The 113,174-nt window shown below is 35.1% G+C and carries 96 protein-coding genes and 6 tRNA genes; 42 read left to right on the top strand and 60 right to left on the bottom strand.

Going from position 1 to position 113,174, the window contains the following annotated elements:
• From YW9_RS0112260 to YW9_RS0112225, 8 genes are all read right to left on the bottom strand, one after another.
• Positions 1-6,629: Ig-like domain-containing protein (locus YW9_RS0112260; protein ID WP_018280463.1), on the bottom strand; the 6,629-nt coding region annotated here is incomplete at its 3' end.
• 249 nt (positions 6,630-6,878) lie between these two features.
• The gene (gene ccoG / locus YW9_RS0112255) at positions 6,879-8,303 is read right to left on the bottom strand and encodes a cytochrome c oxidase accessory protein CcoG (RefSeq protein WP_018280462.1); all 1,425 of its coding nucleotides are present in this window, start codon (positions 8,301-8,303) and stop codon (positions 6,879-6,881) included.
• A 112-nt stretch (positions 8,304-8,415) separates the two neighbouring features.
• The gene (locus YW9_RS0112250; protein ID WP_018280461.1) at positions 8,416-9,267 is read right to left on the bottom strand and encodes a cbb3-type cytochrome c oxidase N-terminal domain-containing protein; all 852 of its coding nucleotides are present in this window, start codon (positions 9,265-9,267) and stop codon (positions 8,416-8,418) included.
• Positions 9,264-9,461, bottom strand: a complete 198-nt coding sequence (locus YW9_RS0112245; RefSeq protein WP_018280460.1) for a hypothetical protein — start codon at positions 9,459-9,461, stop codon at positions 9,264-9,266. Before YW9_RS0112245 ends, YW9_RS0112250 begins: the two co-directional genes overlap by 4 nt.
• Before the next feature lie 5 nt (positions 9,462-9,466).
• Positions 9,467-11,653, bottom strand: a complete 2,187-nt coding sequence (ccoN, locus tag YW9_RS0112240) for a cytochrome-c oxidase, cbb3-type subunit I (protein WP_026194029.1) — start codon at positions 11,651-11,653, stop codon at positions 9,467-9,469.
• 16 nt (positions 11,654-11,669) lie between these two features.
• Positions 11,670-11,861 carry a cbb3-type cytochrome oxidase assembly protein CcoS gene (gene ccoS, locus YW9_RS0112235; RefSeq protein WP_018280458.1) on the bottom strand — a complete coding sequence of 64 codons (192 nt, stop codon included), beginning with the start codon at positions 11,859-11,861 and terminating at the stop codon, positions 11,670-11,672.
• A gap of 392 nt (positions 11,862-12,253) precedes the next feature.
• Entirely contained in the window at positions 12,254-13,336 is a 1,083-nt protein-coding gene (gene gcvT / locus YW9_RS0112230) for a glycine cleavage system aminomethyltransferase GcvT (RefSeq protein WP_018280457.1), read from the bottom strand.
• A 78-nt stretch (positions 13,337-13,414) separates the two neighbouring features.
• On the bottom strand, positions 13,415-13,933 hold the full coding sequence (locus YW9_RS0112225) for an inorganic diphosphatase (protein ID WP_018280456.1): 519 nt from the start codon (positions 13,931-13,933) through the stop codon (positions 13,415-13,417).
• A 288-nt stretch (positions 13,934-14,221) separates the two neighbouring features.
• On the opposite strand from YW9_RS0112225, the gene YW9_RS0112215 reads away from it, so the two are divergent.
• Positions 14,222-15,010, top strand: coding sequence for a tetratricopeptide repeat protein (locus YW9_RS0112215; protein WP_018280454.1), 789 nt, complete (start codon positions 14,222-14,224; stop codon positions 15,008-15,010).
• A 90-nt stretch (positions 15,011-15,100) separates the two neighbouring features.
• Positions 15,101-15,577 (top strand): 6,7-dimethyl-8-ribityllumazine synthase, encoded by a 477-nt coding sequence (gene ribH / locus YW9_RS0112210; protein ID WP_018280453.1) that lies wholly within the window; start codon positions 15,101-15,103, stop codon positions 15,575-15,577.
• Positions 15,578-15,633: 56 nt separating this feature from the next.
• On the opposite strand, the gene creD is transcribed toward ribH, so the two are convergent.
• The 3 genes from creD to YW9_RS0112195 form a co-directional block, all read right to left on the bottom strand.
• A complete protein-coding gene (gene creD / locus YW9_RS0112205; RefSeq protein ID WP_018280452.1) occupies positions 15,634-17,004 on the bottom strand; it encodes a cell envelope integrity protein CreD in 1,371 nt (456 codons plus the stop codon).
• A gap of 80 nt (positions 17,005-17,084) precedes the next feature.
• Positions 17,085-17,393 (bottom strand): winged helix-turn-helix domain-containing protein, encoded by a 309-nt coding sequence (locus YW9_RS0112200; protein WP_026194028.1) that lies wholly within the window; start codon positions 17,391-17,393, stop codon positions 17,085-17,087.
• Between the two features lie 93 nt (positions 17,394-17,486).
• Positions 17,487-18,110, bottom strand: a complete 624-nt coding sequence (locus tag YW9_RS0112195; RefSeq protein ID WP_018280450.1) for a hypothetical protein — start codon at positions 18,108-18,110, stop codon at positions 17,487-17,489.
• A 105-nt stretch (positions 18,111-18,215) separates the two neighbouring features.
• Here YW9_RS0112195 and YW9_RS0112190 point away from each other — a divergent pair, with 105 nt between their 5' ends.
• The 7 genes from YW9_RS0112190 to YW9_RS0112160 all read left to right on the top strand — a co-directional run bounded on the left by YW9_RS0112190 (position 18,216) and on the right by YW9_RS0112160 (position 25,029).
• Positions 18,216-18,620, top strand: a complete 405-nt coding sequence (locus YW9_RS0112190; RefSeq protein WP_018280449.1) for a hypothetical protein — start codon at positions 18,216-18,218, stop codon at positions 18,618-18,620.
• A 13-nt stretch (positions 18,621-18,633) separates the two neighbouring features.
• A complete protein-coding gene (locus YW9_RS0112185; protein ID WP_018280448.1) occupies positions 18,634-18,924 on the top strand; it encodes a DUF721 domain-containing protein in 291 nt (96 codons plus the stop codon).
• A 20-nt stretch (positions 18,925-18,944) separates the two neighbouring features.
• On the top strand, positions 18,945-19,505 hold the full coding sequence (locus YW9_RS0112180) for a GNAT family N-acetyltransferase (protein WP_018280447.1): 561 nt from the start codon (positions 18,945-18,947) through the stop codon (positions 19,503-19,505).
• An 11-nt stretch (positions 19,506-19,516) separates the two neighbouring features.
• The gene (uvrB, locus tag YW9_RS0112175; RefSeq protein ID WP_018280446.1) at positions 19,517-21,508 is read left to right on the top strand and encodes an excinuclease ABC subunit UvrB; all 1,992 of its coding nucleotides are present in this window, start codon (positions 19,517-19,519) and stop codon (positions 21,506-21,508) included.
• Between the two features lie 121 nt (positions 21,509-21,629).
• The gene (locus tag YW9_RS0112170; RefSeq protein ID WP_018280445.1) at positions 21,630-22,988 is read left to right on the top strand and encodes a DUF5723 family protein; all 1,359 of its coding nucleotides are present in this window, start codon (positions 21,630-21,632) and stop codon (positions 22,986-22,988) included.
• A gap of 181 nt (positions 22,989-23,169) precedes the next feature.
• Entirely contained in the window at positions 23,170-23,856 is a 687-nt protein-coding gene (locus YW9_RS0112165) for an outer membrane beta-barrel protein (protein WP_018280444.1), read from the top strand.
• An 18-nt stretch (positions 23,857-23,874) separates the two neighbouring features.
• Positions 23,875-25,029 carry a VWA domain-containing protein gene (locus YW9_RS0112160; RefSeq protein WP_018280443.1) on the top strand — a complete coding sequence of 385 codons (1,155 nt, stop codon included), beginning with the start codon at positions 23,875-23,877 and terminating at the stop codon, positions 25,027-25,029.
• Positions 25,030-25,082: 53 nt separating this feature from the next.
• On the opposite strand, the gene YW9_RS0112155 is transcribed toward YW9_RS0112160, so the two are convergent.
• The 17 genes from YW9_RS0112155 to YW9_RS0112075 form a co-directional block, all read right to left on the bottom strand.
• Positions 25,083-26,255 carry a porin gene (locus YW9_RS0112155; RefSeq protein ID WP_018280442.1) on the bottom strand — a complete coding sequence of 391 codons (1,173 nt, stop codon included), beginning with the start codon at positions 26,253-26,255 and terminating at the stop codon, positions 25,083-25,085.
• Positions 26,256-26,688: 433 nt separating this feature from the next.
• A complete protein-coding gene (locus YW9_RS0112150) occupies positions 26,689-26,997 on the bottom strand; it encodes a DUF3467 domain-containing protein (RefSeq protein ID WP_018280441.1) in 309 nt (102 codons plus the stop codon).
• A 3-nt stretch (positions 26,998-27,000) separates the two neighbouring features.
• Positions 27,001-31,287, bottom strand: coding sequence for a DNA-directed RNA polymerase subunit beta' (gene rpoC, locus YW9_RS0112145; RefSeq protein ID WP_018280440.1), 4,287 nt, complete (start codon positions 31,285-31,287; stop codon positions 27,001-27,003).
• 95 nt (positions 31,288-31,382) lie between these two features.
• Positions 31,383-31,730 carry an MmcQ/YjbR family DNA-binding protein gene (locus YW9_RS0112140; protein WP_018280439.1) on the bottom strand — a complete coding sequence of 116 codons (348 nt, stop codon included), beginning with the start codon at positions 31,728-31,730 and terminating at the stop codon, positions 31,383-31,385.
• A gap of 85 nt (positions 31,731-31,815) precedes the next feature.
• Positions 31,816-35,625, bottom strand: coding sequence for a DNA-directed RNA polymerase subunit beta (gene rpoB, locus YW9_RS0112135; RefSeq protein WP_018280438.1), 3,810 nt, complete (start codon positions 35,623-35,625; stop codon positions 31,816-31,818).
• Positions 35,626-36,134: 509 nt separating this feature from the next.
• Positions 36,135-36,509 (bottom strand): 50S ribosomal protein L7/L12, encoded by a 375-nt coding sequence (gene rplL / locus YW9_RS0112130; protein ID WP_018280437.1) that lies wholly within the window; start codon positions 36,507-36,509, stop codon positions 36,135-36,137.
• Positions 36,510-36,559: 50 nt separating this feature from the next.
• A complete protein-coding gene (rplJ, locus tag YW9_RS0112125; RefSeq protein ID WP_018280436.1) occupies positions 36,560-37,075 on the bottom strand; it encodes a 50S ribosomal protein L10 in 516 nt (171 codons plus the stop codon).
• A 22-nt stretch (positions 37,076-37,097) separates the two neighbouring features.
• Positions 37,098-37,787: a 50S ribosomal protein L1 gene (gene rplA, locus YW9_RS0112120; protein ID WP_018280435.1), complete on the bottom strand. Its 690-nt coding sequence runs from the start codon at positions 37,785-37,787 to the stop codon at positions 37,098-37,100.
• Positions 37,788-37,798: 11 nt separating this feature from the next.
• Positions 37,799-38,236 (bottom strand): 50S ribosomal protein L11, encoded by a 438-nt coding sequence (rplK, locus tag YW9_RS0112115; protein ID WP_018280434.1) that lies wholly within the window; start codon positions 38,234-38,236, stop codon positions 37,799-37,801.
• A 101-nt stretch (positions 38,237-38,337) separates the two neighbouring features.
• Positions 38,338-38,889, bottom strand: a complete 552-nt coding sequence (gene nusG, locus YW9_RS0112110; protein ID WP_018280433.1) for a transcription termination/antitermination protein NusG — start codon at positions 38,887-38,889, stop codon at positions 38,338-38,340.
• Between the two features lie 13 nt (positions 38,890-38,902).
• Positions 38,903-39,088: a preprotein translocase subunit SecE gene (gene secE, locus YW9_RS0112105; protein ID WP_018280432.1), complete on the bottom strand. Its 186-nt coding sequence runs from the start codon at positions 39,086-39,088 to the stop codon at positions 38,903-38,905.
• Positions 39,089-39,104: 16 nt separating this feature from the next.
• Positions 39,105-39,175: transfer RNA gene (locus YW9_RS0112100), tRNA-Trp, on the bottom strand.
• A gap of 69 nt (positions 39,176-39,244) precedes the next feature.
• Positions 39,245-40,432, bottom strand: a complete 1,188-nt coding sequence (tuf, locus tag YW9_RS0112095; protein WP_018280431.1) for an elongation factor Tu — start codon at positions 40,430-40,432, stop codon at positions 39,245-39,247.
• Positions 40,433-40,491: 59 nt separating this feature from the next.
• A tRNA-Thr gene (locus YW9_RS0112090) sits at positions 40,492-40,563 on the bottom strand.
• A 24-nt stretch (positions 40,564-40,587) separates the two neighbouring features.
• A tRNA-Gly gene (locus YW9_RS0112085) sits at positions 40,588-40,660 on the bottom strand.
• A 7-nt stretch (positions 40,661-40,667) separates the two neighbouring features.
• Positions 40,668-40,752 (bottom strand) — tRNA-Tyr (locus tag YW9_RS0112080).
• Positions 40,753-40,783: 31 nt separating this feature from the next.
• Positions 40,784-40,857, bottom strand: a tRNA-Thr gene (locus tag YW9_RS0112075).
• A 422-nt stretch (positions 40,858-41,279) separates the two neighbouring features.
• Here YW9_RS0112075 and YW9_RS0112070 point away from each other — a divergent pair.
• The 15 genes from YW9_RS0112070 to YW9_RS0111985 all read left to right on the top strand — a co-directional run bounded on the left by YW9_RS0112070 (position 41,280) and on the right by YW9_RS0111985 (position 59,554).
• Positions 41,280-43,061, top strand: a complete 1,782-nt coding sequence (locus YW9_RS0112070) for a glycoside hydrolase family 13 protein (RefSeq protein WP_018280430.1) — start codon at positions 41,280-41,282, stop codon at positions 43,059-43,061.
• 452 nt (positions 43,062-43,513) lie between these two features.
• Complete coding sequence (locus YW9_RS0112065; RefSeq protein WP_018280429.1) at positions 43,514-44,173, top strand: hypothetical protein; 660 nt, start codon at positions 43,514-43,516, stop codon at positions 44,171-44,173.
• Positions 44,174-44,315: 142 nt separating this feature from the next.
• Positions 44,316-45,479, top strand: a complete 1,164-nt coding sequence (locus YW9_RS0112055) for a hypothetical protein (RefSeq protein ID WP_018280427.1) — start codon at positions 44,316-44,318, stop codon at positions 45,477-45,479.
• An 84-nt stretch (positions 45,480-45,563) separates the two neighbouring features.
• Positions 45,564-47,906 (top strand): oligopeptide:H+ symporter, encoded by a 2,343-nt coding sequence (locus YW9_RS0112050; RefSeq protein ID WP_018280426.1) that lies wholly within the window; start codon positions 45,564-45,566, stop codon positions 47,904-47,906.
• 205 nt (positions 47,907-48,111) lie between these two features.
• Positions 48,112-49,020: a hypothetical protein gene (locus YW9_RS0112045; RefSeq protein ID WP_018280425.1), complete on the top strand. Its 909-nt coding sequence runs from the start codon at positions 48,112-48,114 to the stop codon at positions 49,018-49,020.
• Between the two features lie 79 nt (positions 49,021-49,099).
• Positions 49,100-50,158 carry an acyl-CoA reductase gene (locus YW9_RS0112040; RefSeq protein ID WP_018280424.1) on the top strand — a complete coding sequence of 353 codons (1,059 nt, stop codon included), beginning with the start codon at positions 49,100-49,102 and terminating at the stop codon, positions 50,156-50,158.
• 114 nt (positions 50,159-50,272) lie between these two features.
• The gene (gene serC / locus YW9_RS0112035; RefSeq protein WP_018280423.1) at positions 50,273-51,334 is read left to right on the top strand and encodes a 3-phosphoserine/phosphohydroxythreonine transaminase; all 1,062 of its coding nucleotides are present in this window, start codon (positions 50,273-50,275) and stop codon (positions 51,332-51,334) included.
• Between the two features lie 26 nt (positions 51,335-51,360).
• On the top strand, positions 51,361-53,625 hold the full coding sequence (locus YW9_RS0112030; RefSeq protein ID WP_394356364.1) for a GH92 family glycosyl hydrolase: 2,265 nt from the start codon (positions 51,361-51,363) through the stop codon (positions 53,623-53,625).
• Complete coding sequence (locus YW9_RS13205) at positions 53,564-54,340, top strand: DUF3784 domain-containing protein (protein ID WP_081615913.1); 777 nt, start codon at positions 53,564-53,566, stop codon at positions 54,338-54,340. Before YW9_RS0112030 ends, YW9_RS13205 begins: the two co-directional genes overlap by 62 nt.
• Before the next feature lie 123 nt (positions 54,341-54,463).
• Complete coding sequence (ubiE, locus tag YW9_RS0112020) at positions 54,464-55,210, top strand: bifunctional demethylmenaquinone methyltransferase/2-methoxy-6-polyprenyl-1,4-benzoquinol methylase UbiE (protein WP_018280420.1); 747 nt, start codon at positions 54,464-54,466, stop codon at positions 55,208-55,210.
• A 1-nt stretch (position 55,211) separates the two neighbouring features.
• Positions 55,212-55,928 (top strand): type IX secretion/gliding motility protein PorT/SprT, encoded by a 717-nt coding sequence (gene porT, locus YW9_RS0112015; protein ID WP_026194023.1) that lies wholly within the window; start codon positions 55,212-55,214, stop codon positions 55,926-55,928.
• A gap of 26 nt (positions 55,929-55,954) precedes the next feature.
• A complete protein-coding gene (locus YW9_RS0112010) occupies positions 55,955-56,551 on the top strand; it encodes a DUF2911 domain-containing protein (protein WP_018280418.1) in 597 nt (198 codons plus the stop codon).
• 352 nt (positions 56,552-56,903) lie between these two features.
• Positions 56,904-58,412 (top strand): T9SS type B sorting domain-containing protein, encoded by a 1,509-nt coding sequence (locus YW9_RS12930; RefSeq protein WP_018280417.1) that lies wholly within the window; start codon positions 56,904-56,906, stop codon positions 58,410-58,412.
• 527 nt (positions 58,413-58,939) lie between these two features.
• A complete protein-coding gene (locus tag YW9_RS13530; protein WP_018280414.1) occupies positions 58,940-59,110 on the top strand; it encodes a hypothetical protein in 171 nt (56 codons plus the stop codon).
• A 36-nt stretch (positions 59,111-59,146) separates the two neighbouring features.
• The gene (locus YW9_RS0111985; protein WP_155848782.1) at positions 59,147-59,554 is read left to right on the top strand and encodes a hypothetical protein; all 408 of its coding nucleotides are present in this window, start codon (positions 59,147-59,149) and stop codon (positions 59,552-59,554) included.
• 1,168 nt (positions 59,555-60,722) lie between these two features.
• Here the strand turns inward: YW9_RS0111985 and YW9_RS0111970 are convergent.
• The 4 genes from YW9_RS0111970 to YW9_RS0111955 form a co-directional block, all read right to left on the bottom strand.
• Entirely contained in the window at positions 60,723-61,220 is a 498-nt protein-coding gene (locus YW9_RS0111970; RefSeq protein ID WP_018280410.1) for a dihydrofolate reductase, read from the bottom strand.
• On the bottom strand, positions 61,217-61,648 hold the full coding sequence (locus YW9_RS0111965; RefSeq protein WP_018280409.1) for a 2TM domain-containing protein: 432 nt from the start codon (positions 61,646-61,648) through the stop codon (positions 61,217-61,219). Before YW9_RS0111965 ends, YW9_RS0111970 begins: the two co-directional genes overlap by 4 nt.
• Before the next feature lie 64 nt (positions 61,649-61,712).
• A complete protein-coding gene (locus YW9_RS0111960; RefSeq protein WP_018280408.1) occupies positions 61,713-62,291 on the bottom strand; it encodes a Maf-like protein in 579 nt (192 codons plus the stop codon).
• Positions 62,292-62,324: 33 nt separating this feature from the next.
• The gene (locus YW9_RS0111955) at positions 62,325-64,367 is read right to left on the bottom strand and encodes an HD family phosphohydrolase (protein ID WP_018280407.1); all 2,043 of its coding nucleotides are present in this window, start codon (positions 64,365-64,367) and stop codon (positions 62,325-62,327) included.
• 138 nt (positions 64,368-64,505) lie between these two features.
• Here YW9_RS0111955 and YW9_RS0111950 point away from each other — a divergent pair, with 138 nt between their 5' ends.
• Positions 64,506-65,321, top strand: a complete 816-nt coding sequence (locus tag YW9_RS0111950; protein WP_018280406.1) for a helix-turn-helix domain-containing protein — start codon at positions 64,506-64,508, stop codon at positions 65,319-65,321.
• A gap of 96 nt (positions 65,322-65,417) precedes the next feature.
• The gene (locus tag YW9_RS0111945) at positions 65,418-66,026 is read left to right on the top strand and encodes a DUF417 family protein (RefSeq protein WP_018280405.1); all 609 of its coding nucleotides are present in this window, start codon (positions 65,418-65,420) and stop codon (positions 66,024-66,026) included.
• A gap of 190 nt (positions 66,027-66,216) precedes the next feature.
• On the opposite strand, the gene YW9_RS0111940 is transcribed toward YW9_RS0111945, so the two are convergent.
• Complete coding sequence (locus YW9_RS0111940) at positions 66,217-67,461, bottom strand: type IX secretion system plug protein (RefSeq protein WP_018280404.1); 1,245 nt, start codon at positions 67,459-67,461, stop codon at positions 66,217-66,219.
• A gap of 93 nt (positions 67,462-67,554) precedes the next feature.
• Here YW9_RS0111940 and YW9_RS0111935 point away from each other — a divergent pair, with 93 nt between their 5' ends.
• The 7 genes from YW9_RS0111935 (at position 67,555) to YW9_RS0111905 (ending at position 72,842) form a co-directional block, all read left to right on the top strand.
• Positions 67,555-68,019: a DUF6132 family protein gene (locus YW9_RS0111935; RefSeq protein WP_018280403.1), complete on the top strand. Its 465-nt coding sequence runs from the start codon at positions 67,555-67,557 to the stop codon at positions 68,017-68,019.
• Positions 68,020-68,130: 111 nt separating this feature from the next.
• Positions 68,131-69,387 (top strand): peptidase U32 family protein, encoded by a 1,257-nt coding sequence (locus YW9_RS0111930; protein ID WP_018280402.1) that lies wholly within the window; start codon positions 68,131-68,133, stop codon positions 69,385-69,387.
• Positions 69,388-69,605: 218 nt separating this feature from the next.
• Complete coding sequence (locus tag YW9_RS0111925) at positions 69,606-70,262, top strand: hypothetical protein (RefSeq protein WP_018280401.1); 657 nt, start codon at positions 69,606-69,608, stop codon at positions 70,260-70,262.
• A gap of 180 nt (positions 70,263-70,442) precedes the next feature.
• Entirely contained in the window at positions 70,443-70,673 is a 231-nt protein-coding gene (locus tag YW9_RS0111920) for a ferredoxin (RefSeq protein WP_018280400.1), read from the top strand.
• Positions 70,674-70,715: 42 nt separating this feature from the next.
• Positions 70,716-71,330: a porin family protein gene (locus tag YW9_RS0111915; protein ID WP_018280399.1), complete on the top strand. Its 615-nt coding sequence runs from the start codon at positions 70,716-70,718 to the stop codon at positions 71,328-71,330.
• A 22-nt stretch (positions 71,331-71,352) separates the two neighbouring features.
• Positions 71,353-71,865 (top strand): hypothetical protein, encoded by a 513-nt coding sequence (locus tag YW9_RS0111910; protein WP_018280398.1) that lies wholly within the window; start codon positions 71,353-71,355, stop codon positions 71,863-71,865.
• Positions 71,866-71,912: 47 nt separating this feature from the next.
• Positions 71,913-72,842 carry a DUF6427 family protein gene (locus YW9_RS0111905; RefSeq protein WP_018280397.1) on the top strand — a complete coding sequence of 310 codons (930 nt, stop codon included), beginning with the start codon at positions 71,913-71,915 and terminating at the stop codon, positions 72,840-72,842.
• Here YW9_RS0111905 and upp read toward each other — a convergent pair.
• Entirely contained in the window at positions 72,795-73,451 is a 657-nt protein-coding gene (upp, locus tag YW9_RS0111900) for a uracil phosphoribosyltransferase (protein ID WP_018280396.1), read from the bottom strand. The two genes, YW9_RS0111905 and upp, sit on opposite strands and share 48 nt — an antisense overlap.
• Positions 73,452-73,540: 89 nt before the next feature.
• Between upp and folK the strand changes: the two genes are divergently transcribed.
• Positions 73,541-74,689 (top strand): 2-amino-4-hydroxy-6-hydroxymethyldihydropteridine diphosphokinase, encoded by a 1,149-nt coding sequence (gene folK / locus YW9_RS0111895; protein WP_026194021.1) that lies wholly within the window; start codon positions 73,541-73,543, stop codon positions 74,687-74,689.
• Positions 74,686-75,345, top strand: a complete 660-nt coding sequence (locus YW9_RS0111890) for a uroporphyrinogen-III synthase (protein WP_018280394.1) — start codon at positions 74,686-74,688, stop codon at positions 75,343-75,345. The genes folK and YW9_RS0111890 overlap by 4 nt, the downstream gene beginning before the upstream one ends.
• A gap of 70 nt (positions 75,346-75,415) precedes the next feature.
• Here YW9_RS0111890 and YW9_RS0111885 read toward each other — a convergent pair whose 3' ends face one another.
• The 10 genes from YW9_RS0111885 to YW9_RS0111840 form a co-directional block, all read right to left on the bottom strand.
• The gene (locus YW9_RS0111885) at positions 75,416-76,657 is read right to left on the bottom strand and encodes a sulfate adenylyltransferase subunit 1 (protein ID WP_018280393.1); all 1,242 of its coding nucleotides are present in this window, start codon (positions 76,655-76,657) and stop codon (positions 75,416-75,418) included.
• Positions 76,658-76,737: 80 nt separating this feature from the next.
• Positions 76,738-77,646, bottom strand: coding sequence for a sulfate adenylyltransferase subunit CysD (gene cysD, locus YW9_RS0111880; protein WP_394356369.1), 909 nt, complete (start codon positions 77,644-77,646; stop codon positions 76,738-76,740).
• A gap of 197 nt (positions 77,647-77,843) precedes the next feature.
• Positions 77,844-78,524, bottom strand: coding sequence for a DUF6261 family protein (locus tag YW9_RS0111875; RefSeq protein WP_026194019.1), 681 nt, complete (start codon positions 78,522-78,524; stop codon positions 77,844-77,846).
• Between the two features lie 430 nt (positions 78,525-78,954).
• A complete protein-coding gene (locus YW9_RS0111870) occupies positions 78,955-79,992 on the bottom strand; it encodes a hypothetical protein (RefSeq protein ID WP_026194018.1) in 1,038 nt (345 codons plus the stop codon).
• A 24-nt stretch (positions 79,993-80,016) separates the two neighbouring features.
• The gene (locus YW9_RS0111865) at positions 80,017-80,721 is read right to left on the bottom strand and encodes a phosphoadenylyl-sulfate reductase (RefSeq protein ID WP_018280389.1); all 705 of its coding nucleotides are present in this window, start codon (positions 80,719-80,721) and stop codon (positions 80,017-80,019) included.
• 110 nt (positions 80,722-80,831) lie between these two features.
• On the bottom strand, positions 80,832-81,569 hold the full coding sequence (locus tag YW9_RS0111860) for a DUF3298 and DUF4163 domain-containing protein (protein ID WP_018280388.1): 738 nt from the start codon (positions 81,567-81,569) through the stop codon (positions 80,832-80,834).
• Positions 81,570-81,594: 25 nt separating this feature from the next.
• The gene (locus tag YW9_RS0111855; protein WP_018280387.1) at positions 81,595-82,254 is read right to left on the bottom strand and encodes a metal-dependent transcriptional regulator; all 660 of its coding nucleotides are present in this window, start codon (positions 82,252-82,254) and stop codon (positions 81,595-81,597) included.
• Positions 82,255-82,345: 91 nt separating this feature from the next.
• Complete coding sequence (locus YW9_RS0111850; RefSeq protein WP_018280386.1) at positions 82,346-82,870, bottom strand: acyl-CoA thioesterase; 525 nt, start codon at positions 82,868-82,870, stop codon at positions 82,346-82,348.
• A 5-nt stretch (positions 82,871-82,875) separates the two neighbouring features.
• On the bottom strand, positions 82,876-84,078 hold the full coding sequence (locus YW9_RS0111845; protein ID WP_018280385.1) for an HU domain-containing protein: 1,203 nt from the start codon (positions 84,076-84,078) through the stop codon (positions 82,876-82,878).
• A gap of 155 nt (positions 84,079-84,233) precedes the next feature.
• Positions 84,234-84,305, bottom strand: a tRNA-Arg gene (locus tag YW9_RS0111840).
• A gap of 160 nt (positions 84,306-84,465) precedes the next feature.
• Between YW9_RS0111840 and YW9_RS0111835 the strand changes: the two genes are divergently transcribed.
• A complete protein-coding gene (locus tag YW9_RS0111835) occupies positions 84,466-87,195 on the top strand; it encodes a VPS10 domain-containing protein (protein WP_018280384.1) in 2,730 nt (909 codons plus the stop codon).
• Positions 87,196-87,245: 50 nt separating this feature from the next.
• Here YW9_RS0111835 and hisS read toward each other — a convergent pair whose 3' ends face one another.
• A complete protein-coding gene (gene hisS, locus YW9_RS0111830; protein ID WP_018280383.1) occupies positions 87,246-88,622 on the bottom strand; it encodes a histidine--tRNA ligase in 1,377 nt (458 codons plus the stop codon).
• Positions 88,623-88,752: 130 nt separating this feature from the next.
• Here hisS and YW9_RS0111825 point away from each other — a divergent pair, with 130 nt between their 5' ends.
• Both YW9_RS0111825 and YW9_RS13390 read left to right on the top strand, forming a co-directional pair.
• The gene (locus YW9_RS0111825) at positions 88,753-91,242 is read left to right on the top strand and encodes a zinc-dependent metalloprotease (protein ID WP_018280382.1); all 2,490 of its coding nucleotides are present in this window, start codon (positions 88,753-88,755) and stop codon (positions 91,240-91,242) included.
• A 181-nt stretch (positions 91,243-91,423) separates the two neighbouring features.
• The gene (locus YW9_RS13390) at positions 91,424-92,482 is read left to right on the top strand and encodes a pseudouridine synthase (protein ID WP_018280381.1); all 1,059 of its coding nucleotides are present in this window, start codon (positions 91,424-91,426) and stop codon (positions 92,480-92,482) included.
• A gap of 18 nt (positions 92,483-92,500) precedes the next feature.
• On the opposite strand, the gene YW9_RS0111815 is transcribed toward YW9_RS13390, so the two are convergent.
• From YW9_RS0111815 to YW9_RS0111795, 5 genes are all read right to left on the bottom strand, one after another.
• On the bottom strand, positions 92,501-93,316 hold the full coding sequence (locus tag YW9_RS0111815) for a TrmH family RNA methyltransferase (protein ID WP_018280380.1): 816 nt from the start codon (positions 93,314-93,316) through the stop codon (positions 92,501-92,503).
• Between the two features lie 130 nt (positions 93,317-93,446).
• The gene (locus YW9_RS0111810) at positions 93,447-93,644 is read right to left on the bottom strand and encodes a hypothetical protein (protein WP_018280379.1); all 198 of its coding nucleotides are present in this window, start codon (positions 93,642-93,644) and stop codon (positions 93,447-93,449) included.
• Positions 93,645-93,738: 94 nt separating this feature from the next.
• Positions 93,739-95,505 (bottom strand): signal peptide peptidase SppA, encoded by a 1,767-nt coding sequence (gene sppA, locus YW9_RS0111805; protein WP_018280378.1) that lies wholly within the window; start codon positions 95,503-95,505, stop codon positions 93,739-93,741.
• Positions 95,506-95,682: 177 nt separating this feature from the next.
• A complete protein-coding gene (gene mdh, locus YW9_RS0111800; RefSeq protein WP_018280377.1) occupies positions 95,683-96,615 on the bottom strand; it encodes a malate dehydrogenase in 933 nt (310 codons plus the stop codon).
• A 120-nt stretch (positions 96,616-96,735) separates the two neighbouring features.
• Positions 96,736-98,040: an anthranilate synthase component I family protein gene (locus YW9_RS0111795; RefSeq protein ID WP_018280376.1), complete on the bottom strand. Its 1,305-nt coding sequence runs from the start codon at positions 98,038-98,040 to the stop codon at positions 96,736-96,738.
• A 180-nt stretch (positions 98,041-98,220) separates the two neighbouring features.
• Here YW9_RS0111795 and YW9_RS0111790 point away from each other — a divergent pair, with 180 nt between their 5' ends.
• Both YW9_RS0111790 and YW9_RS0111785 read left to right on the top strand, forming a co-directional pair.
• Positions 98,221-100,680, top strand: a complete 2,460-nt coding sequence (locus YW9_RS0111790; protein ID WP_018280375.1) for a DUF5686 and carboxypeptidase regulatory-like domain-containing protein — start codon at positions 98,221-98,223, stop codon at positions 100,678-100,680.
• A gap of 47 nt (positions 100,681-100,727) precedes the next feature.
• Positions 100,728-101,876, top strand: a complete 1,149-nt coding sequence (locus YW9_RS0111785) for a serine hydrolase domain-containing protein (protein WP_018280374.1) — start codon at positions 100,728-100,730, stop codon at positions 101,874-101,876.
• Positions 101,877-101,908: 32 nt separating this feature from the next.
• Here the strand turns inward: YW9_RS0111785 and YW9_RS0111780 are convergent, their stop codons facing one another.
• Positions 101,909-103,453 (bottom strand): glycine--tRNA ligase, encoded by a 1,545-nt coding sequence (locus YW9_RS0111780; RefSeq protein WP_018280373.1) that lies wholly within the window; start codon positions 103,451-103,453, stop codon positions 101,909-101,911.
• Between the two features lie 145 nt (positions 103,454-103,598).
• Here YW9_RS0111780 and YW9_RS0111775 point away from each other — a divergent pair, with 145 nt between their 5' ends.
• Positions 103,599-104,291, top strand: coding sequence for a ComF family protein (locus YW9_RS0111775; RefSeq protein WP_026194016.1), 693 nt, complete (start codon positions 103,599-103,601; stop codon positions 104,289-104,291).
• Between the two features lie 72 nt (positions 104,292-104,363).
• Positions 104,364-104,612 (top strand): hypothetical protein, encoded by a 249-nt coding sequence (locus tag YW9_RS0111770; protein WP_018280371.1) that lies wholly within the window; start codon positions 104,364-104,366, stop codon positions 104,610-104,612.
• Positions 104,613-105,154: 542 nt separating this feature from the next.
• Here YW9_RS0111770 and YW9_RS13755 read toward each other — a convergent pair.
• From YW9_RS13755 to YW9_RS0111725, 9 genes are read right to left on the bottom strand one after another with little or no spacing between them, the layout of a single operon-like run.
• A complete protein-coding gene (locus YW9_RS13755; protein ID WP_018280370.1) occupies positions 105,155-105,394 on the bottom strand; it encodes a hypothetical protein in 240 nt (79 codons plus the stop codon).
• A gap of 28 nt (positions 105,395-105,422) precedes the next feature.
• Entirely contained in the window at positions 105,423-107,756 is a 2,334-nt protein-coding gene (locus tag YW9_RS0111760; protein ID WP_018280369.1) for a ribonucleoside-diphosphate reductase subunit alpha, read from the bottom strand.
• An 8-nt stretch (positions 107,757-107,764) separates the two neighbouring features.
• Positions 107,765-108,346, bottom strand: a complete 582-nt coding sequence (gene def, locus YW9_RS0111755) for a peptide deformylase (RefSeq protein WP_018280368.1) — start codon at positions 108,344-108,346, stop codon at positions 107,765-107,767.
• 39 nt (positions 108,347-108,385) lie between these two features.
• Positions 108,386-109,360 carry a ribonucleoside-diphosphate reductase small subunit gene (locus tag YW9_RS0111750; protein WP_018280367.1) on the bottom strand — a complete coding sequence of 325 codons (975 nt, stop codon included), beginning with the start codon at positions 109,358-109,360 and terminating at the stop codon, positions 108,386-108,388.
• Positions 109,357-109,956, bottom strand: a complete 600-nt coding sequence (locus YW9_RS0111745) for a hypothetical protein (RefSeq protein ID WP_018280366.1) — start codon at positions 109,954-109,956, stop codon at positions 109,357-109,359. The genes YW9_RS0111750 and YW9_RS0111745 overlap by 4 nt, the downstream gene beginning before the upstream one ends.
• The gene (locus YW9_RS0111740; protein ID WP_018280365.1) at positions 109,956-111,395 is read right to left on the bottom strand and encodes a leucyl aminopeptidase family protein; all 1,440 of its coding nucleotides are present in this window, start codon (positions 111,393-111,395) and stop codon (positions 109,956-109,958) included. Before YW9_RS0111740 ends, YW9_RS0111745 begins: the two co-directional genes overlap by 1 nt.
• 1 nt (position 111,396) lies before the next feature.
• Positions 111,397-112,014, bottom strand: a complete 618-nt coding sequence (locus tag YW9_RS0111735; RefSeq protein WP_018280364.1) for a peroxiredoxin — start codon at positions 112,012-112,014, stop codon at positions 111,397-111,399.
• A complete protein-coding gene (locus tag YW9_RS0111730; protein WP_018280363.1) occupies positions 111,998-112,483 on the bottom strand; it encodes a tetratricopeptide repeat protein in 486 nt (161 codons plus the stop codon). Before YW9_RS0111730 ends, YW9_RS0111735 begins: the two co-directional genes overlap by 17 nt.
• 1 nt (position 112,484) lies before the next feature.
• On the bottom strand, positions 112,485-113,081 hold the full coding sequence (locus YW9_RS0111725) for a superoxide dismutase (protein WP_018280362.1): 597 nt from the start codon (positions 113,079-113,081) through the stop codon (positions 112,485-112,487).
• Between the last annotated feature and the right edge of the window lie 93 nt (positions 113,082-113,174).

Genomic DNA, 113,174 nt, shown 5'->3' with positions numbered 1-113,174 from the left:
GTATTTGGTGCTATTGTAATTGTTCCATCTATATTTGGTGTAAATCCATTCGGAGGAGTAGCTCCCCAAGTGAGCGTAACATCAGAAGGATTTAATGGAGTTCCGTTCAATTTGTCATTGGTTAGAACACTTGATGTGTTTCCTCCATCAGTTCCACGAATTGGTGTTCCACTAAAGTCATCTGGAACAGCTTCCAAATCTGTTAGACTTACCACAACTGTTGCTGTTGCTGTATCACAATTCGTTGGATTTAATTTCTCACAAATACGATACACTATGGTATAAGTTCCTGCTGGTGTATTTGCTGGTATGTTAACTTCACCTGTATTTGTGTCCAAAGTAGGTACATTTGGATTGCCATTAATTTGTGAGGCGGATGTGACCACAGAAATATCAACATTTGCAGTTGTTGCTGCAACACTACCTAGAGTGTCTGTACCACTTCCATTATCAGAAAGTACATTACCTGCTTTTGCGCCTGTAACTCCAACAACAGGAGCAAAAGTATCATCTTTGGCATTTATTGGTTGAGCTGTAACTACAACCACAACATTTGCTGTATCACAAATAGTAGATTTTGTACAAACCTGATAAGTAATTGTATAAGTTCCTTCCGGAGTACCCGCTGGGACACTTACATTCCCAGTTGCAGGATCAAGAACTGGAACATTTGAGCTTCCTCCTATTGGTGTTGCTTGAGTAGTTACAGTAATAGTAACGTCTGAAATTGGGATGTTTGGGATACCATTGAGAGTATCATTTGTAAGCACATTTACAAGGTTAGAATTTCCTGTTGCTCCATCAACTGGAGAACTACTCATATCATCATCATTTGCTTCAATTGTACTAACGACAACTGTAACTGTAGCCGTATCACAATTTGCAGTAGTAACCCCATTCTCGCAAATTTCATAAGTGAATGTATATATACCACTAGGAACATTATTACCAATACTAACACGACCATTAGTAGGGTCCAATGTAATTCCTATTGGCATAGTACCTGATGTGAGAGTTACCTCTCCCACATTCGTACCAATAACAACAGGATTCCCGTTCAAGGTATCATTATTAATCACTGTTTGTGTAGTAGTGCTTCCCATCGGAATCGTTCCAAAATCGTCATCTACAGCATCTATAACGTTACAAGTAATTAGTGTCACAGTAACCTCTGCACGAATTCCTTCACATCCTCCCACAACATCAGCAACATAATATGTTCCCGTATTCAAAACCTGAGTACCTGAAAGAGGTGTTCCTCCTGTGGGTACATCATACCACCTGTAATTTGATCCCTTAGGTTCCAAATTAGATATAGTTGGTAAAGTATTACTACAAAAAGTTTGTGCTAGCACTGCTGGTGCCGAGGGAGCAGGATTAACTGTTACCGTCACCTCTTGTGATGCTTCACAACCATTGGCTCTCCTTATGGTCAACGTATAACTATATGTCCTTGCTACTGTTATTTTCGTTCCAGTATAGGTAAATGTTGGATTTTTGGTGGTAACTCCCGATAAATAGTTCATAGCATCAGAATCAGAAGATGTCCAATTATACGAAACGTAATTCTGTGGAGCGTCTGGGTTATACTCAAATTGCTTTGTTTCCAATTCACAAACTATGATATTTTCAACTAATCCAGAAATTGCCGTTGGCGAAGGAACTTTTACATCAGACATATCACATAAACAACGATTTTCTGTTGACAAAATTTTAGCTCTCAAACGACATATTTGTTCTTGCATTAATTCTATAGTTCCCTCTAATCCACCTATTGTTGCACCTGCTGTATAAGTTCTATTCGCAACAGTAAATATCCCTAAAGGAGCATCCGTTTGGTCTATTACCCCATTATTGTTTGAGTCATCAAATAGAGATATTTTCAGTTCCCCAACGTAATCCACCGTTCCTACATTTTGTATATCAAAAGTCAATTTGACTTTTTCCTTACCATTTTGAACAGTTGAAATTGTGCTTAAATTACTAATTACAAGAGATGCCCTTTCTGCTTTAATAGGTTCTTTCTTAGCCTCTGCTGTTATAAAACTCATACTTGGACACGGCGTACTGATTCCATTCATTGGACAGCTCACCGTATTTATCTCATCAATTGTATAGTACTCAATCTCTTTTACAACTCCACAATTTGTAGAAGGTGAATTGTCTGGCTGTTTAATGGTTATTTCATAGGTGAAATAATCTCCATTTGACATATTAGCAGGAATTGTGATTTGATACTCTTTCGCTCCAGAAGCAACAACTTTACCTGAATTTATGTCAACAGTTCCATTGAATACACCTGACAAATGAGTTACTGTAAATGTTCCTGCAACAATATCAAACCCTTCAGGAATACGAAGCACCACTTTGCCATTTGGTCCACTTGAGTTTCCTGATGTGGCTGAAATTTGATGTCTTCCCTCGTAAATAGCCCCTCTCATACAACTATTTGCATCACCTAGCTTATATGACAGCGTATTTGTTATAGAGTAGTTCAATGTATTTACTCCTTCAACACTTGCGGTAATTGCGTTATCACGAGTGCCATCAAGGTTTCCTCCACAAGTATTTTTTCCTAGAACTTCTATGCCGAAGGTAGAGCCTATACGGAAATCACACGAGGGTTTGACATTTATACGTACACGTATCTTACGATTATTTTCGTCTTGACCAGAAGCAGTACCATAAAGAACTTGATTTGCTTCCAACAGATCATACACTACAGTTGTGTTGTTATCTATTGATACAAGTGTCTTAGTAACAGTACTATTAAAAGGATAGAACACCTGTATTTCAGGAATTTCAATCCCATACTCCTTAGTTATAGAAATTTGTGGATGAATTACATCTCCTGGTTTTCCGCTGTTTATCTCATACTCATACCAGTTATCTTCGCACATACGTAATTTGGCACGTTCTGTTCCTGGTGATGAAGGATCAGGAATTTCAGGATTGGGGGTTATTAACCTCTTTAACTGTACCTCACTTCCAGAATGATTTAATGTAAATGATGTTTCCGAATCAGACAAATTAGAGTCTGTAGCACTACTACAAGTTTGATTATAAGAAAGTGGAAAAGAATTACAATTCCAACCCGAATACACTTTCAAGGTTGCTGTTGAACAATTAGTTAATCGCACTCTAATTGTGTAATCTTTGGACTGACCTGGACTTAATCCTGCGGTACTGATATGATACATTGATTCTCCTGTAATAGAAGCTTGTTTTGATATTAAATTAGTACCTTCATATAAACCTATAACATCAATACCAACTACATCTGGAATAGAAATCCAAGTATAAGGAGCAATAAAATTACCGTTTTTATTAGTTAGTTTTACCTTCAATTCTTGTTCGGTATGAACGACATCAAAAGTACTATTGCCTACAACCTCTAACTTAACACTTGGCTTGTTACGATAGTCAAGTGGCCGATTCGTACCTTCGGTCTGTTGTGGTGAACCTGAATGGGGCACACCATAAGGAGTATTCAACCCATAATGATAAAAATAGTCATAGTGAGTGGTATTGGTTTTCGCATACTCCGTTTTATCTGTTTTTGCTCCACAAGATGCCTGTACTGTCACTCTTATAACAGCTACATACTCATTATGTAAAGTAATAAGACCAGGAGGCAATTTATATGTTTTACTTACTGGATCATAAGTATTTTGCAAAGTATAAACTATATCATTTCCGATTGTCGTTTGAGTAAAATCACTTACTGGAATGTTTATTGTTGGCCTTGTTGATAATCCGGTATTGGTGGCATATTCATAAACAATTTGTGAAACCGAATAAGTTTTAGGCAACGTAAAAGAGAAAGTTTTAATCAAACGGTCTGGACGGAATTCGCCAACAAAACGAGTTCCACCCGCTGAAAAACGCCTTGCCAAGTGTATCATATTTGTACCTATATTAGTTGGCACACAAGCATTTAAAAGATAACCATTTAATCCATCAAATTGTATTGCCGTATTGGCTACAAAAAAACTAGGAGTTTGTTTTACCCCACAATAACGCTCAGTAACCCCATCGGTATCATACATAAAGAAATATGACTCCTTAACAGCAAGTATATCTTGAGCATTATCCAATCTTTCAGAATTTCTGTCCACTTGATAAGTAGCTATTACTTTAAAAGTATCGTCATTTTCAAGAGGGACATTATTAAGTGCTGAAGTTAAATTCCAAACAACTTTGACATAACGATCTCTCCAAGCATTGCTTTCTGTATCTTTAAAACGCTGTACTGTAGCTACAGTAGCTGGAAGTGTAACTGTAGTTCCTGAACGTGTTCCACTGGTAAAAGTAAACTTAATTTCCTTAGGATTTAAAGACACTCCTGGATTGGTAGTGAAACTATAATATAAATTATTAGCCTGTCCATTTTGTTTACCTGATGCACTAATTTCTACATCATCCAAATACAAAGCACGTTTGAGCATCTCGGTTGGCATAGTGGCTTTAGTATGTCGAGTCTGCATGGTATGGTCTGTCCAACCATACGAGTTTTCAGCCCTCTCCCCTGTGGTTGACAACAACGAAGGTCCGTCATTACCACAATTTGATGCACAAGCCACTTGTATAGGCTTGGTCTCACAAAGCAACCTACGTTTACAATCGGGTGCATTAACAATATCTTCAGTCATAAGTGCCTCATAAGTTATATTTAAAGTCCCACTTCCTGAAGAGCAATCAGCCTCCAAATCCATAATAACGTATCCACGTTTATTTGTGTAAGGCGAGATAACTACCAAGTTTTGCCCCGTAGTAACTGATCCAGCAAGTGGGTCTGTAGATAACGTACCTGGAGCGGGTGGAAAAACAACAGAATCTACCCACTTAACATTAGTTGCCTTAACCCCTGCAGGTAAATTGATATTATATTGAATACGCCAATTATGAGCATCACCTCCCGATTGGATACGACGAAGTATATAAAAAGCGTCAGAAGAAAACATAAAACGAGCTTGTTTAACACCTCCACCCTCAACAAGTTGAATAGGTAATTCACTAGAAGGCAACACTCTAAGATAATTAGCATACGCATTATTTTGCATTTCTACGGCCCCTTGCAATGGATTGGCTCCTTGTTCTCCTACCTTGTCTCCACAACTAGTTTCATAAGTGGCGTACGCCCTATATTGATCATAAATTAAAGTACCGCCAAAGTTAGGTGAAACACAATTCGTATAATTATCTGCTCGGTTTACTACCAAATCATACTCTATAATAAGTTCATTTTGAGAAGGTAATTCATTATATTTACCATCACCATCTAAGTCTTCCAACCCCTTTCCTGTTCCATCAGGGTCTGTTGCTAGGTTACTAAAATCAGCCTTGTACAGTTTGTTAGCCCCTGTAATACCAGTAGCTGTTGCTGGTGTAAGAGTAAACGGAGTCTTTACCCCTGTATCAGGATTTACAATATAGAAATTTTCAGGACGGAAAAATGCTGTGGTACCATCATTTCTACCTTCCCTAAAATACATTACTAACTTATAAATTGCAGATGCGGCATTGGTGTTAGGTCCATAATTTTTAAACGCATAACGCAATGTCCCAACAGTTTCATTTAAAGCATAACATCCACCTGATTTAGGATTAGGTTTAAAATATGTTTTTGTATAATCAGTGTTATTCGATTGAGCGTTAGTGTTATTTACATTCTTTCTTATAATTTCAATATTAGGTGCCCCCGTAGCACTACTCACTGTCCTTTGTGCAATATTGTCTTTATACTCATACCAATCTTGCTCATTTTGAGATTCTCCCCAATTGACCGTATAAACAAGCTGTTCATTTAAACAAGCCTTTTTTACATTATATTTATGATTAATAATGACAGATTGTCCATTACTCAACCCGTTACCATTATTATGTTCTGCAGAAGGCAACAAAAAGATATATTTACCTCCAATTTGACCTATGTGATTTAACACTATTCCTTGATAAGAGATTTCACTATGTTCAATATTTGTAGGATACTCTACAACAAAGTAAATATCGAATATCTTCCCATTTCCTCCATTTAACAGCTTAAAAGTGCCCATATTTTCTCCAAAAATGGCATTGTTATTGGCAGAAATCTCAGCAACTGACATAAGCGGGTACTTATAAGTATAAGTACTTGAAATTTTCTCCACTGTGTTCACCCCCTTAACTATCTTAACCTTGTCTGCTAAGGTATAAGATTGGGTAGAATCATTAGTGGTTGCTTTTTTATGTGCTAACGGTGAAAGTAACTTCTGTAAGGAAAATATAAATTCTCCTGATGCCCCCGTAATGGTAAAATTAATAATAGAACCAGTTTCACTAATTCCTGTTATGGTGCCATTACCCGTGGACTCTTTAACTAATGAATTGGGTTTCATTGTAACACCTTCAGGTAAAGTTACTGTTACAGTAGCATCCGATGCAGATCCTATAAAGTTTACCTGAACCCTCAATTTACCTAATTCGTAAGGATTAGGTCTTTGTGTAATTTCTTGCCCCGATTCCACAGTAATACCTCCTGGAGGAATTATTACCCCCTGTCCGTATCCTACCTGAAATCCAAAAAAAGAATAAACTAAAATTAGAAAATATAGACCTCTCATATCCATATAATTAAATACTTTTCTCATAGTGAGTTTTTTTATTTAAGTGCATTCAAAGGCAAATATATCAATTAATTAATCAAAATAAATTACAACGTAGTAATTTATGATTAAATTAACAATAATTGTTGTATTTGATTTAAAATCAATTACAGATATTTTAAGAATAGTAAAATCGAAAATAAACTAAATAATAATTTTTATAAAACAAAGTCAAAAATACAACTTGAATATGAAAATCAAGTTATAATATTAACAATCAATACAATAACAAAATTATTTGAATACACGAGGGCCCAAAAATATAGTTTTTTCTGTCTCTATTTTATTTCCTTCGCTATAAACATCTAAAATCAATTTTGTTTTTTCTTCTTCCAAAGAAGATTCTTCAATTTTTATAAATAAAGTCCCTTCTGCCATTCCTTGTTTTGGAACAAAAATTGACGTCTTCCCTACTAATACTACTTCAGCATTTGACTTTCCAGCTACTTTTATAGTAACATTATCAAAATCACGCGTGGTTTTATTAATTATTTTGTATGTGTATATATTACTGATAATTCCTCTTCCTTCGTGATTGTACAACTGACCTGGCACACGCAATACATTTGCCTGAACGTCAGTACGTACAAATAGCATTCCTATCAATATTCCGACAAGAATTGTAAGCACAGCGGTGTAACCTTTCATTCTTAAATCAAACTTGAAAGGAGCTTTCTTAGCGATATTTTCCTCACTTGCAAAACGTATCAAACCACGTTCAAAGCCTGTTTTATCCATTACATCATCACAAGCATCAATACAAGCTGTACAATTCACACATTCCAGTTGAGTTCCGTTACGAATATCGATTCCTGTAGGACAAACGTGTACACATTGCGAACAATCAATGCAATCACCATGACCAAGCTCCTGACGATTTTCATTTTTACGGAATTTTTTACGTCCCTTTTCTCCTTCACCACGAACATAATCGTACGCAACAATGATAGAACGATTATCCAGAAGGACTCCTTGCAATCGTCCGTATGGACAAGCTATGATACAAACCTGCTCTCTAAACCAAGCAAATATAAAATAGAAAACGCAGGTAAAAATAAATAATGCCACAAACGTACTCAAGTGATTTATAGGCCCTTCAATGATATATGTAAGAAGAATATCAGAGCCTATCAAATATGCCAAAAATACATTTGCAACCAAAAATGAAATTAGGAAAAAAATTGTCCATTTCAGAACACGTTTGCGAATTTTCTCGGCATTCCAAGGTTGTTTATTCAATCGCATTTGTGCTCCTCTATCTCCATCTATCCAGTATTCAATTCTGCGAAAAACCATTTCCATAAATATGGTTTGAGGACAAATCCAACCGCAAAAAATTCTTCCAAAAACTACTGTAAACAAAGAAAGAAAAACAATTCCTATAATCATAGAAATTACAAACAGATAAAAATCTTGTGGCCAAAAAGGGAGTCCGAAAATATTAAATTTACGATCAAGTACATTAAATAATAAAAACTGATTACCATTAATTTTTATAAAAGGACTCACAAAAAGTATTAATAAAAGAACATAACTCACATACTTTCTATAACGATAATATCTTCCTGAGGGTTTCTTTGGATATACCCAAGCTCTTTTCCCTTCTTCATCAATAGTTCCGATAGAATCACGAAAAACATCTTTACCTTGCTGTGCCATAATATTTTATTATAAAAACAACAAAAAAGTTAGAGAATATGAGTGAATAGCAAACCACTCAACATCAAATTCTCTAACCTTTACCATTAATATTTAAAAATCTAACTCTCTGTTATTCTTCTGTATACAAATCTCCTTCAGCAGCTTTAGGGTTTGCTGGAGTAGTTCCTTTTAAGGTTTTGATGTAACTTGCTACCTGAGCTATTTCTTCTGGTTTCAATAAAGCTTTCCAAGCCACCATACCTTTTCCATCTCTACCTCCTTCTGAAATGGTATTAAAAATCTTATTGATACTTCCTCCTAAAATCCAATAATCATCAGTTAAGTTAGGACCAATACCTCCCCCACCATCCATAGCGTGACAGGCAACACAATTCATCTGGAAGATTTTTTTACCCGCCTCAATATCAGAGGCATCAGTAAGAAGTTTCACATTATCGGCATTTAGCAAATTTGGATTATTCTTCCTGTACTCTGCAATTTCTATTTTAGCTTGAGCTACATCTCTGTCGTATTCTTCTACTTGATTATAATCTCTAATAACTTCAAATCGAATAAGATATACAACCATAAAAACTATTGTAGCATAGAATAAATACACCCACCAAGTAGGCAATGTATTATCAAGCTCTTTAATCCCGTCGTGTTCGTGTTCTAATATAATTTCACTTTCACGCTCAATCGGAACTTGATTAACCATACTTGCATAAAAACGCTTCCATAAAGAACCCTCTTCTGCTGCAAATCCTGACTTAGGTTTGATACCATAAGTTAAATTATCAACTCCTCGCAAAACGACCTCTGTAAAAATCAAAACGAAAAGTAAAAAAACCAGAAGCATCTGAATTTGAGAATACTTAGCAATTGCACATTCCCCTTTGCTCCCGTATAAAAGTTCCAAAACAAGAGCTACAACACCAACAATGGTTATTACTCGTAAAAATGGTATTAAATTTCTTTTCATGATAAAGTACTGTTGTTATTTTCTTCGTCATTATCGAAAGGAATATTATTCATCTGGTCAATGGATTCTTTCTTGTAGCCAAAAACCCACCAAAATAGTGCTACGAAAAAGATAAAAAATATCAAAAGTGACACTATGGGAAAAAATTCGTACCCCTCTGCCGATGCCATTATTTCCTTAATAGACTTAATCATTGTTGTTATTCAGCGTTTGCAGTTTTAATTTTAATATCTGTACCTAATCGCTGCAAATAAGCAATAAGTGCAACAATTTCACGATCTTTCATCGGAATGAATTCTTCACCTGCTTTCTCAGCTTTTGCTTTAGAAGCCTCGTATTGCTTAACAAAATCAGGATCGTTGTACAAATTCTTTTCGATACTTGCAGCCTGTTCTTCCATTGATTTATGAGCGTTAGCTATATCTTCTTCTGTATAAGGAACACCCAGTTTAACCAATCCACGCATTTTAGCCTCAATATTACCTCTATCGTGTTTATCTCTTGTAAGCCAAGGATATGCAGGCATTATACTTCCCGGTGAAGTACTCGTTGGGTCGTACATATGGTTGAAATGCCAGTTATCAGAATATTTTCCTCCTAAACGAAGCAAATCAGGACCTGTACGTTTACTTCCCCACAAGAAAGGACGATCGTAAATAAATTCACCTGCTTTTGCAAATTCGCCGTAACGCTCTACCTCACTACGGAACGGACGAACCATTTGGCTGTGACAAGACACACATCCCTCACGAATGTACAAATCACGTCCTTCCAATTCAAGAGGTGTATATGGTTTCACGCTTGAAATTGTAGGTATATTCGATTTTACAAAGATAGTTGGTACAATTTGCACAATACCTCCAATTAGGATAGCAACTGTTGCCCAAATTGTCATTTGAATAGGTTTTCTTTCTAACCAAGTATGTAAAGTTTCTCCTTGCAATCTTCCTCCATTAATTTTTGATAAAGCAGGAGCTTGAGCCAACTCATCTTCCAACTTAGGAGCTGTTTGCAATGTTTTTATAACATTATAAACCCCAGCAAGAACACCAATCAGATATAAAGTACCTCCAACAGCACGTAGAGCATACATCGGCATAATTTGAGTTACTGTCTCCAAGAAGTTTCCATATGTTAAAGTTCCATCCGGATTAAACTGTTTCCATAATGACGCTTGAGTAAATCCTGCAACGTAAAGCGGCAAAGCATAAAAGACAATACCCAAAGTACCTATCCAGAAATGGAAATTTGCCAACTTCATAGAATAAAGATTTGTTTTCCACATTTTAGGTACAATATAATAAATCATACCAAAAGCAAGAAACCCATTCCAAGCCAATGCTCCAACGTGAACGTGAGCGATAATCCAGTCTGTAAAGTGAGCAATCGCATTTACATTTTTAAGCGAAAGCATTGGTCCTTCAAAAGTAGCCATACCATAACCTGTGATAGCTACCACCATAAATTTCAATGTAGGACTCTCACGAACTGTATCCCAAGCACCACGAAGTGTTAATAAACCATTAATCATACCTCCCCAAGAAGGAGCCACCAACATTACTGAGAACACAACACCTAAGTTTTGTGCCCACTCAGGTAAAGCTGTATATAGCAAATGGTGCGGACCTGCCCAAATGTAGATAAAAATCAAACTCCAAAAGTGGATAATTGACAATCGGTAAGAATATACTGGACGATTTGCAGCCTTTGGAACAAAATAGTACATCAAACCTAAAAATGGTGTCGTCAAGAAGAAAGCAACCGCATTATGACCATACCACCACTGAACTAATGCATCTTGAACCCCTGCATAAACAGAATAAGACTTAAGCATTGTTACAGGAAGCTCCAAGTTGTTGAAAATATGGAGTACAGCTACCGTAACAAATGTCGCCAAATAGAACCAAATAGCCACATAAATATGACGCTGTCTTCTTCTTAAAAGCGTACCAATCATATTCACCCCAAAAGCTACCCACACCAAAGCAATCATTATATCGATTGGCCACTCCAATTCGGCATATTCTTTGGAAGTAGTGTAACCCAGTGGAAGGGTTATCGCAGCCGCAAGAATTATTAGCTGCCACCCCCAAAAGTTGAAGTTACTAAGGAAGTCACTAAACATACGAGCTTTCAAAAGTCGTTGTAGCGAATAGTAAACCCCCGCAAAAATAGCATTACCCACAAAAGCGAAAATAACAGCATTTGTGTGCAAAGGACGAAGGCGTCCGAAACTCAACCAAGGAATTTCGTTAGACATTGTCGGAAATAAAAACAAATAGGCCAACCATAGCCCCACTACCATTCCTATAACTCCCCAAAAGAGCGTTGCAAAAAGGAACTTCCGTACAATTTTGTTGTCATAGTAAAATTGTTGCTTCTCCATTATTTATTTTAATTAATTATTCAGTTAGTTTTTCTTCTTCAGTTACATTTTCTGTTTTTTTATCAACGAGTTCATCTTCAAAAAGCATTCGTACTGCGGGGGTGTGACTATCATCATATTGTCCTTTTCTTACTGCCATTATGAACAGAAAAAAAAACAGCAACGCCACTACAATACTTATACTAATCAACATATATATCACACTCATCTGAAAACAGTTATTGTATAGATGTGGCAAAAGTACATAATCTTAATCAGTTAAAAAAGTGACAAATATCTTTTTTTTTTATTTTTAATAAATCTAAAGTTTTATTTTCAGACAAAAACAACACAATCAACTGAAAACAAATTAGTTATAAAGTTAAAAAAAGTAAAAATTTTCTTTCTTTTTTAGCATAACTTTTAAAACAATCAAAACCTTCTTCAATTTAAACAAGTATTGCCTCACAATAAATAATTTCTGGAAATGCAAAATTCAATTTAATTGAAGCCTTTTTCTCCATTAAAACGAAACAAAAAGCTCAAAAATCAAAACCTGTAGTTCTGATTTTCGAGCTTAATTAAAAAATTATTTTGCTAATTTTCAAGTATCTATAAAAATTATCCTTTATAAAAAGGTAGCTTTACCACCGTTGCAGGAACTTTATTTTTACGAATTTGGATAAAAATTTCACTTCCTAATTTAGAAAGCTCAGTAGGAACATACCCTAAACCAATTCCTTTACCAAGTGAAGGCGACATCGTTCCACTGGTAACATTTCCAATTACATTTCCTTGATTATCAACAATTTCATATCCGTGACGTGGAATTGCTTTCTCCTGCATTTCAAAGCCAACTAACTTTTTGTCAACTCCGTTTTCTTTATCTGACTTGATTACATCAGAGCTTATAAAATCTTTCGTAAACTTAGTAATCCAACCCAATCCCGCTGATATTGGGGAAGTTGTATCATCAATATCGTTTCCGTACAAACAGAATCCCATCTCCAAACGAAGTGTGTCACGAGCTGCCAAACCAATAGGTTTTATTCCAAAAGGTTCTCCCACTTTGAAAATTTCGTCCCAAACGTGTTTTATATGTTCATTCTTAACATATATTTCAACTCCTCCGCTACCTGTATAGCCTGTTGCAGAGATTATTACATCTTTCACACCTGCAAAATCACCAATTACAAAGTGATAGTTTTTTATTTCTGATAAATTTACAGATGTAAGTGGCTGAATTGCCTCCAAAGCCTTAGGCCCTTGAATAGCCAACAATGAATATTGGTCAGAGGCATTTTCCATTTCCACCCCCCAAGTATTATGCTTGTTAATCCAGTCCCAATCTTTTTCGATATTAGAAGCATTAACAACTAATAGATAATGTTCATCTGCAATTTTGTACACGATAAGGTCATCAACAATTCCTCCTTTGTCATTTGGCAAATAGCTGTATTGTGCCCTTCCATCATACAATGTTGTCGCATCGTTAGAGGTTACTTTTTGAATCAAATCTAAGGCGTGTTTTCCTTTGAGAATAAACTCTCCCATATGGCTTACGTCAAACACCCCAACTCCATTTCTTACCGTTTCGTGTTCTACATTAACACCCTCATACTGAACAGGCATATTGTAACCAGCAAAAGGAACCATTTTTGCTCCTAATGCAATATGAACATCGGTTAAAGCTGTGTTTTTCATATTATTCTATTATTTTTTAAATTTCAGTGGTTAGTTATTTTTATCAGAAATCAACCCGATATTATTGAAATCTTTATATTACTTTATCGAAAATTTCTTATCTCCTGTAGCGTAACGCTCTCGGCATTCGTGGTAGATTTCCACAGCTTCCTCCAGATTCCCCCAACCATTTACGGCTACCTTTTTCTTTTCCAAATCTTTATATACTTGAAAAAAATGTTCAATTTCCATAATCAAATGCGGATTCACGTCGTCTAACGTATTAAGTTTACTCCAAACTGGGTCAGAAACTGGAACGCAAATCATTTTCTCATCAGGACCTTTTTCATCTGCCATATGGAAAACTCCAAGTGGTTTTACTTCCATCACACAACCAGGAAAGGTTGGCTCAGAAACCAAAACTAACACATCTAACGGGTCAGAATCCAACGCCAACGTTTCGGGAACAAAACCATAATCGGCAGGATACATCATCGAAGAAAAAATCATTCGGTCATATCTAATTTTTTTCAATTCAAAATCGTATTCATATTTATTTCGGCTTCCCTTCGGAATTTCGATTAACACATCGAAAGATAATTGTTCTTTTTTAGACATATTCTTTTAATATTTTTAACAGTTGCAAAAATAGACAAATAATTCGGAAAAGACCAATAAAAACAATTTAAAATTAAAACTTTCTGAATAAAAACACTCATTCAAAACTAATTTATTACTGAATAACCAAAATTAATTTCCTTTTTCCAACCATAAATGTATTGTATATAGCAAACCACCAACTTCATAAATACTAAAACTTCTTCGTAAATAACCAAAAATTTTTCAAAAACTTCTTTCAAATAAAAATAAAAGTTTTATTTTTGCCGAACTTTTAAAGAAATAGATATGGCAGTTTACAAAAAGAGAAACGACAGACCTAATAGAAAAAAGAAGACAGAAGATTTAGATGAATTTCAAGAAGAATTACTTCACGAGGAAAGTACTACTGCAAAGGTATTCGACACCATTGAAGAAAACACCTCAATAGCAGAGGCTTGGGTTCAGAAAAATCAAAAAACTATCATCGGTACGTTAGTTGCAGTAGCGGTAGTTGGATTAGGGTACTTACTTTATCAAAGGTTCGTATTGATACCTAGAGAAAACGAAGGTGCCAATGAACTATTCTTCGCTCAAGAATTTTTCGACCAAGCTTTAAACGCTACAGATGATAAAGTTAAGGACTCTTTATTTACTGTTTCACTAAAAGGAGGAAATGGAAAATATGGCTTTTTGGAAATCATTGAGAATTACAGCGGAACAAAAGCTGCAAATCTGGCAAATTATTCGGCTGGAATGGCATATATGAATCAAGGAAATTATGAAAAAGCTATTGAGCATTTGAAAAAATTTAATTCTCCTGACGAAATTCTCGGAGCTTTGGCTTTAGGAAATATCGGTGATGCTTATTCTCAACAAAAAAATAACGCTGAGGCATTAAATTTCTACAAGAAAGCTTTTGAGCATAGCAAAAATGAGTTCACTACGCCTATCTATTTGAAAAAGGCAGGAATTACAGCTATGTTACAGAACAATAATCAGGAAGCAAACAAATATTTTGAACGAATTAAAGATGAATTCCCTAATTCGGAAGAAGCGAGAACCATTGACATTCTTCTTGGGAAAATAAATAGTTAGAATACATTTTTCATAACAAACAATTACACACCTGTCATCTTTTGGATAACTCCAAAGTGGCAGGTGTAAATATTTAAAAATAAAACAGATATGGCAACTGAAAATAAAAATCTGTCACAATACGACAAAAATACAATTCCCAGTGCAAAGCCTTTTCGTTTTGGCATCGTCACTTCTGAATGGAATGAGCAAGTCACATTCGGACTAAAAAAAGGAGCTATTGACACCTTAAGAGATTGTGGAGCTGAAGAGAAAAACATCATCTGTTGGGAAGTTCCTGGAAGTTTTGAGCTTATCTATGGAAGCAAAAAAATGATTGATACTCAAAATGTCGATGTTGTAATTGCTATTGGATGTGTTATTCAAGGCGAAACACGTCATTTTGATTTTGTATGTCAAGGAGTTACGCAAGGAATTGCTCAACTGAACGCAACAGGAAATACTCCTGTGATTTTTTGTGTTCTGACTGATAATAACTTACAGCAATCTTTGGACAGAAGTGGCGGAAAACACGGAAATAAAGGCGTTGAAGCCGCTATTGCTGCCATTAAAATGATAAACATCTGATTTTCATAAAAAAGAAGAGCATTTTACAAATGCTCTTCTTTTGATTAAAACCAATATTACCATTCAATCTTCCTTGACACATACATCACTAAAGCTAAAATGAGGAACAGACCAATACTTCCTACCAAAAGTGCGTAGCTTTCCAACTGGATAATCACATAAATAAATCCATAGAGAACTGATAAAGAAGCTACTATAAACATCGGGAACTTCTTGTTCTTCAAAATTGAAATTGAATACAAACCAATAAGCAACACAACCATCACAGAAGAAATGAAATATGCCTTCGAAAAACTACTATGTTCAGTAATAGAAATTAATAATGTATAAAACATCGTTAGTGCCAAACCTATCATTGTGTATTGAAAAATATGAATTTTTATCCTACTGATTGTCTGTATTAAAAAGAAAATCAGAAATGTAAGTCCTATAACTAAAAATCCGTATTTAGCTGCTCTTTCATTTTGCTGATATTCATCAACTGGAATTACAAAATCTACTTCAAAAGCGTACTTTCCAATATCAGGTAAAGAACCAAACGTCTGTTGTGAAAAAGGTCGGTTAATGTGTAAAATCTTCCAATCAGCTGAAAATCCACTATTTGTAATATTTTTTTGAAATGGAAGGAAACTCCCGTTGAAACTGGGGTCTTTCCAATCAGATTGAATTGTACTTTCGGTAACTTTTCCAATGGGAACGATTCCAATTTTTGCACTCCCATCGTATTTTATAGAAAAACTAAAATTTCCGTTTTCAAAATGATTTTTTACATCAAAAAATGGTGTTTCAAGTGAAGAAACTACTCTATAACCATTATTTTGGCTATAATAACTATAATCTTCACCATCTTGAACCTCATAAATTGGCTCAAAAACATATTCTTTATCAGAAAAAAGCATCTTAACACCATTTTTTATACTCGAAAGATTGGTAGTTCTAATAAGAATCGTAGCTTTATCCCATAAAATATCTGTATCAGAAATGCCTTTTGAAGAAAAATCAGGTTTTATGTATTTCCCTGAAAAATCCATTTGAGTGGTAAATACCACAGATTCGTAATTATTTCGCTTTTTGATTTCAGTTTGTACCTGTGAAACATTTTTGAGTTCTTCAGGAAAAAAGTATGCATAATGTTCTTCTGCTGTTTTTTCAATAATGGTTGTTTTCGTTTTATTATCATAAACCTCGCTTTGTATGTATGTTAGATAGGGAATTTTCAGAATAGGTCCGTAAAAAAACACTTCATTTCCCCATTTTGAGTTAATTTCCCTAATCACTTCTGATTGCCTTACGGCTCGTTCATTAATTAGTTTTTTTACTAAAAATAGAGGAATGAGCAAGAACAATGTTAATGCTCCAATCATTATCAAACGTGTTGTGTTTGAGTGTAATACATTTGCCAAAAATGATTTTTGATTTGTTTCCATAAAATTAATTTATTTAGTTATTTTATCTATTAAAAGCACTTTGAATTTCAAAGTTAAATTATAAAAAAAATAGATTAAAATCAATCTTTCATATTTTCCTGATTTATAATCTTTTCTAAAGCATTCAAATGTTCTTGAAAAGCCTTTCTTCCTTTTTCAGTTACTTTATAACTCGTGTTGGTTTTACGTCCGATAAACTTTTTTTCTACAATTATATATTCTTCATTCTCAAGAGCTTTCGTATGACTTGCAAGATTTCCGTCTGTAATATCAAGAAGTTCCTTAAGTGAATTAAAATCAGCACTTTCATTAACAACCAAAACGGACATTATACCGAGTCTCACTCGATTATCAAAAGCTTTGTTAATATGCTGAAGAATATTTTTCACTATTTCGACTACTAAAAATTTATCTATATACCTATCAAGCAAATGTTTTTCAAAGAATCATAATGATTTCTGTAGAATTGAATTTATTATATTTCATTTTGAAACTTTTACTTCATATTTAAAATACATTATCGAACCATAAAGCAAATGGCATATTCCGAAACCTATCGTCCAAAACTCCAATCCATAACCTGAAAATTCAACTGCTAAAAGTCCTAAAATGATTTCAGTAATTCCCAGATAACGCACATCACGGAAAGTGTATTTACTAACATTCACACAAGATAAGCCATAGAAAATGAGCGTCATAGGAGCCAATAATCCGTAATATTGATTTCTTAAAAGCAACAAAATCAACACTCCTCCTGTTAGCATTGGAATAGCAAAATTTAAAAAAGCTCGTTTTGATGTAGCGTTAATGAGTGTTTCTCCCTTTTTCTTTGCTTTTCTACTTGATAAAATGTAAGCCGTTGTAACAGACAATAATAAAACTACAAAAGCTACCCCTAAAATGGCTTTAAACGTACGACTTTCCAATATAACATATTGATTATAAAGATAATGATTTTTGAGAAGCAAATGCACAACATAGGCCCCCACAAGAGCATACACCCCAGCTAAAATCCCTGAAAGTCCACTAAGTGACAGAAATTGAGTAGATTTCTGCATTATTTGCTTAATATCTTGTAAATCTTGAAGATATTTTTTATTTTCCATCTTTAAAAGTACTTTGAATTGCAAAGTAAGTCATTATTTTTCATACTACAAAATTTTCAGATATTTTTTTCATATCTTTGGAATCGTTTTTAAACTTCCATTAATATGAAAAAGTTACTTGTATCATTAATCTTCATCATCTTAGTTTCTTGTAATCAACAAATTAAGGAATCTGATTTGCAACATCTCAACGGATATTGGGAAATTGAAAAAGTGGTTATGCCAGATAAAAGTACAAAAGAATACAAAGTAAACACTACTTACGACTATATTGAAATTAAAAATTCTGAAGGCTTTCGCAAAAAAGTGTATCCACAATTAACGGGCAACTTTCAAACTAACGATGATAGTGAAATTTTCAAAATTACTAAGGAAGGTAACGTTTTCAAGATGAATTATAAAAATGGTGAAAATCAATGGATAGAAGTTTTGGAATTGGTGAATGAAACTTCTTTCGTAGTTAAAAATGAAGCTAACATTACTTATCATTACAAGAAAGTAAAAAATTAATTATCAAAGTCTTATGGAAGGAAACACGCAATTATTATCTTCCGTTATTAAACAACTTATCAAGCAAAATCGCTTAGAATACGGCCTCCACAAAGTGGAAGTACAAGAAATTTGGGAGCGATTGATGGGCAACGCCATCATAAAATACACCACATCAGTCGAACTCAAGGGAGATGTACTTTGCATTCAATTATCATCTCCTGCTCTTTGTCAGGAATTAGGGTACGGGAAAGAAAAAATTATAGCTCTCATCAATGAAGAGTTAGGAGAAGAAGTGGTAAAAAAATTACATCTTACAAGTTAAAACTTAAGGAAAAAATAAAAATGATTCGATTTGCAATAAAAAACGATGCTGATTTTGTAGCCCCACTGATGTTTCAGGCAATGGAAGAAATTGTTTTCAAACTCATTGGAAAAGAAGATAAAACTCAAGCAATTTCTTTCTTAAAAACGCTTTTTTTGAAGGAAAGAAATCAATATTCCTATACAAATACAATTGTTTTTGAAGAAAATAGCCAAGCTATTGGCTCTTTAGTTTTTTATGATGGTGCCGATTTGCACGAACTTAGAAAGCCTGTTCTGACATTGTCTGAGCAAATTTCTGGAAGAAAAATCATTGTTGAAGATGAAACTTCCGAAGGAGAGATTTATATTGATACAGTGAGCGTAAGCCCTCAAGGACAAGGAAAAGGCATTGGCTCTCAATTAATTACTTTTCTGAAAGAGTATGTTTCTAAACACAAACTTGGAAAAATCGGGCTACTTGTTGATGAAAAAAATCCACAAGCCGAAAAGCTCTATACACGCTTAGGATTTGAATATGTGAATAAACAATCACTAGCAGGTGGAAGTTATAAACATTTGGTTTTTGAAACACATAAATAAAAATACACTTAATGCAATTCTCTATACAATCTGATTTTCAGCCTACTGGCGACCAACCTCAAGCCATTAAGCAACTGACTCAAAGCATCGAAAAAGGGGAAAAATATCAGGTTTTACTCGGTGTGACAGGCTCAGGGAAAACCTTTACTGTGGCTAATGTGGTGCAGAATGTACAACGTCCAACGCTTGTTTTGGCTCATAACAAAACCCTTGCTGCTCAATTATATAGTGAATTTAAAGCGTTTTTTCCGAACAATGCGGTGGAATATTTCGTGTCGTATTACGATTATTACCAACCCGAAGCCTACATTCCCACTACGGGAACATACATCGAAAAAGACCTCTCTATCAATGAAGAAATCGAAAAATTACGGCTTAGCGCTACTTCTTCCTTGCTTTCAGGACGACACGATGTGTTGGTTGTGGCTTCCGTTTCGTGTCTGTATGGAATCGGGAATCCTATTGAATTTCAGAAGAATGTAATTACCATAAAACGAGGCGAAGTACTTGCACGAACTAAATTTATGCATCGTTTGGTGCAAAGTTTGTATGCCCGAACCACTGCCGATTTCATTCACGGAAATTTCCGAGTAAAAGGCGATGTGGTGGACGTTTATCCTGGCTATTCCGATACACCTTTCCGCATTCATTTCTTTGGAGACGAAATCGAAGAAATTGAGGTTTTCGACCCGCAAACTAACAAAGTATTAGAACGTTACGATAGTTTGAATATCTATCCTGCCAATATGTTCGTAACCTCGCCCGATGTGTTACAAAAAGCCATTTGGAACATTCAGCAAGATTTGGTCAAACAAGTGGAATATTTCAAAGAAATCGGTAAACATTTGGAAGCGAAACGTTTGGAAGAACGCACCAATTTCGATTTGGAAATGATTCGCGAGTTGGGATATTGCTCTGGAATTGAGAACTATTCACGTTATTTGGACGGAAGAGAGCCTGGTTCACGCCCGTTTTGCTTATTGGATTATTTCCCTGATGATTTTCTGATGGTTATCGATGAAAGTCACGTAACTATTCCGCAAGTACACGCAATGTATGGGGGCGACCGCAGTCGGAAGGAAAACTTGGTAGAATACGGCTTTCGTTTACCCGCTGCTTTAGATAATCGTCCGCTGAAATTTGAGGAATTCGAAGCCCTTCAAAATCAGGTAATTTACGTAAGTGCAACACCTGCCGATTATGAACTTCAAAAAACACAAGGGGTTTACGTTGAGCAGATTATTCGTCCGACAGGATTGCTCGACCCCGAAATCGAAATTCGTCCGAGCGAAAACCAAATTGACGATTTGGCGGAGGAAATTCAGCTCCGCGTAGAAAAGGACGAACGTGTTTTGGTAACCACTCTCACCAAACGAATGGCGGAAGAGCTTACTAAATATTTGACCAAAATTGGGATGCGTTGCCGATACATTCACAGCGATGTGGATACCCTTGAACGAGTGGAAATTATGCAAGATTTACGTCGTGGATTATTTGATGTTTTGGTAGGTGTAAACTTGCTTCGTGAGGGCTTGGATTTACCTGAAGTTTCGCTTGTTGCTATTTTAGATGCTGATAAAGAAGGCTTTTTGCGTTCTACACGTTCGCTGACCCAAACGGTGGGACGAGCTGCCCGAAACGTAAACGGAAAAGCCATTATGTATGCCGATAAAATCACTCAAAGTATGCAAGTAACTATTGATGACACCAACTATCGGCGTGAAAAACAGATGAATTACAATTTCCGTAATGGAATCACTCCCAAGCCTTTAAATAAAAAAATCGAAAATACACTTAGCAAAAGCCCAATTACTGAATTTCATTACGACCCTTCATTCAAAAAGGAAAAAGAGGTTCGAACAGAACTTCTTTCACAAAAAGAAATCGAGAAAAAAATCCGAGAAACTCGCAAACTAATGGAAACTGCCGCCAAAGAACTTGACTTTGTCAAAGCTGCCCAATATCGTGACGAGATTAAAAAATTAGAAGAACTAAAAATTTAATTCTTTTGTATTATTAAGTTTATTTCTATTTTACTAAAATAAAGAGCATTTTTTTGTACTATTTAATCAACTTTTAAACTTTTTTATATCTTTGCCGCGTTAATTTTTCAATTTATTTGTAATGATAAAGAAATTTTTATTTTCGGTTGCAATTTTCTCTACTCTCGCAATCAATGCACAGCAATCTTTTTCTGGACTAAACACCAGTCAGTATGGTGGTATGTACAAAGGCACAACAAATCCTGCAAATTTTGTTGATGGAATGACCCGATTTGCTATCAATGTTGCTTCGGTTGATGCAAGTTTTGGTAACAACAAGATGGGAATAAATTTTGATTTGAAAAAAAGTTTTAACGAATTTACATCACAGGTCTCTTCACACAATGACATCAATGCAAATATCAATCTTGATGTATTAGGACCTTCTTTTTACTTCCACGTGGGAAGAAAAAATGCTTTTGCTTTCACATCAAGAGCACGTGTTTTTATGAACGCGAGAGACATTGATGCTAAGGTACTTGAATCTTTTTTAGTTAATTCAAACGAACTAAATCTTTCTCCAGCGGGATATTCTTTCAACCTTGACAGACAAAGTATCTCTGCTAATGCTTTCTCTGAATTTGCTTTCACTTGGTCAAGATTAATAGCAAAAACAAGTAATCATTCTTTCAAAGCGGGGCTTACTGCAAAATTTGTAAGGGGAGCGATTAGTACATACGCTGGTTTTTCTGAAATCAACGGAAACATCAAAGCTAAGTTGATTGAAAATAACAATGATGTTATCGTTAACATAGACGTTCAAGGAAACCAAAATGCAGAATTTTTATTATCAAATGGAGGGGTTAATATAACTAAAAACCCAAATTTTAGTGATATTTTAAAACCTCAGGCTTCTGCTTTGGGATTTGACTTAGGTTTTGTATATGAACATCGCAAAGAAGGTTGCCCAAGTTGTACAACAACTCCTTATGACTTAAAATTAGGATTATCCTTTACTGATATCGGTCGTTTAAAATATTCCGTTAGTGATGATTCTCAAAAATATTCTTTGAATGTAGGAAACCACAATATTAACTTGTCTGATATTCAAAAAAGTATGGACGAAAGCCTTTTTGTTTCAAAAACATCTTTAAAAGGGAGCTCAATTACTTCATCTTTACCTACATCACTCAGATTAAATGCTGATGTACGCGTTACTGGTCCTATTTTTGTAGATGTATCAGCAAATTTCAATATTACTAATACCAGCAAAGTTTACAACTCTTATTATGCAAGTGGGTTAGTGGTTACTCCACGAGTAGAGTGGAAATACGTTGGATTTTACCTTCCTGTATCAACCGCTGTTGGAATGGGAACAAATGTGGGAACAGCGGTTCGTTTAGGTCCTCTTTTCATTGGTTCAAGAAGTATTGTCAGCAATTTGTTATCCAAAAACGCAAAACAGCTGAATGTATTTGGAGGGCTTCAATTTGAAATATAATATTCAAACTTAAATACTTTTTAAAAAAACAATGTGCTATTTCAGTACATTGTTTTTTTGTTGCCCATCTTTAAACAAAAATCTTGATTATTAAAATAAAAAATTTACCTTTGTAAATATTTACTTATTTTGAATGATGAAACACTTAATATGCTTATTATTAGTTTGTCTTGGCTTTCCAATGTCAGTTTTTTCACAAGATGACTCTGACGATGGAATGATTCAAACAACAACTGAGAAGAAAGAAAAAAAAGGACGAGGAGAGAAATATTTGGAAGACCAGTTTTATGTGGGGCTAACATACGACTATTTAATTTCTGATGCAAGTAATGTTGTTCAACATAGTCTTTCGAGAGGAATTCACGCTGGTTTTCAGAAAGATTTACCAATGAATGAACGAAGAAACATCGGTCTGGCTTTGGGCGTAGGTTATTCCTATGATTTAGTTTATAGCAATATTTTTCGTGAAAACACCTCCGATTCATATCATATCATTAAAAACTTAAACGACCTGAATATCAACAAAAATTATTTTGAAACTCATACCATTGAATTTCCTATTGAATTTCGTTGGCGAACATCAACTGCTCAAAGCCACAAATTCTGGAGAATTTACACAGGAATGCGGTTAGGATACGTTTTCAGTGCAAAAAGCCTCTACAAAAGAGATGATATCACCATTTATTTTAATAACTCAGACCTTAACAAAAAATGGCATTTTAAAGTCTACTCTGCTTTTGGATACAATACGTGGAACTTTTTCATACAATACAATTTATCTTCCATTCTTAAAGAAGCTAAACTGGAAAACAACACTTCTTTAAAATCTTCACTTTTACAAATGGGATTGATTTTTTACATTTTGTAATTCATTGAAAATTAGGTTATGGAAGAAAAAACAACACGTTGGAGGCTAATTCTTGGGCAGGATACAAAAGCGTTGGAGAATATTTCTCTGAATGAGCAACAATCTGTTATGGATTATGCCTTATCTGCTATTTATGATGAGCATACAACGAAAAATAATAGAAGTAAAAAAGCTGGTTTAGGTTCCTCTGCTCCAAATTTAGCCAAATGGCTAACTGATGTACGTACTTTCTTCCCACAAGATGTGGTTAGTATTATTCAATCCGATGCTATTGAACGTAAAGGACTTACGAAACTTCTGTTTGAGCCAGAAACACTTAAAAATGTAAAACCTGATATTTCAATGGTAGGAACCTTAATGGCATTGAAAGGGCAAATTCCTGAAAAATCAAAAGAAACTGCACGTCAGCTCGTTAAAGAAGTTGTTGATGAAATTATGAAACGAATGGAACAAGATTTGCGTCGTGCCGTAACGGGAGCTTTAAACAGGAAAGCTCACTCCCCTATTGCCAATTTTGCTTCTACCGATTGGAAAAAAACAATTAACCAAAACCTTAAAAATTACGACATAAAAACCAAACGCCTAATTCCTGAAAGATTTTACTTCTTCGAGCGTACACAAAAGCAGAAAAATTGGACCATCATCTTGGATATTGACCAAAGTGGCTCAATGTGTGATTCAATCATTTATTCATCAGTAATGGGCTCCATATTTGCAAGTATGCCAACATTAAATACGCACGTAGTTGCTTTCGACACACAAGTTACCGATCTTACTGAACTCTGTAGACAAGACCCTGTAGATATGCTATTTGGAGTACAACTTGGAGGAGGAACAGACATCAACAAATCCGTTACATATTGCCAAACATTGATTGAAAATCCTAAGAAAACAATGTTCATTTTAATTTCAGATTTGTACGAAGGTGGTGTAAGAGCTGGTTTGCTTCGACGACTTTCACAAATGTATGAAGATGGAGTAAAAGTAATGGTTCTATTGGCTCTTTCAGATAGAGGAAAACCTGATTATGACGAAAAATTGGGAAAGGAAATCAGTAAATTAGGTATTCCTTGTTTTGCTTGTACTCCTGACAGATTACCCGAGTTAGTAGAAGCAGCTTTAAAAAATCACAATTTGAAGAAATTTGAAACGTCTTCGAACCAACAGATATAATAAAAAAGGTTTCTGAAATTCAGAAACCTTTTATCTTTATTATCAATTTTTCACTAAATTCCTATCTCAACTTGGAATCGCAAATACCATTCTTTTTGAGAGCTATCAAGTAACATTTTGTTAGTTCTGGTAATTTCCATCTGAGCCTTAAAAGCGTGTTCCCAAATATATTTAGTAACCCCTAATGAAATCTGGTTTCGTTTTGGCATTACATCTTTTATATCATTGATTGGAGAAAGATGGGAATATCTAGAAGCAATTTCCCAATTACTAGGGAAGGCATAACTCAATTGAGCATCAAATCCACGTCCAGCCTCTACAAAAGATTTTGCTCTCAGATCAATCAACGGATTATTTGCTGTTCGTTGCATATAAGAAGCCATAATTGCCCAACCATTATACTTCATCAAACCATCAACCAATACAGATTGTAAATTTCTTTTTTGCTCATTAGCCAACGTATTTCCATTCTGTCCTTGTGTTTTTGTGGCATTGTGGTTATAATGATACGTAGCTCCAAAATAAAGTTTTGGTGTTTCTTCTCTTAAAACATCGCCTTCGAAGTACTCTCCACCTTTTTTAAATTTACCAAGTGGAAGAATCTCAAAACGAGCTGTATAGGCAAGTCCTGTATTTCTACCTATGAAGTCACGTCCTTCACCCATAGTGACAGCCGTTTTAAGGTTATATGAAAATTTATCGTTATGCTGATTTAAGTAATGAGCCTGAAAACCAAAATCTCTATCAATATTAAAAGTAGCATTATTAATTGAACGATCTGTAAGTTGCAGTGCCCCAGAAGAATTAATTCGTTGACGATTTCCAGGTAATTTGGTTTGCCCAAAACTGAACAACCAATTTTTATTAGGCTTATAGAAAACAATCGCATCACGAATAATGTGATTTCCATTTACATCACGAGGAGCAAAAGAAAGCTGGATGGTATAGCCAAATTTAGGGTCTATAACAAAACCTTCAAATCGTAAACGCAACCTCCTGATATAAGCCTCATAACCTACTTCATCATTCTTATCGACAACAGCATCGAAACGATTTTGCATCCTAAAACGAATATTCATTTGAAATAAGCTATCTGGAGCAGTTATGCCCACTCCTTTTTTGAAATCGTAGTAAGGTGTCAATTGCTCTTTATCTTCATCCATTGCATTCTGTGCAAACAAAAAAGAAGAACTTACTATCAACAAACAAAAAAACAATCTCTTCATCTCATTATATTTTTTAACTCCGCAAAGATAACAAAAAAAAACTATCAATCAATTTATTCTGTTTAGATACAAAAGTTTATATGATACAAATACAACGAATAAATCATAAAACATCACTTGCATAATATTCATAAAAAAATGAAAATACAACAATATAAAACGTTAAATTCCTCTATTTAATAAAGAAACAACTATAAAAAGCTTTTTTTATAATTATTTTTTACATATATTTGCGTCATAGTTATTATTTTTCTTAAGTGAGCTATATAAAATCATTTGTTTATAGTTCGTAAGAGAGATGGTTATATTTTTGTTGATTTGGGACTGCCTGATTTTTCAGCAGTCTCTTTTTTTATTCTTCTATTTTACAAATAGAAAAGCAAGGTCACAAAAAATATTTTTTATGACCTTGCTTTTATTCTATTTAAATCAATTACGCTTCCCCTTTTAATCCAAACAAAGGAATGGAATGATGTGAATTTTCGTCAATTATTCCATTGGCTTTCTCGTATCGCTGTATATTTTCAGACAACGCATTCAATAAACGTTTTGCGTGTTGTGGCGTTAAAATAACACGACTACGAACCCTTGCCTTTGGAATACCAGGCATCACATTTACAAAATCAACAACAAACTCACTCATCGAATGATTGATAATTGCCAAATTTGAGTATATGCCATCAGCGACTTTTTCATCAAGTTCAATACTCAATTGTCCTTCATTTTCTTTCAAATCACTCATAAGCTATTTTGATTTTTTCTTTTCACCAGCGTTTTCTAATTCTGCTTTTGAGCCCACAAGAATTTTCTCATAACGTTTTAAACCTGTACCTGCAGGAATTCTGTGACCTACAATAACATTCTCTTTCAAGCCATCAAGCGTATCTACTTTTCCACTTACAGCTGCCTCGTTTAACACTTTTGTAGTTTCTTGGAATGATGCCGCTGAAATGAACGATTTAGTTTGCAAAGAAGCTCTTGTAATACCTTGTAACACAGGCGTTGCCGTTGCAGGAATAACATCACGAGCAACTACCAAATTTTTATCGGCACGTTTAAGTAGTGAATTTTCATCACGTAACTGGCGTAGAGAAACAATTTGTCCAGCTTTCAAATTCTCAGAATCACCAACATCTTCAACAATCTTCTTGCCAAATAATTTATCATTTTCCTCAATGAAATCATCTTTATGAACAAGCTGACCTTCAAGGAATAAAGTATCCCCTGGATCTTGAATTTCAACTTTACGCATCATTTGACGAACGATTACTTCAAAATGCTTATCATTGATTTTTACACCTTGCAAACGATACACTTCTTGAACCTCATTTACCAAATACTGTTGAACAGCTGATGGTCCTTTAATCTTCAGGATATCATCTGGTGTTACAGACCCATCAGAAAGTGGTTTACCAGCACGTACGTAGTCATTCTCCTGTACCAAAATTTGACTTGAAAGTTTCACCAAATACTTACGCTCTTCTCCCAAACGTGAGGTAACAATAACCTCTTTATTTCCTCGTTTAATTTTTCCAAACGATACTACACCATCTATTTCAGAAACAATCGCTGGATTCGAAGGGTTACGTGCTTCGAAAAGCTCTGTAACTCGAGGTAAACCTCCCGTAATATCTCCAGATTTTGCGGAATTACGCGGAATTTTCACCAACACTTTACCTTCTTCCACCTTACTTACATTCTCAACCATAATATGAGCTCCAACTGGTAAAGTATAAGAACGTAATACCTCACCATTCTTATCCAAAATCAATAATGTTGGAACCAATTTTTTATTACGTGATTCCACAATTACTTTTTCTTGGAAGCCTGTTTGCTCATCAATTTCAATCTGATAAGTAACTCCTTGCTCAATACCTTCATAAGCAATTTTTCCAGAGAATTCAGAAATGATTACGGCATTGTACGGATCCCATTGGAAAAGCAAAGTCCCTTTGGTAACTTCTTGTTTATCTTTCACAAAGATACTCGCTCCATACGGAATATCGTGTGTTTGTAACACCATTCCTGTATTTGGATCAACTACTTTCAATTCAGAAGAACGCACAACTACACTAATTGGATTTCCTTCATTGTCCTTACCTTTTACGGCACGTAAATCTTCTATTTCGAGTATACCACTAAAACGTGCTTCTGCCTTATTTTCTTCGGAAACGTTACCAGCAACCCCTCCTGCGTGGAAAGTACGAAGTGTAAGCTGTGTACCAGGTTCTCCGATAGATTGTGCGGCCACAACTCCTACAGCTTCACCTGTTTGAACCATTTTTCCAGTAGAAAGATTTCGTCCGTAACATTTAGCACAAATTCCGTGTTTAGCCTCACAAGTAAGAGCAGAACGTACTTCGACCATTTCAATAGGAGCCTCATTGATTTTCGCAACTATTTTTTCAGTGATTTCCTCTCCTGACTTAACAAGCAATTCTTCTGTAAGTGGGTTATAAACATCGTGAAGCGATACGCGTCCTAAGATACGTTCTCCAAGAGTTTCAACAACTTCCTCATTTTTCTTCAAGGCACGAACTTCTACACCGCGTAATGTTCCACAATCTTCTGTATTAATGATAACATCTTGTGAAACGTCTACTAAACGACGTGTTAAATATCCCGCATCGGCAGTTTTCAAAGCGGTATCGGCAAGACCTTTACGAGCACCGTGTGTTGAAATGAAATACTCCAAGATTGACAAACCTTCTTTAAAGTTCGACAAAATCGGGTTTTCGATAATTTCTCCCCCACCTACTGTCGATTTTTTAGGTTTTGCCATAAGTCCACGCATACCTGTAAGCTGACGAATTTGCTCTTTTGAACCCCTCGCACCAGAATCTAACATCATATATACAGAGTTAAATCCTTGTTGATCAGTACTAATACGTTTCATTGCCAACTCAGTAAGCTGAGCATTGGTTGATGTCCAAACATCAATCACCTGATTATAACGCTCATTGTTAGTAATAAGACCCATATTGTAGTTCATCATAATTCCGTCAACCAAACCATTGGCTTCAGCAATCATATCAGCTTTTTCCTTCGGAATAATAATGTCGCCCAAACTGAATGACAATCCTCCTTGGAAAGCAAATTTGTATCCCATATTTTTAATCTTATCCAAGAAATCTGCCGTAACAGGAATACTTGTAGATTTCAAAATATGTCCGATGATATCACGCAATGACTTTTTAGTCAATACTTCATTGATGTATCCTGCCTCTGCTGGAACCACTTCGTTGAAAAGAACTCTACCCGTAGTGGTTTCCAATACTTTATACACTTTATTACCTTCTTCATCTAAGTCACGAACACGTACTTTGATAAAGGCATTCAAACTTAATTTTTTCTCGTTGTAAGCAATATTTACTTCCTCTGCTGAGTAGAAAGTCATTCCCTCTCCTTTAATTGGATATTCAGGTGTAGAACGTCTTCCTTTGGTCATATAATAAAGCCCCAAAACCATATCTTGCGAAGGTACAGTAATTGGCGAACCATTAGCAGGATTCAAAATATTATGTGATGCCAACATCAAAAGTTGAGCCTCCAAAATAGCCTCTGGACCTAAAGGCAAATGCACCGCCATCTGGTCACCATCAAAGTCCGCATTAAATGCTGTACACACCAACGGGTGCAACTGAATTGCCTTACCTTCAATCAATTTAGGTTGGAAAGCTTGGATACCCAAACGGTGCAATGTGGGGGCACGATTCAGAAGAACTGGGTGACCCTTAATCACATTCTCCAAAATATCCCAAACTACAGGCTCTTTTTTATCAATGATTTTTTTGGCAGATTTAACCGTTTTTACAATTCCTCTTTCGATTAACTTACGGATAACGAAAGGCTTGTAAAGCTCAGCCGCCATATTTTTAGGAAGACCACACTCGTATAATTTCAATTCAGGACCTACAACAATTACCGAACGTGCTGAGTAATCCACACGTTTTCCAAGCAAGTTCTGACGGAAACGCCCTTGTTTTCCTTTTAGTGAATCAGAAAGTGATTTCAACGGACGATTTGATTCAGTTTTTACCGCTGAAGATTTACGCGTATTGTCAAACAACGAATCTACTGACTCTTGTAACATACGTTTTTCGTTACGTAAGATTACCTCTGGAGCTTTGATTTCCATAAGTCGTTTCAAACGATTATTACGGATAATCACACGACGATATAAATCATTCAAATCGGAAGTAGCAAAACGCCCTCCATCTAATGGAACTAATGGACGCAATTCAGGCGGAATTACCGGAATTACCTTCATTATCATCCATTCAGGTTTATTTTCACGATTGTTTTTCGCTTCACGGAAAGCTTCTACTACTTGTAAACGTTTGAGAGCCTCTGTTTTACGTTGTTTTGAGCTTTCGTTATTCGCTTTGTGACGCAAATCATACGAAAGTTCATCTAAATCTAATCGTTGGAGCAAATCTAACAAACACTCTGCTCCCATTTTTGCCACAAATTTGTTGGGATCAGTATCTTCTAAGTACTGATTCTCAACAGGAAGTGACTCCATTATATTAAGATATTCTTCTTCTGTAAGAAAATCCAACGGTTGAATATCCTCTCCATCAGGTCCCTTGGCGATACCTGGTTGGATAACTACGTAACGTTCGTAGTAAATAATCATATCCAACTTTTTGGATGGCAACCCCAATAGGTATCCTATTTTGTTAGGCAATGAGCGGAAATACCAAATATGAGCAATTGGTACTACCAAATTAATGTGTCCTACTCTATCACGACGCACCTTTTTCTCAGTTACTTCCACACCACATCTATCACAAACAATTCCCTTGTAACGGATACGTTTGTATTTTCCACAAGCACATTCATAATCCTTTACTGGACCAAAAATACGCTCACAGAATAAACCATCTCGCTCAGGTTTGTGGGTACGATAATTGATGGTTTCGGGTTTGATAACCTCTCCACGAGAAGCCGCTAGAATTGACTCTGGCGAAGCCAATCCGATAGAAATTTTATCGAATTTTGAAACAGTTGTATTTTTATCTCTTGCCATACTATATGGTTGTAAAAATTTTTATTTTATTGTAAAACCTTTAAAAGGTTCTTAATACATTTTATTTTAGAATTTATTGAAAGAATTTCAAATTTTTAAAGTAATTCTTCTTGGATTTTCTTCGGAAGTCCCTTCACTACAAGATTATATGAATTAACAATCCACTTTTTGAGCAAATTATTGGAAATCTTTCCGTTAATATAAACGCTATTCCAGTGCTTTTTATTCATATGCCAACCCGCTGTAACTTCAGGATATTGTTCACGAAGTTCAATGGCTTCCTCTGGGTCACACTTGAGGTTTATAAACTCATATTTTACAATGTTTACCAAACAGAACATTCTTCCTTTGACCGAAAAAACCAATATTTCATCGTCAAACGGGAAGCTTTCTTCTGAAGCCCTAAGTGATAAACAAAATTCACGTAGTTCTTCAATATTCATCAAAAAATCAATATTTTAATAATCCAAGAAACACTCAAAACTCTGCCAAAGCAAACACTCTGGCAAAGTTTCAGAATTTATTTTTTTATTCTTCCAAGCGAATATCTAACCCAAGACCTTTAAGCTCGTGCATCAACACGTTGAATGACTCTGGCAAACCTGGCTCTGGCATTGCTTCTCCTTTCACAATAGCCTCGTAAGTTTTAGCTCTTCCGATAACATCGTCAGATTTTACCGTTAAGATTTCGCGAAGCGTACTTGAAGCCCCATAAGCCTCCAAAGCCCAAACCTCCATCTCTCCAAAACGCTGACCTCCGAACTGAGCCTTACCTCCAAGTGGCTGTTGTGTAATAAGTGAATAAGGTCCGATAGAACGTGCGTGCATCTTGTCATCAATCATATGTCCGAGTTTAATCATATAGATAACCCCAACAGTTGCAGGTTGGTCAAAACGCTCACCTGTTCCCCCATCGTACAAGTAAGTGTGTCCAAAACGAGGAATACCTGCCTTGTCAGTAAGTTCATTAATTTGCTCTAAAGAAGCTCCATCAAAAATTGGAGTAGCGTATTTTTGACCTAATTTCTGACCTGCCCAACCAAGTACCGTTTCGTAAATCTGACCGATGTTCATACGTGAAGGCACCCCAAGAGGGTTCAATACAATATCCACAGGTGTTCCATCTTCCAAGAAAGGCATATCTTCATCACGTACAATTCGGGCAACAATACCTTTATTTCCGTGACGACCAGCCATCTTATCACCTACTTTTAACTTACGTTTTTTAGCAATATATACTTTTGCAAGTTTCAGAATTCCCGCAGGAAGTTCATCACCTACTGAAATTGTAAATTTCTCACGACGTAAAGCTCCTTGCAAGTCATTTAACTTAATTCTGTAATTGTGCAACAAATCATCAATCAAAGAGTTGGTTTCCTTCTCATCTGTCCAACCATCTGATACCAAATGTGCATAGTCCTCAATTGAATCAAGCATTTTGGTAGTGAATTTTCTTCCTTTGGCAATGATTTCTTCACCTAAGTCATTTAAAACTCCTTGTGAAGTTTTTCCATCAACTAAAGAGAATAATTTCTTAACTAGCTTATCTTTAAGAGATTGAAAATTAGAATTAAAATTAGCTTCAACAACCGCTATATCCTCTTTATCTTTACCTCTTTTTCTTTTATCTTTGACTACTCGTGAGAATAATTTTTTATCAATAACCACACCATAAAGTGAAGGAGAAGCTTTCAGAGAGGCATCTTTTACATCTCCAGCTTTATCTCCAAAAATAGCACGGAGTAGTTTCTCTTCTGGCGTTGGGTCAGACTCTCCTTTAGGCGTAATTTTACCAATGAGGATATCCCCTGGTCCAATTTCTGCTCCAATACGAATCATACCATTCTCATCCAAATCTTTCGTAGCTTCTTCAGACACGTTAGGTATGTCATTAGTAAGTTCTTCCGCTCCTAACTTGGTATCACGAACTTCCAACGAATACTCATCAATATGAATCGACGTGAAAATATCCTCACGAACTACACGTTCTGAAATTACTATCGCATCTTCGAAGTTATACCCTTTCCAAGGCATAAATGCTACTTTCATATTACGTCCTAAAGCTAACTCTCCCTGCTGAGTAGCATATCCTTCACAAAGAACTTGTCCTTTTGTAACTCTATCCCCCTTGCGTACAATTGGCTTTAAGTTAATACAAGTCCCTTGATTGGTTTTTTGGAACTTTATCAAATTATAAACCGTTTCATCTTCATCAAAACTTACAAGCTTTTGATTTTCAGTACGGTCATATGTAATTATAATCTTCTCTGCATCAACATATTCAACTGTTCCATCTCCTTCTGCATTCATCAGAACACGTGAATCAGAAGCAACTCTGCGTTCCAAACCTGTACCTACGATTGGAGATTCTGGTTTCAGCAAAGGTACCGCCTGACGCATCATATTTGACCCCATCAAAGCACGGTTCGCATCATCGTGTTCCAAGAAAGGAATCAATGAAGCCGAAATTGAAGCAATTTGATTAGGTGCAACGTCAATGAACTCCACTTGATTAGGCTCAATCACAGGGAAATCTCCATCTTCTTTAACAACTACTCGCTCTTCAGTTATATTTCCTTCTGCATCCAAACTGATATTCGCCATACCAATTTTCAAGCCTTCCTCCTCTTCTGCACTCAAGTAAGTCATATCCTTCAAATCGACCTTACCTTTGGTCACTTTATGGTAGGGTGTTTCGATGAATCCCATCGCATTTACTTTAGAGAAAACAGCTAAAGATGAAATCAAACCGATATTCGGTCCTTCTGGAGTTTCAATCGGACATAGACGACCATAGTGCGTATAGTGAACGTCACGAACCTCAAAACCTGCACGTTCACGTGAAAGTCCTCCAGGTCCTAAGGCAGACAATCTTCGCTTGTGCGTAATCTCAGCAAGTGGATTGGTTTGATCCATAAACTGAGAAAGCTGGTTTGTTCCGAAGAATGAATTGATTACAGAAGAAAGTGTTTTGGCATTAATCAAGTCAATAGGAGTAAACACCTCATTGTCACGTACATTCATACGTTCACGAATCGTACGAGCCATACGAGAAAGCCCTACACCAAACTGAGCCGAAAGTTGCTCTCCTACCGTACGCACACGACGATTTGAAAGGTGGTCAATATCATCAACTTCCGCTTTTGAATTGATAAGCTCAATTAAGTACTTAACAATTGTTATGATATCTTCCTTTGTTAGAACTTGTTTATCCTCAGGAATATCAATTCCTAATTTTTTATTGATTCTGTATCGCCCTACATCACCCAAGTTGTATCTTTGGTCTGAAAAGAACAATTTATCAATAATACCACGAGCTGTTTCCTCATCAGGTGGCTCTGCATTACGTAACTGACGATAAATATGCTCTACCGCTTCTTTTTCAGAGTTTGTAGGGTCTTTTTGTAGTGTGTTGTGAATAATTGTATAGTCCGTTGCTTGGCTATCCTCCTTATGTAAAAGGATAGTTTTCACATCAGCCTCTAAAATTTCCTCAATATTATCTTTGTCAAGGACTGTGTCTCTATCAAGAATAATTTCATTACGCTCAATAGAAACCACCTCTCCTGTATCTTCATCAACGAAGTCCTCATGCCAAGTATTCAACACACGAGCCGCTAAGCGACGACCAATATATTTCTTTAATCCTGTTTTAGAAACCTTGATTTCTTCTGCTAAGTCAAATATTTCTAAAATATCTTTATCACGCTCAAAACCAATAGCACGAAAAAGTGTAGTCACAGGCAATTTTTTCTTTCTGTCAATATACGCATACATCACATTGTTGATGTCTGTTGCGAACTCAATCCACGAGCCTTTGAAAGGGATAATCCTTGCCGAATACAATTTCGTTCCATTTGCGTGAAAAGATTGTCCAAAGAAAACTCCCGGCGAACGGTGCAATTGCGAAACGATTACACGCTCGGCACCATTTATAACAAAAGTACCACTAGCCGTCATATAAGGCATCGTCCCCAGATACACATCTTGTACGATAGTTTCAAAATCTTCGTGCTCAGGATCAGTACAGTATAATTTCAGCCTTGCCTTTAAAGGTACGCTATATGTGAGCCCTCTCTCAATACATTCCTGAATGGTATAGCGTGGCGGGTCAATGAAATAGTCTAAAAATTCAAGTACGAACTGATTACGTGTATCAGTTATAGGGAAGTTTTCCTTGAATGTGTTATATAAACCTTCATTGCCTCTTTCTTCTGATTTGGTTTCCAGCTGAAAAAAATCCTGAAACGATTTAATCTGAATATCCAAAAAATCAGGATAATCTGGTGTGTGTTTTACCGAAGCAAAATTGATTCTTGCAGTTTGATTTGTTGACATTTACTTCTGTTTTTAAATTTTAAATCATTCCTTAAAAAGAATGTATCTTTGTGCTTTATTTTTTTAAAACGCAAAGCACTTACAAAATAGTACGTTTTAAATTACAATACATCACATCTTTAGCTTTCTAAAAAATCAAGATTAATCTTGAAAACATCACTTTTAATTGTGAGATATGACTTCTAAAAATGCAACGAAAACATCTCAAATTTTCAAATTAAAAACTTTAAGAGGCTATATTTTACGTTAGCAATAAATAATTTTCTGCGTACTCGAGTCAAAAAATTAGTTTATTGTATATTTTTCTCAAATTTATCAAAGTTCACAAACTTGAGTTCAGAATATTACTTTGAAACACAGACATAAAGCTATGAAAATCAATGAAATAAACACAAACTAATATTTAGTAAACATCTGAACAATAAGGTTTTAGATATAATATGCAAAATGGTTTAGGCCTATTCCTATGCAAGAAAAGACCTAAACCTTATATTTTAAGCAATGTAAAATTATTTCAATTCTACTTCAGCTCCAGCTTCTTCTAAAGATTTTTTAAGACCTTCTGCCTCATCTTTAGATACTGCTTCTTTAATTTTTGAAGGAGCTCCATCAACTACTTCTTTAGCTTCTTTAAGCCCAAGACCAGTTAATTCTTTAACTAACTTAACAACAGCTAATTTATTAGCACCTGCTGATTTCAAGAATACATCGAACTCAGTTTTCTCAGCTGCTGCCTCTCCTCCTGCTGCTGGACCTGCTGCTACCGCTACCGCCGCCGCTGCTGGTTCAATTCCATACTCATCTTTCAAAATTTGAGCAAGCTCGTTTACTTCTTTAACTGTTAAGTTAACCAATTGTTCTGCGAAATTTTTTAAATCTGCCATTTTTCTATCGTTTTTTTTTATTTATTAAATTATAATCTGTGCGTTTTCTACTATTTTTCTGATAAAGTTTTGATAATTCCTGCCAACTTACCTCCACCTGATTTAAGAGCAGAAATAACATTCTTAGCAGGAGATTGTAACAATCCAATAATATCTCCAATAACTTCTTCTTTTGATTTTATAGAAGATAAGGCTTCTAACTGATTTGCTCCTATGAAAATTGCTTCTTCAATGAAAGCACCTTTCAAAACTAACTTATCTGATTTTTTTCTGAACTCTTTAATAAGTTTTGCTGGAGCATTTCCTACTTCCGAAAACATCAAAGTACTATTGCCTTTAAGAACTGATGGTAAATCACCAAATTCTTTATCAGAAGCCTCCATCGCTTTTGCTAACAATGAATTTTTTACAACAGCCAATTTAATATTAGCTTTGAAACAAGCTCTACGCAAGTTTGTTGTTTCTTCTGCATTTAAACCTGTTAGGTCAGTTACATAAATAATATTATTTTCAGTTAACTGTGCAGTTAAATTCTCTATCACTAATGATTTTTCTTCTCTTGTCATAATTTCTTTTTTTAACTACAAATTAAACTGACTTAGTATCAACAGGCACACTAGGACTCATAGTAGTTGAAATATAGATAGATTTCACATACGTTCCCTTAGCAGCTGTAGGTTTCAATTTTATTAGTGTTTGAATCAATTCACTTGCATTTTCAACAATTTTATCAGCTGTAAAAGAAATTTTTCCTATTGCAGCGTGAACGATTCCTGTTTTATCAACACGGAAATCAATTTTACCTGACTTTACCTCTTGAACAGCTTTACCTATTTCCATCGTTACCGTACCCGTCTTAGGATTTGGCATCAAACCACGTGGACCTAACACACGTCCTAATGGTCCCAATTTTCCCATAACACTCGGCATTGTAACGATAACATCTACATCTGTCCAACCATCTTTAATCTTCTGCAAATATTCATCTAACCCTACGTAATCAGCACCTGCAGCTTTTGCCTCAGCTTCCTTATCAGGAGTTACTAAAGCAAGTACTTTTACATCTTTACCTGTTCCGTGAGGAAGCGTTACAACACCTCTCACCATTTGGTTTGCTTTACGAGGGTCAACTCCCAAACGTACAGCAATATCCACAGATGCATCAAATTTTGTGTAAGTTATTTGTTTCAATAATTCAGAAGCTTCATTCAACGAATACAATTTATTGTAATCAACCTTAGATAAAGCCTCTTTGTGTTTCTTTGTCAATTTTGCCATAATTTCTCAAATTAAAAAGGTTTATCTCCAGTTATTGTTATTCCCATTGAACGCGCTGTACCAGCAACCATACTCATTGCAGACTCAATTGTAAATGCATTCAAATCAGGCATTTTATCCTCTGCAATAGCTTTCACCTGTTCCCAAGTGATACTTGCTACCTTTTTACGATTTGGCTGACCAGATCCACCTTTAGCCTTAGCGGCTTCCAATAGCTGAACTGCAGTAGGTGCGGTTTTAACAACAAAATCAAACGACTTGTCCTTATAGACTGTGATAACTACGGGGACAACCTTACCCTGTTTGTCCTGTGTACGAGCATTAAATTGCTTACAGAACTCCATAATGTTAACACCGGCAGCACCTAAAGCGGGTCCAATTGGTGGCGACGGATTCGCTTGACCTCCCCGAGCTTGTAGCTTAACTACTTTACTAATTTCTTTTGCCATTGTTTATTATTAATAATTATTTTACACTAAAAAACAAAAGCTAAAAGTCCTGCTTTACTATTTCTCTAAGGACTTCTAACTTTTAAGTTCCTTCAATATTTTTAAACTTTCTCAACTTGCATATAACTCAATTCCAAAGGCGTCTTTCTTCCGAAAATTTTAACCATCACCTCAAGTTTACGCTTTTCCTCATTTACTTTCTCTACCGAGCCATTAAATCCATTAAAAGGCCCATCAACAACCCTAACTGTTTCTCCAACAACAAAGGGTATAGCCATTACCTCTACATTCTCAGAGAGCTCATCTACCTGCCCTAACATCCGATTCACATCTGACTTACGTAATGGAAGAGGATCTCCTCCCTTTGTTTCGCTCAGAAATCCAACAACCCCAGGTATTGATTTAATAATGTGTATAACTTCACCTACGAGACTTGCCTTCACCATCACATAGCCAGGCATATGCACTCTTTCCTTATTTATTTTCTTCCCATTACGAATTTGAACAATCTTCTCTGTAGGCACCAAAACTTCCTCTACATAATCAGCATAACCTAACCGAGAGGTTTCACTCTCTATGTAGTTCTTAACTTTATTTTCTTGTCCTGTAACAGCCTTAACGACATACCATTTCTTCTCTAATACTACCGACATCACTGTTATTTTTTTACTTCATAAAGTTAAAATACAAAGCCATCAACCACTCAAAAAAAGAATCCATTCCCCAAATGAGAAGCGAAAACAGAACCGAAAATACAACTACTATAACCATTTCTCGTTGTGCATCTGCTAACGTTGGCCAAGTAACGTGATTTTTCAATTCTTCGTAAGATTCCTTAATATAGTTTATCATCACATTATTTTTTTTGCACGGGTGGAGGGATTCGAACCCCCATCAACGGTTTTGGAGACCGCTATTCTACCCTTGAACTACACCCGTCTTTCATAAAGAAGTTTTGAGAAGATCTCAAAACTTCTTTTATTATTTCTGATATATTATTTACATCAATTAGTCAAGAATTTCTGTTACCTGACCAGCACCTACTGTTCTACCTCCCTCACGAATAGCGAAACGAAGACCTACGTTAAGTGCGATTGGCTGCAACAACTCAACAGTAATTGTTAAGTTATCACCAGGCATAACCATCTCAACTCCCTCTGGCAAAAAAATCGTACCAGTTACGTCAGTTGTACGAACGTAGAATTGAGGACGATATTTATCTTTAAATGGAGTATGACGTCCACCCTCTTCTTTACTCAAGATATAAACTTCTGCTTTAAATTTAGCGTGAGGCTTAACAGAACCTGGTTTACAGATAACCATACCACGCTTGATATCTTTTTTATCAATACCACGAAGCAACAAACCTACGTTATCACCAGCTTCACCTCTATCAAGGATTTTACGGAACATCTCAACCCCTGTAATTGTAGAAGTCAATTTCTCAGCCCCCATACCAATAATCTCAACAGGCTCACCAGTTTTAGCAACCCCTGTCTCAATACGTCCTGTAGCTACTGTTCCGCGACCTGTAATTGTAAACACATCTTCAATAGGCATCAAGAATGGTTTATCGATATCACGCGTTGGCAACTCAATCCAGCTATCAACAGCATCCATCAATTTCATCACAGTGTCAACCCATTTAGGCTCACCATTCAATGCACCTAGAGCAGATCCTTGAACGATAGGTCCATTATCACCATCATAATCGTAAGAACTCAAAAGATCTCTCATTTCAAGCTCAACAAGCTCCAACAATTCTGGATCATCAACCATATCCACTTTGTTCATAAACACAACAATACGAGGAATACCTACCTGACGTCCCAAAAGGATGTGCTCACGAGTTTGTGGCATCGGACCATCTGTAGCAGCTACTACAAGGATAGCTCCATCCATTTGAGCAGCACCAGTAATCATATTCTTTACGTAGTCGGCGTGACCAGGACAGTCAACGTGTGCATAGTGACGAGTCGCTGTTTGATACTCTACGTGAGATGTATTAATAGTAATACCTCTTTCTTTCTCCTCAGGAGCATTATCAATCGAATCAAAACTTCTTTGCTCAGAAAGACCAGCATCAGCCAATACTTTAGTAATAGCAGCAGTCAAAGTTGTTTTACCGTGATCTACGTGTCCAATAGTACCAATATTCAAGTGGGGTTTGGAACGATCAAATGTTTCTTTTGCCATTTTAAATAAATTTTTAAATCTTAGTTATATAAATTAGTGTCTAATGTGTGCAAACCAAGAGCCAATGACGAGATTTGAACTCGTGACCTCTTCCTTACCAAGGAAGCGCTCTACCCCTGAGCTACACCGGCTTTTATTTCACAAAGCCTTCATTGAGCGGGAGACGAGGTTCGAACTCGCGACATTCAGCTTGGAAGGCTGACGCTCTACCAACTGAGCTACTCCCGCATTTTTTTGGTGGGAAGAGCAGGATTCGAACCTGCGAAGACATAGTCAGCAGATTTACAGTCTGCCCTCGTTGGCCACTTGAGTATCTTCCCAATAATTTAAACAATATTTTATGAACTTCTGAGCCGATAGAGGGATTCGAACCCACGACCCCGAGATTACAAATCACGTGCTCTGGCCAACTGAGCTATATCGGCAAGTATTAAAAAAAGATTGATAACAACCCTATTTCTAACGGAGTGCAAATGTATAGATATATTTTTACATAGCAAAAAAAAAATAATCTTTTTTTATATAATTTTAAAACAACAATACACAACTATATATATATCAACAAATTAAAATAAATATAAAAGCAAAAATTTTTATTCAAAAATAAGAGTCAAACTTACTCATTTCATAAAAATAACTTTTTCTTCTAAATTTTCTTTAAGTACACAAATCTAAACAATTCAGATTATTCCAAAATAAGTTAGAAGACATTTAATTTTTCAGGTTCTAAACTTTTTTGTAACTTAGCCGTCAATTTTTTATAATTTTTCACATTATGTTAAAGATCAGATACTTTTTAAATTTTAAGTTTGTATTTTTCGCGTTTTATTTGACTTTATTGACAAAAATGAATGCGCAAATCCAAAAGATTGAGCCTCCTTTTTGGTGGGCAGATATGAAAAATACTGAATTACAAATAATGCTTTACGGCAACAAAATTGCTAATTTTTCAGTAGAAAGTGACCTTCCTATTACAAACATAACAAAAACAGAAAACCCAAACTATCTGTTTCTTACTGTAGATACCAAAAACAAATCCGAAGGAAATTACAAAATAACCTTAATTAATCAGAAGAGAAAGCTGAAAACAATCAATTACGAGTTAAAAAAACGCAGAGACAAGTCCGCTTTACGTAAGGGATTTGATAGTTCAGATGTAATTTACTTGTTAATGCCTGACAGATTTGCCAATGGAAATCCCAACAATGATTCGCATAAGGAACTCAACGAGAAAGCAAACAGAAACCTACCTGGGGGAAGACACGGAGGCGACATTCAAGGCATCATCAAGCAATTAGATTACATAAAATCCTTGGGGGCTACCGCCATCTGGAGTACACCAATGTGCGAAGACAATGATGAAACCTATTCCTACCACACTTATGGGCAAAGTGACGTCTATAAAATTGACCCTCGATATGGAACTAACCAAGAGTACAAGCAACTTGCTGAAGAGATGCATAAAAGAGGGATGAAACTTATCAAAGATTACGTAACGAACCATTGGGGCTGGAAACATTGGATGATAAATGACCTTCCTACATATGATTGGATTCACCAGTTCCCTGGATATGCACAAAGTAACTATCGAATGAGTACACAAATGGATAATAATACTTCAGAGATAGACAAAAAATATTGTGTAGACGGTTGGTTTGTGCAATCTATGCCTGATTTAAACCAAAGTAATCCATTAGTTCTGAAATATCTGACACAAAATGCTATTTGGTGGATAGAATATGCTGACCTTGACGGACTCAGAGTAGACACGTACTCATACAATGACAAAGAGGGAATTGCAAAATGGACAAAGGCTATTATGAATGAGTACCCGAACTTCAATATTGTTGGAGAGGTGTGGTTACACGACCAAGCTCAAATATCATATTGGCAAAAGGACAGCCCAATTAGTGCCATTCAAAGCTACAACACATATCTTCCTTCTGTTATGGACTTTACACTGCACGATGCTATCGGAGAGGCTCTCAAAGCAACCCCTTCGTGGGACAAAGGAATGATTCAGATGTATGATAATTTTGTAAATGACTTCCTTTACAAAGACATTAACAACATTTTAATCTTTGCGGAAAACCACGATACTTCCCGTATTAATGAAATCTACCAAAATACAGAAGATTATAAGCTAATAATGACACTTTTAGCTACTGCACGAGGTATTCCCCAGCTATATTATGGAAGTGAAATAGGAATGCGAGGTGATAAGAGCAAAGGTGATGCTTATATCAGGCAAGATTTCCCAGGAGGTTGGGAAGATGATAAGCAAAATGCTTTCAATCCTTCAGAAAGAACTGAATTACAAAAAGAATATTTCAATTTTACAGCCAAAATATTCAATTGGAGGAAAGAAAAACCTGTAATACATTACGGAAAAACCAAACAATATCTACCTAATAACGAAGTGTATGTATATTTCAGATATAATCAACAAGAGGCAGTTATGATAATCCTTAATAACAATAAAGAAAAACAGAATATTGACCTATCGCGATTTGCTGAGAGCTTAAAAGGATACACCAAAGGAAAAGATATTATATCAGGAAAAGAACTTCAACTTCAGAAATCTTTAGAGATAGAAGGAAAAACTTCTATGATTATTGAATTGAGATAAAATCAAGTCCATAAATTCATAAAAATAAGGCAATATAACAATTTTAAAATTGAATATATATTGCCTTATTCTATTTTTAAGCAATAACAATTCATTTTATATAAAATAATTATATAACATTATTTTGATACTTGAAAATAATTTTTACTTTTGCCTGTATTAATACATAATAAAAACATTTTTAAATACATACACACATTTTTAAGTAACAATCACAGGTATTTTATTCATAAAATATTAGTAAAAATAAATGTAACTCATAAAATATTAAAAATTCAATGAGTAAAAATCAAAAAACAACATATAAAAACATAAAAACTTATACAAGCAATACAAATAATTGAAAAATAATCAAAAATAAACAAGGGGCTTTAGAAGAGAAATCAGTATTTAAACAAAAACAACACAAATAATCTAAATTGTAAGTAGTAATAACACAAAATAATTAAAATATGAAATCAAAACGAACTTCAGAATTACTATATCTTGAAAAATATAGATTAGTATTCGCAAATTATGATGAAATATCAGAATTGAAATCTGAATTGGAAGAGTACGGCTATGATGCTAATCGTATGAATGAAGGAAAACAGCTTTATACAAAAGCTCAAAACCTTTATGATAAAAACGTACAAGAAACATCAGAAGCAAAGGAAGCCTATGCTATCTTTGAACAAGCCTATGAACAATTAGTTAAAACCTATGGAAAGCACCGGAAGGCAGCAAAAGTAGCTCTAATGCACAAAATGGAAGTATGGGAAACCTTTTCTATCAAAGGGGAAACCCCAAGAGCTTATCTTCTTTTTATAAAGGGAGCTAAGATATTCTATAATCAAGCTATTACGCATCAAGAAGCACGTCCGTTACTTGAAAAATTTAAAATAACAGATACTATCGCACAAGAACAGCTATCGGCTATTGAAAATATTATCTCTTTAAGAGCTAAGTATGAGAAATTATCTGGAGAAAGCCAACAGGCTACACAAGACAAGAACAGGGCTTTTGCTGAGATAGACAAATGGATACGTGAGTTTTACGCCGTTGCCAAAATCGCCTTAGAAGACAAACCTCAGCTACTTGAAGGAATAGGAATATCAATGCGAAGCCAATAAAAACAATTCATTTTTAATTATCTGAAATATACAAACTTTTATCAGACTTCAAAGGTATCAAAATAAAGCTCATTAAAGTTTTATTTCCTTTTAAAGTTTGATAAAGTTTATTTAAAAAATTAATATAATACCTACTAAGCATATGAAAAAATATATTACATTACTTATTTTCGTTAGTAGTTTTTCTCTCTTCAGTCAAAATTTTGATGAATTAATGGAAAAAAGACAGTTATCCTGCTCTGATGTATCTTATAACAGCACTTCACTTTTTGAGGAATACTACAATAATAACAATTTAGAATCTGCAAAAAGACTTTTGGAGTATTGGGAAGGTAAATGTGGACTTACAGAACCTCTGCAAAGAGCGAAATTACTACTTTCCATCTACGAAAATCGTTTCTTCGAGGGTTTGCTTACTGACAGAGCCATCTATTATATAATAAGCTACCAAAATAGAATGAAACTCATTGAAGAAAAAAGAGAATACTTATATGAAAACTATGCAAGTTATTATGATTATGTTCCCATAGGTAAAGATTTTGACAAATTCACTCAAAAAGAATTTGGCAAATTGAAAGAAAAATTCAAAACAGAGAGCACAGAATATCTTATATGTGACTTTTATAGTGGAAACCACAAGAATATCTTTGATAAATTACAAGAAAATACTTACGAAACTTCATTTTTGACAAAAGAATACAAAGAAAGAGTTGCCGAATTCATAGATTTGCCCGAAGTACATCTATCAATATTAACTGGAGCTTGGATCCCAACAGGAAAACTAAATGTTTTGGGAACTCACCCTGAGTTAGGACTTCAATTAGGATTGAAAAACAAGAAAATGAACTATGATCTTGTAATGAGTTTCCGATTTTTAAAAAGCGCTAATGAATATATGGCAAAAAGACGCGAAGAAGAAGTTTATATACCTACAAGGCATTTCTTTGGAGGACATATAGGAGCTGAAGTCGGCAGAGATATATACAGAAAAGGGAATAATGAAATACAAATTGTCAGTGGACTTGCCCTTGACGGCTTCGATGCTTTAAAAGAAGATAAAGGAGCAAGCTTAAAAAGTAGTTCAACAACCAGCTACAATGTAAATTTTGGTATTGCCTATCGTTATTATTTGAAAAACAATACTTATTTAGGTTTACGTGTCAAATATAATATCGTAGATTACACACTAAGTAAGGTTGTAAACTTAACAGGAAATCCCATTAGCCTACAACTTAGCATCGGATGGTTAAAAAATCAAAGAAAAAAAAGTGCATTAGAAACATTGCAGTATAAAAAAAGAAGATAATAACAAAAAATATAAAAGAAAAAGAATGTGAAGCTGATAAACAACTTATAAATGTTTCGCTGTAAAACCAAAACAAAGAAAAATATGTCACAACAGAAAACCAACTTTTTCGATACACAAGTACTCGGTCACCCAGCAGGATTATTCGTTTTATTTTTTACAGAAATGTGGGAGCGTTTTTCTTTCTACGGAATGCGAGTGCTTTTAGTCAACTTCCTAACAATGGCTCTCATAGGGTATAACCCTGGTTGGGAGTGGACAACAGAGAACGCAGGGGCATTATTTGGAACCTACGTGATGCTTTTGTACCTCACACCCATTGTAGGAGGAACTATCGCCGATAGATTTATTGGCTACCGATGGGCAATAGTTATCGGAGCTATCATTATGACACTCGGACACGCAGCAATGGCTCTCGAAACCGAATTTTGGCTTTACGTAGGGCTTGGGCTGTTAGTAATCGGAACAGGTTTTTTCAAACCCAATATGACTTCTATCATTTCCCATATGTATAAAGACCTTCCGGAGAAAAAAGATGGAGCGTACACCATTTTTTATATGGGAGTAAATGCTGGAGCTTTCTTCGGAATGATGCTTTGTGGATATATGGCTGAAAAAGTAGGTTGGAGCTGGGGATTCGGATTAGCGGGAATATTTATGCTCATCGGTACGCTTCAATTTTGGTTAGCGCGTCCTCTTTTTGGCTCTATCGGTGACGTGCCTTCCAAAAACAAGCAGGAAATTACCAAAACAAATCAAAATAAACCCATATCCGATGAAGATAAGCCTAATCCATTTACATTATTAGATAAAATACTGATAGGAATAGCAGCTATCATTGGTCTGGGATACGCCATCAATGACCCATTATCACGCATCGGGGGAATTGACTTATTCTCCTTCTTGGAAACAACCAACATCAAAGGGCAATACATCGCAGTCATTTTTGGGCTAATAGCTTTCTTCTTTGTTATTATCTCAAGGCTTACTCGATATACCAAAATCGTACGTGAGCGTATGATAACCGTTATCATTTTTGCCTTCTTCACCGTGTTTTTCTGGCTTTCCTTTGAGCAGGGAGCTTCCTCCTTGATTCTTTTTGCAAGAGACAATGTTCAAAGAGAGCTTTTAGACAATCAAGCAATCATTTTCAACATTGTAAATGCTTTGCTCACCATTATTCCATTGGCGTTAATCACTTATGTACTATTCATACTGGCTAAAAAAACGTTTTCAAAGATATTAGCATCAAATATCGTCTTACTTATTTGTTTCGGACTTGTATGGGTGATTGTCGGATGGATGCTACAACGTGATTTCAAAACAGTAGCATACAATGTAAGCTATGAAGCATTTGAAGTATATGAGAGTGATGGCAAAAACCTCAAAGTAAAAGAGGACGGAAGCTATGCTGTAAAGTATATCCCTATCACTATTGATAATTCCATTTCAGTTACAGAAGAAAACAGCATTCAAAAAACAGAAAAAGTCTTCAAAATAACAGAAAACAATGCTGAAGGAAAAAATATCGTGAAGTATTTGCCTTACAACGAGCATAAAAAACCAAAAGGGAATTTCGAAATTATTGAAAACACTATCAAAACTATTGCTTTACCCCGAGTGGATAACAAAACAGGGAAACAAGCAACAGACAAAGATGGAAATATGCTTTTCGACTTTTATGTTCCGAGTAAAAACAACGAACTTTCGGTTGTAAATCGAGAGACAATTATCGGTGAAGGCGATAATCACTTTAACAGAGGGGAAGAAATTCTCATCTTGACTAAAGATAATAAGTTTTCCTCCTTCGGATATGCCGATATGAAGAAAGCAGCGTGGGCAAGAGAACGTGCGGAACAACTCAACACCAACAATGGATTGATAAAAGCCACCGTAAAGGAAGAAAAAGCCAATTGGGTAGAGATTACCACCTCTTGGTTTTCGATACTCAATTCATTTTTTATCATCGCCCTGGCAAATGTATTTTCACGCATCTGGGATAGTCGTTACAACCCTCCTGCGGCAGTGAAATACGGAATGGGGCTTATCATAATGGCCATTGGTTTTGGTTTACTCGCCTTTGGGGCAAACGGCGTAGGCTCTGGAGTGAAGGTAAGTATGCTTTGGCTAGTGGTTGCGTATCTTTTCCACACAATGGGAGAGCTGTGTATGGCACCAGTGGGCTTATCTTACGTATCGAAGCTCGTCCCAGCCCGAATGATAGCCTTTATGTTCGGAGTGTGGTACTTAGCAATCGCTATTGGTAATAAATTAGCAGCCATCTTGGGTGGGCAGATTGAAAACATCACTGAAAAATACAACTTATCCACATTTTTCTTGATATTCACCATTGTGCCTATTGTCGCCGGATTGATTATTATTTTCATCAGTCCTTTAGTTAAGAAATTAATGCACGGAGTGAAATAAAGGAAGTTTAAATTAGCAATTTACTTGGGATAAATAGAGAAAAGATATGATAAAAGAAATCAAATCATCTCTATTTATCCCAACTTCTTTATAAAATATTTATTCTACAGGTTTGATAATTCTTTAATGATTTATTTTTTATCTATAAGTTGTCAGGATTTGAAAAAAATCACGACTAAACAGATATATAAATGTTATTAAAATTATGCGTAAAGTTATTTTTTATTCTCTAACAAGTTCAATATTATTTTGTGAAACTATTTTTAGTCAAGGTTGTAGCGATGCAGGTTTTTGTACAATTAATAATGTAAAACCTGTAAATTTTTGGGAACGTAGTGAGCCTGTTAAAAACCAAATAAAAGCAGGATTTTTCTTCGGAACAGGAGATAATAATGTAAATTTTTGGGGAAATTATTTAGAATACAACCGACAAATTTCAGATGCAATCAGTTTTGATACACGAGTAACATCTATTGTTCAAAGCGGAAACAGAATTCACTCTTTGGGGCTTTCTGATATATTACTTTCTGGCAATTACAAAGTTAATGAAAAACTGAGCATTACATTAGGGACTAAAATTCCTCTTTCCGATGGTAATAAAAAGCAAGAAGGGCTTTCATTACCTATGGATTATCAATCAAGTTTAGGAACACTTGATGCAATTATGGCTTTAAGTTATCAAATTGATAAATTGCATTTTGTTTTTGCTTGGCAACAGCCTATTTTACAAAATAAGAATGAGTTTTTGGCGGAAAATCAAACAAATGAGATTCTAAAGAAATTGCAATCTACTCAAAATTATCAACGAGGAGGAGATATTCTGCTACGGGCTTCCTATCCTATTACTATAACAGATAAAATCAGTCTGACGCCAAGTATTTTACCTATTTATCACTTAACAAACGACCAATTTACAGACATTTCAGGAAACAAACAACACATTAAAGGCTCACAAGGACTAACTCTAAACGGAAATATCTATCTGGATTATCAAATTAATACAAAAAATAGTTTGCAACTTAATACAGGAATGCCTTTTGTAGCAAGAAAATCTCGCCCTGATGGACTAACAAGACATTTCATTATTAATGCAGAATACAGAGTTCGCTTTTAACAAAAGGGCAATACAGATGTATTTCATTTTTTTAGAAATAATACGTATTTTTGCACAATAATTAGCAGAATAACAGCGTATGAATAACCAAAAATATAATAGTTTGGTAACTTTGGGGAAGTTTCTGGCTCAGTTTGCGTCTTTTCCGTACAAGGAAGATAAAAGTATGCCTTCTGGAAATAATTTACAATTTGAAAAATTCAAAGAAACTCTCAAATTAGCAGAACAGCAAAATGGTTGGTTTACTCCGGAAAACTTGCAATTCGCTTGTAAATCGTGGGCAGAAGCTCTAACGGAAGAAAATTTAAAAAAATGGATCGAAAAATATGATTTCAGCAAGGTAACCCCTAAGAGAGTTGCAATTATTATGGCAGGGAACATTCCTTTGGTAGGCTTTCACGACTTTTTATCGGTATTAATCGCTGGGCATAAAGCCATCGTGAAGTTATCATCAGATGACAAAATCCTTTTGCCTTTCATTGCTAATTATTTGCAGCAAATCAATCCCATTTGGAAAGATTGTTTTGTATTTACGGACGAAAAAATCACAGATTTTGATGCTGTAATCGCCACAGGAAGTGATAACACAGCACGTTATTTCGAATATTATTTCGGGAAGAAGCCACACATTATCCGTAAAAATCGAAATTCCGTTGCAATTCTCACAGGAAAAGAAACTGAAAAGGAACTTTTTGAGCTTGGAAAAGATATTTTCACCTATTTTGGACTGGGTTGCCGAAGTGTTTCGAAAGTTTTTGTTCCTGAAAAATATGATTTTGACCATCTTTTTAAAGCTATTTATTCTTTTAAGGATATCATTAATGGTCAGAAGTATGCGAATAATTATGATTACAATAAGGCTGTTTATCTGATGAGCTTGTTTAAACTTCGTGAGAATGGTTTTTTAATTCTGAAAGAAGACACCAGCTATGCCTCCCCTATCGCAACACTTTTCTATGAATATTATAGCGATTTGGATAGCCTGAAAGAACAGCTATTAAATGATACCGAAAAGATACAATGCATCGTCGCTAATGGATTTATTACCAACGAAATTCCGTTTGGAAAAACACAACAACCACAACTTTGGGATTACGCTGATGACGTTGATACTGTTAAATTCCTAACAAATTTGTAATAAAAAAGAATCTTTTTTTAGTTTCTGCAAGAAAATAATTTAGGAATTTTGCAAAAATTTCAAACATAAACAGAAATATTATACAGACTTTCTGTTTGTTTTTTACCTAAGGAGATGAAAAAGCATAATTTTAGTGCAGGTCCTTCTATCCTGCCACAAGCGGTTTTTGAAAAAGCATCAAAAGCAGTTCTTAATTTTGAAGATTCAGGTTTATCAATTCTTGAAATTTCACATCGAAGCAAAGAGTTCCTCAATGTTATTGAAAAAGCACGTGCTTTGGCTTTGGAAATAGCAGGTTTAAATGATTCGTACGAGGTTCTGTTTCTTCACGGGGGAGCAAGTACTCAATTTTTATCCGTTCCGTATAATCTATTAGAAAAAAAAGCAGCTTATATTGATACAGGAACTTGGTCGAACAAGGCTTTGAAAGAAGCACAACTTTTTGGCAATATAGAAATTATAGCTTCATCGAAAGCAGATGGATATAAGTATATCCCCAAAAATTTCAGTATCCCTTCTGATACTGATTATCTACATATTACAACAAATAACACTATTTACGGAACTCAATTTCATCATATTCCAGAGACTAACATTCCGCTGGTAGCCGATATGAGTTCAGATATTTTTTCACGAGATATAGATTACTCAAAGTTCAGCCTTATTTATGCAGGTTCACAGAAAAATTTGGGAACTTCAGGTAGTACAATGGTGCTTGTAAAGAAAGCTATTCTGGGTAAAGTTTCTCGTAAAATTCCTTCCATTTTGGATTATCAAAACCAAATCAAAAATGAGAGTATGTTCAACACTCCTACTACGTTTTCTATTTATGTAAATCTGTTGGTTTTACAATGGATACAAGAAAAAGGAGGTGTAAAAGCTCTTGAAAAACTCAATAAAGACAAAGCCGAACTTCTTTACAACGAAATAGACCGTAACCCACTTGTGGAAGGATATGCTACAAAAGAAGACCGCTCACTTATGAATGTTTCTTTCTTTTTGAAAGACCAATCAATGCAACAAAAATTTGATACTCTCTGGCAAAATGCAGATATTAGTGGACTAAAAGGACATCGAAATCTTGGCGGATATCGAGCCTCCATTTACAATGCTATGCCTATTGAAAGTGTACAGGTGTTGGTAGACGTTTTAAAGGAACTGGAAAAAAAATATTGAAAAAATTGAAACCTAAAATGAATATTATGAAATATTTTTTATTAGTCGTATCGTGTATTTTCTTATCTTCTTGTAATTCTAAAGAAGAACCTCAGCAAATAAATACAACCATTTACACTGATTTTGTAAATCCACTAATGGGTACGGATTCCAAATTTGAACTTTCCAACGGAAATACCTACCCTGCCATTGCTACTCCTTGGGGAATGAACTTCTGGACACCACAGACTAACAAAATGGGCGATGGTTGGGCATATCAGTATCAAGCCAATAAAATTCGCGGATTTAAACAAACACATCAGCCCAGCCCTTGGATTAATGATTATGGTGCTTTTGCCCTAATGCCTATCACTGGTGAACTTAAAATTGAAGAAAATGAACGTGCTTCGTGGTTTTCGCATAAAGCGGAAGAGGTAAAACCACACTATTACAAAGTTTACTTGGCAGATTATGACACTACGGTTGAAATTACGCCAACAGAAAGAGCTGCTCAATTCCGTTTTACATTTCCAAAGGCTGAAAAATCATATATCTTGCTCGATGCGTATTTTAAAGGTTCGATGGTAAAAATTCTGCCTAATGAACGAAAGATTGTCGGATATGCTCGAAACCATAACGGAGGTGTTCCGGAGAATTTCCACAACTATTTTGTACTTGAATTTGATAAAGATTTTCAGGTTTACAATACGTGGGGTGATGGTTGGAAACTTTCGGACACTACCGAAAATCAGGGAGAACACGTAGGTGCAGTGATTGGTTTTGCTACCAAACGTGGCGAACAAGTGAATGTAAAAGTTGCTTCCTCTTTTATAAGTAGCCAGCAAGCAATGCTTAATCTGAAAAATGAAATTGGCTCAGATACTTTTGAACAGACAAAGGAAAAAGCCTTCAATCGCTGGGAAAAAGAACTTTCACGCATTGAAATTCAAGATAGTAATATTGATAATATCCGTACATTTTATTCCTGTCTGTATCGTGTGCTTTTGTTCCCTCGTACGTTTTATGAATTTGATGCCAAAGGCGAGATTGTACACTATAGCCCCTATAACGGAAAAGTCGAAAAGGGTTATATGTTCACTGACAATGGTTTTTGGGATACATTCCGTGCTGTATTTCCTTTCTTTAATTTGATGTATCCTGAAATGAATCAGAAATTTATGAAAGGATTGATAAACACATATCAGCAATCGGGCTGGCTGCCTGAATGGGCAAGTCCTGGGCATCGTGATTGTATGATAGGCTCTAATTCGGCTCCTATCATTGCTGATGCATATCTGAAAGGAAATATTAATGAAGAAGATGCTAAAATTCTGCTCGAAGCGATGCTCAAAAATGCAACTCAAAATGAGGGCAGACCTGTAAAATCAGTAGGCAGAGAGGGTGTAGATTATTACAATAGATTGGGATATGTGCCTTACAATGTTGGGATTAATGAAAACGTAGCTCGTACATTAGAATATGCCTATGCCGATTATGCAATTTATAAAATGGCAGAAAAAATGAATCGTAAATACATTGTTGATTCATACAAAAAGAAAGCTCAAAACTATCGCAATGTTTTCGATAAAGAAACCGGTTGGATGCGAGGACGTAATGAAGATGGCACGTTTCAGTCGCCTTTCAATCCGCTAAAATGGGGTGATGCCTTTACCGAAGGAAATAGTTTGCATTACACTTGGTCGGTTTTTCACGATGTTGAAGGACTTATCGAACTTATGGGAGGAACTAACAAGTTTGAACAGAAACTTGATGAGGTTTTTGAGATGCCTCCTTTGTTTGATGATTCATATTACGGATTTACAATACACGAAATTCGTGAAATGCAAATTATGGATATGGGTAATTACGCACACGGAAATCAGCCTATTCAGCATATGATTTATCTATACAATTATATAAACAAACCTGAAAAAGCAAAAGAAAAACTCCACAAAGTAATGACAAAGCTCTACGCCCCTACCCCCGATGGTTATTGCGGTGATGAGGATAACGGACAGACTTCGGCTTGGTATGTGTTTAGTGCGTTAGGCTTTTATCCTGTAAGCCCCGTAGATGATTACTATGTTTTAGGAAGTCCTCTTTTTGATAAAGCTACATTACAACTTCCTGATAACAAAAAATTTGTCATCACCAAAGGTAAAAACCATCTCGAAGACACTCAAAAAAATACAAAAGATGTTCCAGAGAATGAAAAAGGTACTTCAGTATATCTTAATAACAAAAAAATAGATGGCTTTAAACTTCCGTTTGATGGTTTTAAAGATAACGGAAACTTGGAGTTTGATAAATAGTGTTTTTAGTATGGCAATGATAATCAGTATATTCGTCGGGCTACTTTTCATCGGAATTGGTTACTTTGTACAAAGCGACCCCACAATACTGGCTGGTTATAACAGAATGTCAGAAGAACAGAGAAGTAATCTGGACATCAAAAAAATAGCAAAACACATCAAAAAAGCATTTGTTACAATGGGAATCTTATTAATTATGGGATTCCCTATAATGTTTTTTTTAGATTTGGAAGAATATGTTAGTATATGGATACTTTTAGTTATGTTCATCGGAATTGTTTATACACTGAAAAGCTCAGAAAAATTCCTACATAACACAAAAAGAAATCACACAATAGTTTATATTATTCTGATTATTACCTTTTTATTTTGTTTAATGATGGTTTTTTCAGGAATGTCTTCTATGGAAATCATAAAAGAAGGAGATACTATCAGAATTACAGATACATCGGAAAAGGGAATATTTTTTTCGGAGATTCAGGAAATAAAATTGGTATCAGAATTGCCTAAAATAGCTATTCGGAGAGGAGGTTTCGAATTAGGAGGAGTAAAGAAAGGTAAATTCGAAACAAAAGACAAGGAAGAAGTCTTTTTATACCTACAATCAAAGAATTCTCCTTACATTATGCTTATCAGGAAGAATGGAGAAAAAATATTCTACAATGACAAAAATCCTGAAAAAACTCAGCAAACATATCAACAGATAATGGAATAAACTATAATTTTTATCTGCAACCATCTTAAAGCGAAAAAGAATGGAACGGAGCGTATTTTTTGTACTTCAACTTTAAACTTTCAACTTTTTCTCTATCTTTGCAAAAAAACTGCAATAAGGTAAATGTCAGAAAAAACAATCACTCCATATAAAAATTCCACTGAAGGGAAGAAACAACAAGTAGCACAAATGTTTGATTCCATATCAGGCACTTACGACGGGCTTAACCGCGTAATTTCATTGGGTTCGGACATCAAATGGCGGAAATTTGTTGTTAAAAAAGTATCTGAAATTGCTCCAAACAAGGTTCTTGATGTGGCAACAGGCACGGGTGATTTGGCAATTGCTCTTAGTGAGATTGATGGCTTGAAAATTGTGGGTCTTGACATTTCCGAAGGAATGCTTTCAGTAGGACGAGAAAAAATTCAGAAGAAAAATCTCTCTGAACGCATTGAATTGGTATCTGGTGATAGTGAAAATTTACCTTTTACTGATGATTATTTTGATGTGGTAACTGTAGCATTTGGTGTACGGAATTTTGAAAATTTAGAAAAAGGACTTTCTGAAATTTACCGAGTTATTCGCCCTGGTGGTAGGTTGGTTGTTTTGGAAACTTCTGTACCTGAAAAGTTTCCATTTCGTCAGGGATACTTTGCTTACACTAAATTTATTATGCCTTTGATTGGTAAAATATTTTCTAAAGATCGTTCCGCATATACTTATTTATCAAAATCGGCTTCGGCATTTCCTTATGGAAAAAAATTTAAAGCCATTTTAGATAAAATTGGATATAGCGAAACTAAATACTATCCAAAAACGCTGGGTGGAGTGGCTACTATCTACGTGGGAAATAAACCTAATACACTTTAAGATGAAAAAAATCTGTATATTCTGTTTTTTTGCCCTGATTTTCATTGGAAATTTTTCTGTTTGGGGGCAACGAAGAGGTCCACTTATGAATCTAGAGCATTTTGATGAAAAACCACTGCAATGGGGGTATTATTTTGGTTCAAATACGTTCGATTTCAAGTTCAATTACAATGACTTAAATTATGGAACTCCTACAATACGTGAAATTAGAACTGTTAGAAACTGGGGATTCAATGTAGGACTGTCAGGCTCAATGCGACTGATGAAATACCTTGACCTCAGGCTTGAACCTGGCTTGGTTTATAATAAACGTGACCTCCATTTCCCTGGTATGAATGAGAAAAGAGATTATCTAAGGGAGGTAAAATCTACTTATATTTATATTCCTTTGTTGGTAAAATTCAGTTCAGAACGTTGGCATAATGTTAAACCTTATCTTACTGCGGGAGCTTCAATGGCTATCAACTTAAGTAGTAATTATAATCTAAATATAGATAATTACGAACGTATTTTTCGTACTCAGCGAAGTGTTTTCTTCTATGAAATGGGAATAGGAATTGATCTTTACACACCTTTTTTCCGTCTCTCACCTTCCATAAGAGGTTTATTTTCAATAAATAACGAACTTATACCAGATGGTAATGCTTCAAGCCCTTGGACTGGAAATTTAGGAAAAATAAAATCACGTGGATTTTTAATTAATCTCACTTTTGAATAGCCCTACAACGATAAAAATAACAATCTATGAAAAAAATTATCACTTTTGTGTTACTATTAAGCGCCTATGTAGGTTTCTCGCAAAATTATAAATATCCGATGGCAAGTCCAAGACAGGTGATTTCTCAACAATTTTCTGTTACAAAAATATCTGTTGATTATGGACGACCAAGTGTACGTGGACGCAAAATCTTTGGTGAGTTAGTTCCGTATGGAAAAATTTGGCGTGTGGGAGCTAATGAAGCTACAAACATTACCTTTGAGCAGAGTGTTCTTTTTGGTGGTAAGCCCACAAAATTAGGCAGATATGCTATTTTCATCACTCCCGAAGAACGCGAATGGACTGTAGCATTAAACTACGATGCTGATGCTTGGGGTGCTTATAGTTATGACCCTAATGAAAATGCTATTGAAATTAAAATTCCTGTACAAGTTCAGAAAGAATTACAAGAATCGTTGGAAATTTCTTTCGAAAATATCAGTGAAGGAAAGATTAGTTTAGTTATCCGATGGGAATATTTGAAAGCTGAAATTCCCATTGAGGTCGACAATAAAGAAGATATTAACAAAATTATTGAACATCTAAAAGAAATCAAACAAGTAGAAAGGGATATGGGTGTTTAGAATAATATGAAACCTGTCTAAACTTTAAAATAGTAAAAGTCCCAAAAATTTTTAGCATTTTTGTTTTATATAACAAAATGAAAATCAGTGAACTTTGAGTAAAGATATGATAAAAAATGGATTATTTCCTATTTGAATATCGGAAAAAGAGGATTTAAAACAAAATTTGATTTATCATCAATTTTTCTTCTGATAATCAAACGATTAAAAATAGGTTACCAGTGGAGGAGTTTCCAATAGGAGTGTATTTTAAAGACTAAAAAATAAGCTGATGCAAGTTTTGATAGTCGAGATTTGAGAAGTTTTTTACAGAAAGAAGAGATAATCCCTAATATCAAACAAAATCCCAGAAATGAACAAAATGGAAATATTTATTTTGACGAAGAATTATATAAANACGAATGTAAATCCATATTCTGAAACGATTTTTGCACGACTTAATGCCAATGGTTTCTGTGATGATTGGGCTGCCATCAATCTTGTTGTATATCCGTATATCCAAGCTACTGATAGAGTGGTAAATCCGATTTGTGAATTTGATAATAGTGGAAATCGAGTTACGATAAACCTTCAACAGGAAGCCAGTGCAATGCTGTTGACGCAACATTCTGCCCAAAGTTCGATTACTATTACATTCCACGATTCGCAGGTTGATGCTGAAAACGGAACTTTGCCAATTTCCAGCAATCTTGCTAATTATGATTTTGCTGTAGGTCAGAAAGTGGTTTGGGTTCGTTTTACGAATGCTGAAGGCTGTTCGGAAGTTCGTTCGCTTACGCTTGAAAAAGTGGCAAATCCTGTGGTAACTGATGTGAATTTAACTCTTTGTGATGATGACGCAGATGGAGTGTATCCTTTGGATTTGAATACGTTAGATAATCAAATTACCACTTCTGTTGGGGTAACAGTTACATATTATTTGAGTGAAAGCGACGCTCGAAAAGGCACAAATTTGATTAACAAAACTGAAGTTTATAATGTTCCTCCACATCGTTTAAGTCGTTTGTATGCCCGAACTGAAAATGTGAATGGTTGTATCAGTATTGCTAAAATTTCACTTTCAACGATTCCTTCTCTGAAAGCAAATATTTCTGTTTTAGAGAATTGTGAGAATAATGTTGGACGTAGTTTGGCTGCGGTTTCATTTGAAAATAGGTTGAATTTCGCAAATGTCCGTTATGCAGTCAATAGTACAGATATTGCTCAAAGTGTGACTTTTGATAAATTTGAAGATAAAATTGGTTACATCGAAACGAGTCGTTTGCCAGAAAATACAGCAATTTCATTAACCATTTTTTATGAAACTTGCAAGTACACATTTCCTCAGACATTCAATATAACTCACTTACAGCCACTTTCTGTGGTTGAGGTTCCTCAACAAGACATTGCAATGGTCGCAGTAGAGGTCAGCGGAGGTCGTACGCCTTATCAGTATATTTTTAATGGAAAAGCCAATGAAACGTCAGGTTATGTGATTAAATATTCCGACCCAGGCTATGTTGATGCACAAGGCAGAACGGTTAAGCAGATTAATGTAGTGGTGCGTGATGCTTTGGGCTGTGAGGTTATTTTGGATATTGAAAAAGTGTTTGTTGATTTTAATGTTCCGAATTTCTTTACACCTGATAATGATGGTAATAACGACCGATGGAGTCCTAAAAATACAAAATCCTATCCACGAATGATTACACAGATATTTGACAGACACGGACGACTTATCAAAATATTGCGTGAAGGCGAGTCGTGGGACGGAACCTATAATGGAACTTCGCTTCCTTCAGGAGATTATTGGTACACGATTGAAACCAATGAGCCTCGTGATGGACGTAAATTTGTCGGAAATTTCACATTGATGCGATAGTTATCTTTGTGTCATAACACTATAATTTTATGTTTTATGAGAATTAAAAATAAATTAATAAAATTAATTTTTTCAGAGATAGAAAGCCAAGCGGAGGTTTTAGCGAAAGAAGAAATAGATCTCCTTAAAGGTGGATGAGAAGGCTTTTATCATAACCTATACATAGTAGATGATTTTTTTACTGATCAACTACAGACTTTTTATAGGAGGTTATGTCGAAGTTAGGGGGTATGCAAATGTACTGGAACCTGTTACTATTGTTAGATCAAATAAAAAATCCTGGGTATTCAATGGGAAGTAATAATAACCAAATCTATGGTGAAAAAGTAGTATGTTAGAGAAAGGGGAAGGAACTAGGAATTCTTCCTGGGATATTGTTGTAAAAACAACAGGTGCCTTTAATTTTGGGAATACCATAAAAAAGAGATGTTAGATTACCTAAAAAAACAAGGCGAGTTAGTTCCTGGAGTAGTTAAATATTTAAAATAGCTAAGGGGGGACTTGGTTTTGCAGGTGCTGTAGTAGAAATGGGTGATTCAGTTGAAAATATAATTAATAGTTATTCTTCAGGAGGAATTTTAAACTTTGAGTATAAAGAAATTTTCGATACATTGGCTTCTGGAATTTCTTGTATGGGAATGTTTACACATTATGGGGCAGTTATAGGGGTCAGCTACAACTGTATATTATTTGGTTAAAGTCGTTGTTAATGAACTTAAAGAAGACTAGTTGTTGTGCTAAAATATTATTATACACTTTGGGTAGATGCTGTTATTTATGTTAGGAAGAGGGAAAAAGATGATCAAATGACTTTTTTGCCAATAGTTTATATGACCAGTGTCTTGTTCTTTAATATCGGTACAATATTATTTTTATTGTTGTTATTTGAAATTAAAATTGAATTAAGAAAAGGCTTATATCAAGTATTCCCTATAGTGGGGATTCATAATAAAAAAATGATGATGACAGTAATATTTTTTGCTATTTGTTTGTTTTTTTATTTTACAATATTTAGAGAGAAAAAAATAGAAAGGTTAATAGAAAAATACCCTTACAAACAAGGGAAGATGTTTAGAGCTTATGTTATAACAAGTGTACTTTTCTTTTTTTTATCGTTATTTTTGCTGTATCTTAAAGGGTAATAAAAATTATGCTAAAATATTATTATACACTTTGGGTAGACGCTGTTCTTTTTATAAGAAAAAAGAAAAAAAGCAAAGATATATTCTATCCATTAGTCATAATGGTTCCCCCTTTAGTATTTAATGTGCTATGTTTAAGTTTTCTACTAGACTTTTTGGGAATCAAAGTGAATATTTTAAATGTTGGAAATTATTTTCTATCTCTTTTAGGGATATATAATAATTTTTTAGGAACTTGTATCGGATGTATTGTTATCCTATATCCAAATTATTTACTTATTTTTAAGGGAAACAAAATAGAATTTTTAATAGAAAAGTATCCCAATTATAATGGAAAGTTATTTATTTTGTACTGGTTAGTAAGTACATTTGTCCCGCTGTTAATTATTAATTATCTTGTATTTACAAGGTGAATTTTATCTAATTGATACGATGATTATAAAAGTTGGGATATCTCTTTTGAAACCTGTAAAATAGATATTTTTTAATATAGTTTTTATGAAGAATAGATGCTATATGGTATGTAAGAAGAAAATTGAAGGAAGATAAAGTAATTTTTTTTCTTTGGTTTGCTTAGGAAGGATTCTTAATTTGTGACAAATTTGCTTGTCAATAAACCTGTCTAAACTTTAAAATAGTAAAAGTCTCAAAAATTTTTAGCATTTTTGTTTTATATAACAAAATGAAAATCAGTGAACCTTGAGTAAAGATATGATAAAAAATGGATTATTTCCTATTTGAATATTGGAAAAAGAGTATTTAAAACAAAATTTGATTTATTTTTAATTTTTCTTCTGATAATCAAACGATTAAAAATAGGTTACCAGTGGAGGAGTTTCCAANAGGAGTGTATTTTAAAGACTAAAAAATAAGCTGATGCAAGTTTTGATAGTCGAGATTTGAGAAGTTTTTTACAGAAAGAAGAGATAATCCCTAATATCAAACAAAATCCCAGAAATGAACAAAATGGAAATATTTATTTTGACGAAGAATTATATAAAAATTGGTTTAAAATAGAGGGGAGTTTGCGTTGCTTGATAGTTTTAAAGGATTGATTGTGAGATATAAAACCCTAACATAACTTGGATAGCTATGTTGTATTTAGGATTTATACTAACATTTATTCGAAAAGTTTAAACAAGTTCATGATATAAAAAGGCTCAGTTTTCTAAACTTGAGCCTTTTTTATATATGTTTCAAACGTAAAATCATACTGATGTTTTTCATCTTTTGGAACATAACGCGATTTTTCTAATTTCCATTCATCTTTGGAAATTTCTGGAAAGAAAGCGTCTGCATCGTTGAATGTGGCGTGTACTCGTGTTAATTCAATTTTGTCTGCGATAGCCAACGCCAAATGATAAATTTCTCCGCCTCCTATAACATACGGATTTTCATCTATTTGTTTTGCTTCTTGTATTGCTTCAGCAAGTGAATTTACCACAATGCAACCCTCTGCTACATAATTTGCCTGTCGTGTAATTACAATATGAATTCTGTCAGGTAATAATTTTGGAAAAGTTTCAAATGTTTTTCGCCCCATTATGATACAATGTCCTGTGGTCAAACGTTTAAATCTTTTGAAATCCTCAGGAAGATGCCAAAGTAATTCTCCGTTTTTTCCCAGAGCATTATTTTCGGAGGCAGCAGCAATTAGTGTAATCATTGATTTAGAAAATCCTTTTGTTGATTAGCTATATTTGTTTGCTCTTTCAATAACTCTTGTTGAGCTTTTTCTCTTTCTTTTTGAAGTTCATTTTCGACACTAACTTCCATCTTGAGAATTTTTTTCTGTTGCAATTCAACCAAACGTTGACGCTCTTTCCTTTCCCATTCCTTTCCCATAAAACGCTCTATAACAAAGACATTTATAACGTGCAATAGAAAAAGAAATGTCCAAACAAGAATTCCCCAAATATACCAGTTATAAGTAGTTTCCGTATAGAGTAACTTGTTGATTACTACCATAAAAATACATCCCAAAACAAATACCCAGAGATGTAAAAACAAACGTTTTTTCTGTTTTATTCTTCTTTGTGCATTTTCAAATAACTCGTACTGAGCTGGTTCCATTGTTTTTCTATTTTCTTCCATTATATTTCGGTTTAATATTAATAATGTCAAAAGTACAATTTTTATTGTTACTCCCAAAAATATTTTAATCTACTTCTTCAAATTCTTTCAAAACATTGTAAACTAAATGAGTAGGAAGACCAATTACATTATTATAAGACCCTTCTATTGCTGTAACTCCCACATAACCAATCCATTCCTGAATACCATATGCCCCAGCCTTGTCATAAGGCTTGTATTCCGTTAAATAAAAATCAATTTCATTATCTGTAAATTGCTTAAAAGTAACTTTTGTTACGCAATTAACCAACTTTTGTTTTGTTGATGTTGTAAAACAAACTGAAGTGATTACCTCGTGTTGTTTCCCCGACAAGGATTTAAGCATTTCAAAACCTTCATTGTAGTCTTTTGGTTTTCCAAGAGCTTTTCCCTCGTGCCATACAATAGTATCAGATGTAATCAGCATATCATTATTTTTTAGTGTCCCGTGAAAAGGTTTAGCCTTTTTCGCAGACAGGTAATCCGTTATTTCTTCTTTTCGCAAATTTTCTGGATAAGTTTCATCAATGGGTTTTAAAATTACCTTATAATTTAAGTGTAATTCTTTGAAAAATTGTTGTCTGCGAGGCGATGCTGATGCCAAAATGATATTGATTTTTTTCATAGTTTAGTAGCTAAACAATATTTATCAGTAACTCTACTCTGGATATGCTATCCGAATGTGATAAATATTTGTCAATTTATCTTTAAAAACCTTTTTTATTTTTTCAATTTCTTTGAGCGTAATATCTGCGTTCATAAACTGATTATCATCTAATTGCTTTTTAATAATTTTCTCTACAAACTCATCAAGCATTTCATATGTAGGATTTTTCAGGCTTTTGGTTGCTGCTTCCACCGAGTCTGCCATCATCAAAATCGCAGTTTCTTTGGAAAAAGGTTTAGGACCAGGATAGCGAAAATCAAATTCCTGACAATCAGAATTTTGTTCAAACTCCTTTCTGTAAAAATAATATGCTAAACTGGTTCCGTGATGCGTACGAATGAAATCAATAATCCGTTGAGGTAATTTATTTTTACGTGCAAGTTCAATACCATCAGTAACGTGTCCTATTATAATTTTAGCACTTTGCGTAGGAGTCAAGGAATCGTGAGGATTAGTTGTTGTTTTTTGATTTTCAATAAAATATACAGGATTCAGCATTTTGCCTATATCGTGATATAAAGCTCCCACCCTAACTAGCAAAGCATTTGCTCCAATTTCTGATGCTGCTACTTCTGCCAAATTAGCTACTTGCATCGAATGCTGAAATGTTCCAGGAGCTTTTTCGGAAAGTTCACGTAAAAGCTTGGAGTTCGTATCGCTCAACTCAAGAAGTGAAACATCGGAAACTAATCCAAAAGTCTTCTCATAAATGTATGTAAAAGGCTGAGAGAAAAGCATTCCCACACCATTAAGAAAAAAAAGTGTGAATAATGAAATGTTTAATCCAGAAATTGTGCCTTCGGTTATCGCGTGAAATGCTGTGTAAATCACAAAATAAGCTCCCGTAATTAATGCCGCTGAAACAAAACTATTCAATCTGTAATGTAAATCTCTGGGAGCAATAATAATAGCTAACACCGCAACTACCTGAATAAAAACAAATTGAAAACTATTCGGAACGATAAATCCTATTATTAAAATCGTGGCTATGAAAACAAAAATTACCGTTCTTAAATCAAAAAACGACTTAAGAATCAGAGCCATCATACCGACAGGTACAATATAAATATACTGAGGAAAAGTTTGCGTAATAATTCCTACAAAAGCAATTATTGTAAGCATATTAATCAGAATAACAGCTATTTTTACATTATTCTTATAAATCTCTTTCTCATAAATTTTCAAGTACAATCCTATAACCAGAAGTACTATACTTACCAAAACATAATACCCCGTTAATGACCACACATAATTTTGATGATTCCACGTTTCTTCTTCATATTCAGATTGTAAAGACAACAAGGTGTTAAATCTTTCTCCTTCAACCATTTCTCCTCTAGCGATGATAAGTTGCCCTTTTTTCACCCAACCTCGTGTGTATACAATTTCTTTCAGGCTTTCTTCAAGTGTCTTTTTTGTAAAATTTTGTTCAATGGTTATATCAGGCTGTAAAATCTCGAAAAACAAATCGTAGTAATTCTTTTTGTATTTATTGTATGGAGCATCGGAAAAATATTTTGCAATTTCTGAATTTAATTCATTTAATTTCAGAATATTATTAAGCGAAACTTCATAAAATTCGTTACCATTTCGGATAAGATTTATTTCACCCTCTCCAGTATTTTCCACTGAAAGAATTACGCCTTCTTGATAAATTTTCTTCAAAAATTCTTCTCCTTTTGCTAACAATTCTTGTTTTTTCTGTTCCGAAACACCGCTAAAATGAGTATTTTTTTTGTTATTAAAATTAGAGATAACAGACTGATAAACAGAAGAATCTTTCTGGTAATAAACGATTGAATTTTCTTTTATTTCTTCCTTTTCTGCTTCGATTTGTTCGGCAGTTTTTTTCAATGGAAAATCAAATGGAGCATAAAGCGTTTCGTGCTGCCATAACTTCCCTTTTTGGAACTCATACTTAAATTTTGCCTTTTTAGGAAACACCTGAACGATAAGGATTAAAGCCACTAAAAAGGCTATCAACTTGAAAATCATTGATTCCCTCAGGTACAAAGTATAACGAAATTTTTTCATTGTCAAAATCAATTGGAAAAGTAAAAAAACTTTAATTTACAAATGTACGGAAAATATTTAAATATCAATTGTTTGTAGAAAGTCCAGAAAATAATTATTTTTGCTTCACACCTTTGTGTTAAAAAAGATTCTTAAAAAATGTCTATTTCAATAAAAAATATTTCTCACGCACAACTTACTACGAATTTTAGTGTGGAAAACTATTGTATTTTTGCTTTTTGCGGAAGTGGAAGTTTCTCGGTTGATTTTGTTGATTATGAATATGATGGCAATACGTTATTATTTCTTTCTCCCTTCCAGAATTTTCAAAAAAATAAAGGAAATATGGAAAAAATAAGTTTACTTCAGTTTCACGGAGATTTCTATTGTATTGAATATCACAAAAAAGAAGTGGCTTGTAACGGATTATTATTCAACAACATATTCCTTTTACCTCATATTAAAGTTTCTGAAAAATGTTTTAAAGAAATTTTACATATTTTCTCTCGAATTGAAAATGAACTATTATCTGAATCAACTTATTCTCAAGCGATTCTTAAATCCTACTTACAACTCATTCTAGCGCTTTCAAGTAAGGAAAAAAGCAATATTTTGGAAAAAACAGAACAAAATGTTGAACACAACTTGGCAACAGATTTCCAAAAATCATTGGAAAAATATTTTTTAACCGAGCGAAGTTTACAATTTTATGCTGATTTGGCTCATCTGTCTCCTGATACTTTTAGCAAGAAAATCAAATACTTATTAGGAAAATCTCCTACAAAATTAATACAAGAAAGAGTCATTTTAGAGGCAAAGAAACAGCTTCATCTAACTCATAAGTCTGTTAAAGAAATCGCTTTTGATATGGATTTTAAAGATGAGTTTTATTTTAGTCGATTTTTCAAAAAACTTGTAGGTCAGTCTCCTAAACATTTTAGAGAAACTGTGGGAATTTCAATTGTAGCAAAATAATCTATGTTATTTCCCTTTTTGTCCATTTAATTATCAATCAAATAATTATTACCTTTGCACCGAAAAAAAATCATAATATTTTAAAAATCAATAACAATGGAAAGATTACTTACATTTTTGGCAGATAGCCAACGTACTTTTGTAAACTTCATACGAGTAGCGATTTTCATCGTAATGGCTTGGATTGGTGGATTAAAGGCTTTTCAGTATGAAGCTGACGGAATTGTTCCTTTCGTGATTAACAGCCCTTTTATGAGCTTTTTCTACAACAATACAGGGAAAACAGCTACAAATGAAAAAGGCGACACTGTTGCTGAGTACACACTTCACAAAAATCCAGAAGGAAAAATGGTAGCCAAAAACATTGAATGGCACAAACAGAATGGAACATACTGGTTTTCATACGGATTAGGAACTGTAATTTGCATAATCGGTTTACTTGTACTTTTAGGAATTTGGTCACCTAAAATTGGTGTGATTGGAGGATTATTAACTTTCGGAATGTCTATCGTAACACTCTCATTTTTAATAACAACACCTGAAGTATATGTTCCTAATTTGGGAGGAGATATGCCTACACCTAACTTTGGTTTTCCTTACCTTTCAGGAGCAGGGCGTTTGGTATTGAAAGATATTATTATGTCAGCAGGAGGATTGATTGCAGCTTCTGAGGCGGCACAGCGTTTACTCAAAAGAAATAATTAATACTACACTAACATATTATAAATAAGCCATTTCAGTTTGAAACGGCTTATTTGTTTTGTACCAATTAAAAAAGATAAAAGAAATATTTTTATAATTAGACGATTCAAATCCAAAAATGTTACAAAACTGAAAGATATTTTTCGCTCATCTTTTCATAAACAATTATTATTCAGCGAATAGGAGCGTAAAATTATCTTGAAATATTTGCCCCACTGGCATTTCCCACTCCAACAACCTCATCATATAAAGCACCTGGATCTCTGTAATAAACTAAAATCAGATAGTTATTTTCTGTCTGTTGAAAGTTTCCTCCTATTTCATTAAAATTTATCTCGTTTTTATCTTTCGTAGCATATTTATAATTGTAAAATCCTTGTTTTAGAAGTACTTTACCTGTGAAATAACCTGTTTTTTCATCATAAACAAGCTTATATTCGTCAGAAATCTGATAATTAGAAAATTTTCCGTAGATATACACTTCTTTTCCCCAAAAAGAGGGTTGCCCTTGTAAAGAAAAATTCACCCAAACATAATCCGCCTCATTATCAGGATTTCTTCCATTGATTGTATTTACCAAAAAATCACCATTAATATCAGGATAATATGTATAAACTCGATTTGCACGACTTTCATTTCCAAACAGATAATGCTCAAACAATTCGTTTTGTTCTACACGAAAAATCCCAGCAGAAGCAACTCGCAAATCCTTACTATCAAAATTCAAAAACTCATTTCCAGCCCAAAAAGCACTTTCCGAATCGTATCTATAAATCAATTCGTTGCCCATTACGTACTGCGGTTTTAATTTCGTTATCGCGTTATCCCAACGATAATTTTGCAGAATCGCCACCTTAACTGTTGATTTTGGGTCTTGCAGATGTAAATCTTTCTCTTTTACAGAAAATTGAACTACTTGCTTTGTATCAAAAAATTGTAAATCACGAGAACGCTTTACTTCAGCCAAAACATTTACCAACGGATTGTAAACCACAAACCTACGAGAAAACAACTCTTCTCCGTAACTATCTGTTATCGAAAGTATATAGTTTCCTGTTAAGGTTATTTTTGTCAGTTCATTCGGAAGTGTTAAACGATAATGTGAATAAATTTGCAACGTTGCATAAGAACTACTCTCTGACTGGAAAGATTGTTCGTCTAATCCTTTAATATATTCACTTTTCAGCAACGTGGAAGGCGACCAATCGGCATTGCAATGTGTAATTTTATAGTAGTAGATTTCCTCCGAGCCTCGCAAATCATCAAATTCCAACGAGAAACGTTCGTTAATTCGCACCACTGGAAACTGGCTTCTATCATTTTCAGATGCTTTAAAAACAATCGTTTTGATATACTCAGGAGGATTTTTTTCCGTCAATATTTGAGCCTCCAAACTTATAGAAAGAAGTGCAAACAGAAAATATAATAATCGTTTCATAAAATCAATTTTTAAAAATCAAATGTAGGAAAAAATAATGTAAATAAAAATTTTTATCTTTGTGCTTCATTAATTTTCTATTAATTCAAAGAAATGAAGTATCTTATTAAAAATAAATGGGTGATTGTAGGTGTGTTTTTAGGAGCTACTGCAGGATATTTGTACTACTATTACGTCGGCTGTGTATCAGGAACTTGCTCCATTACCTCCAATCCTCTAAATAGCACACTTTATGGGGCTGTGATGGGCGGATTATTGTTAAGCATCATCGTTCCAGCAAAGAAAAACACAAAAATATTAAAAGAAATCGCACCAAATGCTGTAATTATTGATGTACGAACTCCATCAGAATTTCAATCGGCACATTTTGAAAAATCTATAAACATTCCGCTTAATGATATTCCAAACAAAATAGCTGAAATAAAATCCTTTAACAAACCTATCATTTGTTGTTGTCGTTCAGGGTTTAGAAGCCGAAAAGCAACAAAAATTTTAAAAGGTCAGGGAATTGAATGCTATAACGGTGGCTCGTGGCAAGAAGTAAGCGATTTGTATTGATATTTTTTCTCTTCATAAAGTTTTTTCTGAGGAAAATTACATTACTAACTCATTCGCAATGTATATGGTAAAATTTTATATCTTTGCACCCGCTAACTTTCAATCACATTTATGACAAATTCAGGAAAAATAGAGCTGATGGCTCCCGCAGGAAACTTCGAATCGTTACAAGCAGCTATTGATAATGGTGCTGATTCGGTATATTTTGGAGTTGACCAGCTGAATATGAGGGCAAGAGCAAGTATCAATTTCACCATTGACGATTTGGACGAAATTGCAAAACGTTGCCACCCAAAAGGTATCCGTACCTATCTTACCTTAAACACAATCATATACGACCACGATTTATCCATCATAAAAACCTTGCTCGACGCTGCAAAGAAGGCAAACTTAACCGCAGTAATTGCTATGGATCAAGCGGTTATCGCCTATGCTCGTCAAATTGGTATGGAAGTGCATATTTCCACCCAAATCAATATTACAAACATCGAAACGGTGCGTTTTTATGCAATGTTTGCCGACACAATGGTAATGAGTCGTGAATTGAGCCTTAGGCAGGTAAAGAAAATCGCCGAGCAAATCCAAAGGGAGCAGATTAAAGGTCCGTCAGGGAATTTGGTCGAGATAGAAATCTTCGGTCACGGAGCGTTGTGTATGGCGGTTTCAGGAAAATGTTATTTGAGTTTGCATTCGCATAATTCGTCGGCAAATCGAGGGGCGTGTAAGCAAAATTGCCGAAAAAAATACACGGTTATCGACCAAGAAAGCGGTTTTGAAATCGAAATTGATAATGAATATATGATGTCGCCCAAAGATTTATGTACGATTGACTTCCTCGACCAAGTGATTGACGCAGGAGCCAAAGTACTCAAAATTGAAGGACGCGGAAGAGCTCCCGAATATGTGGCGACTGTCATAAAAACCTATCGTGAAGCCATCGATGCGTATTACGAGGGGACATATTCAAAAGAAAAGGTTGAAAAATGGATGGAAGCCCTTTCAACTGTTTACAACAGAGGATTTTGGAGTGGATATTATTTGGGACAGAAATTGGGAGAGTGGAGCGAGAATCCGGGGTCGAACGCTACACAGAAAAAGGTGTACGTTGGGCAAGGAAAGCACTATTTTCCAAAATCGGGGATTGCGGAATTTCTCATCGAAGCCTACGATATTAAAGTGGGCGACAAACTCCTCATTACAGGTCCTACCACAGGCGTACAGGAGTTCGTTTTGGAAAATATGATGGTAAATGACGCTCCCGCACAAACGGCAACCAAAGGTGATTCTTGCACCATCAAAACTGATTTCAGAATTCGTCTGTCGGATAAATTATATAAGATTGTAGCTACGGAGTTTGCAAAATCATAACCGAATAGATAATAAACATCAAAAACACCCTTCGGAGTGTTCAAATGAGCAAATGCACCACTAAAAAACACTTCGAAGCATTTTAATAAGTCGATGTAAAGCTAAAATAAACAAATGTACGACCAAAAAACCTTCCGAAGTATTAAAATAACAAAGGGAGACACCAAAACATAAAAAGAATTCAAAGAATAAGAAAATAATTGTAAAAACACTAAAAAATGAAAACATATTATCTATCCAACGAACAAATGCTTCAGAATTTTGGGGCGATGTTTGAAAATCTGTCCAAAGAGGGCGATTTGAAAACAGAATTAGCAGAATACGGCTACGACGATGCCAAAATCGCCGAAGGAAAAGCCCTTTACGATGAGGCTCGTAAAACATTCGATGCCAACATAAAAGAAACACGCGAAGAGACATCGGCGTCATTGGCTTTTCAGGAAAAATATCAAAACGTACAGAAAAAATATAGTACACATCGCAAAAAGGCACGTATCGTCTTTGAGGACAACGAAGAAGCTCTTCGTCAGCTTAAACTCAAAGGAAGTGCTGCCCGAGCCATCGCTGCAGCTATGGAAGAAATGAGAGCGTTTTATCAGCTTTTGGATACCACCCCCAATCTTCTTACGCCACTAAAACAACTAAAAATCAACGAAGAAGATATCAAAAATCAGCTTCAAGAACTCCCCGAAGTAGAAAAAGCCTACGCTACCTATCTGCAAGAAAAAGGGGAAAGCCAACAAGCCACCCGAGACAAAAACAAAGCCTTTGAAACCCTCGACAAATGGGTATCGAAGTTCCATAAAGTGGCTAAAATTGCCCTTGAAGACCGCCCACAACTTTTGGAAGCTCTCGGAAAATTTGTAAGAAGCTAATGTATTTTTAGAAAAGACAAAATACGGGTTCAAATAGAAGATAATTTGTTTTCTTAAAGAAAATTTTCTAAATAAGTTGACTTATAAAATTGGAAAATGAATAAAGTATGATGAAAATAACAGCCTGACACGAAAAAATATCATCGTACTTTTATAACACAATTTAAAGACAAATAAATAATGGTAGTAGTAACCTTACAGCGTGATAAATGCATTGGGTGTAATTATTGTGTTGAAGTAGCTCCGGAGCAGTTCCAAATGTCGAAGAAAGACGGAAAAAGTGTTTTGCTTCGCTCTACGGAGAAGAAGGGTTTTTTCACACTCAAATCGCACGATGATAACATTTTAGAGCCTTGTGAAGCTGCCCAAAAAGCGTGTCCCGTTAAAATTATTTCAACCAAGAAGATATAAACATAATGTTTTAAAAACTATGCATACTAAAAATAGTAACCGATGAAAAAAAATCTATTCTTAATTTTCGCAATCGCTTTATTTTCCAACGTACAAGCTCAATATATTGGAGTTAGAGCAGGATATAATAACGCTACACTAAGCGGAAAGACTACAAATGGTTCTTCAATATCAAGCAAACACGGCATTTACGCTGGAGTAACCTTGGAATTTCCTTTATCAAGGTTTTTCTCATTTCAAACAGAAGCTACCTATTCTCGAATAGGAGCAAAAATCAGTTCGCAAGGCATTGGAAACGCAAATCTTACTCTGGACTATTTATCTGCCCCAGCGTTGGCTAAAATAAACATCTACGAAGGACTAAGTTTACACACCGGTCCTCAATTTAATTTCTTGATTAACAACAATGATTTTTCCTTCGAGAAAGATGAAACGTTTACTGAAGTTAGCAGCAAAGCTGTGGATTCCTTTGATATGTCGTTGGTTGTTGGTGTGAATTACAGAACAAGTTTCGGGTGGTGCTTTGAAGCTCGATTCAGTCAAGGTTTAACAAACATTCTTGAATCAAAAGAAAGTTCGCTGATAAATACAGGCTTCAGTCCTGATTACAATTTCAAAAATACGGTTCTATCCTTAGGAGTGGGCTATGTTTTTTAAAAACTAATAGTAAATGACTTGTATGAGTTGCCAAAAGAGGTTTGAGGTAAGGTTGAAGAGGGCTGTTTTTGCTTTTATTTTCATAGTATTCGCATTAACGTCTTGTTCTAAATCAAAAATTGAAAGGAATCCGCATTTAGGAGAAGTTCGTTTTTCTTACACAATAAATATTGATTTACCAGCCTACAACGCTTTGAAATATCCTCAAAACACGATTTATATTCCTAACATAGGCATCAAAGGCGTTTTTGTTAGCAGTTTAGGAAATAATCGATTTGTGGCTTGGGAGGCTGCTTGTCCTAACCGGAATCCGTCAAATTGCGAAAGGCTGAAATGTGCTTCAAAAGGTGAAAATGACTTTACATCTTGCGATGGCGACACAAAATCTTACATATTTGTAATCTGTCCTTGCGATGGAAATGTTTACAACTTAGTAAACGGAAGTATTATCAAAACGAATAGCCCAGAACAACAATATCCTTTGTTAAATTACGCTATTTCAGTAGCAGGAAACTCTTTGACCATCAGCAATTAAACAATAAATATTTCACGCATCTATTCTCAAATTATTTCATATAGTTTATGATTTCAAATCAATTCGAAAATAAAAAATCTGTAAATCCGTTCATAATTTTCTTTGCGTTATTTGCTGGATTTTTCTTGTATGATGTTTTTATTTTTGAAGATTCGTGGAATCCAAGTAATTTACTACTGAGAGTAAGTGCTTTCTTGGCTTTATTTGTTTCAGTCTTCTTCCTAAACGTAATCGACCAATGGAATGAACTCACGGAAAATAATTCTTATTCCATTTTCTTTTTTGGCTTCTTTTCAACGATTTTTCCAGATGTATACAACAATTTTTTTCTCTGTCTTTCTAATTTACTGATTGTAATTGCCATCTGGAGAGTTATGACTTTGAAAACTGAAGAAAACATTCCTCAAAAAATCTTTGATGCTTCTTTTTTAATCATTTGTGCGGGATTACTTCACACTTGGGCGTTCATATTTCTGTTGAATGTTTGGATATCATTACTCTTTTATGGTTCAAAAAAGAGAAAATATTGGTTAATCCCATTTGTAGCACTTTTTTGTATAGGAATTTTGTTTTCTACGGGATTAATATTGCTTAATATTCCTTTTAATTTACCTGAAATCAACAAACTATGGTCACACGATTATAACAAAATAATGTTCTTGCCCAATCTTGTTCCTCTTGTAATTACAGCAATTATGCTTTTAGTTTCTATTGTTGTTTATTTCTTTAAAAGCTATTATCACAGAGGAAGTAGCCAAGTAATCATACAATTTTTGTTGGTTGGGCTGATGGTAGTTTTTTTCTCCAACGAAATCATTTTTATATTCGCACCTCTTTCCATTTTATTTGCTCTTTATATTGAAAATATAGAACGAACCTGGCTAAAAGAGACTATTCTGTGGATTTTTTTAACTATTCCTTTGGCAATCCTACTGTTGCATTTTATCTCCAAAAGCCAAATCGCCAGCATCTCCTAAACCAGGAACAATATAGCCTTTTTCATTTAGTTTAGGGTCGATAGTTGCGATCCAAAGGTGTGTATCTTCTGGAAATTTATCTTTCACGTATTCAATACCTTGCTCTGCTCCTATTACAGCAAACAAATGTACTTGTTTAGGCTTTCCGAGTCCGCCCAATGCTTCGTAAACATTCACAAACGAACGCCCCGTTGCCAACATTGGGTCAGCAAGAAACAAAATTTTTCCTTCCAATGAGGGTGAAGCCAAATATTCTACTGAAATATCAAATTCTGTTTCAGATGTGTGTTTGCGATAAGCCGAAATGAATGCATTATCCGCACAATCAAAAAAGTTTATTAATCCTTGATGTAATGCCAATCCAGCACGAAGTATAGAACATATTACAATTTCATCTTTAGGTAACAAAACTTCTTTTTCACCTAATGGTGTTGTTATATTTTCACTTTGATAATCAATCGTTTTACTCATTTCATAGCAAAGTACTTCACCAATACGTTCCAAATTTTTTCGAAAACGCATACGATCTTTCTGAACTTTTACATCTCTTAGTTCAGCGATAAATTGGTTCAAAATCGAGGGCTTTTCCCCTAAATGATGTATAATCATAATTTTGGTTTTTGTTCCCGCAAAATTACGAAAAACTTTTCACTTTTCGTTTTACATTTTTCACTTTAATATTTATTTTTGCCAACAATATGAAACATCAAGTATACATATCATTAGGAAGTAATATCGGAGATAGAAAATCCTACTTGCAGTCTGCTACAAACGCTATAAATCAACAAATTGGAAGTATCGTTAAAGTTTCTCCCATTTATGAAACACCCGCTTGGGGATTTACAAGTAACAATTTTTACAATATTTGTTTGCTTACCGAAACCACTCTTTCTCCTGAAAAAACACTTCAAAAACTTTTGAGTATTGAAAAAGAATTAGGACGAGTAAGAAATGCTAATACGGAAAGCTATCAACCCCGAAGTATTGATTTGGATATTCTTTTCTTTGATGATAAAATCATAAAAACTGAAGATTTACAAATTCCGCACCCTCAAATTCAAAACCGAAAGTTCGTTTTATTTCCTCTGGCAGATATTGCACCAGAAAAAAAACACCCCACTTTGCAACAGTCTGTTGAAGAACTCATTAAAAACACAAACGACACCTCACAAATAACAAAAATTAGTGATAAAATCAGTATTCCTAACCAAAATTGTCCTTTCAGGCATTATAATTATATTGCAATCGAAGGAAATATTGGCTCAGGAAAAACGACATTATCCACCAAAATAGCAGAGGATTTTAATGTACGTCTTATATTGGAACGCTTCTCAGATAATCCGTTTTTACCGAAGTTTTACGAAAATCCAAAGCAGTATGGCTTTACTTTGGAGATGTCTTTCCTTACCGAACGCTATCAGCAAATGTCAGAGCAATTGGCACAAACCAATCTGTTCAAGCCTTTTATCGTCTCGGATTATGATATTTTCAAATCGTTGATATTTTCGCAAGTAACTCTGACAGAAGATGAATTCGTACTATATCGAAAGCTTTTTTACATTTTATACAACCAAATCGTAAAGCCTGATTTGTACATCTTTCTATATCAAAGCACTGACAGATTGATTGAGAATATCAAGAAAAGAGGAAGAACGTACGAACAAAATATCTCAAAAGAATACTTAAATCAAATTCACCACGGATATTTGGACTTCATTCAGAAGAATAATGACGTAAATTCTCTAATTATTGATGTTACCGAGTTAGATTTTGTGAAAAATCAGTCCGATTACGAGTTTATTATTGAGAAAATAAGCAATTTTTCAAGAGAAACATCCCAAAAATGACACCCATATTATCAACCAGAATATTATCTGACCAACAGAAGAGCAAATTACTGAAACAAGGTTTTTCTGTTACCGAAATTGACTTCATTCAGACTCATTCCGTTGAATTTGAGCTTAAAGACATAGGCGATTTACTACTTTTTACCAGCCAGAATGCCATAAAAAGCGTTTTGCAACACCCCAAAAAGGATTCTTTAAAATCAATACCTTGTATATGCGTAGGAGAAAAAACGGCTAAACTTCTGTCGGAAAATAATTTGAAAGTACTTCATTATGAAGAATATGCAACCGATTTAGGTAACTACATCAAGCAGCATTGTGCAAAAAATAGAATAACTTTCTTCTCAGGAAATTTACGACGTGATGTTTTACCAAACGTATTAAGAAACAACCAAATATCACATAACGAAATACAAGTTTACAAAACCATTCTGCATTCCGAGAAAGTAAATTCTCCGCAAAAAGCGATATTATTTTTCAGCCCATCTGGAATTCAAAGTTTTTTACAACAAAATAGTTTTTCTGATGAAGTTATATTTTGTATTGGCAGAACAACCGCAGAAGAAGCATCAAAACATACAAAAAATTATATTATTTCAGAAAAACCTACTATTGATAGCCTCATAGAATGTGTTATCGCACACTTTATTGAATAATTTTATTCATTTTTTATTCAAAAACAAAAAAGCTGTCTAAAAAGACAGCTTTTTTATATCGAATTCGTTTTTATTTAAAGAGAACAGCCGCAACGGTTACTAAACTCGTCTGGTCGATTAATATTGCACTTCCTGTTTCGCGAAGTTCTTTGTAGCTATCATACGCTAACGGAGCTGAAGTTTTCAATTTCACTGTAACTACTTCATTTAACGAAACTGACGTTACGTCGGCAAATCTTTCGAGCGTATTTACGTCAATTCTTTCCTTAATCTCTTTTACGATTGCATTTACCACGCGAGTATTGTACTGCAACAAATAGCGTCCGCCTACATTCATTGGGCGTTCGTCCATCCAACAAATCGTAGCTTCAATTTCGTTAGAAAATTTTATCAAATCATCTTCCTTAGCAATTAATGACCCTCGACTAATGTCTACATCTTCTTCGAGATGAATTACAGCACTCTGAGGAGCATAAATCTGTTCTACTTCTTGGTTTCCTACCTCAACGAATGATACAGTAGCTTCAATTTGGGAAGGATATATCTTCACTTTATCACCTTTCCGGAAAGTACCGCTCTCTACTTTCCCTGCATACCCTCTGTAATCGTGGTATTGCTCTGTTTGTGGGCGAAGAACCAACTGCACCGGAAAACGAGCATTTGTCAAATTAACGGACGATTGCAATTCCACCGTTTCCAACCTTTCTAATAAAGAATCTCCTTTGTACCAATCCATCTGCGTTGATTTATCTACGATATTATCGCCTTTCAAAGCACTTATAGGGATAAATTCAACATTTTTAAACTCAAGAGCTTTTGCAACTTTCTGATATTCGGTTTTAATCTCTTCAAATCTTTGTTGAGAGAAGTCAACTAAGTCCATTTTATTAATCGCAACCAATACGTGCGGAATATTCAGGAGCGATGCAATGATGGAATGTCTCTTTGTTTGTTCAATCACGCCATTTCGAGCGTCGATGAGAATAATTATCAAATCTGCATTCGAGGCTCCCGTAACCATATTTCGGGTGTACTGAATATGCCCTGGAGCGTCAGCGATGATAAATTTTCGCTTTGGAGTTGAAAAATATTTATAAGCGACATCAATCGTGATACCTTGCTCTCGCTCAGCCCGAAGCCCGTCGGTTAGCAATGCCAAATCTACGCTTCCGTCTTCTCTATTCTTGGAGCTGCGTTCCAAAGCCTCCATTTGGTCAATCAAAATATTTTTGCTGTCGTACAAAAGTCGTCCAATAAGTGTACTTTTCCCGTCGTCTACGCTTCCAGCTGTTAAAAATCGTAATATATCCATTTATTTTTAACGATTTAATTTGTTTATATGTTACTTCTTTTCTTCTTGATAAATTCTGAAGAAAAAATCACTATTTTTTATTAAAAATATCCGCTTTTTTTTCTGTCTTCCATTGCGGCTTCGGAGATGCGGTCGTCAATTCGGGTTTCTCCTCGTTCACTGGTTCGGGTGGCGATAATTTCGTTGATAATATCATCAATCTGATAGGCTTCGGACTCTACCGCTGCCGTACAGGTCATATCTCCAACGGTTCGGTAACGTACTTTGCGTTTTACTATCACGTCATTTTCGTCAATCTGAATATATGGCGAAACGGCAATTAGCTGTCCGTTGTGGTCAATTACTTCGCGTTCGTGCGAGAAATACACACTCGGTAACTCTATTTTTTCACGACGAATGTAGTTCCAAACGTCCAACTCCGTCCAATTGCTAATAGGAAACACACGCACGTTTTCGCCTTTGTGTATCTTTCCGTTATAGGTGTGCCAAAGCTCGGGGCGTTGTAATTTCGGGTCCCAACCGCCAAAGTCGTCACGCACGGAAAAAATTCGTTCCTTGGCACGAGCTTTCTCCTCATCGCGTCTTGCTCCACCGATACAAGCATCAAACTCAAATTCTTCGATGGTATCCAACAAAGTGTAGGACTGTAAGGCATTACGACTTGCAAACTTTCCTTTGGGTTCGGTCAAGCCCTTTGCTTTAATGGTGTCTTCTACCTTGCGGACGATAAGTCGCTCACCGAGTTTCTTCACTAAATTATCGCGAAAGTCCAACGCTTCTTGGAAATTATGCCCCGTATCGATATGCACAAGCGGAAACGGAAACTTACACGGACGAAACGCCTTCAAAGCCAAGTGTACCAACACGATGGAGTCTTTCCCACCACTGAAAAGCAACGCCGGTTTCTCGAACTGACCACCAACCTCGCGGAATATATGTATGGCTTCTGCCTCCAATTGTTCTAAATAATCCATATCTGAATGTTCAATATTATTTATATTTTTTCCCTTTTAATTTTTCTATCTCTTAGTAAAGTAAACTTATCATTGTTATTTTTCTTTACTGAATTTCTGTTTCTGTTTGTTCAACTAATGAAAAACATCAGAAGAAGACACATAAAACTTTTTGCAACTTGAAAAACACTTTGCAAGTTGCCTATATGAAAAATAAAATCCGTATTGCACTACTACAACAACGCTCGTTTTACTTCCTCATTAATGGCATTGGCTAAGTTTCGATACTTTTCTTCTCCGTTAACGAATGCCATTGCCGAGATAGCTTTTCCGAGTTTGTCGAACATTCCTTGCATCACGTCACGAGCTTCCTGCGTTTTGCCTAATTCTTTTTTAGATTGCTCCATCGTTCGGTTGCTGTGCAATACATCGAATTGTTCGTTAGCTTCTTTGAGCGGTGCTACCCATTGTGTGATGCCAAGAGCAGTGACGTGGGATTGATTTTCCGATTTTTCAAAGTCCGAAAGCAAGTTGCGGATAATCGCTGTTGCATCGCGATAGGCTCGTTTGGTGACATCCTTTCCGTAAGACTCAAAAATAGCTTCGATACGCTGTGCTGACTTCCTTTTTGCCTCATCAGGGAAATTCAAAAATGAAAGAGCGTATTGTTTCAGCCCTGTGAAAATCGCATCGCGTTCCGAGTCCAATTCAGCCAATGTTTTGGTATGTTCATTTTTTCGTACGGGCTTCATTGCATTTTCCAAAGCATCGAAAGCATCGTCGAATTCTGTTTTCACTCCCGAAAGCCCTAAACCAGAAAGGTCAGATTCATTTTCCAAAAATGTTTTCACATTCTTCATCGTTTGGGCAAAAGCCATCAAACGAAGTGGGGATAAATTAGTTCTTTTAATCATAATTATTATTTTTTGGATTACTACTTTGTTTTTTTATGTATTTAGCATCAATAATTTTCCCTTTTTATCTTCAAGAAAGATTTTCTCAGAAGTTTTGCTTATCAATACATTCTTTCACACAAATAATTCAGTAAAAAATTAACCAAATTACAGATTTTATACTTTTCACTCAGTAGAAAATTCATTTCTCTACAGATTTTGATTTTTCACTGAGTAAAAAGCCCATTTCTTTATTATTTTTAGCCTTCTGGCGAGTAAAAAGTTTCTCGTTTTCTTCCTGTGAGCTTTCTACCAGATAAAAATATGCTCGATAAAAATCAATAACACTTTTTTTTCATTAAAAATTTGCAGAAAACTCGCTTCAAATAATTTCTAACAAACCACTTGCAAAGTTACTAATTCTCTGCCAGTAAAAGAACAAAAAAGAGAATTACTTTCGGATTTTAATTCTTATATACTGACATTTCTCGTTAAAATTGCCACTTTCATTCCAAAACTTAACCCTATGATTTATCGGAATGTAGAAATATCCATCACTACTCCAAAAAATAGAATCCTCTTCGTGATTATACGCCATCCAGTTTGTAAAATGTGCCAAAAGAATTTCCTTGACTTGTAAATTATCATCAATAGTGTACAGACTTAATTCTACAATATCATCGTACGGATTTGTATATACGGAAATTATGTGCTTCTTATCGGGAGAGATATAAGGAAAATCCGAAAAAGAAATTTCCTTTCCTGTCTTTTTATCAATCCATTTATAATCGTAAGCCTCCCAATAGCTGCCCGAAACTACAAACTGATTCATAAACTCAATTTGCCCTTTATATTCATACACCTGCTGATTATCCAAGTCCGAATTAGGGTTAATATCCTTAAAAGTCACTATGGAATCCAAGCACGGAAGCGTAATTACATTGTTCTTCTTCACGATTGATAGCGTATCTCGCAAAAGAAAATCAACCGCCGATTTCTTTGCTTTTTCATACAAAGATTTATCAATCAATTCAAAGCTAATGAGCGTATCTAAAGCAATGGCCTCTTCATAGAAAATAGGTTCGTGTTGTTCTCCTTTCTGGATAAGTGAAATTTTATCCAAATCGGAAGCAATGAGTGAAATTTGGCTCAAATCTCCTACTTTGCTCTTCAGTACGTAGGCATAATTCCCTGTTTCGTAATTCATTGCTTTGTAATAGTCGCCCTGTTCACCCTCGATTTCAATCCTATAGCCATATTGCATCGCATTTTGGTTTTTGGAACTTTCTTCGGGCTTTTCTTTGAACCAAGTTCCCTGTCGGTCGATGACGTATTTTACTATTTTGGAAGAATTGCTCTCTTCATTCTTAAGGGTTGTATCTGTGACAACTTCTGGCTTGTCGCTTTTCTGCGAGGCGTTTTTCTTTTCAAAAAATTGACAACCCACCAAAGGGAGAAGTAGTAATAGTGAAATAAACTTTCTCATCATTTTTTTGCACTGACGTTTACTGATTTACTTTGTGGAATGCAATCCGCACTCTTTTTTACTTTTATCTTCCCACCACCAGCGACCCGCACGGAAGTCTTCTCCTTCTTTAACGGCTCGTGTACAAGGCTGACAGCCAATACTTATGAAACCTTTATCGTGTAGCGGATTGTACGGCACTCCGTTGGTGCGTAAAAAATCCAGAACTTCAGTGGTTTTCCAATGTAAAATCGGGTGGAATTTAATAATCTGGTTACCTTCGTCCCATTCCACCTGTAGCATTTGTTCCCGATTAGGAGATTGCTCTGCTCGAAGCCCTGTAATCCATACTTTATTTCCTGCCAAAGCCCTTTTTAAAGGTTCAACCTTCCGAATATGGCAGCATTCTTTCCGTAGTTCGGGAGAATTGTAAAACGCATTGATGCCGTGTGCTTTCACGTAACTTTCAATAGATGCCGCATCAGGATAATACGGAATTGTGGTGGTTTGATAGCTCATATCGGTTTTGTCCCACGTGGCATACGTCTCGGGAAACATTCGCCCTGTATCGAGTGTAAAGATTTTTATTGGAATATGGTTGTTTCGTATCAGATGGGTGATTACTTGGTCTTCCATTCCGAAGCTAGTAGAAAAAACGACTTCATCAGGGAAATAGGAAGCCAAAAATTGTAAAGATTCTATCTCATTTTTCCCTAAAAGTTGCTGTTGAAGTAATTCTGTTTGCTTACTCATTTTAAATTTTTTAGAGAGCAAAAATACTGATTATTTTTCAAATAAAAAATTGTTTGAAACCTATGAGATACAAAGTTCCAAACAATTAATTTTCCTTCAGAATACTTTTTTTAATATTTCAGATATTCTTTTATTTCCTTGATGGGAATTTTCACCTCAAAAACTCCCTCAACATAAGGAGCAATTTCATAAGGGTTGTAATACAACACTAAATGTTCGCCCACAATTCCGACATTTTCAGGAAAGTGAAATTTATCATCTTCAAACCAAAATCCCTTCTCATTAAGGCTGTCTGCCAAGATATTTTGTTCTTTCTTGAAGTAATTTTCGGCTATTTTGAGTACTTCCGAAAAGTTTGTGAATAATTCCTCTTTTTCTATTATCTCTCCGTTGGAAATATCAAAGTTTAAAAATATTTTTGATGAAATTCCGTGGGCCCCACCCACATACGAATACCGATTTGAAACCAACGAAAGCATTTTTTCATTCTGGAAAGAAATACTATCGTTTAAAATCAGCTCATAAGCAGAAATATTTGGAAAATGCTGATGCAGATTATCGTAGTCCTTCACAAAGGCTTCTAAGCTTTCATCGATGGTCATCTCAATATTTCTTAGCGAATCAATCTGGTTACTCAACAAAAAGTTCACAACTTGTGACTCAATTTCTCTGTTAAAGTTTTCCGCAAACTTATTGGGTCTTTTACAAATCAAATAATTCAAATTTATTGAAGAACAATCATCTTCACAATTTTCTTCACTTTTTTCAATTATTTTTTCAGTAAATTTAGGTTTGTCGGAACAAGCCACAACAAAAATCAAAAGAAAAACAAGTAAAAGTTTTCTCATAACATTATTATTTTAATAAAATTTATCAAGGAGCTATCTTCTGAGCATAAATATTTCTGCAAACCATTGATGAAAGTGTAACTTCCTTATTATTAACTAAAACAACCATCGAATTATCAAATTTCTCTTTACTTAGAATGGTTATTTCGTCTCCCAAAGCAATTGAAACTTTATTCAAATAAAGTAAAAATTCCTTTGATGTATTTTTCACAGCAACACAAATGCCTGTTTCATTCTCCTCAAATTCGCTAAGTAAAATCTTGATTGTTTTTTCAAAAACTCCCTCTCTGTTTGGGATTGGGTCTCCGTGAGGATCCGTTTCAGGAAATCCTAAGAAAGCATCTAGTCTTTCGATGAGTTTTTCAGATTCTATATGCTCCAATTCTTCAGCAATTTCGTGTACTTCGTCCCAAGAAAAATTTAGTTTTTCCACCAAGAAAACTTCCCACAAACGATGTTTCCTAACAATTGAAATCGCTTTTTTTCTGCCTAAAGAAGTTAGCGTAACCCCTTGATACTTAACATAATTAATCAATTTCTTATCAGATAACTTTTTAAGCATATCTGTAACAGAAGAAGCCTTCGTGTTCATTGCCTCTGCAATAGCATTGGTATTCACCTCTTCTTCTGCTTCATTAAAAAGATGAAAAATTGTTTTCAGGTAATTTTCTTCAGATAAAGTCATTTATTATGTGTTTATGTAAACAAAAAAGCCGTCCATATGTTGTCTATCAAGAGATAAAAACCACACGGACGGACTCCCTTATTAACGTAATCTATTCGTTTTCCAATTCAATGAACAAAGCCTTTAGCTCAGTAGCATCGTGCGGCTTCATTTTTCCTGCAATTACCAAGCTCAACTGTCTTCTGCGTAAAGCTCCTTCATAACGTACTTTCTCAAGCTCCGTTTCTGGCTGAATTTCAGGAACTTTCACTGGTCGTCTATTTTCATCAACAGCAACAAAGGTGTAAATTGCTTCATTCGCTTTGATCCTTTCTCCTGTTACTGGATCCTCCACCCAAACGTCTAAAAAAACTTCCATAGAAGTAGAAAAAGCTCTTGAAATTGAAGCCTCTACCGTCACAATACTTCCCAATGGAATACTGTGATTGAACGCTACGTGATTTACAGAAGCAGTCACCGTTGGGTGATGAGAGTGCCTCTGAGCCGCAATACTAGCAGCTCTATCCATACGAGCCAAAAGCTCACCTCCAAACATATTATGGAGATGATTGGTCTCACCAGTTAACACTAAATCTGTTAAAATCGTACGTGACTCGGAGGGTGTTTTTTTCTGCATATCAACTATGGATTAACTAAAATCCAACCTCCGTCTAATTTTTTCTGGTCTTTTGCTTCTTTTACTTCCTTTTTCAAAGCCTCTGCCTCTGCCATATTATCAAATCCAGCATAGCTCACTTGATAAAGACCTTTTGCATTCTTTCCTATCACAGAAGCATTTTTGTATCCTAATTTTTTAAGCTGTTCCACTCTTGTTCGTGCATTTTTTTCCTCTTTGAAAGCACCCGCAATAACTTGGAACTTTTTATTTTTTGTAGAAGACGTCGCTTTTGTAGTTGAAGAAATTACCTCTTTCTTAGATTCTTTTGCAGGAACTTCTTTCGATACAACAACCTCTTTTTTAACTTCCTTAACTTCAGGCGTAACAACTTCTGTTTTTTGAGGATTTTCTATTTCTTGTTTTGCTTCAGCCTTTGATTTTGACAACTCCTTAACTTTCACTGCATTTAGTGAAATTGTAGGTAAAGACAAAGGAATTGTGAAAGTAGCCTCACTTAACTTTTGTTGCACTTGCTGCTCTATCTGACTTTCAGAAATAACTACCTCATTATTAATATTATCTGTAACAATGTCTTCTCCAAAAAGTTTAACTGCTGCAAAAGCAAGAAGAGCCAAGCCTACAACTGCTATTGCTGTATATGCCAAAAACGGACGTTTCTTATTCCTTTTTGGTTCTTCTCTTCGCTGACGATTCACAAAAGCATTCTCTGTTTTCACCTCTTTTTCAATAGGTAAGTCTAATGTTGGAGTAACTTGTTTCTCAACAGGCCTAATAACTTCCTCTACCTCAGCAATTTCGTGAGGAACAAAAGCTGACATTCCAAAGGAATCCGTAAGATAATTGACATCTTCAAAAACCTCAAAAGAGAGCCTTCCTTCTGGAGTCTGTTTCAAAACTCCAATATTATTAAGTGTGAGAGTTTCCCCTTTTTGTAAAATCTTTTTCCAGCCTTCAACAGTTGTATTGACATAATCTTCAACGAGATTATAGTCAATTCCTGAATTCTCAGAAACGTGTTTAATTAACAACCCATCGTTCGAGTGCAAACTTGCATTAAAAGTTAGCTCACGTTTTGGTGGAACAAAAGTCTTATCCTCAAACATTCTTGCGGACTTTCTGTTTGAGATAAACGCTCCAAACTTTGGTATTATAACACATTGATGCTTATAAAGTAGCTCTTCAACATATTCGTTAAGTTCTTTCATAACTACATAAATTTTATGTTACTACAAATCAAAACTCCATAATCATATGGAGAGTCAAAGATATATATTTTTTTTATCTCCAACAAATTTATTTTTAATTTGAGATTTAAATAGCTAAATCAGAGATTTTTAGGCAAAAAATTTATACCCTTTTGTGACCTCGCCAAGAATCGAACTTGGATCAAAAGTTTAGGAAACTTCTATTCTATCCGTTGAACTACGAGGCCTCTATTTCTGAATTTGAGGGACAAAAATAATCTTTTTTTTTGAAAGTTTTAAGATTTCTTGAACTTTTCAATAAATATATTTTCCTTACCTTTGCAAATTGGCGTGAAACACATTATATCTCAATCTTTTTAACTCTTTTATTAATTTATTTTCAATATTATGAAGTATCTTTTTTCAGTACTATTTACGATATTTTTTCTTACCATTTATGCACAAGAAACACTTCCTCTTTCAATTCGTCAAAAAGAAGAATTAAAAGAAAAATCGTGGGTGAGAGAAACTCCCTTTGAGAGAATTCCCGTCACTAATATTGGTAACAAAATCAACACCTTTAGCGTAAATAAATACAATGTTAACGAAGTGGTTATTGCTCCAGATTCTGGTGGACTTTGGTATAGCCAAAATGGAGGGGAAACTTTTGAATTTATTTTTGAAAATCAATCTACGCAACAGGTTAGTGCTTTAGCCGTAGATTGGAAAACAGGAGTAATTTGGGCAGGGACACCTTACGGAATATTTGCGTCTCTGGATAAAGGTAAAAGCTGGGAATTCAAAGGGTTAGCCTCTTCACAAAATATCAGTTCCATCACAATCAATCCTAAAAACACAGAAGAAGTTATAGTAGGAGTACTTGGAAATCAATACAATGCTGATGAAAAAAGAGGAATTTTCAAAACTAATGATGGAGGAAAAACGTGGCAACATAAGCTTTTCATTGGCACACGTGCTGGTGTTTGGCAAATTAAGGAAACAAATAATGGGAATACGCTTTTTGCTTCTGTTTGGCATTCTGAAGATTCTTACTGGGAATCAAAACCTTATGGAAATCTAAGCTGTATTTATAAAAGTAATAATGGAGGAGAAACTTGGAATAAAATCACGCAATCCAATGGATTTTTGAACGGAAATTTCGTAGGCAAAATTGGATTGGCTGTTTTTGACCAAAACACTATTTATGCTGTTGTGGACAATCGTTCTGTAAAAACAAGAAGTACTGCTTCAAAAAGTGTTGATAAAACCACTAAAATCCATCTATCTGGTCAAGATTTTGAGTCTATGAGCAAGTCTGATTTTCTAAATTTAGATGACAATCAACTCAATGCTTTCTTGCATAACATAGGTTTGAACGAAAAATATACAGCTACAAATCTGAAAAATATGATTTCAGCAGACATCACTTCTCCTGCTAAACTTCTTTCTTTCTTAGGAGCTAAACATCAAGAAGTTATAGGAGCTGAAGTGTATGTAAGTAATGATGGTGGAACATCTTGGAATAAAACAAATTCTACTCCCTTAAATGATACTTTTTATCAAAATGGTAATGATTTTGCGAATATTACAATTAATCCTGCAAATAAAAATCATATTTTTATAGGAGGTTTTCCACTTTTAGAATCAATTGATGGTGGAAAATCTTGGAGGAATAAATGTTCCATTTCTCTTCAAAACGGATTTTATAAAATTCATTATCAAATGAATACTCTTTTCGCTACAACCAAAAATGGTTTCTCAATTTCATACGATAATGGTAAAAATTGGTCTTACAAAAATGTCCCTCAGTCAGCATCTTTCGAGAAAATTGTGTACGATAAGCATAAAAATACTTTTTATCTGGCAGGAGAACAAGGTATTTTAATGAAAACCAACTCACAATGGAACAAAATTCTGCCTCAGTCACAAATTATTTCAGGAAATAAATTATACGTAGGAAGTGAAAATGGTAGTTTTTACGACTTCAACAATGAAAAAAATTCATTAACCTCGTTAGGTTCAATGTATTTTTCAGAAAACAAAGCTCCTTTACGATTTGGTAAAAAAGCTCCTCTATTTGTTTCTCCTCAAAATAATGATATTTTATATGCAGGAAGTAATAAATTACACATCTCAATGGATAAGGGAAAGAATTGGCGCACCATATCCGAAGATTTGACAAATGGTGATAAAAAAGGAAACAAAACCTATGGAACAATTTCTTCCATAGCGGAATCTCCTTTTCTTTTTGGTTTAATTTACACAGGAAGTGATGATGGAATGATTCACATTTCAAACAACGGAGGTGTATCTTGGCAAATGATTTACAACGCATTTCCTAAACCATTAAACGTAAATAATTTAATAGCATCAAAACACAATCGAAACCGAGTAATTGCCACTCTCAAAAGCACTGATAACAATAATCGCGAACCTTTTATCTTCTTGAGTAATGATTTGGGAAAAAATTGGACTGAAATTCGTTCCGATTTGCCCGAAAGCAGAATCAATGTCATTAAGGAAGACCCTAAAAATGAGCAAATTTTATACGTTGGTACGGATAACGGACTTTATGTTTCATTCAATTTAGGTGAAAGTTGGCAACCTTTCTCTAAAAATTTACCTGAAACGGGAATTCTAGATATTTTTATAAATGAAAACAATGGAGAAATGATTGTTTCTACTGAAGGAAGTGGAATTTACAGAACTTCTGTTGATATTTTACAAGACCTTCGTGCCGCAATCATAGCACAAGATTTTTACCCATTACAAGAAAAAATTCGTGTTGAACATTCACCTCTTTGGGGAAACACTTGGAATGAATGGAAAAAAACGAACTCTCCTGAAATTCATTTTTATGGGTTTGCTGCTAAAGAAAACTTATCTGTAAATGTTAAAATAGTGAAAGGGAAAGTAACTTTACAATCTTTCACTTACAAAACCAACAAGGGATTCAATTACATACCTTACGATTTAACCATTTCTGATGTGGGAAAATTGATGTATGAAAAAAGCATACAAAGATTGATTTTAACCGCTTCTGTCGATAAAAAATACTACCTACCAAAAGGAAAATACAAAGTAGTTTTCAATATTGGAGATGGTTTTGAAGAGGAAAGAGAACTTGAAATTTACTAAGAAGCACAAAGGCAAGATTAATCAAACTTTTAATCTTGCCTTTTTTCTTTTTATTGGAAAATTTCTTTTTCCACTTGTGTTATCAAATATTCTTTTTGCTCTCCAGTTTTCATATTTTTCAGAATGAAACTTTCCTTTTCGCATTCCGATTCACCAATCAAAACCACAAAAGGAATATTTCGTTTGTCGGCATATGCCATTTGTTTTTTCATTTTTGCCGATTCAGGATACAATTCTACTTTTTTACCCAAAGAACGCAATTTTTGAATCAGTTTTAGACTTTGTAAGGCTTCTTTTTCTCCAAAATTGATGCACAAAACGTCCAAAGTATCTCCAATTTCTTGCGGAAACAGATTTAATTCCTCCATAACCAAACAAATTCGGTCTAACCCAAAGGAAATTCCCACGCCGCTGATACCTTTAAGTCCGAAAATACTGGTGAGCTCATCATATCGTCCGCCCCCACCTATCGAACCCATTGCAACTCCCTCAGGAGCAGCTACTTCAAAAATAGCTCCTGTGTAGTAATTCAGCCCTCGAGCAAGGGTTACGTCCAAATCCAAAATAGCAGTTTGTAGCGACAAATGTGTTATGGCTTTTTCGATGAATTCCAACTCTTCAATGCCTTTTTTGCCTGTTTCAGAGTCTTTTAGAATTTCTTTCAGAAGATTTATTTTTTCAGAAAAAGTACCTCGAAGACCAAAAATTGGACTTATTTTTTCAATTGCCTGATTGGAAATCCCTTTGGAAAGCATTTCTTTTACAACACCTTCTTGCCCAATTTTGTCCAATTTATCCAAAGCCACTGTAAAATCAATCAGCTTTTCGCTTTCGCCAATAACCTCCGCAAAACCACTCAATATTTTTCGGTTGTTGATTTTTATGGTTACTCCTTTCAAATTCAATGAAGTAAAAACGGCATCATACAATTGTACGAATTCTACCTCTTGCCAAAGGCTATTGCTTCCCACCACATCGGCATCGCATTGGTAAAATTCACGAAAACGTCCTTTTTGCGGACGATCGGCTCGCCAAACAGGCTGAATTTGAAAACGTTTGAACGGAAATGTAATATCATTCTGATGCTGAACCACATACCGAGCAAAAGGCACAGTAAGGTCATAACGCAACGCTTTTTCACAGATTTGTGGAGTGAGTTTACTTACGTTTTTTGTTTCCCAATCGGTTGAATTTACCTTCTCGGCAAAATTTCCAGAATTCAGTATTTTGAAAATCAGTCGGTCACCTTCTTCTCCGTATTTCCCCATTAGGGTTTCATAATTCTCAAAACTCGGAGTTTCAATAGGTTGAAATCCAAATTTGATAAATTCGGTTCGTATTTTATCTGTAATATAATTGCGTTTTGCCAATTCTGCTGGGGAAAAATCCCTCGTTCCTTTAGGTAAACTGGTTTTTTGTACTGCCATAAACTTTCTATTTAAAAAAAACAGAGAGCAAAGGTAAGAATTTAATTTGAATCACCCCGAATTGGTTAATTTTTCATTACTTTTGCCCAGATTTGAAAAAATTCATTTTATACAACCAAACATATTATTTATGCGTAAATTAACATTATACTTTTCGGCATTGCTTTTATTACTCTCTGTAAATGAAGCAAATGCACAGCTTTTCAAAAGTAAGAAGAAAAAAGCCCAAATTGAGGCTGAGGCAAAGAAAAAAGCCGAAGCTGCCAAACCTAAGGGATTTGATGCAATTATCCCAAAAACGGCAAAAACTACACAGGGGTTGTTTACCATTCATAAGGTGAACGACAAGTATTTTTATCAGATTCCCGATTCGATTTTAGGGAAAGAAATGCTAATGGTTACTCGTATTTCCAAAACGGCAACAGGCATCGGTTTTGGAGGAGAAGAGGCTAACAATCAAGTAATTCGATGGGAAAAGAAAGATAAAAGAATATTAGTGAGAATGGTCTCACACAGCATCATTGCTAATGATAGTTTGCCTATTTATGAGGCAGTTATCAACTCGAACGTCGAACCTATTTTAGCCAGTTTCGATATTAAAACACGAGGAAAAGACAGCATTTCATCTGTGATTGAAGTCAATGAGCTTTTTGAAAGAGATACCAAACCTTTCGGATTATCAGAACATTACCGAAAACAATACAAAATTGGTGGAATAGACACTAAACGAAGTTTTATTGAACGAATAAAAACATTCCCAAAAAATATTGAAGTGCGTAGTATAAAAACATACAACGCTTCTGAGCCACCTGCTTATACCAGTCGCATTGCGGGAATTATCACTGTGGAAATCAACAATTCAATGATTTTACTTCCTGAAAATCCTATGAAACGTAGGTATTTCGATGAGCGTGTAGGTTGGTTCACGACTAGCCAAACCGATTACGGACTTCCTGTACAAAGAACAAAATCAGTAACTTATCTTGACAGATGGCGATTAGAAGTAAAAGATGAAGACATCGAAAAATTCAAACGTGGCGAACTTGTTGAACCTAAAAAACCTATCGTTTATTACATCGACCGAGCTACACCCAAAGAGTGGGCTCCGTACATAAAACAAGGTATTGAAGATTGGCAAAAAGCCTTTGAAGCTGCGGGATTCAAAAATGCCATCATCGCGAAAGACCCGCCAACAAAAGAAGAAGACCCTGATTGGGATCCTGACGATATGCGATACTCGGTGGTGCGTTACTTGGCGTCTCCCATACCAAATGCCAATGGCCCACACATTAGCGACCCACGCACAGGTGAAATTCTAAATGCCAATATCAATTGGTATCACAATGTTATGACCTTGCTTCGCAATTGGTTTTTTGTACAAACGGCAGCCATCAATCCTGATGCTCAAAAACCGGAATTTAAAACCGAAATTATGGGACGTTTGATTCGATTTGTATCTTCACACGAAGTGGGTCACACTCTCGGATTGCCTCATAATATGGGAAGCAGCCACGCTTATCCTGTAGATTCATTACGTTCGGCTTCTTTCACCAAAAAACACGGAACAGCTCCTTCCATTATGGATTATGCCCGATTTAACTACATCGCTCAACCTGAGGATAAAGGTGTAGCTTTAATGCCTGAAATCGGAATTTATGACAAATATGCCATCGCTTGGGGATATCGTCCTATTTTGGATAAATCTGCAGAAGAAGAGAAAGAAACGCTAAATCAGTGGATTTTAAAACACTCGGGCGACCCTCTCTACCGCTTTGGACATCAACAGGCAGGACACATTGTTGACCCAAGTTCACAATCGGAAGATTTGGGAGACGATGCGATGAAAGCAAGTGCCTACGGAATTGCTAACCTTAAACGTATTGTACCAAATTTGATAAAATGGACAACCAAAGAAGGAGAAACTTATGAGGATTTAAAAAGCCTTTACGGTCAGGTTTTAGGGCAATATCGTCTTTATATCGGACACGTTTCGGCTAACGTTGGAGGTGTTTACGAATATTACAAAACCGCTGACCAATCGGGTGAAGTGTATGTTTATGTTCCGAAAGACATTCAAAAAAGAGCCGTTCAATTCCTTAATAAAGAGATATTTAAAACGCCATCTTGGCTCATTGATAATGCCATCATCAAACGTATTGAATATGCAGGAACATTGGAACGTATTAAAAATACACAAGCTATTGGTTTATCACATTTGCTAGACATCGCACGATTGCACAGAGTAATTGAAAATGAAGCTCTTAATGGAGAGAAAGCATACAAAATTACCGAATTGATGAGTGACATCCGAAAAGGCGTATGGACAGAACTTACAACAGGAGCAAAAATTGATGCTTACCGCAGAAACTTACAACGTTCACACGTTGAAATTTTAGGAAAAATATTGCTCGAAACCAAAGCATTGCCTCCTGCTCCACCAAGTCCGTATTTTAAAGGAACGAGTGCTAATGCTCACACCTCGGACATTAAAGCGGCTGTTCGTGCCGAACTTTCACAAATCCGAACAATGGCTCGTTCAACTTCTTCTGCAGATGCTATGACCCAAAACCACCTGAAAGACATCGTTGATCGTATCGACAAGCTATTTGAAACGAAATAAAATCTTTTTATTTTTTTCAAAAGGAATTATTAATCTCTAAAAAATTGGATTGATAATTCCTTTTTTTATTTTTTTCTTTCCGAAAGTAACTTTTTCTCATTTCAAAATGGTATATTTGCACCCTTTAGAAACATTTGCTTAAAACATCAATTTCCAAAATATTATAATAGAAGAGAAAATTATGGAAAATAGAAATTATTCCAACAGAGAAAATTCAAACACACAACGTAACAATTACAAGAAAAAAACGTATTCAACCAATTTTAAAAAAGAATACAATAGCAATTCAGCTGAAAATTCTGATAAAAAACCAAAATCAAACACTTTTAAGAAAAATACAAACAATCGTTTTTCGGAAAAATCTGAAACGAATTCTTACAAAAAGACATATAATCCAAACTTTAAAGAAGATTCTGGACGAAAAAAAACGTATAATCCTAATTTTAAAAAGAATAACGATTATAAAAAGCCTTTTGTAAAGAAAAATTACACCCATAATACTAAAAACGAAGCTCCAAAACCTATAAATACAGAGATTCGATTAAATAAATTCATCGCAGATGCAGGAATTTGCTCTCGAAGAAATGCTGACATTTACATTTCTTCAGGAAATGTTGAAGTAAACGGGGAAGTAATGACAACTTTGGGATATCGTGTAAAACCTACAGATGTTGTGAAGTTTGATGGAAAGGTTATTACTTCAGAAAAGAAAGAATACATCTTGTTGAATAAGCCTAAAGGATTCATTACCACTACAAATGATGAAAAAGGACGAAAAACAGTGATGGACTTGGTTGCCAATGCTACAACGGCTCGTATTCTGCCTGTGGGGCGTTTGGACAGACCCACAACAGGGCTTTTGCTTCTTACTAACGATGGAGAATTGGCAAAGAAATTGACACACCCAACTCACGGAGTTAGAAAAATATATCACGTTGTACTTGACAGAAAACTTGATTATAAAGATTTTATAAAAATTGAAGAAGGAATTGAGCTGGAAGATGGATTTATTCAAGTTGACGAAATCAGTTATGTTAATGATAAGCCCAAAAATGAAGTTGGAATAAAAATTCATAGTGGGAGAAATCGTATCGTTCGTCGTATTTTTGAACATTTAGGCTACAATGTTGAAAAACTGGATAGGGTTGTTTTTGCTGGATTAACAAAAAAAGATTTACCTCGCGGACATTGGAGAAGGCTTACCCAGCAGGAAATTATAAACTTGAAAAATATAAAGTAAATTAAAAAGAGTTGCTGATTAGCAACTCTTTTTATTATCTCCACGTTGTCTCTTTGCCTCAAAAATCAGAACTGCAGCAGCAACCGACACATTCATTGAGTCGATTACACCTTCCATTGGAATAATAATATTTTGATTTGAATTTTGAAGCCACTCGTCTGTAAGACCTTCATCTTCAGTTCCTACTACAATTGCCGAAGCCTCCTTGAAAGACACTTCCGTATAAGGTTTTGAAGCTGAAAGAGCTGCACAAAATATTTTTACATCTCTCTCTTTCAGAAAAGAAATAATTTCAGTGGTACTACCCATTCCCACAGAAATAGTGAAAACACACCCAACACTCGAACGAATAATATTAGGATTGTACAAATCTGTTTTTGGATTGGCTATCAGAACAATATCAACACCAGCTGCATCAGCAGTACGTAACAATGCTCCTATATTGCCTGGCTTTTCAGGAGCTTCTGCTACCAAAATAAGTGGAGTATCTTTCTTAAATTCAATATCTTCCAATGAATGAGATTTAGTTTTCACAACGGCGATAACCCCTTCAGTAGATGAACGATAAGTTAATTTTTCATATACTTCCTTTGAAATAGAAATAATTTGAGCTTCTTTATTTACCTTTGATAATAAGAGTTTTACCTTATCTTGAGAAAAAATTTCTTTTTGAAATAATATAGTTTCAAAAATATAATTCCCTTGAATTGCCAATTTTATCTCACGTTCACCTTCAACGATAAAAACTCCTTCTTTTTTTCTGTTTCGAGACTTTTCTCTAAGTAGAATTAATTGTTTAATAAACGGATTCTGAATACTTGTAATTTCTTTCATTTTCTATCAAAAATCGAATTGCAAATTTACAAAAAAAGATATTTCATAATTTTATTTTTAGAATGAGCATAAAAAAACGGTAGCTTCAACACTACCGTTCTCATCAAGTTATGAATAAAATCAATACTATTTATTTTTCTATGTAAGCCACACATTCTATTAACTCTGGCTTATTTTTGGTATAAGTATCTAACCAAACTTTCAACTCCTCTACCTCGTAAGGCAATAACCTATCCATTGCTTTATTGAGTTCCTTACGAAATAGTCCTGGGTCAAAACTTACCTTTGATAAAATTGTTTTAGTGTACTCAATCATAGGTCTTTTCATAATAATATTCCTTTTAGTTTCTCTATAGCAAAGATAGAAAATAAAAACGAAAGAATATGATAAAGAATAGTTAATTTTTAGTTAATACATAGAATCAATCTAAATTAACATTAAACCACATTCGGGCTTGAATTCCTTCTTGTTCAGAGAGATTTTTTACTTTTTGGTACACTTTATAAGCTTCTTTTCCCATTTCTTCCTGTAAAGTAGTAGCTTTTAAAGAGATTGGATATTTCTGAAAAATCTCCTTGAGGTTTGTTTTATAAATTGGATATGACTCTACATCATAACTTCCCAAAGCATTTTCTTTCGAAACGAAAGATAGAACATCATTTAACGTTCCAATTTCATCTATTAAACCATTTTGTAAGGCCTCTCTTCCGCTCCACACACGCCCTTGAGCAATGTTATTTACTTGTTCTACAGACATATTGCGTCCGTTGGCAACTCTATCAAGAAATACATCATAAATATTTTCTACTGATTCCTTAGCTTCTTTAATAAAACTTTCTGTTGGCTTTTCAAACAAACTATATTCCAATGAGTTAGAATGTGTTGTAACTTGCTCTGCATTAATCCCCCATTTTTCTGCCAGTTTGTTCACATTAGGATAAGCCCCAAAAACTCCGATAGAACCCGTAATTGTACCTTCTTCAGCAAATATTCTGTTGGCATTACAAGCAATATAGTACCCCCCTGAGGCTGCATAATTTGCCATTGAAACATATACTTTTTTATGCTTTTTAGCAAGTTCTATCTCTCTGTGAATCAACTCTGAAGCTAATGCACTTCCACCAGGGGAATTCACTCGTAATACAATAGCTTTAACATTTTCATCCTCAGTGGCTTTTCGCAGTGATTCCGTAATAGTTTCATTTCCAATAATTCCAGGTTGTCCCATTCCGTACACGATTTCACCCTCAGCATAGATTACCGCAATTTTATCCTTTTGCTTTTTCAAAGTGGCCTTATTTACCACATTTTCAGCATATTCTTCAATATTGATAAAATTCACCTCATTAATTTGTGAAGACTCTGTTTTCTCACACAAAATCTGTTCAAATTCATCTTTGAAAATCACACCATCAATCAAATTATTATCCTTTGCCAATTTGGGAGTTCTTGCCTCCAAATTATTTGCTATTTCATTAAGTTTTTCAACTGAAATTTTTCTATCTTCCGAAATATCTTCCACAATAACATTCCACATTGAATTGAGTAACTCCGTAATTTGTAAGCGATTTTCTTCACTCATTTTATTATCAAGAAAAGGCTCTACGGCACTTTTGTATTTTCCGTGACGGATTACTTCCATCGTCACCCCTGTTTTTTCCTGAATATCTTTAAAAAACAACACTTCTGATGATAATCCTCTGAAATTCAAATACCCAAGTGGATTTAAAAAAATGCTATCAGCTACTGTTTGAAGATAATAATCAGTTTGTGGAATCTCCTCGTTGTAAGCCAAAACAAACTTTCCTGAGGTTTTGAAATCTTGTAAAGCTCTACGCAGCTCCTGTGCGAATACAAGTCCTCCCAAATTCCCAGTGCTTTTAATAGTTATTCCTTCTATTCTGTCATCTGTTTTAGCGTGTTCTATAGCTTGTAAAATAGAATTTAACCCGTTGAATTCTTCTATGGTGTAATCAATATCTTCAATATGAACTCGTTCTCCATAATCTTTCAAAGGTGTTTTAAAGTCCAACTCCAAAACAGAATTGCTTTCTACGATTACATTCGTATCGGTTGTTCCTAAGGAAGAAACCATCATTGAGATGAAAATCAAAAAGAATATAAAAAATATCCCAATGGATATAAAAAAACCTAAAATGGCTGCCAATACATTTTTTAGAAAATTCATAACTTCAAAATAAATTCTTATATCAATATTAATTTGTTGAAACTTAATAGTCGGCAAATATAGTATTTTTTATAATTTTTTACATTTTTCAACTTAGAAATAAAATTCTTTTACTTATAAAAAAGAAGGCTACCAAAAAGGCAGCCTTAACTTTCAATCTATTTTTGTATGATTATACTATAAAACGCTATTCAAATCTTTATTAACCTCTCTTACAGCGTTAGCACTCTCTTGAAATTTAGCCTTTTCAGCATCGTTCAATTTGATTTCAACGATTTTTTCAACTCCATTTCTGCCGATGATTACAGGAACTCCTAAGCAAATATCATTTTGCCCATATTCTCCTTCAAGAACTACTGAACAAGGGAACATTTTTTTCTGGTCACACGCAATTGCCTGAACTAAAGCTGAAACTGCAGCACCTGGAGCGTACCAAGCTGAAGTTCCTAACAATTTTGTTAAAGTAGCACCTCCTACTTTTGTTTCTTGAGCCACATTGGCTAATTTGTCTTCGCTCAAAAACTCTGAAACTGGCACTCCATTACGTGTTGCCAAACGTGTTAAAGGAAGCATTCCTGTATCACTATGAGCTGCAATTACCATTCCGTCTACATCTGAAAGTGGGCATTCCAAAGCCTCTGCCAAACGATATTTGAAACGAGCACTATCCAAAGCTCCTCCCATTCCAATAATGCAATTTTTCGGTAGATTGGTAGCTTTTCTTACCAAATACGTCATAGTATCCATCGGGTTACTTACCACAATCACAATCACATTTGGTGAATATTTAACCAATTGCTCTACTACCGACTTTACAATATTAGCGTTTGTACCGATAAGTTCTTCACGAGTCATACCTGGTTTTCGCGGAATTCCCGAAGTAATAACTGCAACATCACTTCCTGCTGTTTTTGAATAATCGTTTGTTGCTCCTACAATTCGTGTGTCAAACCCGTTAAGAGGAGCTGTTTGCATCAAATCCATTGCTTTACCTTCAGCAAAACCTTCTTTAATGTCTACTAAAACTACCTCTGAAGCAAAATTCTTAATTGCAATGTACTCAGCACAACTTGCTCCAACGGCTCCTGCACCTACTACTGTTACTTTCATATTTTATATATTTTTTATTATGTTATATTCTCTACACCTTACGAGCTTCAAAGGTACAATTTTTTGATAAACAAAACAACAGAAATTTAGTATTTTTTACGTCATCAATCAAAAGCAAATCTATTCCAATACCTTACGCATTGCATTGGCTTTTACCAAACATTCTTCGTATTCTTTTTGGGGAACAGATTGGGCAGTAATAGCACTCCCTACCGAAAAGGAAAGATACTTATTTTCAGAATTATACAAAATACTACGAATCACCACATTGAAATCAAAATCATTATTGGCAGTGAAATAACCTATGGCTCCGCTGTATGCACCACGCTTAGTAGATTCAAGATTTTCAATGATTTGCATTGCCGAAATTTTGGGAGCTCCCGTCATACTTCCCATCGGAAGGGTAGAACGAATTACATCAACAGAGTGTGTTCCTTCTTTTACTCTCGTTTCAATGGTAGAAATAAGTTGATGTACCTGTTTGAAAGTGTATGGTTTACATAATTCTGTAACTTTCACACTTGCTTTTTCGGCATAAAGTGATAAATCATTTCTGACCAAATCAACAATCATCACATTTTCAGAACGTTCCTTCGGATTTCGCTCTAAATCTGAGCAAAGTTTTCTATCTTCTTCCTGATTTTCAGAACGCCTTGCGGTTCCTTTAATAGGTTGAGAAATAACCATATTCCCATTTCGCTGTAAATAACGCTCAGGAGATGCTGATAACACATATTTTCCGTCGAATTTAAAAAAACTTGCAAAAGGTGGCTCCGAAATATGATTGAGCTTCTCATAAACAAAAAGTGGCTCAATATCAATATTTTGTATGTAGAACTCTTGACAGAAATTAGCCTCGTAAATATCACCTCGAGCTATATGTTTTTGCATTTTCCCAACCTGTTGTACATAATCTTCTTTTGAAATTCGTGCAGTAACCTGTTTTTTTTGTGAAAAATCCGTATCCTTATGGATTGATTCTTCAGAAAATATACAAATTTGCTCAAAATCACTATCAATTTCTTCAGAAACGTTTTCTAAATAACTAAAAATAAGGTAATCTTCCTGAAAAAAAACTATTTTTTGAGGCTGAAAAAAATATAATTCAGGAAATTTAAGTCCGTCAAAATTCTCAGATTGTAAATTCTCGACATCATTTTTTAAATCATAAGACAAATAGCCAAAAATATAGTCGTTTGTAGCATCAATAAAAGACTTCAAGGCCTCAAATGCTCCTTTGGTTTCGTATTTTTCCAAAATTTTATGAGGAAAAAATGCTAAAACGGCTTCAAACTGCCGATACTTGTCTGGATATTGATTGGAATCCAACCAAATCACATTAGTTTGTAAAGAATTTGCCCAAAATAAAGCCTTCTTTTTTATATTTTTTAAAGAATCTATCTGAAATTTCTTTTCAACACGCATTTTTTGAAAGTTTGATTTTTAAAATCTGCTTTTTTCAATATTTTTCAGCATATATGTATTAACTGCTATATATTGACAATGAAACTCTTAAATTGATTACGCAAAAGTACGTATTTTTTTTGATTCTTTACATTTATTTCTATATTTGCCCAATTTTCGACCTAAACTTTTTGATAAATAATGAAGAAATTAACTTTTTTCCTTTTATTTTTTGTGACCTTTACATCTTTTTCTCAAATAAAAGGCAAAGTTACTGATAAAGATAACCACCCCATTGCGTTTGTGAACATCTATCAGGAAAACGGAACTATTGGAACAACTACCAACGAAAAAGGCGATTACATATTAAATACACAAAACAAAAAATTGACCCTTGTTTTTCAGTCTTTAGGATACAAATTAGAAAGAAAACAAATTGATATCGACCACTTTCCATACGAGTTAAACATAACTCTTTTGGAAGAGAGCTTTCAACTTAGTGAAGTGATTGTCAGCAATAAAGAAAACCCAGCAAATGCTATAATTCGTAATGCAATAAAAAATCGAGCTAAAAACAGCCAAAAAACTGACCGATTTGAAGCCGATTTCTATTCCAAAGGTTTCTTTCGAATGAAAAACGTTCCTAAAAAGATTTTAGGTCAAGAAGTAGGAGATTTGGGAGGAAGTTTAGATTCTATCCGTTCGGGAATTGTATATCAGTCGGAAACTATTTCAAAAATAAAATTTGAAAAACCTAATAAAGTAAAAGAACACATCGTTGCCTCAAAAGTAGCAGGAAACAGTAACGGATTCAGTATCAATACTGCAGCCGAAGCTAATTTTGATTTTTACGACGAATACCTCAATTTTGAAGCCAAAATAATATCACCTATTGCCGATGCTGCGTTTGCTTACTACAAATTTCAATTAGAAAGTACTTTTTATGATGATAAAAATCGATTAATCAATAAAGTAAAATTAATCCCCAAACGTGATAAAGAGCCTGTTTTTGAAGGCTATATCTATATTGTAGAAGATTCTTGGGCAATTTATGGTGTAGAGGTTATTCTTAAAGGCTATCGTATGCAAAATCCTGCAATTAAAGAGCTTCGTTTGGTTCAGAATTTCAGTTATAGTGAAAAAGAAAGAATTTGGCATAAAAATCTGCAAACCATTGATTTGAAAGCTAAGATACTTATGATTGAACTGGAAGGGATTTTCTCTTATGTTTACAGCAATTACCTTTTTAAGGAAACTTTTGATAAAAAAGAATTTAGAGGAGAAATTCGGAGCTTTTCTGACAATGCCAATAAAAAAGATAGCCTGTTTTGGCAGAAATATCGCCAAATTCCACTCACTGAGGAAGAAACGAAAAATTACATCAAAAAAGATAGTATTGAGTTGGTACGTTCGTCTGAAAAATATATCGATTCAGTGGAAAGTAAACAAAACAAATTCGGATTTTGGGATATTTTCTCAGGATATAGTTACAGAAAAAAATCAAAAGGTATTTCCTTATCTTACAATGGATTGATAGATCCAATGAGCATTGGGTTCAACACTGTACAAGGATTGTTTTTAGGCTCTGGTTTTTCACTCCGTAAATCCAATAGAGAAACCTTTGCTGCAACAAATATTTACACTGATTTGGAATATAGTTTTGCTGAAAATCGACTTCGTATCACAGGTGAAATTAACAGAAGATTCAATCGTATCAATAATGCAACACTTCAAATTTGGGGAGGTGTACGAGCCAGACAATTCAACCGCCAAAATCCTATTTCAGGAGCTGTTAACCAAATTACTTCTTTGTATTTCAAAGATAATTATATGAAAGTATACAACGATGAGTTTTTCGGTATTTCGTACGGACAAGATATTTCGAAAGACATAAATCTTTCTGGAAGTTTTTCTTTCAGTCAGCGTAAACCATTGTTTAACAATACGGATTACACTTGGTCAAGGAAAAGCAAACCCTATACCTCTAATAACCCATTATTGCCCTATGATTATAAACAAAGCTTTGAGAAACATTATGTTACTAAATTTTCTGTAAATGCTGATTTTTATATCAATAGAACTTACACCTCCTTACCAAAACGTCGCATTTATAATTACGATAATCCCTATCCTTCATTTCATCTGAACTTTACCAATGCATTCAGTGCCAGTGAAAAATCCTCGCAATATCAGCATTTGGAAGGACGAATGAAATACACACCTTCTTTTGACAATAAGGGAAATCTTTACATTAATATGCGGAGTGGTGCATTTTTTAATGCTAAAGACATTAGCTTCATTGATTATAAACATTTTAATGGAAATCTGACATACATACAGCTAGAAGAAGACCCTAACAACTCTTTCTATTTACTTCCCTATTATTCACATTCCACGAATAAAAATTATATAGAAACACACATACGACATCGTTTTAATGGCTACATTTCAAACAAAATCCCTCTTTTTAATAAGTTACAATGGCATTTTACTGCTGGATTTCATCAAATTAATAGTCAAGGGTCAAAACCTTACCAAGAATTTACTCTCGGGTTGGAAAATATAGGATGGGGAATGGTTCGTTTCCTTCGTGTAGAATATGTTCGAGCTTATCAGGGTAATTTTCTTAGCGATGGGTTTATGTTCGGACTGACGTTTTAAATTGAAATTTATTTTATTACTTTTGCGACGTTTTCATAACTTTATCAATGAATTTAAAATATATTCTCTTGTTTTCAAGCATTTTATCTTTTTTTCAATCACTTTTCGGACAGAATAAACCTCTTTCTGATATTGAAGTTTTTAGAAAAAATCCTTCCGAAGTAACTTCTTTTGAAGAAGCTCGAGAGTCTGCAGAGAAAATCATACATTTCCTGTTACAAGAAAAACGAATTCCAGGAGTTTCTGTAACTATCACTAAGCAAAATCACGTGATTTGGCAAAAAGGATATGGATATGCGGATATTGAGAAGAAAAAAAGCATCGAACCACAGAAAACATTATTTCGAGTAGCGAGTGTCTCCAAACCCTTGTCCGCGGTGGTTCTTGCTCGTTTGCAAGATAAAAAAGAATTCGACTGGAATTTATCACTTTACGAATATGTTCCTGATTTCCCCAAAAAACCTTTTGACTTCACTATCAAACAATTAGGAGGACATATTGCAGGAATCCGCAGTTACAAAGGGAATGAAATGGTTAATAACAAACCTCTCTCCATTGAAGAAGGAATTGATTTCTTTAAAAATGACATTTTGGAATTTGCTCCTGGTACAAAATATCTGTACAGCAGTTTCAACTGGAATTTAATTTCTTTAGCGATGGAACGCTGTTTGAACAAAAAATTTGAAGATATTGCCTCAGAAGAGGTTCTTAAACCTTTGAATATGAACAATACTTTCCCCGACAAGGGTAAGATAATTAAAAATGAGGCTATTCCTTATTCAGGTTCCAAAAAAGAATTTAAACCTACTGCTATGGTTCACAATTATTATAAACTTGCTGGTGGAGGATTCTTATCGACTTCTGAAGACATTGCCAAATTAGGAAATGTTGTTATTTGCCACGACTTTCTCTCACAAGAAACTGAAAGTGAAATGTTAACGTCTTTATGTATCGATGACGATAACGAAACGGGATATAGCATTGGATGGCAGTCAAGTAAAGACTGGAATGGACGTCCTTATTATGGACACATCGGAAATGGCGTTGGAGGATATGCTTGGTTTTACGTTTATCCGCAGGAACAAGTAGTTGTTACAATGCTTTTTAACGTAACTAATCCTCAGATTGACATTTACTTACAACGAATAACTGACTTCATCTTAGAAGGAGCAGAATATTTAGATTTTGGGTATTAAAAAAGAGACTTTCAAAAGTCTCTTTTTATTTTCTATTTTATTTTCTGTAACCAATTCCGCATATCTACTTCTTTAGAAATAACACTTCTTAGCTCTGATATTGGAATACGAACTTGCTCCATCGTATCGCGATGACGCAACGTAACCGTCTGGTCTTCTTTTGTTTGGTGGTCAACGGTAATACAGAAAGGCGTTCCAGCCGCATCTTGCCTACGATAACGACGCCCAACAGCATCTTTCTCATCGTAAGAAACACTAAAATCGAATTTTAGTTCATCTATAATTTCACGAGCAATTTCTGGTAGTCCATCTTTTTTAAGTAACGGAAGTACAGCTACTTTGGTAGGAGCCAATACAAAAGGAAGACGAAGTACAGTACGTGTGTCGCCACCTTCCAAGGTTTCTTCTTGTAAAGAATTTGAAAACACCGCCAAGAACATTCTGTCTAGTCCGATGGAGGTTTCCAACACATACGGAACGTAACTTTTATTTTCTTCAGGGTCAAAATATTGTAATTTTTTCCCTGAATATTTTTCGTGGTTTCCTAAATCGAAATCAGTACGGGAGTGGATTCCTTCTAACTCCTTGAAACCAAATGGAAAACGGAATTCAATATCACAAGCTGCATCGGCATAATGTGCTAATTTTTCGTGGTCGTGGAAACGATAATTTTCGCTGCCCATTCCTAATGACAAATGCCATTTGAGTCGAGCTTCTTTCCAATGTTCGTACCATTCTTTTTGAGTTCCTGGTTTGATGAAAAACTGCATTTCCATTTGTTCAAACTCACGCATACGGAAAATAAACTGACGTGCAACTATCTCATTACGAAAAGCTTTTCCAGTTTGAGCAATTCCAAACGGAATTTTCATACGCCCTGTTTTTTGTACGTTCAAGAAATTAACAAAAATCCCTTGTGCTGTTTCAGGGCGAAGGTACAAGTCCATTGCAGTATCGGCAGTTGCCCCCAGTTTTGTTCCGAACATCAAGTTGAATTGCTTTACGTCTGTCCAATTTTTTGAACCCGATTCAGGACAAGCAATTTCCAGTTCTTCAATTAAGGCTTTTACATCTGCTAAATCTTCATTTTCAAGCGATTTTGCCAAACGTTTCAAAATAGCATCAGCTTGGTTTTTATATTCAACTACACGAGCATTGGTTGTGATAAACTGCTCTTTATCAAAGGCTTCTCCAAAACGTTTTTCGGCTTTCGCTACCTCTTTTTCAATTTTGGCTTCAATTTTGGCAACATAATCTTCTACCAAAACATCCGCTCGGTATCTCTTTTTAGAATCTTTATTATCGATTAAAGGGTCATTGAATGCATCTACGTGTCCTGACGCTTTCCACGTGGTGGGGTGCATAAAGATGGCAGCATCAATTCCTACAATGTTTTCGTTCATTTGCACCATTGCTTTCCACCAATACTCACGGATATTTTTTTTCAGCTCAACACCATTTTGCCCATAATCATAAACGGCACTTAGCCCATCATAAATTTCACTTGATTGGAATATATATCCGTATTCTTTTGCGTGAGAAATCACTTTTTTAAAAAAATCCTCTTGATTTATCATAGTTTTAACAACAAAATTACTCAATTAATCATCTAATTTTCAAATATATATCAGATTATTTTTAGCAATCACACTGATTATAACGGCAAAGGTAACGAAATATCTCAAAAAATATCTACCTTTGGCTGAAAATAAATCATTTACTATGATTTTTTCAGATTTACTTTCCGTAATATTGCCAGACTATTGCATAGGATGTGGCTGTATATTGAATCGTAAAGAATCTTTTTTATGCATTTCTTGCAGAGGAAAACTTATTGAAACACAAATGCATTTACAAAAAGAGAATCGAATAACGAAACGCCTTTACGGTCAGTGTGATTTGTTTTGTGCTACTTCACTTTTCTATTTTCACAAGGATAGCGTTGTACAGAATTTAATCCATCAATTAAAATACAAAGGTAAAGAAGAAATTGGCACTTGGTTAGGAAATTGGCTCGGCGAAAAAATAAAAAACATACCAGATTTCCAAAAAGCCAATGTTGTTGTTCCTGTCCCTCTACATAAAAGCAAGTTAAGTAAACGTGGATACAATCAAGTAGCTCTCTTTGGAAAAACTTTGGCTCGAATTTTGCAGGTGGAATATGTTGATGATGTACTTATAAAGATTAAAACAAATACCTCACAAACTAAGAAAGATTTATGGTCTCGTTTTAATGATAGTAAAGATATTTTTGCTATACAAAATACACAAAAACTGGAAGGAAAAAACATCTTACTTGTAGATGATTTAATTACCACAGGAGCAACCATTGAAAGTTGTTATAATCAATTAGTTAAAATAAAAAATGTAAAAATTGGCTTAGCAACAATGGCTTATTCTTTATTACACAATTAAACCTTTTAGTAAAAATAAAATCTAAGTAAAAAGATAATAGGTAATTTTGATATTAATTTAATTTTAAAAAAGATGAAGAACACTTTAAAAATGATGGCAGTTGCCTTTTTGATGTTTGCTTTCAATGCAAATGCTCAAGTGATAAGTTTCAATCAAGAAGTACAAATTGTACAGGAAAAAGACGGGATAAAACAAGAAAAGGAGAAAAAATCTTGCTGCAAAAATAAGGAAGGTAAAAAAGAATGTAGCAAAGACGAAAAATCTTGCTCGAAAGAAAGTAAAAAATCTTGTTGTAAGAAAAATAAAAAAGAGAAAAAATAACTTTTCCATTTATTTTTTAAATTTAATGAAGGAATCTCGGCTACTTGCTGAGATTCTTTTTTGCATTAACATCTAATATTTTTTGGATAAAAATCCAACTAAATTTATATAATTTTCATTATCAAAAAGTTACTTATTTTTCAAAGTATATAAGGCAACGATTTAGTAGTAGAACTAATTTCATTGATTTTACTTGTTTTGCTTTGTAAATCAATGTTGTAAAGGTATGAACTATTTAAAAATAGGCAAAATTTTTCTACCTCTTTCAAAAGGTTAGGAAGTAAGGCTATCTCAAATACAATTAAACCAAAATGTAACTATGGAAATAAAAGATCACGCCCCTAAATTATTTTGAATAAGTAAAAAATATATGTACAATCATCTCTTATTTTAATGAAATTACTTTGTTCTTAATCGTTAGTTCTTTAGATTCACTCATATTTACGCTTTTGTTTATACAAAGTTCTCCACTTCCGTTTTTCTAGCTCTCGCTTCAAAAGTATCGTAGCGATGACCCTACTGATGGGCGTGTTGTCATTTTCTTACAAGGCTATTTTGAGTTTTTCTTCCGAGACATCTACCCGATAAAGTATGCTAATGAGCTTGTTGAAATCCGTCTGAATCAAAAAATCTACATACGCAACTAAAACCTCAAATTGTTCTCCAAAAGAAATGTTTTTTTCAATACTTACTTCTTTATCTAATTGAGAATAAACTTCTCGAATTGTAAGTTTCTTTTCTTCCAAAGAAATTATAGAATCGTTATTTAATTGGTTTTCCATTTTTTATATTGAAAATAAACTTAACTTATCAACTTCCACACGCTAGGCATTCCTCTGGGTTGTCTAGTGAGCAAGCTGCTTGTGATTGTCCTGAAAGCATCTGCGTATCTACGGTAAATTTGATGGCATCTACGGCGGCTTTGGTACGGAGGTAGTACATACCCGTTTTCAGTCCGCTTTTCCACGCGTGGAAGTGCATTGAGGTGAGCTTTGCAAAATTCGGCTCTGCCATAAAGAGGTTGAGCGACTGCGACTGACAAATAAAAGCCCCGCGGTCTGCCTCCATATCAATAATGGTTTTTTGCTTGATTTCCCAAACGGTTTTGTACAATTCTTTCAGCTCGGTGGGGATTTCAGGAATGTTTTGCACCGAGCCATTTTCGGCGATGAGCTTGTTTTTCATCGTGGGGTTCCACAAGCCCAATTCGATGAGGTCTTTGAGTAAGAATTTATTGACCACCACAAATTCACCCGAAAGCACACGGCGGTTATAAATATTACTGGTGTAAGGCTCAAAGCACTCATTGTTGCCCAAAATCTGCGAAGTAGAGGCGGTGGGCATCGGTGCTAAAAGGAGCGAATTGCGTATGCCGTGGGTCATCACTTCGTTGCGAAGTTTTTCCCAATCCCAGCGGTCAGAAGGGGCTACTTGCCATAAATCAAACTGAAATTTTCCTTCCGAAAGAGGCGAACCCGCAAACGAACTGTACGCTCCTTGCTCCTTTGCCAATTCCATCGAGGCTTCCATCGAAGCAAAATAAATGGTCTCAAAAATATCCTTATTGAGCTTTCGTGCTTCTGGGCTTTCAAAGGGCAAACGAAGAAGTAAAAACACATCTGCCAATCCTTGCACACCTAAACCTATCGGACGGTGGCGGTCATTAGAAGTTTTGGTTTCGGGAATGGGATAATAATTTCCGTCAATGATTTTGTTGAGATTTCGCGTAACGATTTTGGTTACTTCATAGAGTTTTTGAAAATCAAAGCCCTTGTCCGAAACATAGCGAGGCAAAGCCAAGGAAGCCAAATTGCACACCGCCACCTCATCAGCATTGGTGTATTCCATTATTTCGGTGCAGAGGTTGGAGCTTCGTATCGTACCAATGTTCTTTTGGTTTGATTTTTCATTCACGGCATCTTTGTAGCACATATAAGGTGTACCGGTTTCGATTTGAGCTTCGAGAATGGCTGTCCAAAGTTCGCGTGCTTTGATTTGCTTGCGAAATTTTCCTTCGTTTTCGTAAGTAGTATAAAGTTCGTTGAATTTTTCGCCATACACATCGTACAGCCCTTGGGCTTCGTTGGGGTCAAAGAGTGACCACATTTGGTCGGCTTCTACGCGTTGCATAAAGAGGTCGGGAATCCAAAGGGCAGGAAATAAATCCCTTGCACGCATTTCCTCCTTACCGTGATTTTTACGAATATCAATAAAATCAAAAATATCCGAGTGCCACGGCTCTATATAAACGGCAATGGCACCTTTGCGTTTGCCTCCACCTTGATCTACATAACGAGCCGTATCATTGAACACGCGAAGCATCGGAATAATGCCGTTGGAAATTCCGCCTGTACCTTTGATATAGCTCCCCGTGGAACGAATGTTATGAATGCTCACACCAATACCACCCGCCGATTGCGAAATCAAAGCACAGCGTTTGAGGGTGTCGAAAATCCCTGCGATACTGTCTTCGGTCATACTGAGTAGGAAGCACGACGACATTTGCGGTTTGGGCGTACCCGCATTGAAGAGCGTTGGCGTGGCGTGGATAAACCATTTTTCGCTCATCAGGTTGTAAGTTTCGATGGCCGCCTGAATATCCTCTTTGTGAATACCCAAGGCTACACGCATAAAGAGGTGTTGTGGGCGTTCGGTTACCTTTCCGTTGGTGCGAATGAGGTAGGAACGCTCCAAGGTTTTGAATCCGAAGTAATCAAAATTGTAATCACGGTCGTAGATGACACTGCTGTCGAGTTCATCGGCGTTTTTACGAATGATTTTATAAATTTCTTCGGAGATGAGAGGTGCGTGGGTTTGGGTTATGGGGTCGGTGTATTCGTAGAGCAATTGAGCGGTTTTTGAAAACGATTTGAGAGTGTTTTTGTGCAAATTGCTCACGGCGATGCGTGCCGCCAAGACCGAAAAATCAGGGTGAATGGTAGTTTGTGCGGCGGCGGTTTCTGCCGCAAGGTTGTCCAGTTCGGTAGTGGTAACATTGTCGTAAATCCCTTGAATGACTTTTTTAGCAATTTCAATTACATCTTTTTCCGAAATCGATAAGCCGTAGATAAGTTTATGAATACGAGCCGTAATTTTATCAAAATGAACGGCTTCTTTTTTTCCGTTTCTCTTTATTACAAACATTTCTTTTTTTATTTGAATTTCATAGCATAAGCAGGAACTAGATTTCCTTTCAATAGTTTTTGGAGTTTGGATTGCATCAGTTTTTTCGCCAAGGGTTTCACTCGGTCAATGTAGAGAATGCCTTCCAAGTGGTCGTATTCGTGGAGAATCACGCGTGCGGTCATTCCGCTAAAAGTTTGGGTGATGGTTTCAAATTGTTCGTTTTGATAGCTCAATTCCACCGACCACGAACGGGCTACTTTTCCTGATAAAAAGGGCAAACTCAAACAGCCTTCTGCTTCTTCCCATTGTTCTTCGGAAAGATTTTTTATTTGCGGATTGATAAACACCCGCCGAATACCTGTATCGTTGGGTTCAAAAAGTTCGGCTCGTTCGTCCTCGTTCATCACATCGTAAAGCACCTTTGAATCGGCAACGAACAACCGCAAAGATTTACCCACTTGTGGTGCTGCCAATCCACAGCCATTGGCTTTTTCCATCGTTTCCCACATATTGTCGATGAGTTTGTTCAAATTGGGAAAATCGGGTGTTACAGCTTCTGCCTTAGTCTTCAGCACATTGTTTCCGTAAGCAAAAATGGGGAGTTTCATTTTTTAATGGTTAATGATTAATTGTTAATTAACAATTACTTAAAAATCTTCATCCAGTGAAAAAGCGTTTTGTTCGCTACTGCTTTGTGCTACGCCTGTTTTTTGATATTCACCCACACGCCGTTCAAAGAAATTGGTTTTTCCTTGCAAAGAAATAAGTTCCATAAAATCAAACGGATTGGTGGCGTTCCATACTTTATTACAGCCCAAGGCAACGAGCAATCTATCGGCAACAAACTCAATGTATTGGCACATCAGTTCGGCATTCATCCCAATGAGTTTCACAGGGAGTGCATCGGTAACAAATTCTTTTTCGATGGTAACGGCATCTACGATAATTTCTCTTACGGTTTCTTCCGAAAGTTTGTTTTGTAGGTGATTGGCATAGAGTAAGCAAGCAAAATCGCAGTGCAAACCTTCGTCCCTACTGATGAGTTCGTTAGAGAAGGTAAGCCCGGGCATCAGTCCGCGTTTTTTGAGCCAGAAAATAGAGCAAAAACTTCCTGAAAAGAAGATACCTTCCACGGCAGCAAAGGCGATGAGTCGCTCGGCAAAACTTCCTTTGGTAATCCATCGCAACGCCCATTTTGCTTTTTTGGTAACGCACGGAATGGTTTCGATGGCACGAAGCAAATAGTCTTTTTCGGTAGGGTCTTTTACATAAGTATCGATGAGGAGCGAGTACATTTCGGAATGGATGTTTTCAATCATAATTTGAAATCCGTAGAAACATCGTGCCTCAGGATATTGCACTTCTTGGAGGAAGTTGATGGCAAGGTTTTCATTGACGATGCCATCGCTGGCGGCAAAAAACGCCAACACCCGCGAGATGAAAAATCGTTCGTTATCATTGAGTTTGTTTTGCCAATCGTGGAGATCGGGGGATAAATCTACTTCTTCTGCCGTCCAGAAACTGGCTTCGGCGTTTTTGTAGAATTGCCAAATATCATTGTGCTGTATAGGAAAAATGACAAAGCGGTCTTTGTTTTCTATTAAAAGAGGTTCGGTAATCATTTTTTAGCTTCTTTTAATTTTACAGATGCTTGTATATCAATATTTTCCCATACCTTACTTATTCTATCAGCACCTTTATGCAAATCGAAACAAACTGAGTTAAGCACTTCTAAGGCTTTCAAAGCTTCAAATTCTTTTAAATCGATGGAAGATTTGACCTTCAATAAATTATCTTTGAATTGAATTTCTGCTGGAATATTATTTACACTAATTCCATTCATTCTTAGCTTTATAGCCCATTGATGATTTTCAAAAATGAATTTTCCCGATATTTTTCCTGCTTCATTCATCAATCCGAAGAAAAAATTAAAAATTTTTTCATCTCTGGAAGGGTCTCCTGTTGACAACTTTAAGGCATTAATAGAAAACTCGGCATTGTTTAAAAAATTTTCAACGGATTTTCCCTCAGAAAGATTAATTAAATCCACCGATTCAAAAGTTCCTTTTACAGGTAATTTGTCGGTAGTTTTATATGCTGTCCATTCTACTTTTACTGAATTTTCAACGGGTTCAAAAGATGATTTTTCATTTTTACAAGAGTACAACAATGTACTTCCTATACCTAATAATACGATAAATAAATTTTTGATTTTCATTAGCATTTACTTTTTACAAATTCATATATTAATCTTACGGGAACGGCGGTTGCTCCGCTTTGTTTATAGCCTTTTTTGTCTTTGAGAAAAGCTGCTCCTGCAATGTCGAGATGCACCCAAGGGTAATCGGTAAAATGTTCCAAAAATTTAGCTGCTGTACTGACTCCGCCGATTGTTCCACCAATGTTTTTAAGATCGGCAATATCAGATTTTATGAGTTCGCCGTATTCTTTCCAAAGAGGGAGCTGTACAATGCGTTCATAAACCTCTTCGCCAATGGATTTTAGAGCATCGATACTTTCTTGGTGGTTGGAAAGTCCTGCAATACCAAAACTGCCCGTGATTGCCGCCGAAGCTCCTGTGAGCGTAGCCACATCAATCACCAATTCGGGGTTGAATTTTTTCGCATAGCACAGTGCATCGGCGAGTACAAGCCGTCCTTCGGCATCGGTATTTTGCACTTCTACCGTTGTGCCGTCCATTATGGTAATCACATCATCTACCACTAAGGCATTGGAACTGATTTTATTATCCGTAGCGGGTACAATACCGATGGCATAATAAGGTAATTGATTCCCTGCAATGGCACACATTGCTCCTAGAACGGCTGCACCACCTGCCATATCGCATTTCATTGTACTCATTACGCCACCCACTTTGAGTGAGTAACCGCCCGTATCGAACATTACGCCCTTGCCTACCAAAACTAATGGCTGACTATTTACTGCATTTTTCGGTTTGTAGTGCATAATATTAAAAGTGGGTGGTGTTTCCGAACCTTTATTTACCCCAAGCAAACCGCCCATTTTCAGGGTTTCGATTTGTTTTTTATGAAGAATTTCCGTTTCAAAACCGAATTTTTCACCTGCTTCTTGTGTCCATTCTGAAAATTTGAGTGCGTCCATATAATTAGCAGGTTCATTCACTGCGTTTTTGGTGAGGGAAATGGCTTCGAGAAGTATATTAAGTTCCTTGTATTGCTGTTCTGAAACTGCGGTTTCTGAAATAAATAGCGTGATTTTACTATCTTTTTTCTTGGATAAATATTTGTCAAAATGATAACTGCTAAGCAACATACCTTCCAAGAGAGCGTATGTTTCTTTTTCGGAAAACATTTCTATATTTTCGAATACCACTTCTGTAGAGGGAGAGGCAGCGGAAGGCTGTAATGAGCCTATAACATTCGCACCTATTTGTCTTAAATCTTCTAAGTCATCTTTAGAAACGGCTACCAGCAGACTTTTTTCTTCTTGCCAAAGACACCAATGTTTATTCTCTTTTTTGTCGAATGATTGACGAATTTCTGATTTTAAATTTTCTTGAATATCAATCTTCTGTAAATCTTTTTCGTTACGAATAAATCGGATTATTGTGCCTTTTTTAGATGGTGAATTGTGGGTATATCGTTTGAGTTCTGTATAAAGGTGATTATCGGTCATTTTATTGGTTTTTTAATTGTTGAGAGAGTGTTTGTTCTCCTGCCTTCCATCCACAAGCAGTTAATTCTTCCGTTTGGAGAGCATCTAATACACGAAGTACTTCCTCTACATTTCTTCCTACATTCATAGGATAAACGCTCACCCATTGTATAATTCCTTGTGGGTCAATGATAAAAGTAGCTCGATAAGCAACTTTTTCTTCGTAGTTTAAAATTCCCATTTCTTCGGATAAAGATTTGGAAGTATCAGCAAGCATTGGGATAGAAAGGTCTGCTAATTGGGGATGATTTTGTCTCCACCCTAAATGTACATATTCAGTATCAGTTGAAGCACCAATTAGCAAGGCATTTCTCTCTGCGAATTTTTCGTTGTTTTTATTGAACTCTACAATTTCTGTTGGGCAGACAAAAGTAAAATCTTTGGGCCACCAAAAAAGCACCATCCACTTTCCTTGTTCCGTTGCATAGTTATTTGTAATTTCAGAAATTTCTATGCCTTGTTTTGTAGAAATAACGGCTTTTTTAGTAAATTCAGGTAATTTGTCCCCAATACTTAGTATTCCTTTTTGAATGAGTTGTAATTGTTCTCTCTGAATCAGTTTTTTAATTGAATTGCACATAATCAAATGTTTTTATATTTTGTAAATTATTTTTTGTTGTTTGATTTTTTAAATAAGTCAAGAAAGCATCTATTTTTGATGTTCTAACATTACTTTTTTGAGTAAAACTAAGGTAATTGAGAATAGATTTTCTTAATTCTTTTTCAATGATTTCCTTTTGATAATCCTTCTGATAGAAATGCAAAAGAAAATATATTGCTTTTTGCAATATCTCTTCGGCTCTGTTCAAATCCTTAACTTCTTGATAACAATTTGCCAAATTGTAACACGAAATGGTATATACTTGTATGAAAGGCACTTTTAATCGCACACAATCCGGCAAATTGCTATTCAGTACTTCTGCTCTATATAAGGCGTTTAGGTAGCCGTCTAAAGCAAGTTCGTAATTTCCTTCATCGAAAAATTTATTAGCTTCTTCTGTCAAAAATTTCCAATAATTTTCGATATGATTTACACAAGTATCACTCATATTATTTTAGGTTTTGGTTAGCAAAATTCCAATTGACCAATTCCCAGAAACCTTCCACGAATTTGGGTCTTGCATTTCGGTAATCAATATAGTAAGCGTGTTCCCATACATCAAGGGTGAGAATAGGCGTTTTGTTTTCGGTTAGAGGAGTAAAAGCATCTTTCATTGGGAGAATTTCCAGTTTTCCTTCCTGATTTTGAGCCAGCCAAGCCCAACCAGCACCGAATAATTTTACGGCAGTGGTAGAGAATTGTTCTTTAAAATTTTCAAAGCTTCCGAAATCGCGGTGGATGAGTTCGGCTATTTTTCCCGTAGGATTTTTTCCGCCATCAGACGACAGGCAATTCCAAAAAAAGGAATGATTCCAATGTTGAGCCGCATTGTTGAAAATAGCTACATTGTTTTCGGCGTGGCTTTTTCGGATGATGTCCACGATGTCCTTTTCTACCCATTCGGTATCTTTTACCAATCCAGCAAGGTTGTTTACATAGGCAGCGTGATGCTTCCCGTAGTGATAGTCAAAAGTTTCTTCGGTAATAATCGGATTTAAAGCGTTTTTATCGTATGGAAGCTCTGGAAGTGTGTGATTAATTTTCATTTTACTTACAATTAAATTAGTTAGTTTATTGGTTTTTAGTTTTTTAATATTATTAGTTTTTTATTATATTTAGATTAGCAAAAATAATAATTT

This window comes from Capnocytophaga cynodegmi DSM 19736 (genome assembly GCF_000379185.1).
GTDB lineage: Bacteria > Bacteroidota > Bacteroidia > Flavobacteriales > Flavobacteriaceae > Capnocytophaga > Capnocytophaga cynodegmi.
The sequence above is the reverse complement of the archived record's forward strand: the minus strand, read 5'-3'. Positions and strand labels throughout refer to the sequence as shown.

Excerpts from the sequence above, each read along its gene's own strand:
- ccoG (WP_018280462.1), bottom strand. The coding sequence starts at position 8,303 with ATGGCACAGCAAGGTAAAGATGTTTTTCGTGATTCTATCGGAACTATT.
- YW9_RS0112250 (WP_018280461.1), bottom strand. The coding sequence starts at position 9,267 with ATGAAAAGAAATTTAATACCATTTTTACGAGTAATAACCATTGTTGGT.
- YW9_RS0112245 (WP_018280460.1), bottom strand. The coding sequence starts at position 9,461 with ATGATTAAGTCTATTAAGGAAATAATGGCATCGGCAGAGGGGTACGAA.
- ccoN (WP_026194029.1), bottom strand. The coding sequence starts at position 11,653 with ATGGAGAAGCAACAATTTTACTATGACAACAAAATTGTACGGAAGTTC.
- ccoS (WP_018280458.1), bottom strand. The coding sequence starts at position 11,861 with ATGAGTGTGATATATATGTTGATTAGTATAAGTATTGTAGTGGCGTTG.
- gcvT (WP_018280457.1), bottom strand. The coding sequence starts at position 13,336 with ATGAAAAACACAGCTTTAACCGATGTTCATATTGCATTAGGAGCAAAA.
- YW9_RS0112225 (WP_018280456.1), bottom strand. The coding sequence starts at position 13,933 with ATGTCTAAAAAAGAACAATTATCTTTCGATGTGTTAATCGAAATTCCG.
- YW9_RS0112215 (WP_018280454.1), top strand. The coding sequence starts at position 14,222 with ATGGCAGTTTACAAAAAGAGAAACGACAGACCTAATAGAAAAAAGAAG.
- ribH (WP_018280453.1), top strand. The coding sequence starts at position 15,101 with ATGGCAACTGAAAATAAAAATCTGTCACAATACGACAAAAATACAATT.
- creD (WP_018280452.1), bottom strand. The coding sequence starts at position 17,004 with ATGGAAACAAATCAAAAATCATTTTTGGCAAATGTATTACACTCAAAC.
- YW9_RS0112195 (WP_018280450.1), bottom strand. The coding sequence starts at position 18,110 with ATGGAAAATAAAAAATATCTTCAAGATTTACAAGATATTAAGCAAATA.
- YW9_RS0112190 (WP_018280449.1), top strand. The coding sequence starts at position 18,216 with ATGAAAAAGTTACTTGTATCATTAATCTTCATCATCTTAGTTTCTTGT.
- YW9_RS0112185 (WP_018280448.1), top strand. The coding sequence starts at position 18,634 with ATGGAAGGAAACACGCAATTATTATCTTCCGTTATTAAACAACTTATC.
- YW9_RS0112180 (WP_018280447.1), top strand. The coding sequence starts at position 18,945 with ATGATTCGATTTGCAATAAAAAACGATGCTGATTTTGTAGCCCCACTG.
- uvrB (WP_018280446.1), top strand. The coding sequence starts at position 19,517 with ATGCAATTCTCTATACAATCTGATTTTCAGCCTACTGGCGACCAACCT.
- YW9_RS0112170 (WP_018280445.1), top strand. The coding sequence starts at position 21,630 with ATGATAAAGAAATTTTTATTTTCGGTTGCAATTTTCTCTACTCTCGCA.
- YW9_RS0112165 (WP_018280444.1), top strand. The coding sequence starts at position 23,170 with ATGTCAGTTTTTTCACAAGATGACTCTGACGATGGAATGATTCAAACA.
- YW9_RS0112160 (WP_018280443.1), top strand. The coding sequence starts at position 23,875 with ATGGAAGAAAAAACAACACGTTGGAGGCTAATTCTTGGGCAGGATACA.
- YW9_RS0112155 (WP_018280442.1), bottom strand. The coding sequence starts at position 26,255 with ATGAAGAGATTGTTTTTTTGTTTGTTGATAGTAAGTTCTTCTTTTTTG.
- YW9_RS0112150 (WP_018280441.1), bottom strand. The coding sequence starts at position 26,997 with ATGAGTGATTTGAAAGAAAATGAAGGACAATTGAGTATTGAACTTGAT.
- rpoC (WP_018280440.1), bottom strand. The coding sequence starts at position 31,287 with ATGGCAAGAGATAAAAATACAACTGTTTCAAAATTCGATAAAATTTCT.
- YW9_RS0112140 (WP_018280439.1), bottom strand. The coding sequence starts at position 31,730 with ATGAATATTGAAGAACTACGTGAATTTTGTTTATCACTTAGGGCTTCA.
- rpoB (WP_018280438.1), bottom strand. The coding sequence starts at position 35,625 with ATGTCAACAAATCAAACTGCAAGAATCAATTTTGCTTCGGTAAAACAC.
- rplL (WP_018280437.1), bottom strand. The coding sequence starts at position 36,509 with ATGGCAGATTTAAAAAATTTCGCAGAACAATTGGTTAACTTAACAGTT.
- rplJ (WP_018280436.1), bottom strand. The coding sequence starts at position 37,075 with ATGACAAGAGAAGAAAAATCATTAGTGATAGAGAATTTAACTGCACAG.
- rplA (WP_018280435.1), bottom strand. The coding sequence starts at position 37,787 with ATGGCAAAATTGACAAAGAAACACAAAGAGGCTTTATCTAAGGTTGAT.
- rplK (WP_018280434.1), bottom strand. The coding sequence starts at position 38,236 with ATGGCAAAAGAAATTAGTAAAGTAGTTAAGCTACAAGCTCGGGGAGGT.
- nusG (WP_018280433.1), bottom strand. The coding sequence starts at position 38,889 with ATGTCGGTAGTATTAGAGAAGAAATGGTATGTCGTTAAGGCTGTTACA.
- secE (WP_018280432.1), bottom strand. The coding sequence starts at position 39,088 with ATGATAAACTATATTAAGGAATCTTACGAAGAATTGAAAAATCACGTT.
- tuf (WP_018280431.1), bottom strand. The coding sequence starts at position 40,432 with ATGGCAAAAGAAACATTTGATCGTTCCAAACCCCACTTGAATATTGGT.
- YW9_RS0112070 (WP_018280430.1), top strand. The coding sequence starts at position 41,280 with ATGAATGCGCAAATCCAAAAGATTGAGCCTCCTTTTTGGTGGGCAGAT.
- YW9_RS0112065 (WP_018280429.1), top strand. The coding sequence starts at position 43,514 with ATGAAATCAAAACGAACTTCAGAATTACTATATCTTGAAAAATATAGA.
- YW9_RS0112055 (WP_018280427.1), top strand. The coding sequence starts at position 44,316 with ATGAAAAAATATATTACATTACTTATTTTCGTTAGTAGTTTTTCTCTC.
- YW9_RS0112050 (WP_018280426.1), top strand. The coding sequence starts at position 45,564 with ATGTCACAACAGAAAACCAACTTTTTCGATACACAAGTACTCGGTCAC.
- YW9_RS0112045 (WP_018280425.1), top strand. The coding sequence starts at position 48,112 with ATGCGTAAAGTTATTTTTTATTCTCTAACAAGTTCAATATTATTTTGT.
- YW9_RS0112040 (WP_018280424.1), top strand. The coding sequence starts at position 49,100 with ATGAATAACCAAAAATATAATAGTTTGGTAACTTTGGGGAAGTTTCTG.
- serC (WP_018280423.1), top strand. The coding sequence starts at position 50,273 with ATGAAAAAGCATAATTTTAGTGCAGGTCCTTCTATCCTGCCACAAGCG.
- YW9_RS0112030 (WP_394356364.1), top strand. The coding sequence starts at position 51,361 with ATGAAATATTTTTTATTAGTCGTATCGTGTATTTTCTTATCTTCTTGT.
- YW9_RS13205 (WP_081615913.1), top strand. The coding sequence starts at position 53,564 with ATGGCTTTAAACTTCCGTTTGATGGTTTTAAAGATAACGGAAACTTGG.
- ubiE (WP_018280420.1), top strand. The coding sequence starts at position 54,464 with ATGTCAGAAAAAACAATCACTCCATATAAAAATTCCACTGAAGGGAAG.
- porT (WP_026194023.1), top strand. The coding sequence starts at position 55,212 with ATGAAAAAAATCTGTATATTCTGTTTTTTTGCCCTGATTTTCATTGGA.
- YW9_RS0112010 (WP_018280418.1), top strand. The coding sequence starts at position 55,955 with ATGAAAAAAATTATCACTTTTGTGTTACTATTAAGCGCCTATGTAGGT.
- YW9_RS13530 (WP_018280414.1), top strand. The coding sequence starts at position 58,940 with ATGGGTGATTCAGTTGAAAATATAATTAATAGTTATTCTTCAGGAGGA.
- YW9_RS0111970 (WP_018280410.1), bottom strand. The coding sequence starts at position 61,220 with ATGATTACACTAATTGCTGCTGCCTCCGAAAATAATGCTCTGGGAAAA.
- YW9_RS0111965 (WP_018280409.1), bottom strand. The coding sequence starts at position 61,648 with ATGGAAGAAAATAGAAAAACAATGGAACCAGCTCAGTACGAGTTATTT.
- YW9_RS0111960 (WP_018280408.1), bottom strand. The coding sequence starts at position 62,291 with ATGAAAAAAATCAATATCATTTTGGCATCAGCATCGCCTCGCAGACAA.
- YW9_RS0111955 (WP_018280407.1), bottom strand. The coding sequence starts at position 64,367 with ATGAAAAAATTTCGTTATACTTTGTACCTGAGGGAATCAATGATTTTC.
- YW9_RS0111950 (WP_018280406.1), top strand. The coding sequence starts at position 64,506 with ATGTCTATTTCAATAAAAAATATTTCTCACGCACAACTTACTACGAAT.
- YW9_RS0111945 (WP_018280405.1), top strand. The coding sequence starts at position 65,418 with ATGGAAAGATTACTTACATTTTTGGCAGATAGCCAACGTACTTTTGTA.
- YW9_RS0111940 (WP_018280404.1), bottom strand. The coding sequence starts at position 67,461 with ATGAAACGATTATTATATTTTCTGTTTGCACTTCTTTCTATAAGTTTG.
- YW9_RS0111935 (WP_018280403.1), top strand. The coding sequence starts at position 67,555 with ATGAAGTATCTTATTAAAAATAAATGGGTGATTGTAGGTGTGTTTTTA.
- YW9_RS0111930 (WP_018280402.1), top strand. The coding sequence starts at position 68,131 with ATGACAAATTCAGGAAAAATAGAGCTGATGGCTCCCGCAGGAAACTTC.
- YW9_RS0111925 (WP_018280401.1), top strand. The coding sequence starts at position 69,606 with ATGAAAACATATTATCTATCCAACGAACAAATGCTTCAGAATTTTGGG.
- YW9_RS0111920 (WP_018280400.1), top strand. The coding sequence starts at position 70,443 with ATGGTAGTAGTAACCTTACAGCGTGATAAATGCATTGGGTGTAATTAT.
- YW9_RS0111915 (WP_018280399.1), top strand. The coding sequence starts at position 70,716 with ATGAAAAAAAATCTATTCTTAATTTTCGCAATCGCTTTATTTTCCAAC.
- YW9_RS0111910 (WP_018280398.1), top strand. The coding sequence starts at position 71,353 with ATGAGTTGCCAAAAGAGGTTTGAGGTAAGGTTGAAGAGGGCTGTTTTT.
- YW9_RS0111905 (WP_018280397.1), top strand. The coding sequence starts at position 71,913 with ATGATTTCAAATCAATTCGAAAATAAAAAATCTGTAAATCCGTTCATA.
- upp (WP_018280396.1), bottom strand. The coding sequence starts at position 73,451 with ATGATTATACATCATTTAGGGGAAAAGCCCTCGATTTTGAACCAATTT.
- folK (WP_026194021.1), top strand. The coding sequence starts at position 73,541 with ATGAAACATCAAGTATACATATCATTAGGAAGTAATATCGGAGATAGA.
- YW9_RS0111890 (WP_018280394.1), top strand. The coding sequence starts at position 74,686 with ATGACACCCATATTATCAACCAGAATATTATCTGACCAACAGAAGAGC.
- YW9_RS0111885 (WP_018280393.1), bottom strand. The coding sequence starts at position 76,657 with ATGGATATATTACGATTTTTAACAGCTGGAAGCGTAGACGACGGGAAA.
- YW9_RS0111875 (WP_026194019.1), bottom strand. The coding sequence starts at position 78,524 with ATGATTAAAAGAACTAATTTATCCCCACTTCGTTTGATGGCTTTTGCC.
- YW9_RS0111870 (WP_026194018.1), bottom strand. The coding sequence starts at position 79,992 with ATGATGAGAAAGTTTATTTCACTATTACTACTTCTCCCTTTGGTGGGT.
- YW9_RS0111865 (WP_018280389.1), bottom strand. The coding sequence starts at position 80,721 with ATGAGTAAGCAAACAGAATTACTTCAACAGCAACTTTTAGGGAAAAAT.
- YW9_RS0111860 (WP_018280388.1), bottom strand. The coding sequence starts at position 81,569 with ATGAGAAAACTTTTACTTGTTTTTCTTTTGATTTTTGTTGTGGCTTGT.
- YW9_RS0111855 (WP_018280387.1), bottom strand. The coding sequence starts at position 82,254 with ATGACTTTATCTGAAGAAAATTACCTGAAAACAATTTTTCATCTTTTT.
- YW9_RS0111850 (WP_018280386.1), bottom strand. The coding sequence starts at position 82,870 with ATGCAGAAAAAAACACCCTCCGAGTCACGTACGATTTTAACAGATTTA.
- YW9_RS0111845 (WP_018280385.1), bottom strand. The coding sequence starts at position 84,078 with ATGAAAGAACTTAACGAATATGTTGAAGAGCTACTTTATAAGCATCAA.
- YW9_RS0111835 (WP_018280384.1), top strand. The coding sequence starts at position 84,466 with ATGAAGTATCTTTTTTCAGTACTATTTACGATATTTTTTCTTACCATT.
- hisS (WP_018280383.1), bottom strand. The coding sequence starts at position 88,622 with ATGGCAGTACAAAAAACCAGTTTACCTAAAGGAACGAGGGATTTTTCC.
- YW9_RS0111825 (WP_018280382.1), top strand. The coding sequence starts at position 88,753 with ATGCGTAAATTAACATTATACTTTTCGGCATTGCTTTTATTACTCTCT.
- YW9_RS13390 (WP_018280381.1), top strand. The coding sequence starts at position 91,424 with ATGGAAAATAGAAATTATTCCAACAGAGAAAATTCAAACACACAACGT.
- YW9_RS0111815 (WP_018280380.1), bottom strand. The coding sequence starts at position 93,316 with ATGAAAGAAATTACAAGTATTCAGAATCCGTTTATTAAACAATTAATT.
- YW9_RS0111810 (WP_018280379.1), bottom strand. The coding sequence starts at position 93,644 with ATGAAAAGACCTATGATTGAGTACACTAAAACAATTTTATCAAAGGTA.
- sppA (WP_018280378.1), bottom strand. The coding sequence starts at position 95,505 with ATGAATTTTCTAAAAAATGTATTGGCAGCCATTTTAGGTTTTTTTATA.
- mdh (WP_018280377.1), bottom strand. The coding sequence starts at position 96,615 with ATGAAAGTAACAGTAGTAGGTGCAGGAGCCGTTGGAGCAAGTTGTGCT.
- YW9_RS0111795 (WP_018280376.1), bottom strand. The coding sequence starts at position 98,040 with ATGCGTGTTGAAAAGAAATTTCAGATAGATTCTTTAAAAAATATAAAA.
- YW9_RS0111790 (WP_018280375.1), top strand. The coding sequence starts at position 98,221 with ATGAAGAAATTAACTTTTTTCCTTTTATTTTTTGTGACCTTTACATCT.
- YW9_RS0111785 (WP_018280374.1), top strand. The coding sequence starts at position 100,728 with ATGAATTTAAAATATATTCTCTTGTTTTCAAGCATTTTATCTTTTTTT.
- YW9_RS0111780 (WP_018280373.1), bottom strand. The coding sequence starts at position 103,453 with ATGATAAATCAAGAGGATTTTTTTAAAAAAGTGATTTCTCACGCAAAA.
- YW9_RS0111775 (WP_026194016.1), top strand. The coding sequence starts at position 103,599 with ATGATTTTTTCAGATTTACTTTCCGTAATATTGCCAGACTATTGCATA.
- YW9_RS0111770 (WP_018280371.1), top strand. The coding sequence starts at position 104,364 with ATGAAGAACACTTTAAAAATGATGGCAGTTGCCTTTTTGATGTTTGCT.
- YW9_RS13755 (WP_018280370.1), bottom strand. The coding sequence starts at position 105,394 with ATGGAAAACCAATTAAATAACGATTCTATAATTTCTTTGGAAGAAAAG.
- YW9_RS0111760 (WP_018280369.1), bottom strand. The coding sequence starts at position 107,756 with ATGTTTGTAATAAAGAGAAACGGAAAAAAAGAAGCCGTTCATTTTGAT.
- def (WP_018280368.1), bottom strand. The coding sequence starts at position 108,346 with ATGAAACTCCCCATTTTTGCTTACGGAAACAATGTGCTGAAGACTAAG.
- YW9_RS0111750 (WP_018280367.1), bottom strand. The coding sequence starts at position 109,360 with ATGATTACCGAACCTCTTTTAATAGAAAACAAAGACCGCTTTGTCATT.
- YW9_RS0111745 (WP_018280366.1), bottom strand. The coding sequence starts at position 109,956 with ATGAAAATCAAAAATTTATTTATCGTATTATTAGGTATAGGAAGTACA.
- YW9_RS0111740 (WP_018280365.1), bottom strand. The coding sequence starts at position 111,395 with ATGACCGATAATCACCTTTATACAGAACTCAAACGATATACCCACAAT.
- YW9_RS0111735 (WP_018280364.1), bottom strand. The coding sequence starts at position 112,014 with ATGTGCAATTCAATTAAAAAACTGATTCAGAGAGAACAATTACAACTC.
- YW9_RS0111730 (WP_018280363.1), bottom strand. The coding sequence starts at position 112,483 with ATGAGTGATACTTGTGTAAATCATATCGAAAATTATTGGAAATTTTTG.
- YW9_RS0111725 (WP_018280362.1), bottom strand. The coding sequence starts at position 113,081 with ATGAAAATTAATCACACACTTCCAGAGCTTCCATACGATAAAAACGCT.